The following is a 113,912-nucleotide window of genomic DNA, read 5'->3' on the forward strand; positions in this document are numbered from 1 at the left end:
TGCACACACACGAGAGCGGAGCGACCACCGGAATAAGGCGGTCGCTCACAGCGTCCTCGCTGTGTATTTCTTCAAAGGAACCTCATCTACGACCAAGAAGGCCGGAGACGGGGTATCAACATATCTGGCGTTGATTTTTGGCACGCTGTTGAGTTCTCAAGGAACGGACGCTTCCTTTGTACTCACCCTCTCGGGCTTTCCTCCGGGCGCTTCCCTTCGTTGTTCCAAACTCTATCAGTGTTTTTCCGGCCCCCTGACCATCGTCCTGCAAGCATGCAGAAGATGATCCCGAGTTAGGATCTGACGAGTTGGATGCTGCCAGACCGGGACACATAACCGCGTCGCTCGGCCTCAAGCAGGAGTACGACTGTACACGGGGCCGCGAAGAGGGTGCAAATCCGTGGGGCCCTGGTGGTCTAGACCACTTAGCGGTATCTTCCATGCGAACCCGTACTTCATCTGACATACGCTGCTCGAAAGTGCCGTCCGAGCCAGGCAGTGACGGCGCATACACGCAGCTCCACCCCTGGGAGGCTTCCCATGACCACCGTGACGTCCCCTCTTGCAGGACGCGCCATCGGACTGGCCGCTGTGCCGGATCCGGTCTTCTCCGGAGCCATGGTCGGCCCGGGCACGGCGATCGATCCCGTACGTGAACCCTCCGAGGCTGTCGCGCCCGTGGACGGAGTGATCGTCTCTCTGCACCCGCACGCGTTCGTCGTCGTGGACGAAGAGGGGCACGGCGTACTCGTCCACCTCGGGATCGACACCGTTCAGTTGAACGGCGAGGGATTCGAGCTGCTGGTGAACAAGGGCGACACCGTCACACGCGGGCAGGCTGTCGTGCGCTGGAACCCGGCTGCCGTCGAGGCCGCCGGCAAGTCCGCCGTGTGCCCGGTCGTGGCGCTGGAGGCCACGGCCGAGGCCCTCTCCGAACTGCGTGACGACGGCGATGTGAAGGCCGGCGACAGTCTCTTCGCCTGGAAGTGACTTCACCTGCCGTCGTGAGACGGCAGGAAGGGATGACAACCACCGCGGCGGCGGGACCCGCCGCACTATCGGAGACGGGTGAGATGGAGACAACGCTGCGAGGCGTCGGCGTGAGCCACGGTGTGGCGATCGGCGAGGTTCGGCACATGGGAACGGCGGTACTGGAACCGCCTGCCAAGCAGATTCCGGCGGAGGACGCGGAGCGTGCACAGGGACGTGCTCGCAAAGCCGTGGAGGCTGTGGCGGCAGACCTGATGGCGCGCGGCAATCTGGCCGGGGGTGAAGCCCAGGCGGTGCTCGAGGCGCAGGCCATGATGGCGCAGGACCCCGAGCTGATGGCGGACGTGGACCGGCGGATCGCCGTCGGCAGCACGGCTGAGCGTGCCGTTTATGACGCGTTCGCCGCGTACCGCGAGCTGCTGGCCGCTGCCGGTGAGTACCTTGCCGGACGCGTCGCCGATCTCGACGACGTGCGGAATCGTATCGTCGCCCGTCTGCTGGGCGTGCCCATGCCGGGCGTTCCGGACAGTGACGAGCCGTATGTTCTGGTCGCGCGTGATCTCGCGCCCGCGGACACCGCTCTGCTGGATCCGACGCTCGTTCTGGGCTTTGTGACCGAGGAGGGTGGGCCGACCAGTCACAGCGCGATTCTGGCGCGGGCGCTCGGTGTGCCGGCCGTAGTGGCGTTGCCGGGTGCCGGTGAGCTCACGGAGGGCACGGTGATCGCCGTCGACGGCAGCACCGGCGACGTTTTCGTGAACCCGAGCGACGAGAAGAAGGCCGAGTTGGAGGCCGCTGCCGCCCAGCGGAAGGCCGCGCTCACCGCGTCAACCGGTCCAGGGGCCACCGCCGACGGCCACAAGGTGCCGCTGCTGGCCAACGTCGGCGGTCCGGCGGACGTGCCTGCCGCGGTCGAGGCCGGGGCCGAGGGCGTCGGTCTCTTCCGTACCGAGTTCCTTTTCCTCGACGACAGCAAGAACGCACCGTCCGAGGAGAAGCAGGTCGAGGCCTACCGGCAGGTGCTGGAAGCCTTCCCGGAGGGGCGCGTCGTCGTACGTGTACTGGACGCCGGCGCGGACAAGCCGCTGGACTTCCTGACGCCTTCCGACGAGCCGAACCCGGCGCTCGGAGTGCGTGGTCTGCGGACGCTGCTGGACCACCCGGAGGTGCTGCGCACGCAGCTGACTGCGCTCGCCAGGGCCGTTGAGGGGCTGCCGGTCTACCTTGAGGTCATGGCCCCGATGGTGGCGGACCGTGCCGATGCCAAGGCGTTCGCCGACGCGTGTCGTGCGGCGGGCCTGCGCGCGAAGTTCGGCGCGATGGTGGAGATCCCCTCGGCCGCCCTGCGGGCGCGGTCGATTCTGCAGGAGGTCGAATTCCTGTCGCTGGGAACCAATGACCTCGCGCAGTACACCTTCGCCGCCGACCGTCAGGTGGGTGCGGTGTCCCGGCTTCAGGATCCGTGGCAGCCCGCTCTGCTCGACCTCGTCGCGCTGTCCGCCGAGGCGGCGAAGGCCGAGGGCAAGAGCTGTGGTGTCTGTGGCGAGGCCGCCTCCGATCCGCTGCTCGCCTGTGTGCTGACCGGTCTCGGAGTCACCTCCCTTTCCATGGGTTCCGCGTCGATTCCCTATGTCCGGGGGACGTTGGCGAAGTACACCCTGGCGCAGTGTGAGCGTGCGGCCGCGGGCGCACGGGCGGCCGACAGTGCCGAGGAGGCGCGCGAGGCGGCTCAGGCGGTGCTGTCCGGCGAGTAGCCGCACGGCACTGGACGGATGACTGTTCCGAGAGGGCGCCTCACCTGTGGTGGGGCGCCCTCTCGTTGTTCAGTGGCTGTGGCCCAGGGTCTGTCCTTCCGGTCCCAGGTCGGGTGGCACGCAGTAGTCGACGTTGGATTCCGGCGAGATCAGGTCGCCGGAGTCGACGTCGGTGCAGTAGGCGTCGAAGACTTCTCCGGCTGTGAGGGGTTCGAGGCCGTCACCGCGCAGGCGCCAGCCGTAGATGCGGTCGGTGGTTCCCTGGGCAGTGGTGCGCATGACGAGTCCACCGGGGCTCTGGTTGGCGATGCCCAGTGCGAGGACGGTGGTGAATTCGAGCGCCTCGGCCTCGTCGAGTTGCACGGCTCCCCCGGTGCTTTCGTCGGAGTGGAGGACGGCGACGAGGGTCTCCGGGGCGCTGGTGATGCTGCAGACGAGGTGGTGTGCGCCCGGTTGTGCTGTTTCGAGGATCTGGACGAGAAGGTGGGAGGCCCGGGTGAAGGCCGCTCGGCCGAGGTCCTCACCGCAGGAGCCGCAGGCGCCGAGTCGGGCGAGGAGTGTCGTCGCGTACTCCCAGGTGGCCTGGCGGACGGCCTCGTCCACGAGGGCGGGCACCAGGTCGGTCAGGGGCTGGCCCTCGTATGGGAGCGCCGGTCCGGTGTTGGCGAGTTCCGCCGTGAAGCGTGTGCGACTGGACGGGATGTCCGGGTTGAGGCCCGTGGCCTCGCAGAACTCGGCGTACTCCAAGGGGTCGAAGAGGGCCACTGTCGTGTGGCCGCCCTGTGAGGCGCGGGTCTTCAGGAGGTCTTCGACCTGTTTCAGGTAGGTCGCGTGGTCGGCGAAGGTGAAGCTGCGGTAGCGCCGCATGGCGCGGAAGTCGTGCTCGTCGGTGAGCAGGCCGATGGTGCCGGCGATCTCGCGGCGCAGCGCGCGTCGCATCGTCTGGTGGTCGGTGTGCGCCATGTTTCCCCCTGAACGCAGTCGATCAATGCTCACTCACAGTAACCGGCGGCACTGACAACGGGGGGTGCCGAGACGTGCGCGGACCGGCTGGTGCTGGACTGTGCAGGTCAGAGCGGTCACTGGGCCGGAGGAGAGTCATCCTGCCGTGCCGGTGGCGCTGGCGGCGGTGACCGTGAGTGGTCCGAAGCCGCACTGCACTGTGCCGGGAGCCAGGGCGTCGGAGATTTCCCAGGAGACGGGGGCGTGGAGCGACGCATGGAGGGCGTCACCGGCGAAAAGCCACTGGTAGGCGGCGGTCGTCCCCATGGTCAGGGCCAGCCAGCCGGGCGGCGTAGGGCTCCGTGGACGGCGAGCGGGACCCGGGTGAGTGGGAAGCAGCCGGCGATCGCGTTCGCCGAGCTCGAACCGGCCGACGCGGTGCGGCCGGCCTCGGACTTCGCTGCCGTGCTCGGTGAGTCCGAGGCCGCCTGCGGTGGTTGAGTCGCCGGGTCAGGCGCGCTTGCGGGCCAGGTCCTCGTAGAAGTGGAGCAGGTCGAGGTTGTCGATGGAACCCGGGTTGACCGCCTTGTCCAGGGGCGTGCCCTGGAGGAGTCGCTTCACGGGGACCTCGATGCGCTTCCCGGTGAGGGTGTGCGGGATGCCGGGTACCTCGATGACCTCGTCGGGGATGTGGCGCGGGGAGAGGTTCTCGCGGATGGTCCGCTTGATGCGGTCCAGGAGTGCCTGGTCGAGGACGGCTCCCGGGACGAGATGCACGAAGAGGGGCATCCAGTAGCCTCCGTCGGGCTGTTCGATGCCGATGACCAGGGTTTCCCTGATCTCGGGGAGTCGTTCCACGGCCTCGTAGATGTCGGCCGAGCCCATCCGGACTCCCTGCCGGTTGAGCGTCGAGTCGGAGCGGCCGTGGATGACGACGGAGCCGCGCGAGGTGACGGTGATCCAGTCGCCGTGGCGCCACACTCCGGGATAGGTGTCGAAGTAACTGTCGTGATAGCGGCTGCCGTCCGGGTCGTTCCAGAAGTGGATCGGCATCGACGGCATGGGGTTGGCGACGACGAGTTCGCCGACCTCGTCCGTCAGGGGTTCGCCGCCGGGGCCCCAGGACTGGAGGTCGGTGCCGAGACCGGCCGCCTGGAGTTCGCCGATGTACACGGGCAGGGTCGGTACGGCTCCCGCGAAGCAGGAGCACACGTCCGTGCCGCCGCTGACGGAGGCGATCCACAGGTCTTCGCGGACCTCGTCGTGCAGCCAGCGGAAGCCGTCGGGCGGGAGCGGTGAGCCGGTGGTGGCCACGCAGCGCACCGCGGAGAGGTCGAAGTCGCGTCCTGGGTGCACGTCGGCCTTGCGGCAGGCCATGACGTACGCGGCCGAGGTGCCGTAGAGGGTGGCGCCCGTGCGTTCGGCGACCCGCCACTGGGCGCCGGTGTCGGGATAGCCGGGGCTGCCGTCGTACAGGACGACGGTCGTGCCGGTGAGGAGGCCGGAGACGAGGAAGTTCCACATCATCCAGCCCGTGGAGGTGTACCAGAAGAAACGGTCCTCGGGGCCGAGGTCGCAGTGCAGGCCGAGTTGTTTGAGGTGTTCGACGAGGATGCCGCCCTGGGACTGGACGATGGCCTTGGGCAGGCCCGTCGTGCCGGAGGAGTAGAGCACCCACAGGGGGTGGGCGAAGGGCACCTGCTCGAAGACCGGTTCGGTGTCCGCGCTCGTCAGGGCCGACCACTCCAGGGCTCCTTCGGGAGCCTCGGTACCCAGCAGCGGGATGTGGACGACGGCACGCAGAGAGGGCAGTTCGGCGCGGAGTTCGGCGACCGTCTCTCGGCGGTCGTGCTCCTTGCCTCCGTAGCGGTATCCGTCGACGGTGAACAGGACCACGGGTTCGACCTGCTGGAAGCGGTCCAGGACGCTGCGGGCACCGAAGTCGGGGGCGCAGGACGTCCATACGGCGCCCACGGCGGCCGTGGCGAGGAGTGCGACGACGGCTTCCGGGATGTTGGGGAGGTAGCCGCTGACGCGGTCTCCCGGACGGACGCCGAGGAGGCGCAGCTCGGCGGCCAGGGAGCCGACCTGGCGGCGCAGCTCGGACCAGGTCACCGGGCGGGGTTCATGGGTCTCGTCGACGTACAGGAGGGCGGGTTCGTCGGCGCGGGCAGCGGCCGCGCGCAGGGCGTGCTCGGCGTAGTTGAGGGTGGCGCCGGGGAACCACTCGGCGCCCGGCATCGAGCGCTCGCCCAGCACACGCGTGTAGGGCGTCGAGAACCGTACCTGGAACCACTGGGTGACGGCTTCCCAGAACTCCTCCAGCTCGTCCACGGACCAGCGGTGGAGAGCCTCGTAGCCTCCCTCGGCCGGGGCACCGTGGTGTTCGGCCGCCCATGCCTGGAACCTGGTGACCTGGGCGCGGGCGATGCGCTGCGGATCTGGCTGCCAGAGCGGCTGGGGGTTCACGGTCGACATGGGGCGGCTCCCGGACTGTGCGCGTCGTGTGCGTCACCCGCGCACGCGCAAGGGGTGTGCGGGTGACGCGGCTGACAGGGACGATGCCATGTGATCAACTTCTACGCCAGGGTGCGACCCACACAGTCCGTGTCGTGAAGATGTGGTCCCGGCACAGGTGAACGGCAGTTGAACGGCACACGCGTGTGGGGCAGTGAGTGGCAGGGTGAGCAGCATGAACGGTCGTGACCTGGTGCGTTCGGTGAAGGCGGTCGGTTCGGCGGGGGCGCCCCAGGGGGTGCGGGCCGTTCGCGCCGCGTGGCGCAGGAGGCGTACCGACGCCGCCGGGTTGCCGGCACGCGGGGCCGAGCGCGCGCGGGTGCCGGGTCCGGTGCAGAGCGTCGAACCGGGTCCCGGCGGGGGCGTCGTACGGTTCAGCCGCTCCGAGCTGCGGATCACGGTCACGGTGAACGGGGCGGTGTTCTGGGGCTGGGACGGGGCCGGGCCCGAGCCCTCGTACGCCCTCGCGGGTCGTTGCCCGGAGCCTGATCCCCGGGCGGTCCTGGAGCCGGACAAGGACGGTGGCTGGCGGGTCGTCGCCGAACGGGCGACGGTCGTGGTGTCGCGGCACGGCGCGATCGAGGTGCGTACGCCCGGTGGGGTGATGCTGCGCCGGGATCTGCCGCCGCGGTGGTGGGAGCCGGTGGGCGGCGGCTCGGCGCGCTGGATGCAGCGGTCGGAGGTGGCCGCCGACGCGCGGTTCTTCGGGCTGGGGGGCCGGGCGTCGGGCCCGCGGTTGCGGGACGGAACGTATCGGCTGTGGAACACCGACCCAGGGCGTGCGTTCGGGCCCGGCGACGATCCGCTGTACGTCACGATGCCCGTGCAGGTGGTGGTGGCCGACGCCGCCACCCATCTCGTGTTCCACGACACCTCGTGGGACGGCACCGTGACCCTGCGGGAGGGCGAGGAGGGCGCGGGTTCCGGCCACGACCGGGCGGGGATGTCCGAGCTGCGGATGGACGGCGGTCCGGCGCGCTGCTGGGTGATGGTGGGCACGCCCGCGCGCGTGCTGCTCGCCTGGGCCTCGCTCACCGGTGCGCCCGCGCTGCCTCCGTCGTGGGCGCTCGGCCATCATCACGCGCGCGGGAGCTTCGGCAGCGAGCAGGAGGTGCGGCGGGTCGTGAGCGGCTACCAGGAACGGGGTCTGCCGCTCGACGCCGTCCATCTGGGCATCGACCACTACGACGGGCACCAGGTGTTCACGGTCGACCAGGAGCGCTTCCCCAAGCTGCCCCAACTGGCCGAGGAGCTGCGGCGGGACGGGATCAGGCTGGTGTCGGTGATCACCCCGGCGGTCAGGGCCGCGCCGGGCAACGCCGTGTACGACGGCGGGACGGCCGAGGACGTCTTCGTGAGGGACGCGTCCGGGCGGCTCGTGGAGGGGGTCGCACGGCCCGGGGAGGCAGTTTTCCCGGATTTCACGCACGCGCGTGTGCGTGCCTGGTGGGCCCGCCTCTACGAGGAGAGGCTCGCGGCGGGGTTCGCGGGCTTCTGGCACGACATGAACGAGCCCACGTCGTTCACCGCCTTCGGGGAGTCCACGCTGCCGCGCTCGGCCCGGCACGCATTGGAGGGCAGGGGCGGTGACCACCAGGAGGCGCACAACGTCTACGCGCTGTGCATGGCCCAGGCCGGTTACGAGGGTCTGCGCGACCTGGTGCCCGATGAGCGGCCTTTCCTGTTCTCGCGCTCCGGATGGGCCGGCATGCAGCGCTACGGCGGCACCTGGTCCGGTGACGTGGCCACCGGCTGGCCCGGTCTGCGGGCCTCCCTGTCGCTTGTCATGGGGCTCGGCCTGTGCGGAGTGCCCTACTCGGGGCCCGACGTGGGCGGTTACGACGGAAACCCGTCGCCCGAGCTCTATCTGCGCTGGCTCCAACTCGGCGCCTTTCTGCCGCTGTTCCGTACGCACTCGGGTCCGCGGGCGGGGCGGAGGGAGCCGTGGGAGTTCGGTGCCGAGGTGCTGGAGCACGCGCGTGTGGCGCTCGTGGAACGCCGGCGGCTGCTGCCGTACTTCATGACGCTCGCGCACCTGGCCCGGCGTACCGGAGCGCCCTATGTACGGCCCCTGTGGTGGTCCGCGCCGGAGGAACGCGCCCTGCGGGACTGCGAGGACGCCTTCCTGCTGGGTGACTGTCTGCTCGTGGCACCGGCGCTCCATCCGGGCAGCGACCGGCGTGCGGTCCAGCTGCCGCGGGGCCGCTGGTACGACACGGCGACGGAGCAGGCGTACGAAGGGCCGGGGCAGGTGCTCGTCGACGCTCCGCTGTCGCGGATCCCGGTGCTCGCGCGCGCGGGTGCCGTCATCCCGGTGCGGGGGGACGACGGCCGTCTCGAGCTGGAGGTGTGGGCGCCCGCCCGGGGACGCAGCGGGGGCGGGCTGGTCGTGGCGGAGGCGGGCGACGGCTGGGGCGAACCGGAGGTCGAGCGCTATGTCGCCCGCTGGGAGGGCGGGAAGGTGGTCGTTCGGCTGGAGGGTGAGGACGGCGTGCGCACGCCGTCCCACCCGGTGCGGCTGCGCGGGCTCGGAGCGCGCTGAGGCCCTTCTGAAGGATCTTCGTGGGGGGCAGGAGCGCTGTCCGGTGCGGGCGATCGGCGTGCGGAGGGCCACGTGGCGGACCCACCTGGCCCTTCGCGAGTCGGTGCCGGGTCGCGATGCCGCGGAGATTTCTCTGAAGAGCGCCAGGTCTCAGATGTAGCGGCCCTCGAACCAGGCCTGTACGGCCAGGGTGTGCAGCGGGAAGGCGAGCTCCTCCGGTCTGCGCAGGAGATGCCAGCCCTCGGTCTCGTCCGTGGCGGCGGACCGCGGGAGGCCTTCTGCGGGGCGCTCCGGGAGCATCCCGAACAGCAGGAGGTGCCCGTCGGTCGAGCTCAGGGCGTCGATGAGCCGTACGTCCCGGCTCGCCGCCTCGATGCCGGTCTCTTCCCTGAGTTCACGGACCAGGGCGTGCCGCCAGTCCTCGCGGTCGTCGATGTAACCGCCGGGCAGGGCGATGCCTCCGCGCGCGGGGGCGATGGTTCGGGTGATGACGACCAGGGCGGTGCCCTGGGTGTCGTACACGGGCTGGAGGGCGACGGCGACCGGCAGGGGGTTGCGGTAGGCCACGGTTTCGCAGACGGGACAGGTGCGGGGCCAGCCCGCGACGCCCTCTCCGTAGGGCGCTCCGCAGCTCGAACAGTGGGAGCCGCGTACGGAGTTGGGAATGGAGTGTTGGGTTTCGGACACGCGGCGGACTGTATCCGATCATCGGTGGCTCCGGTTCCGTTGGGTCCTCTGCCTCTTTGCCGCCGCCCGTGCGACACTTCTGACGTTCCGTCAGATCCGGTCCGGGGAGGGACTTTGTCGCGCACGCGCACACCTGTGGTCACCGGATGGTTCGCCGGTGAAGGGGACGACTTCACGCTTCTCGGCACGCGTTGCTCCGCCTGCGCCTCGGTCTTCTTCCCGCGCGAGGACGGCCATTGCCGCAACCCCGGGTGCGCCGGGGGTGATCTGGCGGAGACTCCCCTTTCGCGGCGCGGTCGCGTCTGGTCCTACACCGACAGCCGGTACCGGCCTCCGTCACCGTATGTGAGCGATCCGGAACTTCCGTGGGAGCCGTACACGTTGGTCGCTGTGGAGCTGGCCGCCGAGCGGATCGTGGTGCTGGGGCAGGCGGTTCCCGGGGTCACCGTCTCCGATCTGGCGGTGGGCGCGGAGGTGGAGGTCGTCCCCGGAGTGCTGCATGAGGACGCGGAGACGGTCTGGACGACCTGGCAGTGGCGGCCGACGGGGGTGACGGCATGACGGGAGAGGTGGCGGTGCTCGGCACGGGCATGCACCCCTGGGGCAAGTGGGGGCGCGGATTCGTCGAGTACGGGGTGGCGGCGGCCCGCGCGGCGCTGGCCGACGCGGGTCTGGAGTGGCGCGAGGTCGGCTCGATCGTCGGCGCGGACACCGTGCGGGGCGGCTATCCGGGCTATGTGGCCGGGGCGACCTTCGCCAAGGCGCTGGGCTGGCAGGGAGCCCGCGTCACCAGCGTGTACGCGGCGTGCGCGTCCGGGGCACAGGCGGTGGCGACCGCGCGGGCGCAGATCCTCGCAGGTCTGGCCGACGTGGTGCTCGTGGTCGGTGCCGACGCGGCGCCCAAGGGGTTCTTCCGGCCTGCGGGCGGCGACCGGCCCGACGATCCCGACTGGCTGCGGTTCCGGGCCCTCGGGGCGACCAATCCCACGTACTTCGGGCTGTACGCGCGGCGACGGATGGCCGTACACGGGGATACCCCGGAGGACTTCGCGCAGGTCAAGGTGAAGAACTCGGCCATGGGCGCGCTGAATCCGTACGCGCGGTACCGGAAGCGGGTGACCGCGGACGAGGTGGCGGCCTCCGCCGTGGTGGCCGATCCTCTGCGGCTGCTCGACATCTGCGCCACCTCGGACGGCGGGGCGGCGCTGGTGCTCTCCAGCATGGAGTTCGCGCACGGGCGAGGCATGGCCGAGCCCGTGCGGATCAGGGCGGTGTCGACGGTGACGCCGACGTATCCGAACACGGTGCTGGACCTGCCGGACATCGCGACGGACTCCGCCGCGGCGGTCGAGCCCGCCGCCGAGACCTTCCGTGCCTCGATCGCGCACGCCGCCTACGAGGAGGCCGGGGTCGGCCCGGCGGACCTCTCCCTGGCGGAGGTGTACGACCTGTCGACCGCCCTGGAGTTGCAGTGGTACGAGGACCTCGGACTGTGCGGTGCGGGCGAGGGCGCAAAGCTGCTGCGTGAGGGGGCGACGGCGCCGGGCGGCCGCATACCCGTCAACATGAGCGGGGGGCTCGCCTCCTTCGGCGAGGCGGTCCCGGCCCAGGCGATCGCCCAGGTGTGTGAGCTCACCCGGCAGTTGCGGGGCGAGGCGGGCGACCGGCAGGTGGAGCACGCGCGCGTGGGGATCACCGCGAACCAGGGGTTGTTCGGGCACGGGTCGGCGGTGATAGCCGTTCGGTGACGGGCGGGAATGGGGTTTCTCCTACGCTGTGTGACCACCTCGGAATGCTGCGTGAACGTCTCGTGAACTGCGCCTGGGCGGGCGCGAAGAGCGTCACTATGCTGCCGTGCGCTCATGGACGGACACTCTCCGCTTCGCCTTCCAGCCGGTGGTCAACCTGGCGACCGGTGCGGTGGCGGGACTGGAGGTACTCGCCCGTCCCGAAACCGGCGACATCCTGGCGGAGGCCCGCCGCGACCCCGAACTCGACGGCCGGCTCACCGTGTTGGCGGTCCGGGCGGCGGCTCACCGGCAGACGCCGCTGCCGCTGCACGTCAACGTGTTCGCGGGCACACTCGCCGACCTCGGCGGCCTCACCCCGCTGCACACCGCGGTGCGTGAGGCGGGGCGACTGCCGTGGGAGGTCACGATCGACGTGGGTCCGCCGTACACGCACGTACCGCACCAGGCACTGCTGGAGGCGGTCACCGCGTTGCGGGGGCAGGGCTTCCGGATCAGCGCGGACGGCATCGGTGACGGGGACGTACCCCTGAGACTCCTTGTCGACATGTCGCCCGACCTCGTGAAGCTCGACGCGTCGCTGTCGGCCCGGCCTTCGGCGGTACGGGCGATGCGGACCCTGTGCGACGAACTCGGGGCGCTGCTCTGTGTCGAGGGAGTGGAGACGGAGCTCCAGTACGGCGCCGTGCTGTCGGCCGGTGCGCAACTGGCGCAGGGCGTCCTGTTCGCACCGCCGTCCCGGCTGCCCACGGCGGAGGTGTACGTTCCGCCCCGCTCCCCCGGTGTCGCGGCGCCGCCCCGGTCCGGGCCGTCGGTACGGGAGTTCGTGCGCCCCGCCGCGCTGCTGCCGGCCACGGCGTCGGCGGGGCAGGTGCGGGCGCTGCTGACCGGGGCGCCCGACGTGTCCGGAGTGCTCCTCGTGGACAGGGAGGGGGTGCCGTTCCGCTCGGTGCACCGGTCGCGTTTCCTGTTGTCGATGTCGGGGCGCTACGGACACGCCCTGTACGCCGACCGGCCCGCCGCCAAACTCGGTGATCCGCCGCGGGTGGTGGGGGTCGACGCCACCGCGTGGGAGGTCCTGGACGTGGTCGCGGTCGGGGGTGAGGACCGTACGTCGGACGACGTGGCCGTGGTCGACCGGTACGGCCGGTGCGTGGGCGTCGTACGGCTCGCGGACCTCGTACGGGCACTGAGCGAGACCAGGGTGGAGGAGGCGGCCGGGCTCAATCCGCTGACCAGGCTGCCCGGTTCGGACACGATCACGGGCGAGGCGGACCGGCGTATCGCGGACGGGCGGACGTTCGCGTTGAGCTGGCTGGACGTCGACCACTTCAAGCAGGTCAACGACGGGGCCGGGTTCGCGGCGGGCGACGAGCTGATCCGCTCGGTGGGACGGGTCCTCCAGCAGACCGCGGCCGGCACCGCGCGCGTGGGGCACATCGGCGGGGACGACTTCCTGGTGCTGGCGGACCCGGAGGAACTGGCTCCGCTGGCCGCGTCCGTTCTCGACGTTCCCTGGGCGGCGGGCGGGTGGCCCGTGACGCTGTCCCTGGCCACCGTGGTGTGCGCACCGGGCAGTGTGGTGGACCACCGGGAGGCGGCAGCGTGTCTCGCTCCGCTGAAGAAGGCCGCGAAGGCGCTCGGCGGGGCGAGTTGGGTCGTCGGGTGGGCGGGGCAGCCCGGGTACGAGATCCGGCGGGGGACGGGGACGGAGGCCGCTTCGACGGGGTACGCGGTGGCGGAGCCGGGGACGGGCTGAAGGGGCAGGGCGCCGTTCGGCTCGAACAGGGCCGGGCCGACCGCGCACCCGTTCCGAGGCGGTTCGACCGCCCGCTTCAACCGTTGCCGTCGGCGACCTTGACGCCCCCCGGGGCCCGGTGAACACTTCCGGTGTCAGTCGACATCGCCGTACATTCTCGGCGCATCCAGGCAGCACGCGGCGTGGGCCCCCACGAGCCACGGCCCATACCCCCACGGGCGATTCGGCTGCGACGACACGCTCGTCGCGGACGCCGGACGGGGCGCGGAATCCGCCCTGCCCCCGGCAGTTCGCCAAGGGAACCGCAACCCTGCACGGAGCACCGGGGCGGGAACGTCTCGGGCCAGGGCCTAGGAGCCGCCATGAGCAACGGAGACGTATTCCTCGGTGAGGTCATCGGTACGGCGATCCTGATCCTCTTCGGCGCCGGTGTGGTCGCCGCCGTCGTCCTCAACCACTCCAAGGCCAAGGACGCCGGCTGGGTGGTCATCGCGTTCGGTTGGGGCTTCGGTGTACTGGCCGGGGCGTACACCGCGGCCCCGCTGTCCGGCGGGCATCTCAACCCCGCCGTGACCATCGGGATCGCCGTCGACACCGGGGACTGGGACCAGGTTCCCGTGTACATCGCCGGGCAGATGGTCGGTGCCATGCTCGGGGCGGTCCTGTGCTGGCTGGTCTACTACGCGCAGTTCGGGGCCAACGCCGAGGAGGAGCTCGCGCAGCCCACGCTCGGGATCTTCTCCACCGCGCCCGCGATCCGCAATCCGGTGGCGAACCTGATCACGGAGATCATCGCGACGGTCGGCCTGGTCCTGCCGATCCTGGCCTTCGGCCTCACCAAGGGGCTCGGCGAGTCCGGTACCGCGGTCCTCGTCGTCGCCTTCCTGGTGGTCGGGATCGGTCTGTCGCTCGGCGGGCCCACCGGGTACGCCATCAACCCGGCCCGTGACCTGGGTCCGCGCATCGTGCACGCCCTGCTGCCGATCCCCAACAAGGGCACCTCGGACTGGGGTTACGCGTGGATCCCGGTGGTGGGGCCACTGATCGGCGGGGCGCTGTCCGGGGTCATCTTCAACGCTGCCTTCTGAAGCATGCCTTCTGCAACACCGCCCTCTGAAACACCGCTCTCGTGAAACACAGCCTTGTGCAGGAACCGACGAAGGGGACGTCATGACGGACAAGTTCGTCGCCGCCATCGACCAGGGCACTACTTCCAGCCGCTGCATCATCTTCAACCAGGACGGCGCGATCGTGGCCGTCGACCAGCGCGAGCACCGCCAGATCTTCCCCAAGCCCGGCTGGGTGGAGCACGACGCCACCGAGATCTGGTCCAAGGTGCAGGCCGTGGTCGCCGGGGCGGTCGCCAAGGCCGGGCTGCGCGCCGACCAGCTCAGCGCCCTGGGCATCACCAACCAGCGCGAGACTACGGTCCTGTGGGACCGCTCCACGGGCAAACCCGTGCACAACGCGATCGTGTGGCAGGACACCCGCACCGCGGCCCTGACCAGTCAACTCGGCGGCTCGGACGGGCAGGACCGGTTCCGTGAGCAGACCGGGCTGCCGCTGGCCACCTACTTCTCGGGACCGAAGGCGACCTGGCTGCTGGACAACGTGCCGGGACTGCGCGCGCGAGCCGAGAACGGCGAGATCGCCTTCGGCACCATCGACTCCTGGCTGATCTGGAACCTCACCGGCGGCACGGACGGCGGGCGGCACGTCACGGACGTGACGAACGCCGGACGGACCATGCTGATGAACCTGGAGACCCTCCAGTGGGACCAGTCCATCCTGGACGCGATGAACGTGCCCGACGCCGTCCTGCCGGAGATCAGGTCGTCCGCCGAGGTCTACGGCACCGCGGTCGGCCAACTCGCGGGCGTGCCCGTGGCGTCCGCGCTGGGCGACCAGCAGGCCGCGGTGTTCGGGCAGGCCTGCTACGACGTGGGCACGGCGAAGAACACCTACGGCACGGGCTCCTTCCTGCTGCTCAACACGGGCAGCCGGCCGGTCCCGTCGAAGAGCGGACTCCTGACGACGATGGGCTACAAGATCGGCACCGAGGCGCCGGTCTACTGCCTGGAGGGATCGATCGCCATCACGGGCGCCCTGGTCCAGTGGTTCCGCGACCAGCTCGGCATCATCCGCAACGCCGACGAGATCGAGACCCTGGCGGCGAGTGTCGACGACAACGGCGGCGCGTACATCGTGCCCGCCTTCTCCGGTCTGTTCGCGCCCTATTGGCGCTCCGACGCCCGTGGAGTCGTCACGGGTCTCACCCGGTACGTCACCAAGGCGCACCTCGCGCGGGCGGTGCTGGAAGCGACGAGCTGGCAGACGCGTGAGGTCGTGGACGCCATGTACCAGGACTCCGGGGTGCACATCACCACCCTGAAGGTGGACGGCGGCATGACCAAGAACAACCTGCTCATGCAGCACCAGGCGGACGTGCTGGACGTTCCGGTGGTCCGGCCGAAGGTCTCCGAGACCACGTGCCTGGGCGCCGCGTACGCGGCCGGGCTCGCGACCGGCGTGTGGAACGACCTGGACCAGCTGAAGTCCCACTGGCAGAAGGACGTCGAGTGGACGCCGAACATGGAGGCGTCCGTCCGGGACCGCGAGTACCACAACTGGCGCAAGGCCGTGGAGAAGAGCTTCGGCTGGGAGGAGGACGGCGAGAACTAGCACGCGCGCGTGGCGCCGTGGAGCGGCGTGCTGGGAGGAGGACGGCGGCAACCAGCACGCGCGCGTGGTGCCGTGTGAGCCGCGGCCCGTACCCCTGTCGGCGGGGGTACGGGCCGCACCCGTACCTCAGCCGGTGACGGTCTGGCGGCGTCGCGACGAGTACGCCATCGCGTGCTGGACGACTCCGACCAGGACGTCCTTGACCGACTGCTTGTCCCGGGCGTCGCACAGCACGATCGGCACGTCCGCGTCGAGGTCGAGCGCCTGCCGTACGTCGTCTTCCGGGTAACGGACCGCTCCCTCGAAGCAGTTGACGCCGACGAGGAAGGGTATGGAGCGCCGCTCGAAGTAGTCGATGGCGGCGAAGCAGTCCTCCAGGCGCCGGGTGTCGACGAGCACGACGGCTCCGAGGGCGCCTTCGGACAGCTCGTCCCACATGAACCAGAAGCGTTCCTGACCGGGTGTGCCGAACAGGTAAAGCACCAGGTCCTCGCGCAGGGTGATGCGCCCGAAGTCCATGGCGACGGTGGTGGTGCGCTTGTTCTCCACGCCGCTGATGTCGTCGACCGGGCGGCCCGCCTCGGTGAGCAGTTCCTCGGTGCGCAGCGGTCTGATCTCGCTGACGGCGCCCACGAACGTGGTCTTGCCCACGCCGAAGCCGCCGGCCACCAGGATCTTGAGCGTGACGGGCTCGACCGGGGGCTTGCCGCGCTCAGAACGCCCGAAGATCATTGGTCTCTTCTCCTGCTTGCTGGGGTGTCGGGTCGACGGCGGGCCATGGCCTGCGCCGCCCGGGGTCTCGAAGACGCGTCCGTCGCGCGGGGCGACGTGCGGCGACTTCGGTGACCGTACCGTCCGCGGGCACGCGGCCCGCCATGCCGTACGGGGGCACCTTACGGTGCCTGGCAGCGGCGCGAAGTCGTCGAGCCGTACTGCTGGTTGGGCGGTCGAGGAGCGGGGGCCGGGATCCGTACGGGGCGGCCGCTTCGACCGACGCGAAGGGCGAGGTCGCGTGAGGGGTACGGCGCCTCGGTGAGCGGCCGACGGAGGTCGTGGTCGGACGTCGGAGTCGGTCCGCGGAGCCTGTCGTCACGTCCGTCTCCCCGATCGGCCTGCCCGGCAGCGTGCCCGCGGGGCCGGGGCCGGCCGTCCGCGGATGGTCGTCGACGATCAGTCAGATCATATCGCCAGGGGATGCCTGCCCCCGCCACGGAGCGGCGGGGACCTGGGGGTGGACATACGGCCCCTGCCGCTGCGTTCTACGAGGCCAGTCGCGCGCGGTGGACGGTTGCGGGCCATGCCGGCCCCGAACGCCGTCCGTGAGCGCCCGGCGACGCCGACGGAACGGCCCCGGGGTGGGCCGGACGGTCCGTCACAGGGCCCTGAGGCCGTTGATCACGTCGCGCAGAATGCTTTCGTCGGGCAGTTCGGCGGGCGGCACCGGCCGGTTCACATGGACCCACTCCGAGTCGACGAGGTCGCCTATGAGGACGCGTATCACGCCGATGGGCAGGTCGAGTTCGGAGGACAGCTCGGCGACCGACTGCGGGGTGTCGCGGCACAGGTCGACGATGTCCACGTGCTCGGGGGACAGCGAGTGGTCCCCTTCGGGGTCGTCCGTGTCCGGTTCGGCCACGACGACCGCGATGAGGTCGAGACGGTGCTGGCCGTCACTCGCGGTGCGGCCGCGCGTCATGGCGTACGGACGGACCACCGGTCCGGCCTCGTCGTCGAACCAGTGGCTTCTTCCCTGACCGTCTGTGCTCATGCCATCTCACTACCCGCCCTGAGGCAGATCGGTGCGTGGAGCAGCACTCAGATGCACACCGACCCGCTTGACCAGGAGCGTCATCTCGTAGGCCACGAGGCCCACGTCCGAGTCGGCGTCCGAGAGGACGGCCAGGCAGCTGCCGTCGCCTGCGGCCGTCACGAACAGGAAGGCGTCGTCCAGTTCCACGACCGTCTGCCGGACGTTGCCCGCCTCGAAGTGCCGGCCCACGCCCTTGGCGAGGCTGTGGAAGCCGGACGCCACGGCGGCGAGGTGCTCGCTGTCCTCGCGGGTGAGGTCCTTGGACACGCCGGTCGGGAGGCCGTCGCTGGAGAGCACCAGGGCCTTGCGGATACTCGCGACACGGTCCACCAGGTCATCGAGGAGCCAGTTGAGCTCGCCGGACTTGTCGGTCGCCTTCGGTGCGGTCATCGACCGTCCCCCTCTGTCGTTCGTTGTGGTGCTGTGCCGCCGGACGTGTCGACGTCCTCGGCGTTCTCCTCGCGGCCGCGCTGCCAGCCGCGCTGGAGCGAGGCCATGCGGCTGCGTACCTCGTCGGCGTCCCGGTCGGCGGGCCCCGACTGGTTCTGGGGGCGTCGCTCGGGGTTCTGCTTCAGCTGCGGGGCCAGGTTGGCCTGCCGGACGCGACGGGGCAGCGGGGTGCTGCCGGAAGCGGCGTCCTGCGGCGCCCTGCCCGAGCCGGACGCGCCGGCGGTGCCGCGGGCGGACCCGCCCCGGCCGGGCCGTACGGCACCTCCCGGGGCGGAGTCGGGCGAACCGTCCCTCCCGCGCACACCGGGAGCGGAACCGACGGCACCGAGAGCGGGCGCGCCCGAACCCGGCCCGCCGGTGGCGGAGTCGTCAGGCGCCGAGCCGCTCGCCGCGATCTCCGCTCGCCGGGTACGCCGGGGCAGCGCGGGGGAACCGGCCGCCCCACCGAGTTCACGGCCCGGGGACGACGAGGAGGCCGGAGCCTGCGTCGTCTCGTCGAGGCGGTCGGCGACGCCGGTGCCGCGGCGCAGAGCCGCGGCGCGACGGCGGCTCGGCAGCGTCGGGGGCTCGGAGCGCGAAGGGCCCCCCTCAGTTGCCGAGGGATTCGGCTGCGACCGGGACGGGCCCGGGCCGATCGCCGGTGGCTCGTCCGTCTCCACGCGTCCCGGCCGTTCGCCGGTGACGGGGCGTCCGTGGGAGCTGACCAGCTTGGGCGTACGGAGGCGCGGCAGCGGCACCGGGGCGGCATCGCCGATGCCGTCGGCGCCCGGGCCTTCGTCGTCGACCTCGGCCAGGGAGCGGCGCGGGCGGAACAGTCCACCCCGCTCGCTGTCCTCGGAGTCGAGCGCGCCCGGGAAGTCGTTCAGGGCGTCCAGGTCGACGGGGGCCTCCAGTTCGACCGGACCGTTCAGGATCGCGGGCGCCGTACCCGGCAGCTGGGGCGGTCCCTGGGCGAGCAGGACCCGCCTGGACTCCTCCGGTGCGACCTCCTTCGGCTGCTGGGGGCGGTCGAGACGGAAGCCGATGCCGTTGGTGTCCGGGACGTCGTCGGTCAGCAGCGCGTCGGGGATGAAGACGACAGCGGTGGTGCCGCCGTACGGCGAGGGCTGGAGCGAGACCCGGACGTTCTGCCGCTGGGCGAGCCGGCTGACCACGAACAGGCCCAGCCGGTCCGTGTCGGACAGCTCGAACTCCGGTGTCTCGGCGAGCCGGAGGTTGGCGTCAAGGAGCGCGTCGGCGGCCATGCCGAGTCCGCGGTCGTGGATCTCCAACGTGAAGCCGTTGGCGACGCGCTCGCCAAGGACCTGGACGGCGGTGTGCGGCGGGGAGAACACGGTGGCGTTCTCCAGGAGTTCCGCCACCAGGTGCGTGAGGTCCGCGACGGCCGGTCCGGTCACGGCGACCCTGGGCAGCCGGCGGACCTCGATGCGTTCGTAGTCCTCGACCTCGGCGACGGCGGCGCGGACGACGTCCATCAGCTGGACGGGTTTGCGCCACTGCCGGGAGGGGGCGGCGCCGGAGAGGATCACCAGACCCTCGGCGTGCCGGCGCATTCGGGTGGTCAGGTGGTCCAGGCGGAACAGGTCGGCGAGCTCGTCGGTGTCCTCGGTGCGGCGCTCCATGGTGTCGAGCAGGGTGAGCTGCTTGTGGAGCAGGACCTGGCTGCGGCGGGCGAGGTTGACGAAGACCTCGGAGACACCGGCACGCAACTCGGCCTGTTTCACGGCGGCTTCGACGGCGGCACGCTGGAGGGTGTTGAGTGCCTGGCCGACCTCGCCCATCTCGTTCTTGTCGTACTCCAGGCGCGGGACCTCGGTCTCGACGTCGACCTGCTCGCCCACGGAGAGGCGGCGCATCACGCTGGGCAGCCGTACGCCGGAAGCCTCGTGGGCCTCCAGGCGCAGCTGCCTCAGGTCGCGGATGAGGCCGCGGCCGACCCGTACGGACAGCACCAGCGAGAAGAGCAGGGCGATCAGGCCGAGGACGCCGACACCGGCCGCCTTGATGATGACGCCCATGGCGTCCGGGCGGACCCGGTCCTGAAGGCGGTCGCCGGCCTGGTCGTCGAGCTTGGCGAGGTCGGCGAGCGCAGTGCCCGCGGCGGTGTCCCAGCTCTTGGCGCTGACCCTGTCGAAGGTGCCGGGGTCGGCGGAGGCGACGGCCTGCTCGGCCGAGCGCAGTGGAGCGGTGGCGGCGTTCTTCCAGAAGCTCTGGTAGCGCTCGCGCTCCGCCGCCGGCAGGACCGCGAGGCTGATCTCGTACATCAGGGTGCGCTGCGCGGCGAGGTCGGAGACGTCACGGATCTCGTCGTGGTCCAGTTTCCCGACCACCAGGGCGGAGCTGAGCAACGCGTCCTCGCGGGACAGCAGTTCGCGGGCGCGGGTGATGTTCACCAGGGCACGGGCCTGCTTGTCCAGCTCCACGCTGTCGACTCCGTCGACGGTGGCGAGGAGGGCGTAGCAGGGGTCGATGAGCCGGTTGTACTGGTCGAGTGCCTGGAGGCGGGAGACGGTGCCCTCCTCCACGCTCCGGCGCAGTGAGTCGATGCCCGCGAACGCGTCCAGTACGGCGGTGAGGCGATCGTCGTCGTCCTGGTCCAGGCCGTCGCGGACATCGGGATCGCGCGAGTTGCTGCGGAACTTGGCGATGGCGTCGTCCGAGGCGTCCCGTGTGTCGCGCAGGGCGGACAGGGCGTCCGAGGCGCGCGGGTCGGCGAGGTAGACGAGGGTCTGGCGGCGTTCCTGCTGGAGCACGCGAACGGTGTCCTCGGTGGGGTAACCGAGCTTCTCCGTGACGGTCGACACCTGGAAGAGCCGGGCGACCTCACGTCCCGTCAGCACCGTGGCGAAGCCCCACACCGCGATCAGGGAGAGCAGCGGCACGAGAAGCAGCGCCACGATCTTCCGGCGGATCGACTTCCCGCGAAAGCGCATGGCCTCCCCCAGCTCGACCCCCGTCGGCCGGGGGTACACATGTACGTCAACAAACGGCGCGAGCCTACTACTGACGCAGACGTAACTCGAAGTTCCGTCCGGAACCCGAACTTCCGCACCGGCGCCGAGACATGTGGAGGTGTCTGGCCATTGCGGGAGATTGCCTCCTGCGATCAGGCAGTCCGTATCGCACCGCAACCGATCGACCAGGGCGGCTGGTTGGCTGGATTTTTTCGTTTCTTTGACGTCGTGGGGGAATCTTGAAGGGGTCCTGTACGTAGTTCTCTTCGGGAAATGGCGGTGGATTCGGCCACAGGAGCCGCATCTGCAACTGGGCGGCGTAAAGCAGCGCAAGCCGGGCAGCCACCTTGAAGCCCGGTCCACGGGCATCGGACGAGGGATCTGCCGGCGGTGGGGAGTGACACGGTGATGGGCACGGCGGCACGACAGGAGGCGCCGGAGGACGGCGTGGGTACGGCGGGTTCGACGGTGCCGAGGCGCCGCGAGACGCCGGTTCACGGCACTCCGGCAGCGAAAGACAGGCCACGCGGGCGCGATGTGGCCCAGGAGGAGCCGTACCGGCCATTGTGGGTCGAGGAGCCCGCGCGCAGGCGTCGGCTGCCGGACCCGGTGCGGACCTCCGCGGTGCGGGCGGTGCTCATCATCGCCGTGACCCTGCTTCAGGCGATGGTGGCCTTCCTGTGCACCCTGGCTGGTTCCTGGCTGGCGTTCCCGATGGTGGTGAGCAGCGTGGCCGGCATCGTGGTGGCCACCTGGGGCGCCCTGGACGTGTGGGTGACCCGCCAGGTGTGGAACCAGCGGCACGGCGTGGTGTCGACCCCGAGCAGCACGGCGCGCGCTCTGCGGCGCGAGCGGCGCAAGGCCCGGCGGCAGGCGCGCGTCACCGAGCGGGCCCAGGAGCGGATACGGCGCCAGGGCGGCGGCGCGGGGCAGTTGTCGCACCCCTGAGTCCGGGCGGGCGCGAACGCTCGCCCACGGGCTCCGCGGCTCGAGGCCCCCGCGGCCCGGTGCCCCTTACGGCGTGGCAGGGGCGACGGGCGCCGGACGTTTGAACATGCGGGTCGCCGTGATCTCGCTGTGTCCCGCCTCGCCCGCCTGGGGCTGTTGCGGCAGGCCCGGGCGGAGGTGTTCCTCCACGCTGATGTATTTCAGGCCGGCCCTGAGGTCCGCGTCGTTCCGCAGACGGATGACCAGGGGGAACTCCGCGAGTGCCGTCGTGTCGAACAGGCCGGTGGTGTAGAGGAGTTGGACACCCAGGGCGTCCGAAACCGCTCGCTGGAGCTCCAGCAGATACGTCGCGTTGGCGCGGCCGATCGGGTTGTCCAGGAACAGCGTGCCGGCGTGCCGGTGCTTGTCCCTGCCCCGGTCGTTGGAGCGCAGGGCCGCCATCGTGCAGTACAGGGCGATGGCCGCGGTGAGCAGCTGGCCGCCGGAGAACACGTCGCCCATCTGTCCGACGGGCACACGCTCGGCACGCAGCACGGCGTCGGGCTTGAGGATCTCCACGGCCACGCCCTTGGGCTGGAGCGCGGCGGCAACTCCCCGCAGCAGCAGCGACATTCCGTCGCGCCGCAGGTCGGAGTTCTTCTTGACGGCTGCCCGGGTCGCCTCGTCGACGACCTCGCCGAGCCGCTCGGTCAGCGTGGCCTGGTCGGGTTCCTCGAAGCGGATCCGCAGGAACTCCTGCCCGGACCACTCCCCCAGCCCCTCGGGCAGCCGGGACAGCCGCTGGGCGGACCTGAGCGTGGCGAGGGCGGACTCGACGAGCCCCCGCAGCCGGTCCACGATCGAGTCCCGGTTCCGCTCCAGCTGTGCCAACTCGTCGGTCAGCACCCGCAGCCGGGGCGCGAAGGCGTCCGCCCACTTCTGCGCGTGCTCGGGCAGCGCGGACGCGGGCAGCTCACGGATCTGCTGCCGGGCGGGGGTGCGGACCTGCTCGTAGCGTGTGGAGTTCGCGTGCCGGACGAGCACGTCGCTCGCCTCGCGGACGGCGGACTCGGCGGCGGAGAGGTCGGCGGCGCAGCCGCGCAGCGAGCGGCGGGCCTCGGCGGCGGACTGCCGGGCCTCCTCGGGGCTGCCCGGGTAGGGCTCCGGCTCCTCGTGCTCCTCCTCCGCGCCGTGCTCGCGCAGCAGGTCACGGAGCATCGCGGCGATCTCGTCGAAGCCGCTCGCCGCGTCCTCGGCGGACCGGTGGGAGCCCAGCAGTTCCGCGTGCGCCTCCCTGGCCTGTGTCAACGCCTCGGTGCGGGAGGCCAGTTCGGCGGTGGCCGTGCGCAACAGCGCCTGCGCGTGCTCGGCATCGCGCGGCTCCAGCTCCTCCGGCAGCGCGGTGTGCGCCTCGCCGTCCTCGGGCGCGAGCCGTTCGGTCTCGCCGCGCAGCCGGCCGAGCTGCTCGCTCGCGGTCGACATGCGGGCCTCCAGGAGCTGAACCAGTTCCTCCGCCCGAGCGGCTGCGGCCTGCCGGGAGGGCCCGTCGGAGCCCTCGGTCGACTGGAGCAGCTGCTCCGCGCGCGTGCGGACCTTGTTGCTCAGCCGGTCCAGCTCGGCCAGGGACCCGCTCTCGTCGCTCTCCGCGCGGGCCTGCTCGGCCCGCAGGTCGGCATCGACGCCGACCTTCTCGTACAGCTGGGACGCGGCCCGGTAGGCCTCGCGGAGCGCGGGCAGGGACACCCGGGAGGGATCCGCGTCACTGTCCGGTACGTCGTCGGGGGCGCCCGCGATCTCGGCGCGCTCCGCCCGCAGCGCACGGGCGGTGCGGCGGGCGTCGTCGGCGGCGCGCTGGGCACCGCGCCGGTCCTCGTCGGCTGCGCGGGCGCGTTCCAGACAGGTCTGGGCGCGGGCCTCCGACTCGGCTGCCTCGTCGGCGAGTTCGCGCAGCTTGACCTGCCAGCCGGCCCGCTCACGCAGCCGGAAGGCGAGCCCGGCGAGGGCGTCGGCGGCACGCCGGGCCTTCTGCGCGGCCTCCTGCCGCTCGTCGCGCGTCTGGGCGGCCTCGGCGGCGACCTCGTCGGCCTCGGCACGGACGGTGCGCGCCTCGGCCAGCTCCGCCTCCGCCTCCTCGGCGAACGCGCGCGTGTCCTGGGCGGCCTGGCCCAGCTCGACGAGCCGGCCGGCCGGACAGCCGGTGCGCCAGGAGGCGAGCCTGGCGGCCAGCTCCCGGTCCTTGCCGAGCCGGGCCGCGAGCGACCGGATCTCCTCGTCCCGCTCGCCGGCCCGTGCCCGCAGCGCCTGGCGTTCCTCGTCGGCGGCGTGCTCGTCGTGCATGGCCGGGTTCGGCGGTACGAGGAAGACGTCGGTGCTCTGGGAATCGGTCGCCGGGGTCGGTGCGAGCAGCGCGGCTGCCGTACCGACGGCGACGGCGGAGCGTGGGAGCAGGGCAGCGTCGTTCAGGGCCTCGCGGGCACGCGCGTGTGTGGCGGGGTCGGTGATGATCACGCCGTCGACCAGTTCGGGACGCGCGGCCAGCACACGCGCGTGATCGGCGGGGTCGACGGCCTGGGCGAGATAGCGCCAGCCGGGCAGGGCGGGGATGCCGTTCTCGCCGAGGAACTCGACCGTGGCCAGTACGTCGGGCCCCGGAGGCAGCAGTCCGCCGTCACCGAGCGCACCGAGGATCCGCGCATCGTCGGCGGCGGTCGTGCGCAGCTCGAACAGCTGGCGTTCGGCGGAGGAGACGGAGCCGTCGAGCAGTTCACGGAGTTCGTCGGCGAAGCGGTCGAGGTCCTCGGGGGTGAGCGCCCCGTCGTCGGACGGGCTTCCGTAAGGGTCCGTATCGGCCTGCCTCGTGGCGTCCGTGTCGGCCTTCTTCGGATCGCCCGCTGCACCCTTCTTCACTCCCGTGGCCCCCGCCCGCGGCCCAGGTACTCCCCCGCGGGAACCGGTCAGGCTCAGCAGCTCCGCGAGCCGCTCCTCCCCCGCCAGGCCCTCGGCAAGCCGGCGTTCGGCCTCGTAGGACCGCTCGGCCGCCGTGGCCGCGTCCTCCGCGCGGGCGGCCGTGAGCTCCGCGCGGGACTCGGCGGAAGCGGCCTCGCGCGCGTGCTCGGCGGCCCGGCTCGACGCCTCCCGGGCGGTGTCCCAGGCGGCCACCGCCGTCTTCTCGGCGTCGCTCGCGGCGAGGGCGGCGCGGGCGGGGTCGGCGTCGGGTGCGGTGTCGTCGAGCCAGCCCGCGCGGACCGCCTCAGCGGTCTCCTGCTCGACCTCGCTCAGACGCTGGCGCAGGTGTCCGACCTCGCTGCGGGCGCGCTGTGCCTCGGTGGCGGCCGAGGTGGCGTCCCGGTGCGCCGACTCGCCGACCTCCTGGAGGGCGGCGGACCGCTCCTCCCCTTCGTTGGCGAGGGTCTCGGCGCTCTCGGCGGCCGCGTGCAGGGCCCGGACGAGATCTGCGGCGGCCTTGGCGCGGGCGGCGAGCGCGGGGGCGGCGTCCCGTTCGGCCACCTGGATGGCGGCGGCCACGCGCGTGACCCGGTCGGCGGCGGCCCGGTGGCGCAGGACGGTCTCGGCGGCCTGCCAGGCGGAATGCAGGGTGCGCGCCTCGGCGAGCTCACGCTTTTGGGCGGCGGCCGACTTCTCGGCGGCGGCGAGCGCCAGGGACGCGTGCCGGTAGGCGAGTTCGGCGGCGATCAGTGCGCTTCGCTCACGGCCCGCCTCGGCATGGGTGACGGCGTACGCGGCGGCGGTGACCCGCTGGGCCAGGTCCGCGGCCCGCACCCGCTCCTGGACGCCCCGCGCGGACAACCGCCGGGCCAGCGCCCGTGTACGGCGTTCGGCGCCCGTGTGGATGTCACGTGCGCGTGAGCGCGCCTCGGCGGCCTCGACGATCCGCCCCAGCAGATCCACCGAGCCGGCGGTGAAGTCCCGTTCCGCGATCAGTTCGGCGCGCCGCCCCAGTTTGTTGCCGAAACCGCCGACCAGGTCGGCGAGCCCGTCGGTGTCCCGGGTGTCGGTGACTGCCCGCAGCAGCAGGTCGGTGAAGTCGGAGTCCTTCTTCACCGCGAAGAGGCCGGCGGCTTCACCCTCGTCGGCGTTCATCTCCCGCTGGTAGCGGAAGAGTTCGGGGTCCAGGCCGAGCTCGCCCAGGTGCTCGATCCACCGGTCGTGGATCTCCTCCCAGTGCACCTCCAGGTGCGGATACGCCTTGCCCGACTCGGTGATGGCGTCCCGGAAGCCCTTCATGGTGCGACGGCGGCCCTGTGCGCCCGACTGGCCCTCGGCGGGCTGCCGTACGCCCGTGGACTCGGCGACGGGCAGGTTGTCGAGGCTGAGCCCCGGGCCGGGCCGGAAGGAGTACCAGGCCTCGGCGAACTTCCGCGGGTCGTTGGAGACCTGGCGTCCCCGCCACTCGCTCACCTTGCCGACGACGACGCACTCGCCGGTGAGGGTGTGCTGCCACTCCAGGGCCACATGCCCGCAGTCGTCGGCGAGCAGGAACTTCCTGAGCACGCCGGAACTGGCGCCGCCCAGCGTGTTCCGGTGGCCGGGCAGCATCACCGAGAAGATCAGCTTCAGCAGGACGGACTTGCCGCCGCCGTTCTCCAGGAAGAGCACTCCGGCCGGCGCGGGCCGGCGCGGCGGGCCGACGGGTTCGTCCTCGAAGAACTCCGCCTGGGTGGGCGCGGGGTCGGGCACGACATCGCCGACGCCCCGCAGGTCAAGCACGGTGTCGGCGTAGCGCGCACCGGCGGGACCGATGGAGTAGAGGCGGACCCTGGACAGCTCGTACATGGCGGACTCTCGTAAGTCTTCGGCAGATCGGAAGGTTCAGGAGTGGAACGGCAGCCCGGCATCGGCCGCCAGTTCCAGGTCGTCGGCGTCCGCGGCGGGCAGCAGCGTCGGGGTGCCGTCGGTGACCGGGACGACACCCAGTTCGAGGAGTTCGGCCATGGCGGCACTGCCGGCCATGTCGCGCACCTGGAGCTGGTAACGAGCCGTGGTCCGGTAGGTACCGCCGTTGTCGTCGCCGGTCCGCTGGAGGAACCCGGAGTCGGTGAGGAAGGCGGCGGCCTTGCCCACGATGCCCGTCGTGGACCCGGCGAGCCTGCGCGCGTCCTTGGTCGCACCGGCCGCGCTGCGTCTCGCCCAGATCCGCCAGGCCGCCTCGAGGCCCGGTGCGTCGGTGGCCGGGTCGGTGTTCTCGCCGACCTCCTCGGCCCGCTCCTCCAGGCGCCGGCAGGCCTGGCGTACGAAGGCGTCGACGCCGTTGACCGAGACGCGCCCGATGTATCCGTCGTCGGCGAGGTCCTCGGGCCGGGGGAACGCCATGGCGGCGACGGCGAGATGGGCCAGTCCGTGCAGGAACCGGTCGCCGCCGTCGGCCGACGTACGACGCGCGTAGTCCCCCATCCGCACGGCGAACACGGAGTCCTCGGCAGCGGTCACGGCCATCCCCGCGCGCGGGGAGACTTCGAGGACCACCAGGCCGAGTCCGGCGGCGACGGCGTCGGCCAGCCGAGCGAACGGCGGGTCCTCCCGGTGGCGCCGCAGCAGGTCGGCGTATTCCTGGTCACGCGCGGGCTGCAGCTTGGGCTGCAGTCCGAAGGCGACGAGCCGAGCGGCGTCGGCGGCATCGGCGGGGGTGACGGCGGCGGGCGTCGCCGACGGGGCCGGGGCCTCCGAGTCACTCCACTCGACTTGCTCACTCACGGCTTGGGCTCCTTGTCACGCTCGTGCTCACTCATGCTGCGTCCCTGCGGTCCGCCGCCATCCCCACGGCGTCCAGCAGGGCCGTGCCGACGATGAAGTCGGCGCCGCCGAAGTCCGGATCGTCCAGTTCCGTCCCGTCGTCCACCGCGAAGAGCAGCTTCTGCTCGCCCTGCCGGTAGGCGGTTCCGACCGCGGGGCTGGCCGCGTGGACCGCCAACAGGGCCACCAGATAGGCCAGGTCGAAGCCGCCGGCGTCGCGGGCCTCCACGAGCAGCCCCGAGAGCCGTCGCGGCGCGTCGGCCGGCAGATCCAGCAACTCCTTCGCGGTCGCGAGCTGTTCCTCGCTGAACCGGCTGTCGTCCGGCGTGGCGATGAGGTCCGGCTCCGGCATCTCCGCGCCCAGGTGCTCGCGCTCCATCGGGGGCGTCAGCAGTATGTCGACGAGGTCGCCCACCCTCACCGCGACCGGGGTCCGCAGCCCGGTCCCGCGCGCGAAGAACGCGTCTGTGACGCGGGTGGCCTGCTCCAACGGCAGCGGCAGCACAGGGGCGACGAGGTGGCCGTACAGGTCTATCCCCGATGTCGTCATCGGAGTGGCGAAGGCCTGGCGGTCCTGTTCGGCACGGAACAGGGGTCCCGCCTCCAGGAGCCGGGACTGGAGTTGGGTGTGGCGCCGGATGCAGTCCTTGACGATGTCGACGAGTTCGGCGGCCCGGCGCTTCTGCTCGGGGTCCTCCGACTCGTCCCGTGCCTTGCGGATGTTCGTCAGGATCGCGTTCTCGTGGCGGTACCGGTCGGCGACGTGTTCGAGGGCCTCGGCGATCATGTCGGGCACGGAGTTGAGCCAGTCGACGGCCCGGACATTGCGCCGGGTGGCGTCCAGCGCCCTGCGCAGGGTCTCGGAGTACTGCACGGTCCGGTACCGCGCCTGCTCGGCGGCGAGTTGGGCGTCGGCGAGGCGGCCGCGGCTGATCAGCACCTCCAGCTTGACCTCGGCGGCGATCTGGGCGCTGGTGACATCGGTGTCGAGGGCGCCGACGAGGACGTTGACCGCCTCGTCCGTCGTCCGGAGATACACCGAGCCGCCGGGGCCGGGCACCTCCTCGATCAGCTTGAAGTCGTAGTCGCGCCGGACATAGGTGCCGTCCGGCGCGAAGGTGCCGTAGACCGCCCGGAAGCCGCGGTCGACGCTGCCGACGTTGATCAGGTTCTCCAGGACCCAGCGGGCCACCCGCTCGTGCTCGGCGACGGGCCGCTGCGGGGCCTGGGCGGCGATGCGTGGGATGAGACGGGCCACGACCTGGTCGTGGTCGGCGCCCGTGTCGAAGTCCATGTTCAGTGTGACCAGGTCGATGCCTGACAGGGCCACCTCCGCCATGCCGTACACCGAGTACTCACCCGCGAGGTTCGCCTTGCGCACGTCCAGGTCGTGCAGCGGCGCGGTGCATGCGAGGGCGCGCAGCCGACGCGCCAGTCCCTCGTCGGCGGCCGGGCCCGGTGCGGGGCGCGGCCCCGCGCTGAACTGGGGCGGAACGCTGTCCGTCGATGCAGGCGAAGTCACGGTGCACAGACTAGGTCCTCGGTCTGACAACTCCCCAAACGGCGCGGATCGCCTCCGGCGGTTGGGCGGGGGACCACGGTTGCGGTCCGCCTGCCGACCGGTGGGGGCTGATCGCGCCCACGCGGCGGAGCCGCATGATCAAGCACAGCCCCGCGACCCTAGATGTCCTCGCCGACCCTTCGCCTGTACACCTCGACCACTCGCTCCAGAGAGTCCGCGAGGTACACGGCGAGCAGCCGTTCCGCCTCTTCCGGGTCGCCCGCCTGAAGCGCCCCGAGGATCTGCTCGTTGCGGGCCAGGTACGGCTCGTGCAGGGCCTTGGGGTCGTCCACCACGTGGAAGGCCAGGCGGAGTTCGGCGAAGACACTGCGCATCAGTTCGTCGGTGCGGTCGCTGGCCGCGAGGGCGACGAGCTCCCGGTGGAAGTGGATGTTGGCCGTGCCCAGCGTTTTCCAGTCGCCTTCGCGCACCGCCCGCTGCCCCTCCACGACGGCCTCGGCAAGGGCGTCCAGGGCGTACGGGGGCTCGCCCAGCCCGCGGACGACGGCGCACTCCACGAGGGCGCGGGTCCGGTAGATGTCCTCGACGTCCTCGACCGCCAGGACCCGGACGAACACACCGCGGTTCAGCTCGTGGACGAGCAGTCGCTCGTGCGTGAGCAGCCGGAACGCCTCGCGCAGGGTGTTGCGGGAGACCCCGAGCGCACCGCCGATGCTGTCCTCAGACAGCCGGGTGCCGGGCGGGAAGTAGCCCTCCGCGATGCGGCTTCTGAGGATGTCCGAGACCCGTTCGGCCGTGCTGGTACGGCCCAGGAGGGCGCGGTCGTCGGCCAGTCCGCTCAGCTGCTCTGCCATGCCCGGAATTCAACCGCAGAGAGGAGAACGAAACAACAGGGGTATTGAAGGATCGTTGAACGATCCTCTACGTTGAGGAAACACCGCACGGCTCAGCTCCGCACCCTCCGTCCTCCCACTGCGAGGTGCCCATGAGCACGACCCCGCCACCCCAGTCCCTCACCACCGAGCCCACGACGACCGAACGCACCGCCGAAGACGGGGCGTTGACCTGGCTCCGAGCTCTCGGCCCACGCGGCCGCCGCGCGTTCGCCGGCGCCTTCGGCGGCTACGCACTGGACTCCTACGACTACTTCACGCTCCCGCTGAGCATGGTCGCGCTGGCCGCGTATTTCGGCCTGGACAGCGGCCAGACCGGTCTCTTCACCACCGTCACCCTGGTGGCCTCCGGCATCGGCGGGGCGCTGGCGGGGGTGCTGGCCGACCGGGCCGGCCGGGTCCGGGCGCTGATGATCACGGTGATCACCTACGCGGTCTTCACCGTGGCCTGCGGCTTCGCATCGAACTTCGAGTCCCTGCTGGTCTTCCGCGCCCTCCAGGGCCTCGGTTTCGGCGGCGAGTGGGCGGTCGGCGCGATCCTGGTCGCCGAGTACGCGAGCAGCAGGCACCGGGGCCGCACCCTGGGCGCGATCCAGAGCTCGTGGGCAGTGGGCTGGGCGCTGGCCGTGATCGTGTACACGCTGGTCTTCTCGGTCTTCGACGACGGCACGGCATGGCGCGTGATGTTCTGGACCGGAGCACTGCCCGCACTGCTCGTCGTCTGGATGCGGCGCCGGGTCCAGGACGCCCCCGAGGCGATCGCGGTGCGCGAGAAGAGCGCCGGCAAGGGCTCGTTCACGGCGATCTTCAAGCCGGACCTGCTGCGTACGACGGTCTTCGCGGTGCTGCTGTCCACCGGCGTCCAGGGCGGCTACTACACGCTCGCGACCTGGGTGCCGACGTATCTCAAGAGCGACCGCGGACTGTCGGTCGTCGGCACCGGCGGCTATCTGACGTTCCTGATCTCCGGTGCCTTCCTCGGCTACCTCACCGGCGGTTATCTCACCGACCGGCTGGGCCGCCGGCGCAACATCTGGCTCTTCGCGCTGCTGTCGGCCGTCTGCATCGTGGCCTACGGCAACATCCCGCACGGAGCCGACACCCTGCTCCTGGTCCTCGGGTTCCCGCTCGGGTTCTGCATGTCGGCGATCTTCAGCGGCTTCGGGTCCTATCTGAGCGAGCTGTACCCGACGGCGGTGCGCGGCTCGGGACAGGGCTTCACGTACAACACCGGCCGCGCGATCGGCGCGGCCTTCCCGACCGCCGTCGGCTTCCTGGCCGACAGTTGGGGTGTGGGCGGGGCGCTGGTCTTCGGCGCCATCGGCTACGGCATCGCCGCCCTCGCCCTGCTCGGTCTGCCGGAGACACGTGGAAAGGAACTCGCGTGAACCCTCTGCCGCAGACCCGTGGGAAGGACATCGCATGAACCGCACCGAAGACCGTCCTCTGACCCTCGTCGACGAGCACGCGCACGCGTGGAGCCCGGCTCAGGCCCGCACCCGCTTCCGCGCGGGCCTGACGGGCCCCACCGCCGGGGTCGCGGCCGGCCACACCCAGGTCAACCTGATCTCGGTGCCCGCCGACTGGGCGTACGACATGCTGCTGTTCTGCCAGCGCAACCCCAAGCCCTGCCCCGTCCTCGACGTCACGGACGCCGGCGACTGGACCACCGTCCTCGCCGACGGCGCGGACCTGCGCACCGATCTGCCCCGCTACCGGGTGTGGGAGCACGGCGAACTGGTGGACGAGCCGACGGACGTGCGCGCCCATTGGCGCGACGACCTGGTGTCGTTCCTGATCGGGTGCAGTTTCACCTTCGAATGGGCGCTTTCCGAGGCGGGCGTCCCGATCCGGCACATTCAGCAGGGCCGGAACGTTCCCATGTATGTGACCGATCGCCAGTGCCGACCGGCGGGCAGGCTGCACGGCCCGATGGTGGTGTCCATGCGCCCGGTGCCGCCGCAGCACCTCGCCGCCGCCCTCAGGGAGAGCAGCCTGCTCCCCGCGGTGCACGGCAGCCCCGTCCACTGCGGCGATCCCTCGGGGCTCGGCATCGACGACCTCGGCCGCCCGGACTTCGGTGACGCGGTGGTTGCCGAACCGGACGACATCCCGGTGTTCTGGGCCTGCGGGGTGACGCCCCAGGCCGCCGTGATGGCCTCGCGCCCCCCGTTCGCCCTCACCCACGCGCCGGGCCAGATGTTCCTGACGGACGCCCGCGACGCACAGTACCGAGTGGCCTGAGAAGCCCGGAAGGAGACACGAGAAGTACATGAGCTCGATCGATCTGAACGCCGACCTCGGCGAGGGCTTCGGCCGCTGGCAGCTGACCGACGACGAACAACTGCTGTCCGTCGTCACCAGCGCCAACGTGGCCTGTGGGTTCCACGCCGGAGACGCGGTCACCATGCGGCGGGTGTGCGAGCTGGCGGCCGCGCGCGGGGTCCGGGTCGGCGCCCAGGTCTCCTACCGGGACCTGGCGGGGTTCGGACGGCGCGCGATGGACGTGCCGTCCGCCGAGCTGACGGCCGAGGTGGCCTACCAGATCGGCGCCCTGGAGGTCTTCGCCCGTGCGGCGGGCACACGCGTGTCCTACGTCAAACCGCACGGTGCGCTCTACAACCGGGTCGTGCACGACGAGGAGCAGGCCGCGGCGGTCGTCGCCGGCGTGCTCCTCGCGGACGCGACGCTGCCGGTGCTGGGCCTGCCCGGCTCGCGTCTCCTGGAGGCGGCGGCCAAGGCGGGCCTGCCCGGCGTCACGGAGGCCTTCGCGGACCGCGCCTACACCGAGGAGGGCACGCTGGTGCCGCGCGGCCAGGAGGGCGCGGTGGTCACCGATCCGGAGGCGGTCGTGGAGCGCTCACTGGGTCTGGCCCGGGACCGCGCGGTCATCTCCCGCTCCGGTGCCCGCATCGAGGTCGCGGCCCGCTCGCTGTGCCTGCACGGGGACACCCCGGGCGCGGTGGAGCTGGCCCGCCGGGTCCGGGAACGGCTGGAGGCGTCGGGCGTCCGCGTGGAGGCCTTCGCATGAGGGCCCTGCCGGTCGGGACCGACGCCCTGCTCGTCGAGGTGTCCTCGGGCGAGGAGGCCCAGGCCCTGCACGCCGAGCTGGTGCGCCGCCGCGCGGAGGGCTCACTGTCGGTCCGCGAGATCGTCCCCGCGGCCCGCACGGTCCTCCTCGACGGCCTCGCCGAACCTGCCCGCCTGGCCGCCGAACTCACCGCCGCCGACGTACCGCCCGCCCCCGCACGCCCGCGTGCGGCGATCGAACTCCCGGTGCGCTACGACGGCCCCGACCTGGCCGACGTGGCCGCGTACTGGGGCGTCTCCCGCCAGGAGGTGGCCCGCATCCACGCCGGCACCGAGTTCACGGTCGCCTTCTGCGGATTCGCCCCGGGCTTCGGCTACCTCACCGGCCTGCCCGCCCGCTACGACGTCCCGCGCCGGACCACCCCGCGCACGGCCGTCCCGGCGGGTTCGGTGGCGCTCGCGGGGCCGTACACGGGCGTCTATCCGCGCGCGTCACCTGGCGGCTGGCAGCTCATCGGCACCACGGACGCGGTTCTGTGGGACCACGCGCGGGTGCCGGCCGCACTGCTCTCGCCGGGGACACGGGTCCGCTTCGTGGAGTCGCCATGACGGACCGCGCCCTCTCCGTCGTACGCGCCGGAGCACTCACCACCGTCCAGGACCGGGGCAGGCCCGGCCACGCCCACCTCGGCGTACCCCGCTCCGGCGCCCTCGACGGCCCCGCGGCGGACCTCGCCAATCGGCTGGTCGGCAACCGCCCCGACGCGGCTGTCCTGGAGACCACGCTCAACGGCTGTGCGGTACGCCCCCGTTCGGCGGTCACCGTGGCCGTCACGGGCGCCCCATGCCAGGTCACGGTGGACGCCCGCCCGGCGGCCTGGGGCGCGCCGGTGCGTGTGCCGGGGGGAGCGCTGCTGGTCATCGGGCCGGCCGTCCGCGGGGTACGCAGCTATCTGGCCCTCTCCGGCGGCATCACCGTGGAACCGGTGCTCGGCAGCCGCTCCACGGACCTCCTGTCCGGACTGGGCCCGGCCCCCCTCACGGACGGCGCGGTACTCCCCCTCGGCCCCCCGGAATCACTCCACACGCGCGTGGACACGGCCCCGCAGCCGGCGCCTCCCGCGGAACTCGTCCTGCGCGTCACGCTGGGCCCACGGGACGACTGGTTCACGCGGCAATCGGTGAGGGCCTTCACGTCGGGCACCTTCCGGGTGTCCTCGGCGAGCAACCGTATCGGCCTGCGCACGGAAGGGCCGGCCCTGGAGAGAGCGTTCACGGGTGAACTCCCCAGCGAGGGCATGGTCCTGGGCGCGGTCCAGGTGCCGCCCGACGGCAGACCGGTGGTCTTCCTCGCCGACCATCCGACCACCGGCGGTTACCCGGTGATCGGTGTGGTCAGCGGGGCCGACCTCCCTGCGGCGGCCCAGGCGGTGCCAGGAACCCCGGTGCGCTTCGTAGCGGTACGACGCCGCTGACTCACCCAGGGGCGCGGGGAACTGCGCGACCAGCCCCCACCTACCCGCACCCGGCCACGCACTCATGCCGCCTCGGGCCGTTGCTCCTGAACGGACAACGCGGTCAAAGCCATGGACACCGCGTGCGCGGCCCGCAGATCGAGCCGCCCGCTGGTCCCCCGCGCGCGATGCCGCATCTCGTCCACGGCCAGCGTCACCAGCTGCGGCAGCAGATCGGTGCAGCGCCGCACGACCCACCCGGTGCCCGCGGTGGCCAGCCACCACATGCTCGCCGACTTCGTGGGCACGGGAGACTCCGGCTCGGTCGAGTGCGGGGCCCCCGTCGCAACACCCCGTTCCACCAGTACCTGGTGGAACCGCGCCGCCAGCTGCCGGTGTCCCCGCTCGCTGGGATGCAGCCGATCCGCGCTCCACATCGCCCGCTCGGTGGTCCAACTTCCTTGGGCGGCATGCAGATGCACCGCCCCGTAGCGCTCGGACAGTGCGTGCACCACGGTGTTGACCGCCCGCTGCCGCCGTGCGAGCGGCCGGGCCAGCGCACCGGGCAGCCCGAACATCGTGCCCGGGTCGGGAAGACACGCGGTGAGCAGCAGCGCGCCCTGCTCGCGGAAGGCGGCGTAGACCGTGTCGAGCTGTGCGGCCACGGCATGGATGTCGAAGGTGCAGCGCAGGGTGTCGTTCACACCGACGACCACAGACACGACGTCGGGCCGCAGGTCGAGCCCCGCGGGCAGTTGCCGCTGCAGCACGTCCCGGGTCTGCGCCCCGCTCACCGCGAGGTTGGTGAAGTCCACCTCCCCGGGGGAGAGCCCGTCGGCGAGCAGCGCGGCCCAGCCACGCCACCCGCCCGCGACGGGATCCCCCACGCCCTCGGTGAGCGAGTCACCGAGGGCGACGAAGCGCGGGCCTGTCATGCCACGCCCCCGGGCACGGAACGCCGTACGAGGACGTCCGCGTCGTGCGCGGCGAGGAACGCCCGGACCGCCGTGTCCCACCCGAAGCACTCCGCACGCGCGCGTGCGACCTCCCGGCGCTCCGGCTCGGACTGTTCGAGCAGCATGTCCACGGCGTCCGCGAAGGCCTCCCCGCGGTCGGCGGCGACGGCCCCCGCGGAGCCGATCACCTCCGGCAGCGCGGAGGAGGCGCTCACCACCACCGGCGTACCGCAGGCCATCGCCTCCAGTGCGGCGAGCCCGAACGTCTCGGCGGGTCCAGGAGCCAGGCACACGTCGGCTGAGGCCTGGAGCGCGCCGAGCAGTCCGCGGTCGGAGACGTGTCCGAGGAACGTGACCGGCAGCCCGCGTTCCCGCGCCCGCTGCTCCAGGCGCGGCCGCAGCGGCCCGTCCCCGGCCACCACGAGCACCACCCGCCGACCTCGCCGTACGAGCGCCTCCACGGCGTCCAGGGCCGTGCTCGGCCGTTTCTCCACGGACAGCCGGGTGCAGGTCACGAGCAGTGTCTCGGCCTCGCGCGCGTACCGGTCCCGGAGGCCCGCGTCGCGCAGTGCCGGACGCCGCTCGACCAGATCGACGCCGAGCGGGGCCCGTACGACGTTGCGGGCCCCGATCCGCACGAACTCCCGCTCGGCGAACTCCGTGGTGCACACCACGCGCGCGTACGTGTGCGCCGTACGGACGTTGAGGGCGTCGGCGGTGCGCCGGGCCGCCCCCTCCGAGAGACCCCAGGTGCGGAGCACGCCGTCGGCGGTCTCGTGGGAGACCATCACGGCGGGGACCCGGGCCCGCCGGGCCCACCTGCCGGTCCACCTGAGGGTCGTACGGTCGGAAACCTCCAGGCGGTCGGGGGCGAGTTCCTCCAGGAGCCGCGCCACGCGCCGCTTGTCGGCGAGGACGCGGTAGCCGCCGGTGCCGGGCAGCAGCGGGCCGGGCAGGGTGATGATCCGTCCCTGCCCGGTCTGCCGGTCGCTCGCTCGGTCGCCCGGCACGACGAGCACGGACTCGTGCCCGGCCGCCTCGTATCCCTTGCCGAGCTCGCGCAGGGCGGTGCGCAGGCCGCCCGAGGCGGGGGCGACGAAGTTCGCCAGACGCACGATCCGCAGTGACTGTCCGCTCATGCCGCCACCGCCGTCTTCCGGCCGCTGAGCACGGCTGCGTAGTGGCCGATCAGCTGGTCGCCGACGGCCGCCCAGGTACGTCCCTCGACCATGGTCCGCGCGGCGGCACCGAACGCGGCACGCATCCCGGGGTCGGCGGCGAGGGACCACACCGCGTCCCGTACGGCGGCCGGGTCGCGCGGCGGGACGAGGAACCCGGTGCGTCCGTGGGCGACCAGGTCCAGCGGGCCGCCCACGGCCGGGGCGACGACGGGCACTCCGCTTGCCATGGCCTCCTGCACGGTCTGGCAGAAGGTCTCGAAGGGGCCGGTGTGCGCGAAGACGTCGAAGGAGGCGAAGATCCGGGCCAGTTCGTCGCCCATGCGGCGGCCCAGGAGGACCGCGCCGGGGAGCGCCTGCTCGAGATGGGGCGCGCTCGGCCCGTCACCGACCACCACGACCTTGACGCCGTCCAGACGGCACACGTCGGCCAGCAGCTCGATGTGCTTCTCGGGCGCGAGCCGCCCGACATAGCCGACGATCGTCTCGCCGTTCGGGGCGAGGTGGCGGCGCAGGGCCTCGTCGCGCAGACGGGGGTGGAAGCGGGCGGTGTCCACGCCGCGCGGCCACAGCTTGACCCGGGGCACGCCGTGCGCCTCCAAGTCGTGCAGGGACGCGCTGGACGGGGCGAGGGTGAGGTCGGCGGCGGCATGGACGGAGCGGATACGGCGCCAGGCGGCGGCCTCGCCCGCGTGCACGTAGGTGCGGGCGTATCCGGCGAGGTCGGTCTGGTAGACGGCCACGGCGGGGACACCGAGCCGGGTGGCGGCGGCCATGCCGCGGACGCCGAGGACGAAGGGGCTGGCCAGGTGGACGACGTCGGCGCGGTGCTCGGCGATCGCCGCGGCCACGCGCCTGCTGGGGAGGGCGACGCGGACCTGGGGGTAGCCCGGGAGGGGAAGGGAGGGGACTCGGACGACGGGGCACGGCGCGAGGGCGTCCACGCCGGGCTCGGGGCCGGACGCGGTGGCCGGCGCGACGACGAGCGGGAGGTGACCGCGATCTACGAGGTGCCGGGCGGTCTGGAGCGCGCAGTGGGCCACGCCGTTCACATCGGGGGGAAAGGATTCGGTCACGATGACGACACGCATACGGCTGTTGTCGCCGCGCCGGACGTGGTCACGTCAACGTGGATCTTTCCGGGCGGGGAACGTCCCATGAGCGTTCCGCTGCGCACCCGGGCAGGTCGGGCCGCGTCCATGCGTACCTGCCCCGCGGGTCACCCCGAGTTCATCCGGTGGGCGTGACGGTGCCCACCGGTGCTCGTCGGGGGCGCGTTTCACATGGCGGCGGCGTCCGGTCCGATGCGGCTGCGGACCACGGTCTGCACCTCGCCCTCCTCGGCCGGGTCGGCGGCGAGCCGGCGCAGTCGCTCCACGACCCTGGCGTCGCCGGTCTCGGCGTGCCGGGCGGCGATCTCGCGGGTGGTCTCCTCGCAGTCCCACAGGCATTCGACGGCGAATCCGGTGGGGAAGGAGGGGTCGGTGGCGGCGAGCGCGTGGGCGGCCCGGCCCCGTAGCTGGGAGGACGCCGTCTCCCGGTAGATGTGCCGCAGCACGGGGGCGGCACAGGCGATGCCGAGCCGGCCGGTGCCGTCGACGAGGGTCCACAGGGTGGGCGCGTCGGGGCCCTCACCCCGTACGGCTTCCCTGAGGGCCGCGAGCACGAGGTCCCGGTCCTGGGTTCCGCCCAGACAGGCGAGCATGCGTCCGGCGGCGGCCCCCAGTGGATCGGGCCGACGGGCCCAGCCGCGCGCCCGGTCCACGGCCGCGATACTGCGCATACGTTCGAACGACTCGAGTGCGGCCTCCACGACGGCCACCGAGCCGGTGACGACGGCCGTCTCGATCAGGTCGAAGGCCTCGGGATCATTGCTGTCGGTGAGATAGCGCAGCGCGGTGCACCTCGCCCCCTCGGTGCCGTCCTTGGCCGCCGCGACGATCTCGGGGCGGTCCTCGGGCCCTGCGACGGCGGTCAGGCACCGGGCGGCGGGCACATACAGGGCAGCCCCCCGCTCGACTCCTTGCTGGGCCCACTCGAAGACGGCCTGCACGCTCCATCCCGGGCGGGGCCCGGCAGGTCGCATCTGCCGTTGCCAGAGGTCGAAACAGCCGCTCTCCTGCGCAGCACGCACGCGTGTGGAGACGGATTCGCGCGGATCGTCGGCCCAAAGGCGCCAGGGCCTCGGCTCGAAGGCGTCACGGACGGCGGTGGCCAGTTCGGCCTCACCCTCGGGATCGGTCCCGAAGCGTGCGAGGACGGGGGCCGCGAGGGAGCGCAGACCGGCGTCGTCGTCCCGCAGTGCCAGTTCGTCAAGTGCCCAGGCCCAGTTGGAGCCCGAGGCGGCGTACCTGCGCAGGAGTTCGAGCGCGTCGCGCCTGCCGTAGGAGGCGAGATGGCCGAGGACGGCGAGGGCGAGGCCCGTGCGTGACTCCTCGGTGTCGAAGACGTCGTCGACCTCGAAGAGGTGCGCCTCGATCTCGTCGAGCTCGCCGTTCAGGTCGAGGTAGAGACGGGCGTAGTAGAGCGAGCGGTTCTCCACCTGCCAGTCGTGGCGGGGATCGCGCAGTACGCAGTGGTTCAGGGCCGCGAGCGCCTCGGCTCGCGGGGCGGTGAGCGCGTGCAGTGTGCCGTCGCCGCGGCCCCGCTGGAGCAGGCCGAGCAGCGTGCCGCTGGGCGCTATGACCGGATCGAACATGGGAAACAGCCTCACATCAAGCGTCGACGCAACCGGGGACGTGCATTACCTGGCCGCGTGCCAACACGTCGGGGCGCCCGCCGTTTCCTGCTTGCTGTAAGCCATCTTCCTCTGCCTCTCGTCGGTGGCCCATACGGACCCGTGTCATGGCCCGCGCGGTGCGGCATCACCTGCCCTGCCATCACGTTCGTGAACCACGACGTCATGATGACCCGGCACTTCCGTCTGCCGCGACCGAAATTTCGGCGGCCCCGTACCGCCTCCCCCGTTTTCCGTGTTTCAGCTGGTCAGAACATACGGATCAGTGTGCGCCGAACAGTTCGAGCAGTTCCGCCCGGCCGAACATCCTGGCCGTGTCCATGGCGGACGGCGTGCCCTCGGAGGGGTCGGCGCCACCCTCCAGCAGAACCTTGATGACGTCCGCGGAGCCCTTGAAGACAGCCCCGGCGAGCGGTGTCTGGCCCCGGTCGTTGACGCCGCCCGCCGCCGCTCCGCGGGCCACCAGGGCGCTCACCGCGTCCGCGTGGCCGTGGTAGGCGGCGAGCATCACGAGCGAGTCCCCGCGGTCGTTGGTGAGGCCTGCCGGAACACCCGCGTCGACGTACGCCACGAGAGCCTCGGTCTGCCCCTGCCGGGCCAGATCGAAGATCTTGGTCGCCAGCTCCACGACCTCGGGGTCGGGGGCTTCAGTCATCGGCCGGTCCGCCTCTCATACAACCGTTCAGGTGAATCGCAAGGGTACTGGCTCGCGCGGCAGATGACCCGAAGTGCCGGAGGTAAAGATCACCACGGCTCCGCCAATTCGGTGAAATCAGGAGAAATTCACTCATTTGCAGCTTTTGTCGTATGGATACATGCTGTGATCCTGGAAGTACTCATGGTGACTGTCCCCACGAACCAGGAGCACCCAATGATCCTCTCCATCTCGGGCGTCGTACTGCTCGGCATCGTCGTCTTCATCTTCTTCCGCAAGGACGGGCTCAAGGCCTCACACGCCCTGATCTCGGCGCTGTTCGGCTTCTACCTGGCCAGCACGGCCATCGCCCCGAGCATCAAGGCCGGCGGCGAGAGCCTGGCGAGCCTCCTCGGCGGCATCAAGTTCTGACGCCGCCCCTCCCGTCCGTACGCACCTTCAGGAGACCGCAGTGGCCCGCCGCCCCCTTCCCCGCATCCTGAGCACAGGCAGCGCGCAGATCGCCCGTAGCCGGGAGCTGGCCCGGACGGCGGCCGACAGCGCCACCGACGTCCTCCACCCGCTGATCACGATCACCCGCGGTCTGCGCCGGCTGGCCTCGGCCGGCCGGCGCAGATGGGCCGACACCCCCAAGGACAGACGCGGACCGCTGCTGTTCCTGGCGGCCTCGGTGGTCCTGGTCGTGGCACTCGTGCCGTACGGCCCGCTGCTCGCCGTCATCACCGTGATGGCGGCGGCGGCCTGGCAGGGCCGGGACCACGGGCGGCCGGAGCCGGAAGGACCCGACGAGTCGCAGACACAGCGCCTCCAGTCGCTGTACGAAGCGCTCGTCCCGTACTTCTCGGCGCCCGAGGACCCGGCCCCGCTGTACACGCACGGCGGCGAATGGGAGAAGGCCTTCCCCGCGTACGACTTCGACGGCACCGGCCGGATCACCCGCCTGGTGATCCACTACCCGGCGTACTTCACCGACGGCGAGGCCCAGTCCCGGGCCCGCATCGAGCAGTTGCTGCACGCCAAGTCGGGACGTGGCCGCGAGTACCACTTCACCTGGGACGAGGAGGGCAACCAGCTCACGGTCGCCGTCCTCGCCCCGCTGCCCACCGACATCGCCGCCCAGCGCTTCGTCACCGCCCCGGGCGAGACGGTGCTCGGCTTCACCGACCCCACCCAGGTCCAGCGCACGCTGCCGCTCGGCTACGGCGACGTGCAACGCGACGTCCCACCGGTGGTGTGGCGCACCGGCATCCGCTCCACCGAGCCGCACCTGCTGGTCATGGGCCAGCCCGGCAGCGGCACGTCGACCCTGCTGCGTTCCATCGCGCTCCAGGCCCTGCAGTACGGCGATGTCGTCGTCGTCGAGGGCGGCGGCACCGGCGAGTACGCGTGCCTGACCGGGCGGGACGGGGTTCTCGCGGTCGAGTGCGGGCTGGCGGGGGCCCTGGCGAGCCTGGAATGGGCGGCGACCGAGACGGAACGCCGGCTGATCGCGGTCAACCAGGCCCGTCAGGCGGGTCACCCGCCGCCGGACGACACCAAGCGCCCGCTGTGGATCCTCCTGGACCGTCCGAGCGCCTTCACCCACCTGGCGTCCGCGGACGGCCGCACGGATCCGCAGTCCCTGCTTCAGGTCCCCCTGCGGCATGGTCGTGCGGCGAACGTCACCGTGGTGGTGGCCGACCAGTTCGACAGCGCGGAGGCGTTGAGCGATCCGGTACGGCAGCACACACGCGCGCGTGTCGTGCTGGGCCCGGCGACGCCGGACCAGTTGGAGGCCGTGCTGGGGGCGCCCGCGCACACGACTCCGGTCGCGCAGGTCCCGCCCGGCCGCGGGTACGCCCGCCTGGGCACCGGGCCGGTCCACCGCCTTCAGGTCCCGGCGACTCCGGATCCGTACGACGAGGCGACGAGCGAGGCGCACCGGCAGGCGGTGCTGGCGTTGCTGCCGCCGCGGACGACGCCGGCGGACGGGGAGACGGTCCCCGCGGAGAAGGTCCCCGCGGAGGCGGTTCCCGCGGAAGCAGTGATCGCCGAAGCGCCGTAACCACCAGCGGTTGTGGTGCGGCTGCAGGTGCGTGGGGGCCGGTCGCGCAGTTCCCCGCGCCCCTGGGTGGCCCCCGACCAGCGGCCGCTTTCGTTCACGCGACGATCGTACGAGGTGCCTCTCCGCTCCCGGACCCCCCGTTCTCCACCACGCGTGCCGCCGCGGCCAGTCGGGTCGCGGCCTCCTCTGCCAGCGCACCGCCCACCGTGAACGGGAGCCGCACATACCCCTCGAAGGCACCGTCGACCCCGAACCGTGGCCCTGACGGGACCCGCACGCCCACCCGTTCCCCGACCGCGGCCAGCCTCGACCCGGACAGCCCCCCGGCCCGCACCCACAACGTCAGCCCGCCCTGCGGCACCTCGAACTCCCACGAGGGCAGCTCCTTGCGCACGGCCGCCACCAACGCGTCCCGGTTCTCCCGGGCCTGTTCCCGCCGCAGTTGCACCGCCTGCTCCCAGCCCCCGGTGGTGAACAGCCAGTTCACGGCCAGTTGCTCCAGCACCGGCGTCCCGAGGTCGGCGTAGGCCCGTGCGGCGACCAGACTGCGGATCACGTCCGGCGCCGCCCGCACCCAGCCGATCCGCATCCCCGCCCAGAACGCCTTGCTGGCGGAGCCGACGGTGATCACGGTGGACCCGGCCGGGTCGAAGGCGCACACCTGCCGCGGCATCGAGACGTCCTCGTCCAGCCACAGCTCGGTCATCGTCTCGTCCGCCACCAGCACGGTCCCCGCGGACCGCGCAGCCTCCACCAACTGCCGCCGCTGATCCTCGCCGGCGAGCGCACCGGTCGGGTTGTGGAAATCGGCGACGACATAGGCGATCCGCGGCGCCGCGTCCCGCAGCACCTGACGCCAGCGGTCCATGTCCCAGCCGGTCAGCCCGTCCGCCATCGCGACGGGCACGAGCCGGGCGCCCGCCTCCCGCATCAGCTGAAGGATGTTGGCGTACGAAGGCGACTCGACGGCGATCCGCTCCCCGCGCCCCCCGAACAGGTGACAGATGGCGTCGATCGCACCCATCGCCCCCGTCGTGACCATGATCTGCTCCGGCATGGTCGGGATCCCGCGCGCGCTGTACCGCTCGGCGATCATCGCGCGCAGCGCGGGCAGCCCGGCCGGGTAGTCGCCGTGCGTGTGGGCGTAGGGCGGCAGTTCCTCCAGGGCACCCTGCACCGCACGCGTCAGCCACGGTTCCGGGGCGGGCAGCGCCGCGCAGCCCAGGTCGATCACCGAACCGAGGGCCTCGGGCGGGAGGGGTTCGAGGCCGCGCGCGGGGAGGGGGTTCCCGGCCGGGACCGCCGTCCAGCTGCCCGCGCCGCGCCGGGACTCCAGGAAACCCTCGGCACGCAGCGCCTCGTAGGCCGCCGCGACGGTCGTACGGCTGACCGAGAGGGAGAGGGCCAGCTCGCGTTCCGCGGGCAGGCGGGCCGCCACCGGGACCCGCCCTTCCAGGACCAGCAGGCGGATGCCGTCGGCGAGTGCGCGGTAGGCCGGCGGGCGGCGCGTGCCGGGGCCCGCCGGGCGGTCCTGCTGGGAGTTGAGCAGCCGGGCGAGCTGCGCGGCACCCACTGCCGAGGTCCACTGCGTCACCGAAATCAGTCCACCTTCCCCGAATTGGCCATGGATGGCGTGCCATCCCAAGCCACAGAGTGACATGCGTCAGGCCACTACCACCATGGGGGGACCCACCGTGTCCACGCAGAGCCGTCTCGGGCGACGGTTGATCCAGCTGTACGTCGGACTCGCTCTGTACGGAGCCAGCTCCGCGCTGCTCGTCGAGGCGGGCCTCGGCCTCGAGCCCTGGGGCGTGCTGCACCAGGGGCTCGCCGAGCTGACGGGGCTGTCGATCGGTGTCGTGTCGATCATCGTGGGCGCGGCGGTGCTGCTCCTGTGGATCCCGCTGCGCCAGCGACCGGGCCTCGGCACGGTCTCCAACGTCTTCGTGGTCGGCATCGCCATGGACGCCACCCTCGCCGCGGTCCCCGACACGCACGGTCTCGCCGTACGCATCCCTCTTTTGATGGTCGGCATCGCGCTCAACGGTGTGGCCACCGGTCTCTACATCGCCGCCAGCTTCGGCCCGGGCCCGAGGGACGGGCTGATGACCGGGCTGCACCGGCGGACGGGCCGTTCGATCCGTCTGATGCGGACCGCGGTCGAAGTGGCCGTCGTGGTCACGGGATTCGCCCTCGGCGGCACCATCGGCATCGGCACGGTCCTGTACGCGGTGTCCATCGGGCCGCTCGCCCAGCGCTTCCTGCGTGTGTTCGCCGTTCCCACGGCATCCGACGGCAGCACGGTCGTTGCCGTCGGGCAACCGCGGGGAGCGATAATCCGTCCGTGACCTCGCGGATATGCCACCCCTACCTCGACCATCCCGGCCCGATCCCCTTCGCCCACCGGGGCGGGGCGGCGGACGGCCTGGAGAACACCGCGTCCCAGTTCCGGCGGGCGGTCGAGGCGGGGTACCGGTACCTGGAGACGGACGTCCACGCGACGGCGGACGGCAAGCTGGTCGCCTTCCACGACGCGACGCTGGACCGGATGACCGACGGCGCGGGCCGGATAGCCGACCTGCGCTGGGCGGTCGTAGGGCGCGCGCGGGTGGCGGGCAAGGAGCCGGTGCCGCTCTTCGAGGAGCTCCTGGAGACCTTCCCCGAGGCGCGCTGGAACGTCGACGTCAAGGCCGAGCCCGCGCTTCAGCCGCTCCTGGAGCTCATCGAGCGCACCGGCGCCTGGGACCGGATCTGCGTCGGCTCCTTCTCGGAGGCACGGGTGATGCGCGCCCAGCGGCTGGCCGGGCCACGTCTGGCGACGTCGTACGGCACCCGGGGCGTGCTCAACCTGCGGCTGCGCTCATGGGGAGTGCCGGCGACGCCGCGCCGCTCGGCCGTCGCCGCCCAGGTGCCCGAGGCCCAGTCCGGCATCCCGGTGGTCGACCGCCGGTTCGTGCGCACCGCCCACGCGCGCGGGCTCCAGGTGCACGTGTGGACCATCAACGAACCCGATCGCATGCACCGGCTCCTGGACCTGGGAGTCGATGGCATCATGACCGATCACATCGACACACTGCGCAAGGTCATGGAGGACCGGGGCATCTGGGTCTGACCCCTGGCCGGCCCGTCCCTCCCCCCGGCCCGCGCACGGCATTCACGGGGAAGCGAGGGCACGGGTGGGCACCGACACCGTGCGGGCGGGCTCGGCGGACGAGGCCGCCGAACGGCGGCGCGAGCAGCGCGGCTGGTACTTCTACGACTGGGCGTGCTCCGTCTACTCGACGAGCGTCCTCACCGTGTTCCTCGGCCCCTACCTGACCTCGGTCGCCAAGAACGCAGCGGACGCGGACGGCTACGTCCATCCACTGGGTATCCCGGTGCGTGCCGGCTCCTTCTTCGCGTACTCGGTGTCCCTGTCGGTGATCGTCGCCGTGCTGGTGATGCCCCTGGTGGGCGCCGCCGCCGACCGCTCCGGCCGCAAGAAGCCCCTGCTGGCCGCAGCCGCCTACACCGGGGCCGCCGCGACGACCGCCATGTTCTTCCTCGGCGGCGAGCGGTATCTCCTCGGCGGGATCCTGCTGATCGTCGCGAACGCCGCGCAGTCCGTGGCGACCATGCTCTACAACTCCTACCTCCCGCAGATCGCCCCGCCCGAGGAACGCGACGCGGTCTCCTCCAAGGGCTGGGCGTTCGGCTATGCGGCGGGCTCCCTGGTCCTGGTCGTGAATCTCGTCCTCTACACCGGCCACGAGTCCTTCGGCCTCTCCGAGAGCGCGGCGGTCCGCATCTGCCTGGCCTCGGCGGGGCTGTGGTGGGGCGCCTTCGCCGTGATCCCGCTCCGCCGGCTGCGGGACCGCCGTGCCGCCCCGGAGCGCGCGAAGGAGTCGACGGCCCCCGGCTTCCGGCAGTTCGCGGCCACCGTCCGCGACATGCGCCGCCACCCGCTCACACTCGCCTTCCTGCTCGCGTACCTCATCTACAACGACGGCATCCAGACCGTGATCTCCCAGGCCTCGGTCTACGGCTCCGAGGAACTGGGCCTGGGACAGTCGACCCTCATCACGGCCGTGCTCCTGGTCCAGGTACTGGCGGTGGCGGGGGCGCTCGCGCTCGGGCGACTCGCCCGGGCGTACGGGGCCAAACGCACGATCCTCGGCTCGCTGGTCGCCTGGGCGGGGGTCCTGGGGGCCGGATACTTCCTGCCCGCCGGCGCGCCCGGGTGGTTCTTCGTCCTGGCCGCGGGGATCGGGCTCGTGCTCGGCGGCAGTCAGGCCCTGTCCCGCTCCCTGTTCTCGCATCTCGTCCCGCCGGGCAAGGAGGCCGAATACTTCTCGGCATACGAGATGAGCGACCGGGGCATGAGCTGGCTGGGCCCGCTCCTGTTCGGGATCACCTACCAGCTGACGGGAAGTTACCGGGACGCGATCATCTCGCTGGTGGTCTTCTTCGTCATCGGATTCGTGCTGCTCGCACGGGTTCCGGTGGGGCGGGCGATCAGCGACGCGGGCAATCCGGTACCGGAAAGGATTTAGCGTTCAACACGAAAGCGCTGTAGTGTACGCGTTTGGCCTGCCAGGCGTACCGTTACTGCGCGTCAAAGAAGCCGAACGCTGGGTGACATCTACTAGCAGATGTGACAAACCGGGCACTGGTGGGTACAACAAGGGGCGGCTACGACGGCGACGCATTGCCCGGGACGGGACCCGGAACGGGAATCTTTACCGCCGACCGGACGTTGACCGGATGACGACGACAGCGACACCTGTCCTGTGGGCGACAAGCCCGGGAGGCACGATTCATGAGTGAGCGAGCTCTTCGCGGCACGCGCCTCGTGGTGACCAGCTACGAGACGGACCGCGGCATCGACCTGGCCCCGCGCCAGGCCGTGGAGTACGCATGCGAGAAGGGGCACCGCTTCGAGATGCCCTTCTCGGTCGAGGCGGAGATCCCGCCCGAGTGGGAGTGCAAGGTCTGCGGGGCCCAGGCACTTCTCGTGGACGGCGACGGCCCTGAGGAAAAGAAGGCCAAGCCTGCGCGTACACATTGGGACATGCTGATGGAGCGACGCACCCGAGAGGAACTCGAAGAGGTCCTTGAGGAGCGTCTGGCGGTTCTGCGTTCGGGGGCGATGAACATCGCTGTTCACCCCCGGGACAGCCGCAAGTCGGCCTGAGCGGGACACAACAGCACATACGAGAACCCGCGGGCGCGGTACGTGATCCACGTACCGCGCCCGCGGGTTTTCGGCTGCCCCCGGCTGCCCCGCGGCCGGCTCAGCGCGTGAGCGGCGGGCGCGGCCCCTGCGGGGTGTCGCCGCCCGGCTCGTCGCGGACGATGACCTCGCCCTGGACCACCTTGCCGTCGGGGCGCTGCATACGGGCCTGCTGGAAGGCGTCGCCCAGGGTGCCCGGAACGGCCTCGCGCAGCTTGCGGTCGAAGGTGCGCTCGGCATAGCGGCCGACGGCCTTCTGGACCGGCGGGATCAGCAGGAGCAGGCCCACCGCGTCGGAGACCAGGCCGGGGATCATCAGGAGCAGGCCGCCCAGCATCATCAGGCCGTTGCCCCCGCTGCCGGAGCCCGACGGGGCGCCGCCCCGTTGGAGCGCCTCGTTCAGGTTCTGGAAGGCACGGCGGCCGGCCCGCTTGATCACCACCGAGCCGAGGACGAAGCCGGCGACCAGCAGCAGGAACACCGCGAACCCGCTCGCCGCGCCCGCGACCACGGTCAGCAGCCAGATCTCCAGCACCAGCCAGGCGGCGACGCCCAGCGGCAGGAAGGTGCGCACACGGGAGCGGCGGGGCCGGACGGGGTACGTGGGGGTCGGAGCGCCTGTCGTCATACGTCCAGTGTGCCTGGGCACTGCTCAGCACGGGATAAGGAGACGATCAGCCGCGGCTGTGAGGTCGTGGGACTACGGCTGTGGGCGCTTTCCCCGGGCCGTGATGCGGCCGACCCGCTCCCCCACACCCCAGGTGGTGACCCGCCACAGGGCCTCCACGAGGATGTCGCGGCTCATCTTCGAGTCGCCGAGTTCGCGCTCCACGAAGGTGATGGGCACCTCGACGACGTGGTAGCCGGCCTTGACCGCGCGGCGGGCGAGGTCGACCTGGAAGCAGTAACCCTGGGACGCGACGTCGTCGAGGCCGAGGCCTTCCAGGGTCTCGCGGCGGAAGGCGCGGTAACCGCCGGTGATGTCACGCAGGGGCAGGTCGAGGGCGACACGGGAGTAGAGGCTGCCGCCGCGGGAGATGAACTCGCGGGACTTGGGCCAGTTCACGACCCGGCCGCCGGGCACCCAGCGGGAGCCGAGGACCAGGTCGGCGCTCTTGAGGGCGGTGAGCAGACGGGGCAGTTCCTCGGGCTGGTGGGAGCCGTCGGCGTCCATCTCGACCAGGACGCCGTAGCCGTGCTCCAGGCCCCAGCGGAAGCCCGCGAGGTAGGCGGCGCCGAGGCCTTCCTTGCCCTTGCGGTGCAGCACCTGCACCTGGTCGTCCTCGACGGCGAGTTCGTCGGCGAGCTTGCCGGTGCCGTCGGGGCTGTTGTCGTCGGCCACGAGCACGTGCGCCTCCGGGACGGCCTTGCGCACCCGGCCGACGATGGCCTTGATGTTCTCCGCCTCGTCGTAGGTCGGAATGATCACCAAGGTCGTGCCGAGCGGGCCGAACCGCGTCCCCTGTGCCGTGCGGGCCCCGTCGCCGTCGTTCACTGCTGCCCCTTCGAGTCATTGCGCAGGCGTCCACCATAATGGGCGCGGCCTGCGATGACGTGACAAGGCGTTCGTATGCTGGTGTCGTTTCCACAAAAGCAGGGTAAGAGTCCGATTTTCACCGTTGTGGAAATCGCGGTCCCTGCTGCGGATGGGGGCCCGGCGCCCTTCGGGCCGACCTGGGGCCCGCTGGCTGCGGGTCGACCGAAAGCCGTTGTCTACTGAGCGCCCGGGCCCCACCCGGGTCACACCTCCCCGGCCGGACGGAACGTTCCCTCGCCGTGGCGCGAGCGCTGAGCCTGGCTCCCAGTGGCGGTGCTCCGGTGCGGTACACCGTCCCTGACCCAGCGGCGCTGCGACGACTGGGTGGAGGTTCCCCGGTCGGGTGTCCGGTGGTGGACCCGGCCGAACCTACCGGCCCCCTGCCGTCGCCTGTCAACAGTCCTCCGACCTGCGCATCTGCCACCAACGCGCTGGTCAGCGGGGAGGATGCGCAGGTCGCGCGACAGGGGGCGTGCGGCCGATCCGTACCGCGCCACCCCCGGAGATCACTCGCCCGGCCCTACGAAGACGGTCCGTCCGCCGACCACGGTGCGCAGACAGACGGGGAGGTCACGGCCCGGCGTCAGGTCGGGCAGACCGGGGGTGCCGGAGCGGGGGTCGGTGGACCAGCGGGCGACCCGGTCGTCGGGGGCCTGCACGACCAGTTCGCCGGTGCGCCACACGGCGTAGTCGGCGGGAGCGCCGGGCACCAGGACGCCCGCGTCGTCGCGGCCCACCGCCCGCCAGCCGCCGCGGGTGTGCGCGGTGAAGGCTGCACGCACGGAGACGCGGTGCTCGGGGGTCTGGTGGAAGGCGGCCGCACGGACCGTGCCCCACGGGTCGAGGGGGGTGACGGGGCTGTCGGAGCCGAAGGCGAGCGGGACACCGGCCCGCAGGAGGGCCGCGAAGGGGTTCAGACGGCCCGCCCGCTCCCGGCCGAGGCGCCGGGCGTACATGCCGTCCTCGCCGCCCCACAGGGCGTCGAAGGCGGGCTGGACGGAGGCGGTGAGACCGAGTTCGGCGAAGGCGGCCACCGCCTCGGGGGTGAGCAGCTCGGCGTGTTCGACGCGGTGCCGGGCGGCGCGTACGCGAGCGAGGCCGAGCTTCTCCGCGGCGGCGCGGACGCCCTCGACGACGGCGGTCACGGCCGCGTCGCCGATCGCGTGGAAGCCGGCCTGGAGGCCCGCCTCGGTGCAGGCGGTGACGTGGGCGGCCACGGCGGCGGCGTCCAGGTAGGCGACGCCGGTGTGGTCGGCGTCGGTGTACGGCTCGTGCAGGCACGCGGTGTGCGAGCCGAGGGCGCCGTCCACGAAGAGGTCTCCGGCGGCGCCGACCGCGCCGAGTTGCCGGGCCTTGTCGACGTCCTGCTCCGCCCAGTACCCGACGACCCGGGGTCCGGCCTCCTCGGCGGCCAGCCGCAGCAGGCCCGTGAAGTCGTCCTCGGAGGAGATCTCGGGCCCGGCGCACTCGTGGACCGTGCCGATGCCCAGGGAGGCGGCGTGGGCCAGGGCGGCACGCTGGGCCTCGACCCGCTGGGCGGGGGTGACGGAGCCGAGGGCGGTGGCGCGGACGGCGTGGTGGGCGTCGGCGGTGAGGGGGCCGTCCGGGAGCCCCAGGGACGTCATGTCGAGCAGTGCCGTCGTCACGACCGCCGAGTGGACGTCGATCCGGCTCAGATACAGCGGGCGGCCGCCCGTCGCCTCGTCGAGCTCCGCGCGCGTGGGCGGGCGGCCGCCGGGCCAGCGGGCGGCGTCCCAGCCGTGCCCGAGCAGGACGCGGTCGTCGGGGCGGGCGGCCGCGAAGTCCCGTACGAGGCTCAGGGCCACGTCCAGGGAGGGGGCGTCGGAGAGGTCGAGGCCGGTGAGGGCGAGGCCCGTGGCGGTGGTGTGGACGTGGGCGTCGGTGAACGCGGGGGTGACCAGAGCGCCGTCCAGGTCGACGGTCTCGTCGACGCCGTCCGCGAAGGCGTCCGCGGCGCCTTCCGAACCCACCCAGGCGACTTGGCCCCGCTCCACGACCATCGCGGTCGCGAACGGGTCGGCGGGGCTGTGGACCTCGCCTCGGCGCAGGAGGACGGTCTTCGGTTCACTCATGGGGACAGTTTCGCAGGGACACCTGCGCCCCCGGGGCGCGGGTGCACGGCCGGGCGCCGGTGCGTTGTGGCTGGTCGCGGGCGCGCGGCGAAGGCTCGTTCAGATGCGCGGCGGCCGTGCCTCGTACGGGGTCGACAGGACCACCGTGGTCCGCGTCGACACCCCCGCGAGCGACCTCAGGCGAGCCAGCAGCTCCTCCAGCTCGTGCGGGGTCGACACCCGCACCTTGAGGATGTAGTTCTCGTCGCCCGCGACGCTGTGGCAGGCCTCGATCTCGGGGACGCCGGCCAGCCGGTCCGCGATGTCGTCCGGGGCGCTGGGGTCGAACGGTTTCACCGAGATGAAGGCGGTCATGGGCAGGCCCACCGCCCCGGGGTCGACCACCGCCGCGTACCCGCGGATCACACCCCGCTGTTCGAGCCGTCGCACCCGCTGGTGCACGGCCGACGTGGACAGGCCCGTGGCCTTGCCCAGGTCCGTGTAACTCATCCGCCCGTCCTTGACGAGCAGCTGCACGATTTGTCGGTCCAGCTCCTCCATGGCGCAAGAACCTACAGTGCGTCCGATCTCCACCGGTACCTGAGCGGCCCAGGTCATGCCCGGTTCGTGATGTGACCGGCGGTCGCCTGTGTGCCGTCCGAGGGACAAAGCGGCCGCGACGGGCATCTGCAATCGGCATGTGACGAAGGCCACACCCCCGTGCGGGCCTGCGTGATGCTCTCGTGATTACCGCCGTGACGGGACGGGAAGTGCTTGCTGTGGTCGAGGCCGCAGTGCCGTCACGGCCCAGCCCTAGGGGGAGAACCCATGCAGAGTGTTAAGCGCCCTGGACGTACCGCGCCCAAGCGACTCCAGGCGGTTGTCGATTTCGAACCGGAGGGCGTCGAGCTGGACGCCCTCGACGACGAGGACTTCGACGCGTACGACACCTTCGAGATGTACCGGGTGTTCTGCCCGGACTGCGCGCAGCCCATCGCCCTGCTGGCGGACGAGGAGAAGCTGCCGGAGCACGCGCTGTGTGCCTCGCCGTGGAACCCGTTCGGCCTCACGGTCTGCACCGGTACGGGCCGCAAGGCCTCCGAGGCCCGGTCGGCGGACGAGTCGGCGAAGCTTCAGGAGCAGGACACCGCCCTGCTGTTGACGCTCCCTCAGGGACTCGACTGGCGCACCCAGCCCTTCTCGCACGTCGGCGGTCCCGGCTCGCGCCCCGTGCGCGTCGTGCCGGTGATGCGGCGTCAGGCCGCCTGAGCCGCCTCGCTCAGTCCCAGTAGCTGCCCTGCACCATGGCTTGCAGGCTGCCGTGGTGCAGGATCAGTGTGTCCGGATCCGCCGGTACGGCGACCTCGCCGAAGTGGGCCTGGCGGTAGGCGACGCGCAGCATGACGATCGCGTGCCGCAGTGCGGCGTACAGCGTGAAGAAGTCCATGTCGTGCGGTGTGTGGCCGGTGAGGTCGGCGTAGCGCGCCTCGATCCGGTCGCGGCGCAGGAAGTCCGGCAGTCCGCGCTGGCCGAAGGCGACCGTCAGGTCCTGGAAGAAGCGGTGCAGATAGACGGTCCAGCCGAGGTCGACCTCGCGCGGGGCCAGCGCTGCCATCTCCCAGTCCAGTACGGCGACCGGGTCGAAGCCGTCGTAGATCACGTTTCCGATGCGTGCGTCGCCCCAGTTGACGACGGGTGGGCCGGGTTCGCGCGGCCAGAGTTCCTCCAGCCGGTCGAAGGCCTGCTCGATGAGCGGTGAGCGGGCGAGTCCTTCGACCACCCAGTCGTAGTAGGCGCGTTGGGCGGTGACGTGACGGCGCAGTGCGTCGCCGTCGCCGGGCAGTGCCAGGAACTCCGCTTCGACCGGGGGGACTTGGTCGTGCAGGTGGGCCAACAGGCCCACCGTGGCCGCCTCCAGGTGCTCGCGCTGGGCGTCGCTCGCGGAGTGCAGCCAGTTGCCCTCGTAGGTGTAGGGCATGACGTCCGGCGGTACGCGTCCCGCCACGCGTTCCATGACGAAGAAGGCCGCGCCGAGCGGACCCGGGTCCTCTTCCAGCCACTGCACCCTCGGCACGGGCAGGTCCGAGAAGCGGGCCACGGTCTGCATCGTGCGGTACTGGCGGGTCATGTCGTACACCGGGAAGACCCTGTACGCCGACGGGTCCGCGGCGAGCCTCAACGCGCAGGCACGCAGGGGCGGTTCGGGGTGTTCGATGCCGAAGAGCAGGGTCTCGCTGGACAGGCCGTTGGTGGCGGGGACGGTGACGTCGACGGCCTTCGCCCCGGGCAGCCGGGCGGCGAGCCAGGCGGTGAGGCGGCGGGCGAGTTCCTCGGGGTCGCGGGTGGTGGTGCGGGGCCGGGGTGCCGTGGCCATGGGTCAACTCCCTTGTGTGGAGCCCCGTGTGGCCGACGCCCGGAGCGGAGCTTCGTGAGGTCGGAGCGGCCGTGCGGAGGTCCACACGATCAACGCCCTTATGGAGCCACCGAGTCGAAGCCGGTGAAGCCGCTCGGGTCGTGTCGGCCGAACGAGCCGTGCTCGAAGATGCCGTGGCCGATCCGGCCGTCCAGCCGGAAGCGGGCGGCGTGGTCGGTGACGCCGTATCCGGCCAGGGGGTGCGGCTCGGTGAGGTCATAGGTGCGGCGGTCGGTCCAGTCGCGGCCGTGCCAGGTGCCGTGCTGCCAGTCGTCGGCGGGCGGATAGCCGGCGCCGAGCGCGAGCGGCGAGGAGGTGAGGACCTCCACGTCCAGCTCCATGGGTTTGCGGATGTCGCCGAGCCGGACGAGGGCGCGTTCCGGGTGCCGGGTCCCGGAGCGGTAGGTGATCTCGGGCTGGGGCCAGCCGAGTTGGCGGTCACGGTGGCCGGGACGGACGAGGGTCGCGTCGTTGAGGGCTCGGTGGCCGTCGGCGTCCTCCTGGACGATCACCATGAGGAAGCGGTCCCCCAGGTGGACGGGGCTCCAGAGCCAGTGGAAGCCCTCGGTCGGATGGTCCTCGGCGAGCCGGCCGCCGTCCTCGCCGGGGACCGGGCGCACACCCCAGCTGCGGTCGCGGGTTCCGGTCCAGCGATTGGGCGTCAACTGGATCTCCTCCCCGCGGACGCGCAGCACGCCGCGGCACCGGCCCGCCTGCACGAACCGTTTCCCCTCCAGGGTGAGGCGGCCGCCGCGCCGCTGCTGGTGGTGCGGTTCCCACAGCGGCGGGAAGTCCGCCGACCAGCTGATCTTGAACGACAGTCCGTCCGGGTCCTCGGGGTCCGGATCGCACTCCAGGACGAACTCGCGCAGCGGCTGGAGCACCCCGATGGTCACGGGACCCACCTGGAGCCGCATCCGGTCGTCGCCGAGTGCGTCCGAGGCGCGTACGGCGTGCAAGGTGTCGCCGAGGCGCAGGGTCGCGTAGGCGTCGATCACCCCGAGGTTGGGGTACACGCCGAGTCCGATGATGAGCAGGGCGCCTCCCTCGTCGTCGATGACGTGGAAGATGCAGCGGTCGTAGGCGTTGCGGTCCCCCGTGGCCACGTGCTTCATGGAGAGGGGTACCTGGTGCACGGGGTACTCGTCGAGCGGTACGGGGCGGTCCTCGGACACCTCAACCTCCCTGTCCGGCAGCTGTGCTGACGGTACGTCAGACAGGTGTTGGAGGCCAGATGCACGCCCGTGAACGCACGCTCGATTCCGGGAACCGGTGACCCCGCCGCAGGCCGCCGCGTTGCCCCGGTATGACCTCTGCATACGCACCGTTCGCAGAATCGGTTGCGCTGGTTCCGCTTCCCGCGCCGCCGGCCCCGCCACCACCGCCGCAGGATCCGCCCATCTACCGCGACCTGCTGCTCACCTGGGCCAGCGGCGGCCGCACCCTGCCGGGGCGTCACGACCCGGAGTGGGTCCGGCTCGCGGCGCCGCAGGTCAGGCCCGGTCAGTTCAGCGCGTCTCCGGACCCGCTAGGTGCCGGGCGATGACCATCCGCTGGATCTGGTTGGTGCCCTCGACGATCTGGAGGACCTTGGCCTCGCGCATGTAACGCTCGGCCGGGAAGTCCGCGGTGTAGCCGTAGCCGCCGAGGACCTGGACGGCGTCGGTGGTGACCTTCATCGCGGTGTCTGTGCAGTGCAGTTTGGCCATGGCCGCCTGCTTGGCGAAGGGCCGTCCGGCGTCGCGCAGCCGTGCCGCCGCGAGGTACAGCGCCCGGCCCGCCTCGATCTGGGTCGCCATGTCGGCGAGCATGAAGCGCAGCCCCTGGAAGTCGGCGATCGGCCGCCCGAACTGCCGCCGCCCGGTCGCGTAGCCGACCGCCTCGTCGAGGGCCGCCTGGGCCAGCCCGATCGCGCACGCCGCGATACCGAGCCGTCCCGAGTCCAGTGCGGACAGGGCGATCGCGAAGCCCTGCCCCTCCTCGCCGATGCGCCTCCCGTCCGGTACGCGCACCCCGTCGAAGTGGACCTGGGCGGTCGGCGAGCCCTTCATGCCCATCTTCCTTTCCGGCGCCGCGGCGCTCAGCCCCGCCGCATCGGCGCGGACCAGGAACGCGGTGATCCCGCGCGGGCCCTCCTCGCCGGTGCGCGCCATGACGGTGTAGAAGTCGGCGACCCCGCCGTGGGTGATCCAGGCCTTGGTACCGGTGATGACCCACTCCCCGCCGTCCCGGACGGCCCTGGTGCGCAGCGAGGCCGCGTCCGAGCCGGAGGACGGTTCGGACAGGCAGTAGGCGCCGAGGAGTCCGCCGCCGAGCATCGCGGGCAGGTGCTCGACCTGCTGCGCCTTGGTCCCGTAGGTGGCGAGGGCGTGGGAGGCGAGGGTGTGCACGCTGACGCCGAGACCGACGGTCAGGCGGGCGGCGGCGAGTTCTTCGAGGACCTGGAGGTAGACCTCGTACGGCTGGTCGGCGCCGCCGTGTTCGGAGTCGTACGGCAGGCCGAGCAGGCCGGTCCTGGACAGCAGGGTGAAGACCTCGCGCGGGAAGTGCCCGGCGTCCTCCTCCTCGGCCGCCTTCGGGGCGATCTCTCGCTGCGCGATGTCGCGAACGAGCGAGATCAGGTCCCTGGCCTCGTCCGTGGGCAGATGCCGGTCCACCGGCTGCGGGGCGCGGTCGGGCATGGCGACGCTCTCCTCCCTGTAGGGGGCTGACGGACGCACGCCGTGGGGTGGGGCGGCTCCGCCGGTTCTCACCGGCGCCGGTCGCTGCTCGCGTCTCCCGGGTCTCGGAAGCTGCTGACCAGCGGCTGCGCCCTGTGAGTATGCCCGACGGGAAGCACCGGGTCACCGGTTAACGACCGCTTACTTCAAGACGGCCCGGCGCGTCGGCAGCGGGCCCGACAACAGCCCCGGATTGGTCCGAACCATTGACGCGGTGGTCTAGTCCTCCTACTGTTCCGGCAACGCTTTACCGCGTTCATGCCAATCGGCTGGCGTTCCCCTCTCCCCCACGAGGAGACACCGATGCACCTTCCCCACCGCGTCCGCTTCCGGGCCCTGATCTCGGCCGCGTGCTGCGCGGTCCTCGGCGCGGGCCTGCTGGCCGGCGCGAGCACCGCGACGGCCGCCGCCCCCGAGGCGGCACCGAGGGCCGCCGGCTCCAAAGTCGTCGGCTACTTCACCGAATGGGGCACCTACGACCGCAAGTACTACGTCAAGAACGTCGAGAGCTCCGGTTCGGCGGCGAAGCTGACCCACATCAACTACGCGTTCGGCAACGTCACCGGCGGCAAGTGCGCGATGGGCGACGTCTACGCGGCGACCGACCGCACCTACACCGCGGCCGAGTCAGTGGATGGCGTCGCCGACACCTGGGACCAGCCGCTGCGGGGCAACCTCAACCAGCTGCGCGAGCTCAAGAAGAAGCACCCCGGACTCAAGGTCCTCTGGTCCTTCGGCGGCTGGACCTGGTCGAGCGGCTTCGGCGAGGCCGCCCGCAACCCCGCCGCGTTCGCACAGTCCTGCTACGACCTGGTCGAGAACTCCAAGTGGGCCGACGTCTTCGACGGCATCGACATCGACTGGGAGTACCCGAACGCGTGCGGCAACACCTGTGACACCAGCGGCAGGACGGCGTTCAAGAACCTGATGGCGGCGCTGCGTTCGAAGTTCGGAAGCAGCTCGCTGGTCACCGCCGCGATCACCGCGGACGCCACGGCCGGCGGCAAGATCGACGCGGCGGACTACGCGGGCGCGGCCCAGTACGTCAACTGGTACAACCCGATGACGTACGACTACTTCGGCGCCTGGGACACGTCAGGACCGACGGCTCCGCACTCGGCACTGAACTCCTACTCGGGCATCCCGAAGGCGGGCTTCCACACCTCGGCGACGATCGCCAAGCTCAGGGGCCTCGGCATCCCGGCCTCGAAACTGCTGCTCGGCATCGGCTTCTACGGCCGCGGCTGGACGGGCGTGACCCAGTCCGCCCCGGGCGGCACCGCGACCGGCCCGGCGGCGGGGACGTACGAGCAGGGCATCGACGACTACAAGGTGCTCAAGTCCAAGTGCCCGGCGACGGGGACGGTGGGCGGCACGGCGTACGCCAAGTGCGGGAACAACTGGTGGAGTTACGACATCCCCGCGACCATCGCGACGAAGATGACGTACAAGAACCAGCAGGGCCTGGGCGGCACCTTCTTCTGGGAGCTGAGCGGGGACACCTCGGGCGGTGAGCTGATCCGGGCGATCAACTGACCTGTCCGGCACAGGACTCGGGGCGGGGGACCACGAGCCTCCGCCCCGACTCGTCGGCCGTCAGTCCTCGCGGCGGGCCGGCGGCGGAGTCGGGTGGGCGGGGTCCATCTCCGCGATGGCGCGCATCGAGCCGCCGAGTGACTTCACCAGGAGGTCGCACATCGTGGCGCGGGAGAGCTGGGGAGGGCCGCCGATCCAGTCGAGGGTGGCGCCCTCGACGCTGCACACCCACGCGAGGAGGCCCATCCGGGCCAGCGGGGAGATGTCGGTGCGGCCGTAGGCCCCTTCGGCGATGGTCGCGACGATCGCCTCGCGCACCCCGTCCCGGATGGCGTGCACCTCGGCGTCGAAGCCGACGCCCCCGCTGACGACGGTGCGGTAGGCCGCCTGGTTGTGCTCGGCGTAGCGCAGATAGCTGTCCAGGGTGCGGTGGACGCGGTCCACCTGCCCCAGTTCGAGACCGCTCGCCGCGTAGGTCACCAGGTCCGCGACGGAGTCCTGGATGATCGCCAGGTAGTAGCCGCGCTTGGACTGGAAGTAGTAGTAGATCAGCCCCTTGGCGACATGCGCCTGGCGGGCGATGTCGTCCATGGACAGCGCGTCGTAGGAGGTGTCCGCGAACAACTTCCGCCCGATGGAGATGAGTTCGGCGCGGCGCGCGACCGAGCGCTCAGTGCCGCGGGCCCGCGGCCGGGCGGCTTCACGTTGTTCACTGATATTCAATATCGACCCTGGTCTCGGGCTGGCGGCGGGACATCCGCAGTATGTCAGGTCGCCTGTGCATCAGCTCACAGCAGGCCGAGCTGCGTAATGAGCATCGCGATCACCGCAACGAGGGTCCAGCCCGCGACATGTTCGAGGATCTTCGGGCCGTCGTCCCGGGGACCGCCGGTACGGGTGCGGGCGACGGTGGCGGAGTGTGCGGTCATGGCGTCTCGCTGATCTCGGATGGCCGTGGGAACGGCTGGACGGGCTGGACGGTCTCCCCCACCGATCGGGCTGGACGTTCTCCCCGACCGATCTGTCCACCTTGCCACCGACATGGGCGTTCGCGGCCGAGACCTTGGTCACAGCGAACGGCCCCCGACGGATGCCGGGGACCGTTGCGGGGCGGCTCAGCGCACGCCCACCGCCGCGAGCGCCTTGCGCTGGCGCGCGGTCGGACAGGCCGGGAAGTACAGGTAGCAGACGCCGCCGGTGCCGGAGACGACCTTGCCGCTCGCGTTGTACCGCTTGGTCCTGAGCCAGATGTTCTCCCACTCACGCCGCTTGTAGACACGCCGCACCGCCGCGTCGCTGGGCGAGGCAGGGTCGTTCGCGATCACGTCGCCCTCGGCGGTGAAGCCGATCACCGTCATCAGGTGCCCGGAGGTGCCGTACCCCGCCCCCGTGAGCTCCTCCTTGAGGAACGACTGGGACGTTATGGCCGGGATTCCGGCCGCGATCAGCGTCTCCAGGTCGGTGAGCGAGCCGAGCCGGGTGACCACGCCCTGGAGGTCGTCGAAGGTGGCCGCGTAGGCCGCGTTGAAGGGCCAGTTGCCGCAGCCCTCGTACTGGTAGTCGTAGGTGTACCGGGCCGCGTGGCAGACCTGCGGATCGGCGTACGACGGGTCGACCCAGGCCAGTTGCTCCGCGGTGAGCCGGCCGCCCCAGTACTCGATGATCATCTGCGAGGAGGTGGGGCTGCACCAGGCCTCGCCGCCGTTGTCGTACTCCGGGTACTGGCCCTTGTGGATCTCCTGCGAGTAGCGCGGGACGATCAGTTCGCGGGCGAGGCCGGGCGTGGTGGCCGGCACGGTGAAGCGGTCCGGGACGTCGGAGCCCATCGCGCCGAGCCGCCAGACGGTCGGCGTGTTCTTCGCGCCGGGCTTGCGGTACAAGGTCAGCCGCAGTCGGTACGAGGCCAGGCGCAGCCCGGTCGACGCGTCGTCGATCGCGAAGGTGTCCGTCCAGACCGTGCTTTTGCCGTCGGTCTGGTCGTCGACCGAGGTCCGCTTGATGTCGCCGTCACCGGCGGCCCAGCGGCCCATCACGTACCAGGGGGTGACCGTGCCGTCGGAGTACGTGCCCTCCAGCTCGATCTGGATCCAGGTGCCGGCCGGGGTGTGGGCGTTCCAGGAGGCGATCACCTCGGTCGAGGGCACGGCGAGCCGGTGGACCGGGGAGGTCCAGGTCGCGTACTCCCAGGTGGCGGTGGTTTTGGTGTGCGGGTCGGTGTACTCGGTGGTCCCGGCGGCGGCGCCGATCACGACTCCGGGGCGTCTGCCGGGGACGGCACGGGTGCCCTTGCCGGTGCCGCTGTGCCAGTCGCTGTACGTGGTCCAGGCATGGTTGTCGACGGGGCGGGCGGCCCGGTCGGGTTCCGCGTCGGCCGCGTTGCCCGCGGCGGCCGCGGGGCCCACGCTGCCGGCCACCGCGGCGGCGACCGCGACGGCCAGAACGGTTCTGCGGGACGGCTGTTCGGCTCTGCTCATGGGTGGGAAGACCCCCGGTGTCCGAGTCGGGCAGGCAATGCATGGTTGTGCGCCAACTATGGATGAGGCGGCATGCTCCTGCCAGCACTTCGGCCCATGCCACGCCCACGAATATTGGTCTGGTCCACTGGCATGACCTGGGAACCTGTGGTTCCGTCGCCCGGCCGCCTGCCGTCACTAGACTGGCCACGCCCGGCCCGTCCGCTCCTTCGCACACCCCCTCAGGAACCGCCATCCACGATCTCGTCTCCCGGCTCCGCCGGCTGCCCCCGTCCTGCGGTCCGGTCCGTCTGATCGGCATCGACGGCCACGCGGGCTCCGGAAAGTCCACGTTCGCAGGGCGGTTGGCCGACGTACTCGGCGGCGTTCCCGTGCTGCACCTCGACGACATCGCCCGGCACGACGAACTGTTCGGCTGGACCGGGCGCCTGCTGAGCGAGGTGATCGCACCGCTGGGCCGGGGCGAGACCGCGCACTACGCCCCCTACGACTGGCACACCCGCCGCCCCGGAGCACCCCGCGCCCTGCCGCCGGCCCCGCTGATCCTGCTGGAGGGGGTCGGAGCGGGCCGGCGCGCTCTGCGGCCGCACCTGGCACACCTGCTGTGGATGGAACTGCCCCGCGAGGAGTCCTGGACGCGCGGACGGTCCCGGGACGGGAGGGAACAGCGGGAGTTCTGGGACGAATGGGTCGGGGCGGAACAACGGCATTTCGCCGAAGACCCCTCCCGGCCCTTCGCCGACCTCCTGGTACGGCAGTGCCGGGAGGGATATGAGACCGCCAAAGGGCCTGCTGCGACTGTTGGACCGGACCAGAATGTCACCCACGGTGACAGCCCGACGGCGATGTGTTGAACCTGTGAAGAACCATCGGTAAGAACTTGCCGGACTCCCCCAACTCGGCTTGACCGAGGGGCCGTACAGGTCTTACGTTCTCAATGCGCGACCGTTCGAGGTCGCCCGCAGTCGCGAAGCCCCCGGTTGTTCCCCCGTGATCGGGGGCTTCGTTCTGCCCTCGCCCGGTTTTCCGGACGCCGTGAGGCGCCATTCGCTCACCCTGGGTCACCGTGCCCGATGCGCCTCATCTGCTCCCACCTCGCCAAACGGCCTGTGCGGCACCCTACGGCGGGCGACACCTCCGCAGGTACGATGCCCTCGGTGCGACCTACGGACGGCTGCTCTGCACACCGTTGCAACTCCGGTCCGCGGCACAGCGGTTGGACGAAGGCGGCCATCGGGCGACGGCCCGGTGGTGAAACCACGGGGGCACGGTTTGTGGGGGACGTGATGGATTTCGGCACGCAGGGCCCCGAGGCCCCGGCCGACCTCGCCTGGCTGCGGGGCGTGGACGCCTACACGATGGGCGCCTATCCGCAAGCCGAGGAGGAGTTCCGGGTCGCGGTGCGGATCGATCCCGGGATGGCCGACGGCTGGCTCGGGCTGCATGCGCTGCGCGTCGACACGACGACCGCGCTGCTACGGATGTTCCGGCACCGCGAGCGCTTCGGCGAACAGCGCACCCGGCATCGGCGGACGCTCAACTCCTGGTACTGGCTGGGGTGGTGGGTGCAGCCGGTCCTGGAGAGCCCTCGTGATCTGCTCCTCGCGCACGCCTCGCACTGGCTGGACGGCCGCCATGTCCCCGAGCTGGACCGGGCCCTCGCGGGCCTGCCGCCGGTGGACACCGACCACCAGGTCCGCTTTCTGCACGCCTGCCGCGCCTATCTGGTCAAGGACTGGGAGCAGTTGGTCCGGCACACCGACCCGCTGATCGACGACGCCATGCTCGGCATCGAGGCCGGTCTGTTCGGCGGCATGGCGCGGGTCCGTCTGGAGATGTTCGGCCAGGCCGAGCCACTCCTGTCGTCGGCCCTGATGCGCTGTCGCAGCGAACAGCCCCAGCGCAAGGAACTGCGCTACTGGCTGGCCCGGGCCCATGAGGGAACCGGCCGGTCCGCGGCCGCGCTGCCCCTCTACCGGGCCGTGCACCGCGTCGACCCCGCCTTCATGGACACCTCGGCCCGGCTCGCCGCGATCGCCGAGAGCGACGGGTACGACGACTCCGCCGATCTCGCGTCGATCACGCTCACCGGGTTCGGGCAGGACGTCCTCGAAGGGCCCGACGGGGTCGATCCCCTGTTCGGCATCGAGGGGCGGGAGTTGAAGCTCTCCGAGCCGGAGCCGCCGCCCGGCGGGCCACTGCCCTCGATGACCGACCCGGCCGGACGCGAGAGGTCCGGAGTACCGGTGGGGCCGCTGCCCGCGGGACCCACCGACCCCGCCTTACTGGAGGAAGCCCTCACCGAACTGGAGCGCATGGTCGGCCTGGACCCGGTGAAACGCCAGGTCAAGGCGCTCTCCGCCCAGTTGAACATGGCCCGTCTGCGGACCGGTCAGGGCCTTCCGGTGCAACCACCCAAGCGTCACTTCGTCTTCTCCGGCCCCTCCGGCACCGGCAAGACCACGGTGGCCCGCATCCTGGGACGCGTCTTCTACGCCCTCGGGCTGCTCGGCGGTGACCATCTCGTGGAGGCGCAGCGGGCGGACCTGGTCGGGGAGTACCTCGGCCAGACGGCGGTGAAGGCCAACGAACTGATCGACTCGGCGCTCGGCGGCGTGCTCTTCGTCGACGAGGCGTACTCGCTCTCCAACTCCGGCTACGGCAAGGGCGACGCGTACGGCGACGAGGCGCTCCAGGTGCTGCTGAAGCGGGCCGAGGACAACCGGGACCACCTGGTCGTGATCCTTGCCGGTTACCCGGAGGGCATGGACCGCCTCCTGGCCGCGAACCCGGGGCTCTCCTCCCGCTTCACCACCCGCGTCGACTTCCCCTCGTACCGTCCGCTCGAACTCACCTCCATCGGCGAGGTGTTGGCGAGCGAGAACGGTGACATCTGGGACGAGGAGGCGCTGGACGAGCTGCGCTCCATCGCCGGCCACGTGGTGGACCAGGGGTGGATCGACGAGCTGGGGAACGGGCGGTTCCTGCGGACGCTGTACGAGAAGAGCTGTGCGTACCGGGATCTTCGGCTGTCGACGTATCCGGGCGTGCTGACGCGGGACGACTTGTCGACGTTGCGGCTGGCGGACCTGATGCAGGCGTACGGGGAGGTCCTGTCGGGGCGGGGACCGCAGGATCCGTCGGCGATGTAGTCGTACGGCTGCGGGCCGGTGGGGCTTCTCGCGCAGTTCCCGCGCCCCTAAAGGCGGTGGGCGCAGCCAGACATCCTTGACGGCACCCACCCCACCGGCCCGCAGCCGTACGACGACCTACGACGCCAACGCCTCCTCGCTGCTCCGGGGCTCGGCGACCCGGACCTCCGGCAGCTCCCGGTGCGCCGGGTCCCGTACCTCGCCCACCAGCAGCTCCAGTACGTCCTCCAGCGCGACCAGCCCGAGCACCTTGCCCGAACCGTCCGCCACCTGGGCCAGATGGGTCGCCGCACGCCGCATCACCGTCAGGGCGTCGTCCAGCGGCAGATCGGACCTGAGCTTCGTCATCCGACGCCAGATCTGCTGGGGCACCGCCCGCTGCGAGTCCTCCAGGTCCAGTACGTCCTTCACATGCAGGTAGCCCATGAAGGCACCGTTCTCCGCGGCGATCGGGAAGCGTGAGTACCCGGTGTGGCCGGTGAGTTCGATGATCTGGCCCGGGGTCACCGAGGGGCGCACCGTCACCAGGGACTCCCGCTTGAGCAGGACGTCCGTCACGGGGCGGGAGCCCAGTTCCAGCGCGTCCTCCAGGCGTTCCTGTTCCTCGGGGTCCAGCAGGCCCGCCTGGCCGGAGTCCTCCACCAGCCGGTTCAGCTGTTCACTCGTGAACACCGCCTCGACCTCGTCCTTGGGCTCGACGTGGAAGAGCCGCAGGATGCCCCGGGCGCAGGCGCCGAGGGCCACGGTGATCGGCCTGCACACCCTGGCGAAGGCCACCAGGCCCGGGCTGAGCCACAGCGCGACCCTCTCCGGGGCCGCCATCGCGAGGTTCTTCGGGACCATCTCGCCGATCACGAGGTGGAAGAAGACGACCGCGGCCAGGGCGATCACATAGCCCAGCGGATGGATCACGCCGTGCGGCACGTGGATCCACTCGAAGACCGGCTCCAGCAGCTTGGCGACCGTCGGTTCCGCGACGGCGCCGAGCGTCAGCGAGCACATGGTGATGCCGAACTGGGCCGCCGCCATCATCTGCGGCAGCCGCTCCAGGCCGTACAGCACCTGCCGGGCACGCGCGGTGCCGAGCGGTTCGATCTGGCTGCGGCGCACGGAGACGAGCGCGAACTCGGCGCCGACGAAGAAGCCGTTGGCGAGCACGAGCAGCGCGGCGAAGAGAAGTTGGAGCAGGCTCATCGGGCGGCCTCCATGACGTTCACGGTGGCGACCGTGCGGACAAGACGGACCCGCTCGGCTCTGTAGTGCCCGACCTGGCGCACGGTGAGCCGCCAGCCGGGCAGCTCGGCCCGGTCTCCGACGGCGGGGATACGGCCGAGCAGGTCGGCGACCAGCCCGGCGACGGTTTCGTACGGTCCTTCGGGCACGTCGAGGCCTATGCGCTGGAGGATGTCGACCCGGCAGCTGCCGTCGGCGTCCCAGGTGAGACGGCCGTCCTCCGACGGGGCGGCGGCCAGTTCGGGAGTTTCGTCGGACAGGTCGTCGTGCTCGTCGCGGACCTCGCCGACGATCTCCTCGACGATGTCCTCCAGGGTGACCACGCCGGCCGTGCCGCCGTACTCGTCGACGACGACGGCGATGGGCTGCTCGCTGCGCAGCTGGGCGAGGAGGGGCTGGACGGGGAGCGTCTCGGGCACCAGCAGCGCCGGGCGGGCGATACGGCCCACAGGCGTCCGCAGGCGGTCCTGCGAGGGGACCGCCAGGGCGTCCTTGAGGTGGACCATGCCGACGATCTCGTCGATCTTCTCGCGGTAGACCGGAAAACGGGACAGTCCGGTGGCGCGGGTGAGGTTGACGACGTCCTCGGCGGTCGCGGAGGCCTGGAGCGAGCTGACCTTCACGCGCGGGGTCATGACGTGCTGCGCGGTGAGCTCACCGAGCGACAGTGTGCGCACGAAGAGGTCCGCGGTGTCCTGCTCCAGGGCACCGGCCTGGGCCGAGTGCCGGGCCAGGGAGACCAGCTCGCCGGGGGTGCGGGCGGAGGCCAGCTCCTCGGCGGGCTCGATGCCGAGCGCGCGGACGAGGCGGTTGGCGACCGCGTTCAGGGCGGCGATCACCGGCCGGAACAGCCGGGCGAAGACGTGCTGCGGGCCGGCGACGAATCGGGCGACCTGCATCGGCTTGGACACCGCCCAGTTCTTGGGCACGAGCTCGCCGATCACCATCTGCACGGCCGAGGCCAGCAGCATGCCGACGACGACGGCCACACCGGAGACCGCGCCCTCGGGGATGCCGATGGCCGTGAACGGGCCGTGCAGCAGTTCCGCGAGTGCCGGTTCGGCGAGCATGCCGACGACGAGGGAGGTGATGGTGATGCCGAGCTGGGTGCCGGAGAGCTGGAACGACAGCTCCTTGAGCGATTCGGCGACCCTGCGGGCCCGTCGGTCGCCTTCGGCCGCGGCCTTCTCGGCGTCCGTGGCCTCGACGGTGACCAGGCCGAACTCGGCCGCCACGAAGAAGCCGTTGGCGAGGATCAGCAGGAACGCCGCTCCTAGGAGCAACAGGGGGATGGTCATGCCGCCGCCTCGATGGGTCGGGAGGGGGCGGCGCATGTACTACAGGACGATCCGTCCATCGCTGGAGGGAGTCACTCCTCGGGTAGCAGGAACAAGGTGCTGGAACAACACAGGGCGGAGGCGCGTGGAAAACGCCTCCGCCAACAGATTAATCAAGACATGGGCACCTGCGGCAGGGTGAAAGCCCCTTAGTCAGCCCTGATCTTCGTCCGGGCGGGCCGTGGAGCGGGCCTCGGCGAGCGCGCGCAGGGCCTTCGCGTCGGCGATGGCCCGCTCTTTTGCGATGCCCGGCTGGATGCCGAGCACGGGCAGGCTGGTGCCGTCGCTGAGGTTGAGGAACACCCACGGATCGCCGGGGCGCAGGTTCACCTGGACGATCTCGGCCCATTCCAGACGCCGCCGGCCGGCGATGTTCTGGACGGTGACCCCGGACTCGTCGGCGACGACCTTCACTCTGGCCAGCATGAACAGCACACCGGCGAGCAGAGCCCCGGTGACGATGAAGCTCAGGCGCTCGCCGGGACCGAGCTGCTCCAGCAGCAGTGCGATCACCGTGATCACCACGAAGATCGCGGCACCGGCGGTCAGCAGGACCGCGCGGGTGCGGCCCGGCCGGAAGGTGACGGGGAGGTCGGGCGGTTCGGAGGACATCTGGCGGGACCCCTCAGAGACGGCAGGCGTGGATGGCCGTCGTCAGGATGGCCCGCGCGCCGATGTCGTACAGGTCGTCCATGATCCGCTGCGCTTCCTTGGCGGGGACCATCGCGCGGACGGCGACCCAGCCCTCGTTGTGCAGCGGGGACACGGTCGGGGACTCCAGGCCGGGCGTGAGCGCGACGGCCTTCTCCAGCTGCTCGACGCGGCAGTCGTAGTCCATCATCACGTACGTCCGCGCCACGAGGACGCCCTGGAGGCGGCGCAGGAACTGCTGCACCTTGGGCTCTTCCCCGTCCGCGCCGGTACGGCGGATGACGATGGCCTCGGACTTCATGATCGGCTCGCCGAAGACCTCCAGGCCCGCGTTGCGCAGGCTGGTGCCGGTCTCGACGACGTCCGCGATGACCTCGGCGACACCGAGCTCGATGGCGGTCTCGACGGCCCCGTCGAGGTGGACGACGGAGGCGTCGATGCCCTTGTCGGCGAGGTGGCCCGCGACGATCCCCTCGTACGAGGTGGCGACCGTCTTGCCCTTCAGGTCCTCGACGCCGTTCGCCTCACCGGGCTTGGAGGCGAAGCGGAACGTGGAGCGGGCGAAGCCGAGCGGGAGGATCTCCTCGGCGTCGGCGCCGGAGTCGATCAGCAGGTCGCGGCCGGTGATGCCGATGTCGAGCTGGCCGGAGGAGACGTAGATCGCGATGTCCCGGGGGCGGAGGTAGAAGAACTCCACGTCGTTGACCGGGTCGACGATGCGCAGTTCCTTGGACTCGCGGCGCTGCTGGTAGCCGGCCTCATGCAGCATGTCCGCCGCAGGGCCTGACAGGGAACCCTTGTTGGGGACGGCGATGCGCAGCATGAGGTCGGCTTCCTTTGCTCTCAGGGGTGGTTGCGGCGACTGGCTTTACAGGTGGGCGTAGACGTCGTCGAGGGAGATCCCGCGCGCGACCATCATCACCTGGACGTGGTACAGCAGCTGCGAGATCTCCTCGGCGGCCGCTTCCTTGCCCTCGTACTCGGCGGCCATCCAGACCTCGGCGGCCTCTTCGACGACCTTCTTGCCGATGGCATGGACGCCCTTGCCGACCAGTTCTGCGGTGCGGGAAGTGGCGGGGTCGCCGTTGGCGGCCTTGTGTTGGAGCTCGGTGAAGAGCTCCTCGAACGTCTTATTGGACATGGTGGCGCCCACTTTACGCGTAAGCCAGGACCACCTAACGCCACGGTTCGGATACTGAGCGGAGGGTGGCCGCGGTGGCCACGGCGGCGGTCACCGCCTCGTGTCCCTTGTCCTCGTTGGAGCCCTCGATGCCCGCGCGGTCCAGGGCCTGTTCCTCGGTGTCGCAGGTGAGAACGCCCATGCCCACGGGCACGCCGGTCTCCACGGACACCTGGGTGAGGCCCTGGGTGACGCCCTGGCACACGTACTCGAAGTGCGGGGTGCCGCCGCGGATGACGACACCGAGGGCGACGATCGCGTCGTAGCCGCGGCCCGCGAGGACCTTGGCGACGACCGGGAGCTCCCAGCTGCCGGGGACCCGGAGCAGGGTCGGCTCGTCGATGCCGAGGTCGTGCAGGGCGCGCAGGGCGCCGTCCACCAGTCCGTCCATCACCTTCTCGTGCCACTGTGCCGCGATGACGGCGACCCGCAGGTCTCCGACGTTGCGTACGGACAGTTCCGGTGCACCCTTGCCGCTCACGTTCTCAGGTCTCCTCGAAGTGCTTGTGCTACTGGTTGCTGCAGGTGGACACGGGGGTGGTGTCCAGCCAGGGCAGGTCGTGTCCCATCCGGTCCCGCTTGGTGCGCAGGTAGCGGAGGTTGTGCTCGCCCGCCTGTACGGGCATCGGCTCCCGACCGGTGACCTTGAGGCCGTGCCGCAGGAGCGCCTCGGACTTGTCGGGGTTGTTGGTCATCAGGCGCAGGCTGCGGACGCCGAGGTCCTCCAGGATCTGCGCGCCGGCGCCGTAGTCCCGGGCGTCGGCGGGCAGGCCGAGTTCCAGGTTGGCGTCGAGGGTGTCGTGGCCCTGTTCCTGCAGTTCGTAGGCCCGCAGCTTGGACAGCAGGCCGATCCCGCGCCCCTCGTGGCCGCGCAGGTAGACCACCACTCCCCTGCCCTCGGCCTGGATGCGCTCCAGGGAGGCGTCCAGCTGGGGGCCGCAGTCGCAGCGCAGGGAGCCGAAGATGTCGCCGGTGAGGCACTCGGAGTGCACGCGGACCAGGACGTCCTCGCCGTCGCCGATCTCGCCGTGCACCAGGGCGACGTGCTCGACGCCGTCGACGGTGGAGCGGTAGCCGTACGCCGTGAAGGCGCCGTGGGCGGTGGGGAGGCGGGTCTCGGCCTCGCGGCGGACCGTGGGTTCGGCGGCCTGACGGTAGGCGATCAGGTCCTCGATGGAGATGATCGTCAGGCCGTGCTTGCGGGCGAAGGGGATCAGTTCGGGCAGCCGGAGCATACGGCCGTCCTCGCCGGCGATCTCGACGATCGCTCCGGCGGGCCGCAGTCCCGCGAGCCTGGCGAGGTCGACGGCGGCCTCGGTGTGGCCGTTGCGGGTGAGGACGCCTCCGTCCTTGGCGCGCAGCGGGAAGATGTGGCCCGGGCGGACGAGGTCGGTGGGCTCGGCGTCGCCGCTCGCCAGGAGCCGAAGCGTGGTCGCGCGGTCGGATGCCGAGATCCCGGTGGTCACACCGTGAGCGCCGGATGCGTCCACGGAGACTGTGAACGCGGTTTTCATCGACTCGGTGTTGTCGTCGACCATCTGCGGCAGCTTCAGCCGGTCCAGTTCGTCGCCCTCCATGGGGGCGCAGATCAGGCCGCGGCACTCGCTCATCATGAAGGCGACGATCTCGGGGGTGATCTTCTCGGCGGCGACGACGAGGTCGCCCTCGTTCTCACGGTCCTCGTCGTCGACGACCACGATGGGGCGGCCGGCCGCGATGTCGGCGATGGCCTGCTCGACCGGGTCAAGCGCGAAGTCCTCGAACCCGTCGGTGCTGTACAGAATGGGTGGGATCGAAGGGGTGACGCGAAGCGTCTCGGTTGGGGTGGTGGCGGGTGACGGGCGGGCGGTCATGCCGGCGCTCCTTCCAGGGCGGGCCGTGCGGACTCGCGGGAGCGCAGCCACCAGTCGCGCATGCCCCACAGGACGAGCGCGCCGTAGATGACGTAGACGAAGCCGGAGAAGGCGTAGCCGTTGGCGAAGTTGAGCGGGACGCCGACGAGGTCGACGAGGAGCCAGGCGAACCAGAACTCGACCATGCCGCGCGCCTGGGCGTACATGGCGACGATGGTGCCGACGAAGATGTAGGCGTCCGGCCAGGGGTCCCAGGACAGGGTCGGGTAGGCCTTGAAGAGGAGAGCGACCGCGACGGTCCCGGCGGCGGCCGCGCCGGTCATCACCGCACGCTCGGTCCAGGTGGCGAACCGCGGGGCGATGTGACCGTCTCCGGACTGGCCCTTGTTGCGGTTCCACTGCCACCAGCCGTACAGGGCGACGGCCATGACGACGGCCTGCTTGCCCGCGCTGCCGGTGAGGTGTCCGTAGAAGGCGCCGAAGAGGATGAGGCCGGAGGCGAACTGCACCGGCCAGCTCCACAGGTTGCGCCGCCAGCCGAGCGCGAGGGCGATCAGGCCGAGGATGTTGCCGATCATGTCCGACCAGAGGATGTGCTGGCCGAACAGGGTGAAGGCCTCGGTGTTGAGCGAGTTCACTTCCCCGCCCCCTGACTGCTCGCGAGCAGGCGCTCGACGTACTTGGCGACGACGTCGACCTCGAGGTTGACCGGGGAGCCGGGCTGCTTGAGGCCGAGCGTGGTCAGATCGAGGGTGGTGGGGATGAGGCTGACGGTGAAGTAGTCGGGACCGGCGTCCACGACGGTGAGGCTGATGCCGTCGACCGTGATGGAGCCCTTCTCGACGACATAGCGCGAGAGATCCGCGGGCAGCGAGATCTTGACGATCTCCCAGTTCTCGGAGGGCTTGCGCTCCAGGACCTCACCGGTGCCGTCCACATGTCCCTGCACGATGTGGCCGCCGAGGCGTGCGCCGACGGCGGTGGGACGCTCCAGGTTGACGCGCGAGCCGACGCCGAGGGCGCCCAGGCTGGAGCGGTCGAGGGTCTCGGCCATGACGTCGGCGGTGAACTCGTCGCCCTCGTGGTCGACGACGGTGAGGCAGACGCCGTTGACGGCGATGGAGTCACCGTGTTTCGCGCCCTCGGTGACGACGGGACCCCGCAGTCGGAAGCGACACGCGTCGCCGAGGTTCTCGACGGCGGTGATCTCGCCCAGCTCTTCGACGATTCCGGTGAACACTTCCCGGGTCCTCCCTGCCTCTTCGGGCACGGACTCCGGGGCTGTCGATGACGACAGAACGTACGGGCAGGGACACCGGGGGCGACGCCGGACGCACTCGTCCCTCAGGACGAACGAATACGACGGCGCGCACGAATGTCCGCCCGCCGCGCACTGCCTCCCATCCGGACTTTAACCGTCGGTCCAGGAATTTCACCTGGTCAACCGGCCGCTGGAAGCGGCCGGGTCGCGGACTGTAACCGCCGGTTCGGACTTTCACCGACCCCGGAGTGCGCTGCTTCTGGTACAGAGTCAGTGTGCCACGCCCGATCCTCGTCCATACGGGCGAACGGTGTGCTGTGGCTCACAACCTCGTCGCCCCTGTCTCGCGACCCCTTGACCTAATGGTCTAGTCCTTTTTAGGGTCGCCGTGCGTGGACACCCGTAAGTGGACACCCGTAAGACGGGCCCGGCGGCGGTGAAGACGGCCCTTGCCCGCCGCCGGGTCTCCTTCCCCGGTGAAACGCGCGTCCGGCGGGACGAGGTCGGGCCGGCGGGGACGTTCGATGACTATCCGCGGGCCGGGGCGTGCCCTCGCGGTGGAGCCGCAGGACCGGACAGGGCTCCGCGCGCATGAAGGGGCGCGAACACCTCGTCCTGGGCTCTGTCCCGCGCGGTGAGCAGGGCTCCTCTCAGCACCGCTCCCCCGCCCAGCGCGCTCGCCCGCACCTCCGTGGACAGCGGGGACATCCGGCGGACTCGCCGCTCCACCCGTGCCGCGAGGTCCGTCCCGCCGGCCTGGCCGACCTCGCCGGCCAGGACCAGGCAGCCGGGGTCGAGAACAGCGACGACCGACGCGACTCCTATGGCGAGGCGGTCGGCGAGGGCGTCGAGGAAGTCCGCCGAGTCCCTCGCCACGGCCTCCCGCACGACATGCGCGGCCGGCGGTTCGTGGCCGCCGTCCTCGACCACCAGCCCGTACTCCCGCGCAAGCGCCACGATCGCCGCCGAGCCCGCCAGGGAGTGGAAACCTCCCTCACAGTCCACCGCGGACGGCAGTCCGCCCGTGCCCGGTACCGGCAGGAAGCCGATCTCGCCCGTACCGCCCGAGGCGCCCCTGCGCAGGGTGCCGTCCAGGACCACCGCGGCGCCCGTGCCGTGGCCGAGCCAGAGGAGGACGAAGGTGTCCCGGTCGCGGGCCACCCCGTCCCGCTGCTCCGCCAGTGCCGCGAGGTTGGTCTCGTTCTCGACGTGCGTGCGGGTCACGGGGAACCGTTCCTGGAGCGCCAGCACCAGTCGCCGGTGCCACTCGGGCAGGCCGCCGGAGTCGCGGAGTTCACCGGTGGCCGGGTCGATCAGACCGGGGGCGCCGATGCCGACGGTGTGCAGTTCCGGCACCCCGGCCTCCTTCGCCGTCCGTTCGACGAGCGCGACCGCCTGCTCGACCGCGGGCCCCGTGCCGGTGTCCCCGCCGATGGGCACCGACGCCTCGGCCAGCACCCGCCCCAGCAGGTCGGACACGGCGACGGAGACGCCCTCCGTGCGGACGTCGAGGGCCGCGAGATGAGCCTGGTCGGCGACGATGCCGTACAGCTTCGCGTTCGGGCCGCGGCGCTGCTCCCCCGACTCCCCGACCACGTGGATCAGTCCGGCGGCGGCGAGGCGCTCGACGAGGTCGGCGACCGTCGGCCGGGACAGTCCGGTGTGCTGCTTCAACTGCCCTGCCGTCAGCGGACCTTCCTGCTGGAGCAGACGCAGGGCGTGCCGGTCGTTGATGGCCCGGGCGGTGCTCGGGGATGCGGGCATGCCGGGCATCCTCTCAGATCCGTGGTGCCGAATACGCGCTATCTAACAGGCAGGGTTCCTGATAGTTTACGGCGGCGGTGTCAGAACGACGGGGATCCGGGAGGGGCGGGAACATGGGCGGTGTGGTTCAGGTGTCGGCGGAGGTACGTCGGGCCCGGTACGCCGTGGCCGCCGTGTTCGCCGTGCACGGGGCCGTGACCGGCTCGTTCGCGACCCGGGTGCCCTGGATCCAGGACCATGCCTCGCTGAGCGCGGGGCAGTTGGGCTTCTCCCTGGCCTTCACCGCGTTCGGCGCGTCGTGCTCGATGCCGCTGGCCGCCCGGTTCAGCCACCGCTTCGGCAGCCGCACGGCGCTGCGCGGGCTGATCACCCTGTGGACCCTGTCCCTGGTCCTGCCATCGGTCGCGCCCAACCTTTACACGTTGTGTCTCGCGATGTTCGTGTACGGGGCGAGCGCCGGCATGGCCGACGTGGTCATGAACGCGCTGGGCGTCGAGATCGAGAACCTGCTCGGCAAGTCGATCATGTCCAGCCTGCACGGCATGTGGAGCGCGGGCGCCCTGGTGGGCTCGGCCGGCGGCACGCTCGCCGCACATCTGGACTCGGACGCGCGTGTGCACTTCGCGCTGGCCTCGGCCTGTCTCACCCTGCTCGGTCTGCTGGCCTGCCGGTGGGTCCTCGATGTGCAGGCCGCCGAGGACGAGGAGCCGCCGCCGCGGTTCGCGCTGCCCCCGAAGTCGGCTCTGCTGATCGGAACGGTCGGTTTCTGCGCGGTGTTCGCGGAGGGCGCGAGCCTGGACTGGTCGGCGGTCTATCTCAAGGACCGGCTCGAGGCCTCGGCGGGACTCGCCGCGGCCTGCACGACCGGCTTCATGCTCACCATGGCGGTGGCCCGGCTCGTCGGCGACACCGTGGTCAACCGCTTCGGGTCGGTCCGTACCGTTCGCCTGGGCGGTGTCCTCGCCGCCACCGGCGGAGTGCTCATCGTCGTCGCGGGTCATCCGGCGGTGGCCATGGCCGGGTTCGCGCTGATGGGTCTCGGCATCGCCGTCGTCGTACCGCTGTGCTTCGCGGCGGCGGGGCGCAGCGGGCCCAATCCGAGCCAGGCGATCGCGGGCGTCGCGACCATCACCTACACCTCGGGGCTCATCGCGCCGAGCCTGCTGGGCGGTGTGGCCCAGGCGACCAGCCTGATGGTCTCGTTCGTCCTGGTGACCGTGCTGGCCGGTGGGATCGTGGCCTTCGCGGGCGTACTGCGCGCCGGTGACCGCGACCGGCCGAAGCTCAGCGCGCCGGCCGCGGCGGTTCCCGGCCCGCGATCCTGAACTCCTCGCCGCGGACGGGGCGCAGCGTCCCCGCGTCGAACCGGACCGGCTCCCGGGTTGCCTCGCGCGCGTAGGCCCCGGGTACGGATCTACGGCGAGGCGAGCTCATAGGCGTACGACGGGCTGAACGTACCCGGTGTGCCCTTGCAGCCGTCCGACTCCCCCGGCAGCTTCACCCAGAGGTAACCGTCGATCCTCGCCTCGCCGGTGTTCAGGCTCGGCGCCCGGCCGATCTTCCGGCCCGCCGGGTCGCACCACTCGCCGTCCGCCGGGGCGCCGTTGCCGTTGCGGCTGGTGTCGATGACGGCGCCCAGACCCGACGGTCCGCCCAGGGCATCGAGGACCTGGCGGTCGTAGGAGATCTCGGCGCTCGTGGCGTGGAAGTTGGAGACGTTGCTGAAGATCCCGTCGGAGGAGGCGGCCGAGGCGGCGCCCGCCTGCTTCAGCAGAGCCGCCTGCCTGCTCGCCGGGTGCCAGCCGGAGTGACCGGCGTCGTAGTAGACGCGGGCCTTCGGGTCGGCGGCCTTCAGGACCCGGCCCGCGCGGGCCAACGAGGCGAAACGCTCCGCCCGTCGGTCGGCCGACAGGCAGTCCGACTGGGCGATCGAGTCGGGCTCCAGCACGACCACGACCTCGCCGGACCCGAGCCCCGCGGCGAACCGGTCGATCCAGTCGTCGTACGCGCCGGAATCGGGCGCCCCGCCCTCGGAGGCCCCGCCGCAGTCGCGGTCCGGGATCGCGTACGCCACGACCACCGGGACGCGGCCCTGCGCGGCCCCGCCCGACGTGACCGCGCGGACCCGGGAGGTGATGGTCTGCGGCGTGTAGTCCGCGAACCAGACCGCGGCCGGCCGGTCGGCGATACGGGCCTCTATGACGTCGGTGCGCCGGTCCCGCGGGTTGTCCCGCACCCAGTCGAGCACCTGGGAGGAGGGGTAGCGGTAGAGACGGGTGGAGGTGGTGGGGCGGGCCTTCGTGGAGCTGGGGCTCGCCTTCCTGGGAGACGGTGACGCGCTGGCCCTCACCGAAGGTGACTTGGCCGCTGTGGCGGAGGCCGACGCGGACACCGACGGGACGACGGACGGCGGGCGCACGCTCGGGGAGCCGCTGACGGGTTCCGGCCGCGCCTCGGCGGAGCCACCGCGGCCGTCCGGCGCGGAGAGCAGTCCGGTCGCGGTGCCCACGGCGACCACCACGGAGGCCACCGCGACCATCGCGCCGCGGCCCACGGCACGCCTGCGTGCGGCGCGACGCGCTGCCAGCCGCTGGGCACGTAGGCCTGACACCCTGTCGCTCCCCCCTGGCGCGGCGGGCGCGTTCCCCCGTTCTGGGGAAGCGTCGGGCTCGCCGGTACCCCGGCCAGCCTAGGACTGGGACCCTGCCGCTATGGCGCAATTGGAACAGTTCACCACTCCCCTCGACACCGTCGTCTCCCGTATGCGCGCCCTGGAGGCGGACCTGCCGGAGCGGGACGGCGTAGGGGTCTTCAACCGCGTCTACCTCGCCGTCACCGAGGCGGTCGACCGGCACGTCGACAGGGGCCGGTTCACGGACGCGCGGGCCGCGATCACGCTGGACGTACGGTTCGCCGAGCGCTACCTCGCGGCGGTGGACGCGGTCTCACGCGAACGCCGCCCGCCGGCCTGCTGGCGGCCCCTGTTCCAGTTCCGCCGTCATCCCGGGGTACGACCGCTGCAGTTCGCGCTGGCGGGCATCAATGCGCACATCGGGCACGACCTGGCGCTCGCCGTGGTGGACACCTGTCGTAGCCTCGGCTGCGAACCCTGCGACGTGGAGGACGAGTTCGACCGCGTGGGCGATCTCCTCGTCTCGCTGGAGGAACGCATCCGCGAGGATCTGATGCCGGGCCCCGACCTCCTCCAGATCGCCGATCCGCTCACCCACCTGCTCGGCTCCTGGAGCCTGGACCGGGCCCGCGACGCCACCTGGACCGCGGCCCGTGCGCTGTGGGCGCTGCGCGGACTGCCCGATGTGGCCGGGGAGTTCACCGAACGCCTGGACACCGCCGTGGGGTTCGCGGGGCGCATGCTGCTCACACCGCTGCCGGACTGAGCCCCACCGCGCGGCCGATCCGCTCGGCGGGGCGCGCCACGGCCGCCGGGGTCTAGTCCTCGGGGAGTTCGACCGGCGCGATCTCCTCGTACACGTCCCCCGGTCCCGGGTTGGTCGCGTCGGTCTCGCCGCCGAAGTGGTGCATCACGCCCCAGACCGCGTTCAGCGCGGTCTGGATCGCGCCCTCGGCCCAGCCGGCCGTCCAGGAGACGTCGTCACCGGCAAGGAAGATCCCGCGCTTGTCCTCGGGCAGCCGGTCCTGCATGAAGTGGGTGAACAGGCGCCGCTGGTAGCGGTAGTGGCCGGGCAGGTTGGCCTTGAACGCACCCATGAAGTAGGGCTCGTTCTCCCAGGAGACGGTCACCGGGCTGCCGATGACGTGCTTCCTGATGTCGACCTTGGGGTAGATCTCGCCGAGCGACTTCAGCATGACCTCCATCCGCTCGTTCGCGGACAGCGGCAGCCACTTCAGGCTGTCGTCGCACCAGGTGTAGGAGAGACAGATGACGGCGGGCTTGTCGGGGCCGTCGTCCAGCAGGTAGGTCCCGCGCGTCATACGGTCGGTGAGGGTCATCGACATGACGTCCCGGCCCGTCTCCTCATCCTTGTCCAGCCAGAACGGCCGGTCGACCGGCACGAAGAGCTTCGACGACTCCATGTAGTGCGTGCGCTCGATCGCCGTCCAGTGGTCGATCGGGAAGAGCGAGTCGTCGCAGGCGATCTTGGACAGCAGCATCCAGGACTGGGCGGTGAAGACGGCCGCCGCATAGGTGCGGATGTCTCCCCGGGCGTCCGTCACGGTGATCCGGTCGCCGGCCGTGCGGTGCAGACGGGTGACCGCCGGGCGGGGTTCGCCGTTGACGTGCAGCGTCTTGAGCGAGGTCCCGTGGGGCCAGTGGACGATCTTCTCCGGCTCGCGTTCCCAGAGCCTGAGCGGCAGTTGCTGCGAGCCGCCCACGATGCCGCGGTGGTGGTCGTCGGCCTCGGTGTAGACGACGCGCAGGATCTCCAGGATGGAGTTGGGGAAATCGGTGTCCCAGCCGCCGGTGCCGAAGCCGACCTGGCCGAAGATCTCGCGGTGCCGGAACGACCTGAAGGCCTCGGACTCGCATAGGAAGCCGTAGAAGGTCTGGTTGTCGAGCTTCTCGACGAGCCGCGCCCAGATCTCCCGGATGCGCGGCACGTCGCGCTCCCGCAGGGCGCGGTTCATGTCGGTGAAGTCGGCCCCGTCTTCGAGGCACTTGTTCCAGGCCTCGGCGACATCGCGGTAGACCTGCGGCAGGTCGGCGACCGTCTCGGCGTAGTGGGACTCGCCCTTGAGGTCGACCACCGTCGAAGGGGTGGCCTCCGCAAGGGGGTTGGGGAAGGGGCGGGTCTCCAGGCCGACGAGGTCGATGTAGTGCTGGAGCGCCGTCGAGGAGGGCGGGAAGCGCATCGCGCCCATCTCGGCCGTCAACGACGGGTCACAGCCCTCGAAACCCACGGTCCGCAGCCGTCCACCGATCCGGTCGGCCTCGTAGACGACCGGCTTGAGGCCCATCTTCATCAGCTCGTACGCGGCCACGATGCCGGACAGACCGCCGCCGATCACCGCGACCTCGGTGCCGAGTGCGGTGGCCGGTATCTGGCCGAGGCCCGCCGGGTGCGCGAGGAAGTCGTCGTAGGCGTACGGGAAGTCCGGCCCGAACATGGTGATCGGCGGCAGCTGGGGCTCGTCTGCGTGCTCGACGGCGTTGGGCACGGTGGACGTCATGGGGTACGGGCTCCTTGCGATCTTGCGATCCTTGCGATTCTTGCGAAAGAGACGAGGTGGGTTCTCAGACCAGGGACCCGTAGAGACCGGGGCGGCGGTCCCGCAGATACGGGTTCGCCTCGCGGGAGGCGGTGAGGAAGGCGGGGTCGGCGTCGGCGAACACCAGCTCCTCACCGCGTCCGGCGCGGGCGCGGGCCACCCCGTCGGGACCGGCCAGCGTGGAGAGCCCGACGAAGTCGAACTCCCCTTCGCGGCCGACCCGGTTGACGTAGGCGACGTACATCTGGCTCTCCCAGGCCCGCACGGGCACGAGGGACTCGGCGACGAACTGGAACGGGTGCATCTGGGCCGTGGGCACCACGAGGAGGTCGGTGCCGGCGAGGGCGTGGGCGCGGACGTTCTCCGGGAACTCGACGTCGTAGCAGATCATGAGGCCGACGGTCAGTCCGCCCACCTCGGCCTGGACCACCGGCTGTTCGCCCGGCTCGAAGTGCTCCTGCTCGAAGCAGCCGAAGAGGTGGGTCTTGCGGTAGCCGGCGAGACGGGCACCCTCGGCGGAGATCAGCTGGACCGAGTTGTACACACGCCCGCCGTCGCGCTCCGGGTATCCGTACGCGATCGCCAGCCCGTGCCGCTCGGCGATCTCCGCGACCGTGTCCGCCGAGTCGCCGTCGGCGGGTTCGGCGAGGCGGGCGATGTCGTCGCCGATCGCGTACCCGGTGAGGAACATCTCCGGCGCGGCCAGCAGTACGGCGCCCGCGGCGGCGGCCCGGCCCGCGGCCTCGTCGAGAACCTTGAGGTTCCCCTCGACGGAGCCGGGGCGGCCGGAGCTCTGGAGCAGGGCGGTGCGCATGCGTGATCCTCACCGGGCGGAAGGTGGTTGCGGGGGCCACCTAGACGGTACGGGCGGCTCACCAGGACGGACAAGGAGGAGCCGTTGCGTGCCGGTGAGCGGTTTGTTGCGTGTCCGGGCCGACCGGCGGCGATTCGTTGCGTGCGGTCCGAGGACACGCGGTGGCGCTGTGCTGCACACGGCTGGAGACAGCTCCGTGGCGATGCGCCGCATGCGGCCGGAGGCAGCCCCGTGGCGCTACGCCGCCCACATCCGGCGGCAGCCCCACGGCGAAACGCCCCATGCGGCCGGACGCGGCCCCTCCGCGGCTCACCGGGAGCGGCCCGCGCGGGACCCCGCGTCGGCGAGGGCCGCGGGCACGGCTCCTGTTCCCGGGCCGGGGACACCACAGGCCACGCCCCGGCCCGGTAACAGGGACGCCACCGCTCACCAACCCCGGCCCAGCGGCGAAGACGTCAGCGGTCACGACCCCCCAGACCCAGTACCAGCGCCGTCACCAGGTACGGCACGGAGAGGATCATGAAGACCGTGCTCTCCGCCGCCTCCGCGCCGAGCAGGGCGTACAGGCCGAACACGGCGACCGTGACCAGTTCCGTGCCCAGGCTCGCCACCGAGGTCAGGGTGGCCCGGCGGGCGTCGCCGATCCGGTGCTGGAGCCGGACGTCGGCGAGTACCTCCGCGAGCTGGAACCCGGCGAAGGCGAGGCCCACGAGGACGATGCCGGCCGGGGTGCGGACCCCGGCGCCCACGGCCAGGGCGAGCGCGGCGCCCGCGAGCAGGGCGGCGAGCCCGCGGGTGCCGAGGCGTTCGGCCGGCCCCGCAAACAGGGCGCCGACGGTGACGGCGGCCCAGACCAGCAGGACCAGGTAGGGCACGGTCTCCTCGGCCACACCGAGGTCGCGGATCAGCAGCGGGACGTACTCGTCTAGGGCACCCCACACCGCGGCGACGGCCGGGACGAGCAGCAGGGCGCCCCGGACGGCCCGGTCCCCGCGGGCCTCGGCGAGCCCGGCCCGCAGGATCGCCGTCCAGCGCGCGGTGGCCTTCTCGGCGGGCGCCCGGTGTTCCGGCAGCCGGGTCGCCGTCACCGCGGCCAGCAGACAGGCCAGGACGCTCGCGGCGCCGACGGCCGGGTAGCCGCCGAGCGCGAGGACCGGTCCGGCGAGCCCCATGGCCGCGACCGTGCCCAGCAGCCGGGCCGCCCGGGCCCGCCCCATCACCTGCGCGTACCGCTCGGCGGCTCCGAACCGCTCCAGCTCGTCGTAGACGAGGGCTTCCAGGGCTCCGGAGCCGAGCGCGCCTCCGGCACCCCACAGGACGAAGCCCGCCGCGAACGCCCCGTACGACGGGACGCTCACCCACAGCGCGAAGCCGACGGCCGTGAGCAGCGGGCCGATCCACAGCAGCCTGCGCCGCGAGACGGTGTCGGCCCAGGCGCCGGAGGGCACTTCGAGCACGACGGCCGTGACCGACCACAGGGCGAACAGCGAGGAGATCTGCCACAGGGGCAGGCCGGTGTCGGCGAACAGCAGCGCGTACACCGGGTAGAGCAGGACGAGGTCGTCGAGGAACGCGTAGCCGTACAGCGTGGTCGTCAGCCGGCGGGCACCGGTCGCGGGCACGCGTGCGGGTGAGAGTGTCATGAGGCCTTCCCGGAGGGGCGGTTCGGACGTCGTGGGTACGGCGTCCGAGGTGGCCCTCGGGAGGCACGGCTGGTGGATCAATGTCGCCAGGTCATGACCCGATGCTAGACAGTTCCGCGCCCGCTGCCCAGTGAGAATGTGGTGATCACGGCGGCATGGTCGGACGGCCAGTCGTTGTCCTCGACGTCCGGCCAGGTCCGCGGGGCGCCGCTGACGTACGTCAGCGAGTCGAGGACCGCGAGCCCCCGGTGCAGGACGAAGTCGATGCGGTCCTGCGGCTCCGGGTGGGCGTGCACCGGCGACCAGGTGTGCCCCGGGTCCCGTACGGCATCGGGGCGGGCCTCCCGGAAGGAGTCCTCGAAGCCCGCTTCCGCGGCCGCCTCGGTGACCGGCCATGCGGTGTCCGGCCGGTCCAGGTGGGAGGGGCTGTTGAAGTCGCCGACGAGGACGACGGGCCGCGCGCCCCCGATCCGGCGCAGGGTGTCCCGTATCTGCCCGAGCCGCACCTCCTCGTGGGCGAGCGGCTCGGACTCGTAGGGCCCGTACCGCTCGGAGTCGAGGTGGGCCGTCCAGACCTCGACCTCCCCGTCCCCTACGGCGATCCGGGCCCCGGCGGCCCCGTAGAAACCGACGTCCGGGTCACCGAGCGGGGCCGTGATCGGGAAGCGGCTGATGACGCCGAGGTTCGGTCCGGCGCTGTGGTGGTGCCAGCCGAGCGCGTCGGCGAGTTCCTCGGCGGCGGTGCCGTACGTCTCCTGGAGCCCGACCACGTCCACGTCGGTCTCGGTGATGACCTTGAGCTGCTTGGCCCGGTGGTCGTGGACCTTGGTGCCGCCGTACCAGAGGTTCCAGGTCATCACGCGCAGCCGGTGCGGCAGCAGGGCGCGCAGACGTGCCGGGGTGACGCCCTCCAGTGCGGCCAGGACGGTCCGGCCCGGGGCCGGGTCGATGGGGGCCAGTGAGGGGACGGCGAGGACCGCGCATCCGGCCGCCTCGGCGGAGGCGACACCGGTCTCGGTGTCCTCGACGGCCACGCAGTTCGCCGGGTGCACGCCGAGGGCGTGGCAGGCGGCGAGGTAGGGGTCGGGGGCCGGCTTGGTGTGTTCGGTGTCGTCGGCGGTGACGGAGACGGCGAAGCGGCTCGCGCCGCCCAGGGCTTCGAGGACGGTGTCGGCGACGGACCGGGGGGACGCGGTCACCAGAGCGGTGGGGACACCCTCGTGGGCCAGGGCGTCGAGCAGGTCGAGGGCGCCGGGGCGGGGCACGACGCCGGTGCGGACACGGTCCGCGAACCCCTGGTGGAGCGCGGCGGCGAGGACCGCGGCGGGGGTGCCCGTGGCCGCGGCCAGCCAGGCGGCGGTGTACTCGACGGGACGGCCCAGCACCTGCGGCCTGTCCGCCTCGGTCAGGGGCCGCCCGGCGACCTGCTCCACCGCCTCCCACCACAGCCGCTCGGTGTCGACGAGCGTGCCGTCCATGTCGAACAGGACGGCCTGGAGGGGGAGTCGAGTCACGGTTGTCTCTTTCGTGGGGGGATCTTCATTAGGGGTCAGCCGGCGCGTTCCGCCACCAGCACCGGCCGCTCGGGCAGCGACACGCTCACCGTGGTGCCGGCGGTGAGCCCGGCCGCCTCGTGCGCGGGCACGTCGGCCTTGACCCCGGTGCCGTCGGCGAGCAGGAGGGTGACCCGGACGGCCGCGCCCAGGAAGGACGTGGCGACCACGCGCGACTTCCCGTCGGCCTCGGCACGCACCCGCACGGCCTCCGGCCGCACCAGCACGTCGACCTCGGTCGCGGACGGCACCGGGCCGTCGACGGGCAGCCGCTGCCCGAGCACGTCGACCGTGCCCTGGGCGAGCCGCCCCGGGATCCGGCTCATCGTGCCGACGAACTCGGCGACGAAGGCGGTGGCGGGACGGCCGTACAACTCGCTGGGCGCCGCGCACTGTTCGAGCTTCCCGGCGTGCATCACGGCGACCCGGTCCGCCATGGACAGGGCCTCCTCCTGGTCGTGGGTGACGAACAGCGTGGTGATGCCGAGCTCCTGCTGGAGGCGGCGGATCTCCTCGCGGAGGGTGAGCCGCACCTTGGCGTCCAGGGCCGACAGGGGCTCGTCGAGGAGCAGGACACGCGGCCGCAGGGCGAGCGCGCGGGCCAGCGCGACCCGCTGCTGCTGGCCGCCGGAGAGCTGGTGCGGGAACCGCCCGCCCTTGTCGGCGAGCCCGACCAGTTCCAGCAACTCGGCTGCCCTGGAACGCCGTTCGGCTGTCCGGACCTTGCGCATCCGCAGTCCGAAGGCGACGTTGTCGAGCGCGTCGAGATGCGGGAACAGGCTGTACGACTGGAAGACCATCCCGGCGTCCCGGCGGTGTGCCGGCACCCGGGTCACGTCCTCGCCGTCCACCAGCACCTCGCCGAAGCTGGGGTGTTCGAACCCGGCGAGCATCCTGAGCGCGGTGGTCTTGCCGCAGCCGGACGGGCCGAGCAGGGCGAGCAGTTCACCGGGCCGGGCGGTCAGGTCGAGGCCGTCGAGGGCGACGGTGGGCCCGAACTCCCGCCTCAGTCCCCGGAATTCGACAGTTGCGGCTGTTTCAGGCATGGGTCATCCCCGGGAGGTAGTACGGGTACGGCCGCCGAAGCCGGCCAGGACGAGGAGCAGCGCCCACGTCACGAGCAGGCTGAGCACGGACACGGCGACGGACAACTGGGCCTGCGAGCCGCTGACGTTGACGATCCACACGGCGAAGGGCTGGAAGCCCAGCAGCTGGGCCACGGTGAACTCGCCGAGCACCAGGGCGAGCGTCAGGAAGGAGGCGTTGAGCAGGGCGCCGCGCAGATTGGGCAGTACGGCCCGGACGAGGGCCTGCGGCCAGCCGGCACCGCAGCTGCGGGCGGCCTCGACGAGGGTGCGGACGTCGACGGCGCGCAGTCCGGCGTCCAGTGCCCGGTAGACGAACGGCAGCGCCATCACGACGTAGGCCAGGACCAGGACGAACGGGAAGCCGGGGTTCTGGATCGCCACGAAGGTCTCGAACAGCGGGGTGCGCGAGAGGTGTTCCGGTCCCCACTTGAGGACCGTGCCGATGCCGGCGACGAACGCGATCGGCGGGACGACCAACGGCAGTGAGCACACCACCTCGACGACCGCCCTGAGCCGGGGCGCGCCGAGCCGCAGCGCGACCATGGCGGGCACCATCAGCAGCAGGACGACCACGATGGTGGCGAGGGCCAGCTCCAGCGAGAGCAGCAGACTGGAGACGAAACCGTCGGTGGAGAAGATCTGGGTGTACGCGTCGAAGGTGATCCCCTCGCCGGGCACGTCGACGGTGAAGACGACGGACGCGGCCAGCGGCACCAGGAAGTACAGTCCGGCGAGGCCGAGCACGCCCCACCGCCACAGGTTCAGGCGAGCCATCGCGCACTCCTCCGCTGCAGGGGCAGGTACACGGCCATGACCAGGCCCGCGACCAGGACCATGTCGAGGCTGAGGGCGAGCGCGACGTTCTCCTGCCCGACGAGCACGTTGCCGGAGATGGCGTCGGCGATCTGCAGGGTCACCAGCGGGATCGAACTGCCCACCATCGCGGCGGCGGTGGCGTACGCGGCGAAGGCGCTGCCGAAGAGCAGCACGAACCCGCCGAGCAGCGTGGGCAGCAGGACGGGCAGGGCGACGAAACGCCAGTACTGGACGGCCGTCGCCCCGTTGTTCTGCGCGGCCTCGCGCCACTGGGTGCGCAGCCCGTCGAGGGCCGGGGTGATGGTGAGCACCATCAGGGGGATCAGGAAGTACAGGTAGACGACGACCAGTCCCCAGAAGCTGTAGAGGCTCCAACCGTGGTTCGTGAGGCCCAGGTGTTTGGTCAGCACACCGGCGTTGCCGAGGGTGGCGACGAAGGCGAAGGCCAGGGGGACGCCGCCGAAGTTGGCGAGGACCCCGGACGCGGTGAGCACGGCCTCGCGCAGCGCGCGGAACCGGGAGCTCACCACGGCCTGGGCGAGCGGCAGTCCGACGAGGGTCCCGAGGGCGGCGGACACCGCGGACAGCTTCACGCTCCCGAGGAGCGCGGTGAGGTATGCGCCCTTGAGGGAGGCCGTCAGGTTGTCGATCGTGTACGAAGTCGCTCCGGTGGAAGGGTCCTTGGCGGTGAACGCGCCGTTCAGCATGGCGGCCGCGGGCAGCCCGAAGGCGACCGCCACGAACGCGAGCAGCGGGACGACGGCGACCCAGCCGAGGGCACGGCGCCGCCGCTTCACCGGAGCGGCGGCCGCCGTGTCGTCGGCCCGTGGGAGGGTGGCTGTCATCCGGAGACGGCCTTCGCCCAGCCCTCACCGAGCACCGTCTTGGCCTTGCTCTGCTGGGCCTCGGTCGGGAAGGACGGGGTGCCGGAGACCGCGGGCAGCTTGGCGGCGGCCGTCTTGTCGAGGGTGCCGGCCTTCTCCATGGCGGTCATCAGGACGGGGCGGGCGTATCCCTTGAGCCACAGGTTCTGGCCCTCGGCGCTGTAGAGGTACTCCTGCCACAGGCGGGCGGCCGCCGGGTGCGGGGCGTCCTTGTTGACGGCCTGGGAGTAGTACTGCGAGAACTGGCCGTCGCTGGGCACCGACACCTTCCAGTCGACGCCCTTGGACTTGAACTCGTCGGCGTACCCGGCGTTCAGGTAGTCCCAGTCAATGCTGATCGGCGTCTCGCCCTTCTCGACGGTGGCCGGGGTCGACTCGACGGGGGTGTAGTTGCCGTTCTTCTTCAGCTTGGCGAAGAAGTCGAGGCCGGGCTGGATGTCGTCGAAGGAACCGCCGTCGGCGAGTGCGGCCGCGTAGACGCCGCCGAAGGCCGAACCGGACTTGGTGGGGTTGCCGTTGAGGGCGACCTGGCCCTTGTACTGCGGCTTGAGCAGGTCCGCGAAGGTCGTCGGGCAGGTCTTGACCCGCTTGGCGTCGCAGCCGATGGAGATGTAGCCGCCGTAGTCGTTGTACCAGCGGGCCTGCGGGTCCTTCTGGCCGGCGGGTATGTCGCCGTACGACGCCACCTTGTACGGGGCGAGCAGGCCCTGCTGGGCCGCGCTGAGCGCGAAGGAGCTGCCGAGGTCGAGGACGTCGGGGGCGCGGGTCTGGCCCTTGCGGGAGGTGACGGCGTTGATCTCGTCCTGGCTGGTGCCGTCGGGGCTCTCGACGGAGATCTTGATGCCGTACTTCTTCTGGAAACCGTCGATGAGCGCGCCGTAGTTGGCCCAGTCGCGGGGCAGCGCGATGGCGTTGAGCGTGCCTTCCTTCTTCGCCGCGGCGATCAGCTTGTCCATACCGCCGAAGTCGGCGGCGGAGGTCGCGGTGGCGGCGTTCTTGCCGTCGGCGGTGGTCGACGAGGTGTCGGGGGCGGCGCCACAAGCGCTCAGGGTGAGGGCGGCGAGGACGCCGAGGGCGGCGGTTCTCGGAAGGGACACGGTCACGGCTTCTCCAGGGGACGCGCGAGGGTGCAGGAGCCAAAGGGAGAGAACTTGTCTGAACAAGTTGGCCTCAGTAAGGCTGCCGCTGGTGTCCGGTCGGTAAACACTGGAGAAACGTTGGCCCCTGAATTCCCGCACATTGCGGACCTTTCCTGCGCCCCCGGGATGTCGACTACGCTGGTCACGCTGTGCACAGTGATCGACTCGGAGGGAAAGCATGGCGGCGCGACACGAGGAGATCGCCGACGAACTGCGCCGGGCGATCGACCGCGAGGAGTACACCGTGGGCAGTCTGCTGCCCGCCGAGACGGAGCTCGCCGCGCAGTACGGCGTCTCGCGCGGGACGGTCCGTCAGGCGGTCGCGACGCTGACGGCCGAGGGACTCATCGGCTCCCGCCAGGGCGCCCGCCGCGTGGTCCTCGCCAGCCGCCGCAGCCAGAGCTTCTCCGAACTGCGGAGCTTCGCCGAGTGGGCGCGTGCGATGGGCCGTGAGGCGACCGGACAGGTCGTCACCCAGGAGTACCGTCCGGCCACCAAGGAGGACTCGGTACGCCTCCAACTGAGCCTCGGCACACCGGTGTTGCACGTCCTGCGAGTCCGCGGACTGGACGGCGAACCAGTGTTGCTGGAGCGGACGGTGTACGCCGACTGGATCTCCCCGACCGTCGGGGCGATCGAGCCGGAGTGCCCTTCGGTCACCCAACGCCTGTACGACGACACGGGGTTGGTGTTCGCCTATGGTGAGCACGTCATCGACGCGGTGGCGGCCGGCGCGCGGGACGCGGAGCTGCTCGGCGTCCGCCGGACCAGTCCGCTGCTGCGGGTGCGGCGGGTGACGACGACCCGGGAGGGGCGGCCGGTGGAGTGGTCGGACGACCGGTACCGCTCGGACGCGGTGAGCTTCAGCGTGCACAACTCGATAGGGAACAACGCCTTGGCCCGGAAGACCGCGGAGTAGGGCTCGGCGCGTCTGGAGGAGACTTGGATGGATGTCGCCGCGCTGCCCCGGGTCGATGAGCACACCAGAGTCGTCGCCGCCGGCCCCGGCGATGTCTGGCAGGCGCTCGGCGAGACCCTGGAGCGCTCCTTCGGCCGCCCTCGCTCCGCGCGCTACGCCCGCCTCGTCGGCGTCGCCGACCGCACGGCGTCCGGGCCCCGGCCCCTCGCTGTGGGCTCGGTCCTCCCCGGGTTCCGGGTGGCCGACGCGACACCCGGGCGGGAGCTGGTCCTCGTCGGCCGGCACCACTTCTCGACGTACGCCCTGGTCCTCCGCCTGGACGGGGCCGGCGACGGCCGTGTCCGGCTGCGGGCCGAGACCCGGGCCCGGTTTCCCGGTCCTCTCGGAGGCCTCTACCGGCTGCTGGTCGTCTCCTCGGGCGCGCACGGCCTGCTCACCGGGCGGCTGTTGGCGACGATCGGGCGCCGGGCCGAACAGCTCAGGCAGGCGGCCCGGAGGTGAACCTGCGCAGCAGCGGTGACAGCACCAGGACCGACTTGGTGCGCTCCACGAAGGGCTCGCCCGCGATCCGTTCCAGCACCCGTTCGAAGTGCCGCATGTCGGAGGCGAAGACCTGGACGACCGCGTCGGCCTCGCCGGTGACCGTGGAGGCGGCCACGACCTCCTGGTAGCGCTCCAGACCGCGCTGGATGGTCTCCGGGGAGGTGTTGCGCCGGCAGTAGATCTCGACGAACCCCTCGGTCTCCCAGCCGAGGGCCGCCGGGTCCACCCGCACGGTGAAACCGGTGATGGCTCCGGTGGCGCGCAGCCGGTCCACGCGCCGCTTCACGGCGGGCGCGGACAGACCGACGATCTGCCCGATGTCCGCGTAGGAGCGGCGGGCGTCCTCGGCGAGGGCGTGCACGATGCGTTCGTCGAGATCGTTCAGCACGGTGGGTCGATCAGCCTTCGGGTGGTGCGAGTCGGGACCGGCGATGGCCGTATCCGAAGTAGAACACGAGCCCGGCGGCCATCCAGACCCCGAAGACCACCCAGGTGACGGTGGACAGGCTGCCCATCATCCAGACGCAGAACCCGAGGCCCAGCGCGGGCAGCACCGGGGAGAGCGGGACCCGGAAGGTGCGGGGCATGTCCGGGCGGGTCCGGCGCAGCACCACCACGGCGATGTTGACCAGCGCGAAGGCGAAGAGCGTGCCGATGCTGGTGGCGTCGGCGAGCTGCCCCAACGGGATGGCCGCCGCCAGGACACCGCAGAACAGGGACACGATCACCGTGTTGGCGCGGGGCGCGCCCGTCTTCGGGTGGACCCGGGCGAACACCTTGGGCACCAGTCCGTCCCGGGACATCGCGAAGAGGATGCGGGTCTGGCCGTAGAGGACGGTCAGGACGACGCTCGCGATGGCGATGACCGCGCAGAACGCCAGCAGGGTGCCCCAGAAGCTCTGCCCGGTGACGTCGCGCATGATCTGGGCGAGCGCGGCCTCCGAGTCGTTGAAGTGCTGCCAGGGCCTCGCGCCGACGGCGACGGCCGCGACGAGGACGTACAGCGCGGTCACGATGACCAGCGACAGCATGATCGCGCGCGGCAGGTCGCGCTGGGCGTTCGTCGCCTCCTCACCGGCCGTCGACGCGGCGTCGAAGCCGATGTACGAGAAGAAGAGCGTGGCACCGGCCGCGCTGACCCCCGCCATGCCGAGCGGCATGAAGTGCTCGTAGTTGCCCGAGCGGAAGCCCTGGACACCGATCGCGCAGAACAGCACCAGCGCGGCGATCTTCACGGCGACCATGACGGTGTTGGCGCGGGCGGACTCCCGGGCGCCGCCCAGCAGGAAGGCCATCGCGAGGAGGACGACGATCAGCGCCGGGAGGTTGAAGACGCCGCCGTCGCCCGGCGGGGCGGAGAGCGCATCCGGGATGGTGACGCCGATGGTCCCGTCGAGCAGCTCGTTCAGGTACTCGCCCCAGCCGACGGCGACGGCTGCGACCGAGACGCCGTACTCCAGGACCAGGCACCAGCCGCAGATCCAGGCGATCAGTTCACCCATGGTTGCGTACGCGTACGAGTACGAGGAGCCCGCCACCGGTATCGTCCCGGCCAGCTCGGCGTAGGAGAGGGCCGAGAAGAGGGCCGTGAGACCGGCGATCACGAAGGAGAGGGTGACGGCCGGACCCGCCTTGGGAACCGCCTCGCCGAGGACGACGAAGATGCCGGTGCCGAGGGTCGCACCGATGCTGATCATGGTCAACTGCCACAGCCCCAGGGAGCGCCGCAGGGACCCTCCCTCGCCCTGGCCGCCCTCGGCGACCAGGAGTTCCACGGGTTTGCGCCGCATGAGGCGCGCGCCGAGGCCCGTCGCCGGTGGGGTGCTGTGGCGCGAGGGTGCACCTTGGTCGAGCACGCGCTGACTCCTTCGTCGCTGCCTCTCGGGGCGGCGGGGCCCGACCGGCACTCCCGCGAGCGGGAACCCACCGAGCGGGGTCCCCGCCACGCCACGTACAGCGCATGACCCTACGAGCTGGAGCGTTGCTCGTGTAATGCGGCAGCCTTGCGTGTTCGCGCAAGATCGTTGCGTTCCTCGCGGATGGGCGGGGGTTCGTTGCGCGGGATCCGATCAGAGGAGGTCCTTGACGAGGAAGGTGCACTCCTCGACCCAGTCGTGCAGCACACCCTCGGCGTCCTCGTACGACCAGCGGTCGTGGTAGTCGGTCAGGGGTGCGTATCCGAGCCGTGCGTAGAGCGCCGCCGCGCGAGGGTTGTCCTTCGCGACACCGAGGCCGACGGCCGTGATCCCGCGGGCCAGGGTCAGCTCCTCGGCGGTTCGTACGAGGGCCGTGCCGATTCCCCGCGAGCGGAGCTCCTCGGGCCACACACCGAGTCCGTTGATCTCCGGGCATCCGGGCCGTGCCGCCCGGACCGCGGCGGCGTCACAGCCGGCCCAACGCACCTCCGCGTGTCCGACGGGCCGTTCCGCCAGCCAGGCGACGAGATACGTGCCCTCACCGCGCTCCTGGCGCGCGAACCGACGGGCATGGAAGGAGAGAGCTCCCGACGAACCGATGTACCGGTCGAGCAACTCCACGTCGCCCGCTCCACAGACGGTGATCTCCACGGGCCGACGGTAGCCGCCAGGACATACGCGCGGCCCCCGAATTTCGACGGGGGCCGCGCACCACGGACTCAGCTCCAGCTGGCGTGCAGCGGCTTGCCCTCGGCGTAGCCGGCCGCGCTCTGGATGCCGACGACCGCCTTCTGCGCGAACTCCTCCAGGGAGCCCGCGCCGGCGTAGGTGCACGAGGAGCGGACGCCCGCGATGATCGAGTCGATCAGGTCCTCCACGCCCGGGCGGGCCGGGTCGAGGAACATCCGGGAGGTCGAGATGCCCTCCTCGAAGAGCGCCTTGCGGGCCCGGTCGTACGACGACTCCTCGGACGTGCGGTTGCGCACCGCGCGCGCGGACGCCATGCCGAAGGACTCCTTGTAGAGCCGCCCGCTCGCGTCCTGCTGGAGGTCGCCGGGCGACTCGTAGGTGCCCGCGAACCACGACCCGATCATCACGTTGGACGCACCGGCGGCCAGCGCCATGGCGACGTCGCGCGGGTGGCGGACACCGCCGTCGGCCCAGACGTGCTTGCCGTACTTCTTCGCCTCGGCGGCGCACTCCAGCACGGCCGAGAACTGCGGCCGGCCGACGCCGGTCATCATGCGGGTGGTGCACATGGCGCCGGGTCCGACCCCGACCTTGATGATGTCGGCGCCCGCCTCGACGAGGTCGCGGACACCCTCGGCGGCCACGATGTTGCCGGCGACGATCGGCACCTGGGGGTCGAGCGCCCGGACGGTCCTGATCGCGGTGATCATCGACTCCTGGTGGCCGTGCGCCGTGTCGATGACCAGGGTGTCGACGCCCGCGTCCAGCAGCTGCTTGGCCTTCTCGGCGAAGTCGCCGTTGATGCCCACGGCGGCGGCGATGCGCAGCCTGCCCTGCGCGTCGACGGCCGGGGTGTACAGCGTGGCGCGCAGGGCGCCCTTGCGGGTGAGGATGCCGGCGAGGCGGCCGTCCCGGTCGACGGCGGGGGCGTAACGCCGGTTGGCGGCGTCGAGGCGGTTGAAGGCCTCACGGGGGTCGATGTCCGCGTCGAGGAGCAGCAGATCGCGCGACATGACCTCGGCGAGCTGTGTGAAACGGTCCACCCCGGTCAGGTCCCGGTCGGTGACGACACCGACGGGCCGGCCCTCCTCGTCGACGACCACACCGGCGTTGTGCGCGCGCTTCGGCAGCAGCGCCAGCGCGTCGGCGACGGTCTGCTGCGGGGCCAGCACGATCGGGGTGTCCAGGACGTGGTGGCGGCTCTTCACCCAGGAGACGACCTCGGTGACGACCTCGATCGGGATGTCCTGCGGGATGACCACGAGGCCGCCGCGCCGGGCCATCGTCTCGGCCATGCGGCGACCCGCGATGGCGGTCATGTTGGCGACGACCAGCGGGATGGTGGTGCCCGTGCCGTCCGGGGCGCTGAGGTCCACGCCCTGCCGCGAACCGACCGCGCTGCGGCTCGGGACCATGAAGACGTCGTCGTACGTCAGGTCGTACGGGGGCTGGATGTCGTTGAGGAAACGCACGTGCTGCACATCCCAGTCGATCAGAGGTGGCCCCCGGACAGGTCAGCCAGGGGGAGAGCACGTACTTCATTGTCCCATGTCGGGCAGAATGCCGTACCCGGTGCCATCGTCCAGACAGGTCGAGGACGCCTTGGAAGAACGTCCAAGGCCGCGACGGTACGGGCGTCCGGAGCGGGGAACGGCTTCGAGGACGGCGCCGAAGGCCGGTTCACCGTGGCCGCCGGCGCCACGGCCACGCCGGGCCGCAGGGCGGGCGAACGGACCCTGGACCTCGACGCCGTGAACCACGGCCCGGCCCCGCCTACGGGATCGACGACAAGTCCGGCGCCGCAGGCGTGCCCTCTGACACCGGCCGCCGGATTCCCCGCTCAGTACAGGAAGCGGTGCAGCGGGGCGGACTCGGTCAGCAGCATGGTGACCCGGTGCGCAAGACGCTGCCACGCCTCGTCCTGCGCATAGGTCAGTCTCACGTCGTCGCCGTCGGCCGCTTCCAGCACCGCGAAGAGCGCGGCCGTGTCGGCGTCGGGGGCGAGGTCCACCAGCGAGAGGATCCGCGCGAGCGCGCCGACCAGGGCGACGCCGGTCTTCTCGGGCGAGAGGACGGTGGCGCGCACCGTGGCGACGACGCCCGCCGGGTCGGGAAGGTCCGGCGGTGCCACGAGCATCCCGGACAGCTCCCGCAACAGCGCGTACAGCAGGTCCGTCTGTTCGGTGGGCAGATCGACGATGCGCAGGCCCTCGTGCTCCCAGCGGCCGTTCGGCGTCCACACCCGCGGCCCCCGCGCCACCGCCTCGGCGAGAGTCTCCCGCACACGCCGGAAGGCCGGGAGACCGTCCGTGAGGAGTGCGTGCCCGCCCGCTCCGTCGACGGCTGCGGCCAAGGGCACCAACAAGTGCTCCTCGACCCGGTCGCACTGCGCACCGAGATCGGGGTCGACGACAACGAGGCGAACCGACGTGCGCTGCTCCTGCTGCTCCATGTCCAACACTCTGCCAGCAGCCTCGGACATTCGAGGAGGAGGGCGATGAGCCCGCCGGCGCCCTAGTGGCCGGGCCCGCCGAGTGCCAGCAGCACGGAGAGCGCCGGCGTCCGGTCCACCGCGGTGCCGAAGACCTCGACGGCCGTCTCCCACTCGTCGGCCCGCCCCTCGGCGTACGGCCGCCAGTTCCGTACGACGATCTCCAGCCCTTCCGCGGCCGCGCCCTCGGGCCAGACCGTGTGGTCGCCGAGGGAGTCGGCGAGGGCGTCCCAGTTGCGGCCGAACCAGTCCGGCAGCCCGAGGGCCTCGGCGATGCGGTCCATCAGGCCGGCCTTGTCCGAGACCCCGTCGAGGTCCACCGCGATGCGGGTCATCTCAGTACCGCCCTGAACGAGTCGTAGTGATCATCGGTGTAGTAGATCTCCCCGCCCTGCCCGGTGACGATGCGCCGGGCCCCGCGGTCGCGCGAGCCCGGCGTGGGGACGGTGTACTCGTGGTAGTAGCCGCGCTGGTGTGCGGGCAGCAGCCGCTCGAAGTTCCCGAAGACGGCGCCGTCCTTGGCGTACGGAAAGGGGCCGCCCCTGTCGATGAGGGCGAGGGTCTCCCGGGCCTGCTCGGGAAGCTGCGCCTCCTGGACGGTGGCCGGGCCGTCGGCCCGCGCGGGATCTTCGGTGCCCGCGGACGAACACGCTGTCAGGAAGAGCAGACACAGAAGGACCCGGGAGACGAACCGCAGCAGCATGGTCCCGATGCTGCCACGGCCGCCCCCTGCTTGACTCTCCGTCAAGGCCCGTCGGGGTCCGTCTGACCCTCCGCCAGACCCGTCCGGGTCCGTCCGGCCCTCCGCCAGACCCGTCGAGGCCCGCCTGGCCCTCCGCCAGACCCGTCGAGGCCCGCTTGGCCCTCCGCCAGACCCGTCCGGGTCCGTCCGGCCCCCGTCAGGGACCGTCCGGGTCCGTCCTGTTCAGCGCGGGCTTCGGCGGGGTCCCCGCCGTCATCAGGTAGTCCGCGGCGGAGGTGTCCGTCACCAGGCTGGTGACGAGCCCGGACCGCAGCACCGCGTCGATCGCCGCCGCCTTGCGCTGCCCGCCCGCGATCGCGACGACCTCGGGGACCCGGCGCAACTGGTCGGCCTTGACCGTGATGCACCGCTCACCCAGGTCCCGTCCGACCCGGCGCCCCTCGGCGTCGAAGAGGTGCGCGGACATCTCGGCGGCGACGCCGAGCGAAGCGTAGTGGCCGCGCTCCTCGTCGCTGAGCATGTCGTGCACCGTCGAGATGCCCGGCTCCCAGGAGCCGATGGAGACACAGGCGACCGTGACCTTGTCGAAGTACTCGAAGGCCCGGGCGAGCCCGGTCTGGTTGCGCAGCGCGGCCGCGGTGGCCGCGTCCGGCAGCAGCATCGGCGCGTAGATGGGATGGGCGTCGCCGCCGGACACCTGGGCGGCCCGTCGGACCGCCTCCACCGAACCGCGCTCGGCGGTCCCGGCGTCGTACACACCCGTCAACTGCACCACCGTGCACGGCGGGAGCCGATCGAGGGCGGCCGCCATGTGGATGGTGGAACGGCCCCAGGCAAGGCCCAGCACGTCCCCTTCGTCGACCAGCTCGCCGAGCAGATCGGCGGCCACTTCTCCCAGGTTCTCGGGGTCGGGCGAGTCCTGGGCCTCCGCCGGGGACTCGACCACGACGGCGTGCCTGAGGCCGTAGCGGGCGCGGAGCGCGTCGGAGCGCTCGGCGTCCAGCTCGGCCGGCACGCGGATCTCGATGCGTACGAGATCCCGTTCGAGGGCGGTCTCCAGGACCCGGGCCACCTTGAAGCGGCTGACGCCGAACTCCTCGGCGATCTGGATCTTGGACTTTCCCTCAAGGTAGAAGCGGCGGGCCATGGCCGCCGCCTGCACCAGCTCAGCGGGTCCCATCCGCATGGCTGACCGGCCAGCCGACATACCCGACACGGCGATCTCCTCACTGCTGTTCACACTCTGGATTCGCCGTTCATCCTTGCAGATGCGGCGCACTTGATCAGCCCTGATGAGAGCCGTTCACGTTCCCTTGGTTCAGTGGCCGCATGCCCAGGAGGCCTTGGCCGTCGCCCCCTCGGCTTGGTTGCGCAGTGCACGGACCGCCTCGGCCGGGTCGTTCGCGCCGTACACGGCGGAGCCCGCGACGAAGACGTCGGCGCCTGCGTCCGCGCAGCGCTCGATGGTCTCGGCCGAGACCCCGCCGTCGATCTGGAGCCACAGTTCGAGGCCGTGCTTGGTGATCAACTCGCGGGTGCGGCGAATCTTGGGGAGCATGATGTCGAGGAACGCCTGTCCCCCGAATCCGGGCTCGACCGTCATGATCAGCAGCATGTCGAGCTCGGGGAGCAGGTCCTCGTACGGCTCGATGGGCGTCGCGGGCCGCAGCGCCATGGAGGCCCGGGCGCCCTTGGCCCGGATCTCGCGGGCGAGCCGGACCGGAGCGGCGGCCGCCTCGACATGGAAGGTGACGGACGAGGCCCCCGCCTCTACGTACTGGGGCGCCCACCGATCGGGGGCCTCGATCATCAGATGGCAGTCCAGCGGAGTGTCCGTCGCACGGGCCAGCGACTCTACGACCGGCACACCGAGGGTGAGGTTCGGGACGAAATGGTTGTCCATGACGTCGACGTGGAGCCAGTCGGCTCCTTCCACCGCCTTCGCCTCGTCCGCGAGACGAGCGAAGTCGGCGGACAGGATGCTGGGGTTGATCTGCACGGCCATGCCCCAAGCCTCCCATGCCCGGGCACCAAGAGGCGCGCCGGTCCAGACCTAAGCCGTTCATCGGATGTTGTGAACGAGCCGCGCATGCCATGCTGGGCGGCCGATCGGCTCGACAGATGGCAGCGGGGGTGGCCATGAGCGGCAATCGGGGTATCGCACATCTCGTCTGCGGACGGCGTGCCAAGTGGCTGGTGCTGGCGCTGTGGCTGGTGGTGCTGTTCCTGACGGCGCCTCTCGCCTCCAAGCTCACCGACGCCCAGGACAACGACGCGGCCTCCTGGCTGCCGGGCTCCGCCGAGTCGACCCAAGTCCTGCAGCTGTCCGAGGACTTCAGGCCGGAACAGATCCCGGCGGTCGTCGTCTACGCGCGCGAGAGCGGCCTCACATCGCAGGAACAGGCCGCCATCGCCAGGGACGCCGCCGAGATCAAGCGGCTGACGGCGCACGGCATCCGCGGCTCGGAGATCCGGGGCCCGGTCTACGACCGGCAGAGCGACCCGCGCGCGGCCCAGATCCTCGTCCCGATCACCATGGACGAGAAGGGCTGGGAGGAGATCGCGCCCGCGGTCGACTCCCTCCGTGACGTGGTGGGCAAGGGCGGCGACGGCCTCGCCGTCCACATCACCGGGCCCGGGGGCACCTCCGCGGACTTCTCCAAGGCCTTCGAGGGCATCGACTCGACGCTGCTGCTGTCCGCGATGGCGGTCGTCGTCGTCATGCTGCTCATCACCTTCCGCAGCCCCACCCTGCTCCTGGTCCCGCTGCTCTCGGTGATCGCCGCCCTGTTCACCGCGCAGGCCTTCATCTACCTGCTCGCCCAGCACGCGGGCCTGACCGTCAACGGCCAGAGCGCGGGCATCCTCACGGTGCTCGTCTTCGGCGCGGGGACCGACTACGCCCTGCTGCTGGTGGCCCGCTACCGGGAGGAACTGCACCACCACGAGGACCGCCACGAGGCGATGGCCCTCGCCCTGCACCGCGCGGGCCCCGCGGTGCTCGCCTCCGGCGCGACCGTCGTCCTGAGCATGCTGGTGCTGCTGGCCGCCGAGATGAACTCGACCCGCGGCCTCGGCCCGGTCGCCGCGATCGGTGTCGCGGTCGCTCTGCTGGCGATGACGACCCTGTTCCCGGCCCTGCTGGTGATCTTCGGCCGCTGGATCTTCTGGCCGGCGATCCCCCGCTCCGGTGCGCCCGACCGCATCGACAGCGGCATCTGGGCCCGCACCGGACGCCGTATCGCCCTTCGCCCGCGGCTGGTCTGGGCGGTCACGGCACTGATCCTCGCGATCTGCTCGCTCGGTCTGATCCAGCTGCGTGCCGAGGGCATCGGCAACGCGGACGCGTTCACCGGGAAACCGGACTCGATCGTCGGCCAGGAGGTGTCCGCGAAGTACTTCGCGGCGGGCAGCGGCGACCCCTTGGTCATCGTCAGCGACCAGGCGCAGGCCCGGCAGGTGGGCGAGGCGGTGGCCGGCACCCGCGGGGTGGTGCCCGAGTCCCTCGGCCTGCCCCCGGGCACGAAACCGTCGTACGACGGCAAGGTGCTGTTCGAGGCCACGATGACCGCACCGGCCGACAGCGAGGCCGCGAAACAGACGGTGGAGCGGGTCCGCGACGCCGTCCACGCGGTACCGGACGCCGACGCCCGGGTGGGCGGCGGTACGGCCTCCCTGCTCGACATGGACAAGGCGACCACGCACGACAACATCGTGATCATCCCGCTGGTGCTCGCGGTGGTCCTGCTGATCCTGTGCGCCCTGCTGCGCGCCCTGATCGCCCCACTGCTGCTGATCGGAACGGTGATCCTGTCCTTCGCGGCGGCCCTGGGCATCAGCGCCCTGGCCTTCCGCCACCTGTTCGACTACGCGGGCGAGGCGACCGACTTCCCGCTGTTCGTCTTCGTCTTCCTGGTGGCCCTGGGCATCGACTACAACATCTTCCTGACCACCCGCATCCGCGAGGAGGCCGCCCGCAAGGGCACCCGGCCGGGCGTGGTCACCGCCCTGGCCGCGACCGGCGCGGTCATCACCTCCGCCGGCCTGGTCCTGGCCGGCACCTTCGCAGCCCTGGGCACCCTCCCGATGGTCGCCTTCGCGGAGATCGGCTTCGCGGTGGCGCTTGGCGTCCTGCTCGACACCTTCATCGTGCGGTCGGTACTGGTCACGTCCCTGTTCCTGGACGTGGGTCCAAAGGTGTGGTGGCCCAACGGTCTTGCCAAGGAGGGGGACGAGCCGACCGACCCGGGGGCGCGGGGAACTGAGCGACCGGCCACGACGGCGCAGCAGACGCACGACTAGCCGGTCCTGCGAATCACCGCCAGATACATCGCATCGGTCCCGTGCACATGCGGCCACAACTGGATGTCGGGCCCTTCCCCGAGCTCCGGCACCCCGGGCAACAGGGCCCGCGCATCCACAAGCTCCGCAGCGGGCCACTGCTTGAGCACGTCCTGAACGACGGCCCGCGTCTCCGCGAGATGAGGAGAACAGGTCGCGTACCCCACAACCCCACCCACCCTGACGGAGTCCAACGCGGTGCTCAGCAGATCCCGCTGCAAGGGTCCGAACCCCTCCAGGTCCTCCGGCCGCCGCCGCCACCGCGACTCGGGCCGTCGCCGCAGGGCCCCGAGCCCGGTGCACGGCACATCCATCAACACCCGGTCGAAACTCCCGGGTTGCCACGGCGGCCGGGTCCCGTCAGCGACGATGACCTGATAGGGCCCGGGATTGCCGTCGAGCGCCTTGGCGACCAGCCCGGCGCGATGCGGCTGCTTCTCGGAGGCGAGCAGCGTGGCCCCCCGCTCGGCGGCCAGCGCGGCGAGCAGCGCCGCCTTGCCGCCGGGCCCCGCACAGCCGTCGAGCCACTTCTCGTCCCGCCCGTCGAGGGGCGCGTTGGCCAGGGCCAGCGCGACGAGCTGGCTGCCCTCGTCCTGCACCCCGGCCCGGCCCTCGCGTACCGCGTCGACGGCGCCGGGCTCACCGCCCTCCGCCAGCCGGACGGCGTACGGCGACCAGTTCCCCGGGACCGCGGCTTCCTCGCGCAGCAGTTCCTCGGTGGTGGACCGCCCCGGCCGGGCGACGAGGGTGACCTCGGGGCGCTCGTTGTCGGCCGCCAGCAGCCGCTCGATCCCGGCCCGGCCGCCACCGAGGGAGTCCCACAGCGCGGAGACGATCCAGCGGGGGTGCGAGTGCACGACGGAGAGGTGGTCCTCGGGATCGTCGTCGTAGGGGGGAGCCACTTTCGTGATCCACCCGTCGAGATCGTCCTGTGCGACCTTCCGCAGGACCGCGTTGACGAACTTGGCCCGCCCGTCGCCGAGCACGACCCGCGCGAGTTCCACGGAGGCGGACACCGCGGCGTGCGTCGGGATGCGCGTCCCGAGCAGTTGGTGCACGCCGAGGCTCAGCACGTCGAGCACCGGCGGGTCGACCTCCCGGAGCGGCCGGTCGACACAGGCGGCGATGACGGCGTCGTACGTCCCCTGCCGCCGCAGTGTCCCGTACACGAGCTCGGTGGCGAGGGCCGCGTCCCGCCCGTCGAAGCCGCCCTTCTCCCGCGCCTTGCGCAGCAGCGGCGGCAGGACGAGGTTGGCGTAGGCGTCCCGCTCGTCCACGGCCCGCAGGGCCTCGAAGGCGAGGAAGCGGACGGGGTCCTTCTGGGGCCGCCGGTAGGGCTTGCCGGGCTTACCGGGCCGGCTGGGCTGGTCGCTCACGAAAAAGGTGCTCCGGATGTAAGGACTGGATACGCGCCAAGCGTACGTCCGCCGCAGGCCACGTCACCCGCCGAGGGCCCGGGAGATCCTGAGCCCGGCGTCACGTACCGCGGGCCCCGGCGCTCAGCGAGCCCGGCGGCGGCCCGCGTCACCCGCCGAGCGTCTCCCCGTCCGCGATCCTGACGCCCCGCGCCCAGTCCGCGGCCTTCATCGGCTTCTTCCCCTGCGCCTGTACCCACAGCAGCTCGACGCCGTACGACCCGGTACCGACGTGGACGCTGTTCTTGCCGACGGCGAGCGCGCCGGGGGCGAGGCCGGTCCGGTCGGGCGCGGGCCGGACCTGGACGAGCTTGAGCCGCTCGTCCCGGAAGGTCGTCCAGGCACCGGGCGAGGGGTGGCAGCCGCGCACGACCCGGTCCACCCGCAACGCCGGGGCGGCCCAGTCGACCCGCGCGCCCTCGACGGTGATCTTCGGAGCGACGGTGATGCCCTCGGACGGCTGCGGTACGGCCTTCAGGGTGCCGTCCGCGATCCCGTCCATGGTGGCGGCGAGCAGCCCGGAGCCTGCGAAGGCGAGCCGGGTCAGCAGGTCGCCGCTGGTGTCGGTGGGCCGGATCTCCTCGGTGACGGTGCCGTAGACGGGCCCGGAGTCGAGCCCCTCCTCGATCAGGAAGGTGGAGGCCCCGGTGATCTCGTCGCCCGCCATGATGGAGTGCTGCACGGGAGCGGCCCCACGCCAGGCGGGCAGCAGGGAGAAGTGCAGGTTGACCCAGCCATGGGCGGGGATGTCGAGGGCGACGCGGGGCAGGAGGGCGCCGTAGGCGACGACGGGGCAGCAGTCCGGGGCGATCTCGCGAAGCCGCTCGAGGAACTCCGGGTCCCGCGGCTTGACGGGCTTCAGTACCTCGATCCCCGCCTCCTCGGCCCGCACCGCGACGGGGCTCGCGACCAGCCTGCGCCCCCGCCCGGCCGGCGCGTCCGGCCTCGTGACGACGGCGGCGACCTCGTGCCGCCCGGAGGCGATGAGAGCGTCCAGAGCGGGAACGGCGACCTCGGGGGTACCGGCGAAGACGAGCTTCATGAGGGGGCGGGACCTCTCGCAGAGGGGTGACGTCGGGCAACGCACAAGTCTATGGCGCGGCGCGGCCACCCCCCGAACGGAAACCCGACAGGCGATGCCCGCGCTCCAGGCCAAGGCGCGCATCACCCACCCCCGGCGCACGCATATGCCGGTACGCCCCCATTGCGTGACCAGCGGAGCGTAAACGCGTTGGTCAAGAAAGAGTTGACCACAACGGGCCGCGATGGCGGCCTCGTCCTTTTCACCATCCCTTTCACCGCCGGTTCGAGAGGCTTGTTCATGGCCGACCACGCAACCCACGACGCCCAGGCTCGGGCCAGCCTGCACTTGCTGGTGCGGGACATCGAGCGGGTCCGCAGGCAGGTGGACGCGCTGCGCACCCTGACCGCCCAGTTGGGCAACGTCTACCGCCCGCGCCGCTCCGGCCCCTCCACGGGCTTCGTCGTCTACGGACGCGCCCCCGCACCCACGGTCCGTCTCGCGCAGGAGCTGCGGGACAGTGTCGAGACCCTGGTGACGGCCGCGGTCGACTTCGACCGTTCGCTCGGCTTCTCGTGGGACGCGGTGGGCTCCGCCCTCGGAGTCACCAAGCAGGCGGTCCACCGCCGGTACGGCGCCCGTCGCGCCGCCGCCCAGGCCACCGCCGACGCCGAGCTGAGCACGGAGGCATCGGCGACCCGCACGGTGAGCGTCAACACCGGCATCCCCTCGGTACCGGCGGTCCCCACGGTCCCTGCGGCCCGCTCCATGCCGACCCAGCCCACCGCGGGCAGCTCCGTCCTCCGCGAGGAGGCAAGGTCCACAGCCTTCCCCGGCCCCCGTAACGGCTGACCCCCGCCGCCCCTTCTGCCCTCCCCCGCCGCTCCCCGAGCCGCTCCGGGAGGGCAGACGCATGTCCACCTGCGGGGAACACCCGCCAGGCCGCCTCAGGCCCGCCCCGGGCCAGGACCAGAACCCACGGCCGCCGCCTGCTGCCGGCGGTCCACCACCGGCGGCAGGCGGCCCGTGAGCCGTCGACGGTGATCACCGCCGCCCGGGGCCACCCGCACCGCTCACCCCTCGACCCTCATCCCTCACCCGATGTCAGGCGGATCGATCCGCACCCACACCGCCCCCTCCCCGGCACCCCCGCCCCGCGCCATCCGCGCGGCCTGCGCGGCCTTCAGTGAGGCGGCCAACGCCGCCCCCCTCCCCGGCGGCACCCGCACCAGCACCCGCTCCCACCGCTCCCCGACCGGCGGCGCCCCCACGCGCCGGGGCCCCTGGGCCACCGTGACCGGCAGAGGTACCGGCCCCAACACCTCGGCCTCCTGAGGCAGTTCCACCGCCGCCAGGAACCCGGCGAGGGCCTCCGCCGTCCCGGACACCGCAGCCATCCGTGACACCGGCGGGAACCCCAGCTCGGCCCGCTCCCCCAACTCGCGCACCGCGTGCCCCACGGGATCCCACCGCACCAATGCCTGCACGGGTCGCAACGTGGGCTCGGCGACCACCACAACGGTCCCCCCTGCCTCCTGCGCCCGCACCAGCGCCGCCGCCCCGATCCACCGCCGCAGCGCGTCCTCCCCCGCCCGCAGATCAGGCCGCCCGAGCATCGCCCATCCGTCCAGCAGCAGCGCAGCCGCGTACCCGCCCTCGGCGACCGGCTCGGCTCCCGGCGTGCTCACCACCAGCGCCGGTGCCCCCGGCACCGTGTCCAGCACATGCTCACGCCCCGACGTCCGCACCGGAACGGCCGGGAACGCCCGCCCCAACTCCTCCGCCGTCCGCCGCGCCCCCACGACCTGTGCCCGCAGACGGAACGCCCCGCACTCCGGACAGTGCCAGGCCTCCTCCTCCCGCCCGCACCAACCGCACCGCAGCGCTCCGGCGTCCTGTCCCTCGAGCGGCCCGGCGCAGTGCCGACACCGCGCGGGCTCACGGCAGTTGGCGCAGGCCATCCGCGGCACATATCCCCGTCGCGGCACCTGCACGAGCACCGGCCCGTGCCGCAGGCCCTCCCTGACGGCCTGCCAGGCGAGCGTGGGCAGCCGAGCGGCGCGCGCGGCCTCGTCCCGCGCGAGATCCTGGTCCCCGACGGTCCGCACCAGCGGAGCGACGGCCCGCACCTGCTCCCGAGAGGCGACGAGCGGCCGGGCCCAACCGCTCTCCACAAGCTGCGCAGCCTCGACGGTGCAGCTCCAACTCCCCAGCAGAAAGGCGCACTTGTCCTGCGCGGCCCGCAACAGCAACACCTCACGCGCATGCGGCTGCGGGGCATGCTGCTCGCTGAGGCTGCCGTCGCCGTCGTCCCACAGGGCGACGAGCCCCAGATCCCGCACCGGAGCGAACATGGCCGCCCGGGTCCCCACCACGGCCCGCACGGACCCCCGCCGTACGGCCAGCCACTCCCGGTACCGTTTCTCGGGCCCGGCATCGGCGGTCAGCACCGCGTGCCGCCCCTCCCCCAGCACCGAGGTCAGCGCGGCGTCGACCCGGGCGACGGCCCGCCCGTCCGGAACGACGACCAGCGCGCCACGCCCCGAGGCCAAGGTCGCCGCGACGGCCCGGGCCAGGTCCGCACTCCACTCCGGCCCGGGCAGGGCGTTCCACACCGCGCGGGGAGCGCCCCCCGAGGCCAGCGACTCCAGAAACGCGCCCCCGCGCTCGTACCGCCCCCAGGACCCCACGTCGGGCACTCCCGGCGGCGGCAGGGGGGCGGGCGTGGGCCGCTGCTCGGCCCGGGCACTGCGCGGTGGCACAGCGAGCTGCAGCACATCGGCGAGGCTTCCCGCATACCGGTCGGCGACGGCCCGGGCCAGACCCAGAAGCTCCTCGCTGAGCACCGGTTCGGGTGAGACGACCTGAGCGAGCGCGGCCAGGGGTCCGGAGTAGTCCGACTCGGCGAGCCGCTCGATCAGAAACCCGTCGATCAACCCCCCGCCCTCACGCCGCCCTTCCCGGACCCGTCCGCGGCCGGCCCCGAACCGCACCCGCACCCGCACCCCCGGCTGCGCGTCCGCGTCGAGCTCCTCGGGCACGGCATAGTCGAAGTACCGGTCGAGATGCAGCACTCCCTTGTCGACCAGGACCCGCGCGACCGGCAGTTCCCTGGCCAGCGCGGCCCCCCGCCACGTCCGCGGCTTGGCCTTCGGCGCCTTGGCCCTCCGCACGCTCTCCCGGATGAACGCAAGCTGCTCCGGCGCCCCGGCCCCCTCGGAACGCTCCGCCCCCTCATCCTCGCTGCTCACAGCATCATTGGTACCAGACCCCACTGACAGAGGGCGGGCCCCCGCCGCCGTCATGGGGGCAACCTTCGCAACGAGGCCCGGCCAGGTGACGACCGGTCAGCCCCTGTACGGCCGACCGCGCCCCGGTGAGTGCCTGTGCGGTTCGGTCCGGACGGCCCACGTCCAGCGGCTGCCCGGTGACGGCGAGCGAGCTGCCGGAACGCCCGAGGCCCGGCCCCCCATGGGGGCCGGGCCTCGTACGGAGCAGGTGCCGCTTACAGTCCGGCGGCCTTGCGCAGCGCGTCGACGCGGTTCGTCTTCTCCCACGTGAACTCGGGCAGCTCGCGGCCGAAGTGGCCGTACGCCGCCGTCAGGGAGTAGATCGGGCGCAGCAGGTCGAGGTCGCGGATGATCGCGGCCGGGCGGAGGTCGAAGACCTCGTCGATGGCCTTCTCGATCAGGTCGGCGTCGACCTTGGCGGTACCGAAGGTCTCCACGAACAGACCCACCGGCTCGGCCTTGCCGATCGCGTACGCGACCTGGACCTCGCAACGGGAGGCGAGACCCGCGGCGACGACGTTCTTGGCGACCCAGCGCATCGCGTACGCCGCCGAACGGTCCACCTTGGACGGGTCCTTGCCGGAGAACGCGCCGCCACCGTGGCGGGCCATGCCGCCGTAGGTGTCGATGATGATCTTCCGGCCGGTCAGACCCGCGTCGCCCATCGGGCCGCCGATCTCGAAACGGCCGGTCGGGTTCACCAGGAGACGGTAGTTGTCCGTGTCCAGCTTGATGCCCTCGTCCAGGAGCGCCTTGAGCTCCGCCTCCACGACGAACTCGCGGATGTCGGGGGCCAGCAGCGACTCCAGGTCGATGTCCGACGCGTGCTGCGAGGAGACCACGACCGTGTCGAGGCGGACGGCCTTGTCGCCGTCGTACTCGATGGTGACCTGCGTCTTGCCGTCCGGGCGCAGGTAGGGGATGGTGCCGTTCTTGCGGACCTCGGACAGGCGCTTCGCCAGGCGGTGCGCCAGGAAGATCGGCAGCGGCATCAGGGTGGGGGTCTCGTCGGTCGCGTAACCGAACATCAGGCCCTGGTCACCGGCGCCCTGCTTGTCCAGCTCGTCCTCGTCGCCCTCGACCCGCTTCTCGTACGCCGTGTCGACGCCCTGAGCGATGTCGGGGGACTGGGCGCCGATGGACACCGAGACGCCGCAGGAGGCGCCGTCGAAGCCCTTCTTGGAGGAGTCGTAGCCGATTTCGAGGATCTTGTCGCGCACCAGCTGGGCGATCGGCGCGTAGGTCTTGGTGGTGACCTCACCGGCCACATGCACCAGACCGGTGGTGATCAGGGTCTCGACGGCGACCCGTGAGGTCGGGTCCTCCTTGAGGAGCGCGTCGAGGATGGTGTCACTGATCTGGTCAGCGATCTTGTCGGGGTGGCCCTCGGTCACGGACTCCGAGGTGAACAGGCGACGGGACACAACGCTCCCTGGGGTTGCAGCGGCTGCTGGCTGATCATTGGCGGACGGGCTCGGGGGCTGCGCCCGGCATCGTCCGAGAACAGTTTATCGGTCGCACTCGGCCACAGGCCCACCTGTCTCGCCGATCGGGAGTGCTGTGACCTGCGGCACGGGCATTGTGCCCAATTCCGAGAGCGCTTGGCCAGGGGCGCCACGCCTTTGCGACGGTGGTTCGAGTGGTTCGCGAGGCCCGCGAACCGGACGGGACACTCAGCCGAGACGCCGCGCGACCAGGTCCCAGACGATGTCGGCGAGGGACTCCTTCGGTCCGTACGGCACCGGCGTCTCGCTGCCGTCGGCGCCCAGCACCACCGCTTCGTTCTCCTCGGACCCGAAGGTCTTGCGCTCGCCCACCTCGTTGACGACGAGCAGGTCGCAGCCCTTGCGCTGCAGCTTCGTCCGGGCGTTGGCGAGGACGTCGTCGGTCTCGGCGGCGAAACCGACGATCACCTGGCCGGGGCGGGCGCGCTCGGCCGAGATCTCGGCCAGGACGTCCGGATTCCGCACCAGGACGACGGGCTCGGGGTCCTGTCCGTCCCTCTTCTTGATCTTTCCGGCCGCGTAGGTCTGCGGGCGGAAGTCGGCGACCGCAGCCGCCATGACGACCGCGTCGGCGTCGGCCGCCGCCTTCAGGACCGCCTCACGCAGCTGTACGGCGGTCCCCACCGGGACGACGTCCACGCCGGCCGGGTCGGGCAAACCGGTGTTCGCCGCGACCAGCGTGACCCGGGCGCCGCGCGCGGCCGCGGTGCGGGCGAGGGCGTACCCCTGCTTGCCGGAGGAGCGGTTGCCGAGGAAACGGACCGGGTCGAGGGGCTCGCGGGTGCCGCCGGCGCTGACGACGACATGCCGGCCCTTGAGGTCGGGCCCGGTGACGCCCCGGGCCAGCACACGGCGGCAGACCTCGAAGATCTCGGCGGGTTCCGGCAGCCGTCCCTTGCCGGTGTCGACTCCGGTCAGACGGCCGACAGCCGGTTCGATCACGAGGGTGCCGCGGCAGCGCAGTGTCGCCACGTTCTCCTGGGTGGCCGGGTGTTCCCACATCTCGGTGTGCATGGCGGGTGCGAAGACGACAGGACAGCGGGCCGTGAGGAGTGTGTTGGTGAGCAGGTCGTCCGCGAGGCCGTGAGCCGCCTTGGCGAGCATGTCGGCCGTGGCCGGGGCGACGACGACCAGGTCGGCGTGCTGCCCGATGCGGACGTGCGGGACCTCGTGGACGTCGTCCCACACCTCGGTCGAGACCGGCTTGCCGGAGAGGGCGGACCAGGTGGCCGCGCCCACGAAGTGCAGCGCGGAGGCGGTGGGGACGACGCGTACGTCGTGGCCGGACTCCGTGAGCCTTCTCAGCAGCTCGCAGGCCTTGTACGCGGCGATGCCCCCGCTGACGCCCAGCACGACCTTCGGCTTGTCCACCGTCTCTCCCCAGTTCGGCAACGTACGGGTCCATCACACACCACAGGCCCGACAGTCGCGCTGTCGGGCCTGTGGATAAGTCAGCAAAAAGCTGAAAGTACTACTGCGCCGGGCCCTCAATGGCCTCGGACGTCAGCAGACCCGCGTTGATCTCACGGAGGGAGATCGAGAGCGGCTTCTCGTGGACATGGGTGTCCACGAGCGGACCGACGTACTCGAGGAGGCCCTCGCCGAGCTGCGAGTAGTACGCGTTGATCTGGCGGGCCCGCTTGGCCGCGTAGATCACGAGGCTGTACTTCGAGTCGGTTGCCTCGAGGAGCTCGTCGATCGGCGGGTTGATGATGCCCTCGGGCGCGGAGATGGAAGAGGACACGCTCTACCTTCCGATGGATGGGAAAGATTCAGTGTGAACGATCGAAAACGATCACACAACGTCCATCAAGGCTAGCAGCTCGCGCGCCACGTCCTCGACGGAGGTGTTGACCAAGGTCACATCGAACTCGGGTTCAGCCGCCAGTTCGACCTTCGCCGCCTCCAGGCGGCGTTCGATCACCTCGGGCGGCTCGGTGCCGCGTCCGGTGAGCCTGCGCACGAGCTCCTCCCAGGAGGGCGGAGCCAGGAACACCAGCTGGGCGTCCGTCATGGACTCACGGACCTGCCGGGCACCCTGGAGGTCGATCTCCAGGAGGACGGGCTCACCCGCCTCCAGCCGCTCCAGCACGGCCGCACGCGGCGTGCCGTAGCGGTTGCCGGCGAACTCCGCCCATTCCAGCAGCTCCCCGTTGGCGATCAGCTTGTCCATCTCCTCGTCGGTGACGAAGAAGTAGTGGACGCCGTGCTTCTCGCCGGGGCGCGGCCTGCGGGTCGTCGCCGACACCGAGAGCCAGACCTCGGGGTGTTCCTTGCGCATATGAGCGACGACCGTGCTCTTGCCGACCCCTGAGGGGCCGGAGAGCACGGTCAGCCGCGGACGTACGTCCGGGGGCTCGGGGGTCGTCCCCCGGAATGTTGCAGCCATGCAGCGATTATTCCAGCAATCCCGGAGTGCCCGGGACTCCCTCCCCCGGAGAGCGCCGGTTCAGGAACCGGTGCTGCCGAACTCACGCTCCAGAGAAGCGATCTGGTTGGAGCCGAGGCCGCGTACACGGCGGCTCTCGGAGATGCCGAGTCGCTCCATGATCTGCTTGGCGCGGACCTTGCCCACGCCAGGCAGCGACTCGAGCAGCGCGGAGACCTTCATCTTGCCGATGACGTCGTTCTCCTGGCCCTGCTTGATGACCTCGTGCAGGGAGGCGCCGGAGTGCTTGAGTCGATTCTTGACCTCGGCCCGCTCCCGGCGAGCCGCGGCGGCCTTTTCGAGCGCGGCTGCGCGCTGTTCAGGGGTAAGGGGCGGAAGAGCCACGCCTACGTCACCTCGGATGTCGAACTGTCGGATACGGACCGGTGAGGAACCTAGTCGCCCCACACCTGGGGAGGCGCGAGCAACACGCTTGCCCGCTCTCCCCCACTACCTAAAGGGTGTGGAGGGGGTGCCCCCACCCGTCGGAGACTAGCGGCCAAGTCCGCCAGAGTCAGCGAGAACAGCGGAAAAGTCCTGGTCAGCCTGCGCCAGGTCGGACATTCCCGACATAATGCCCCGGATTTGAGAATGTATTCAGACTCAAGCGGGTCTCGAACCACTCGTCGGAGGACTCGAACGCAGGCATCGAACATCCGCGACGACCGTCGCGAACACCTCCTGGGCCCGTTCCCGACGGACGTCACGTGACCGATGTCTCATCCCGTCGGCAGCGCGGACCGGATCTCCTGTGCGAACCGGTCGGCGGACGCGCGCAGCGCACCGACGTCGGGACCATGCCTCAGTACTCCCCGGCTGACGTTCGGGACGACATTGCTGATCGCCGCCCCGAAGACCCCCGGAAGGTCGGCCGGCGTGGCCCCCTGGGCGCCCACGCCGGGTGCGAGGAGGGGACCGTTGATGTCCAGGTCGTAGGACGACAGATCGCCGAGCGTGGCCCCGACGACGGCGCCGAAGGACCCCAGGGGCTCCTCATCCGCGTTCTCGGCGGCCAGATGGGCCAGCATGGTCGCTCCGACGTTCCGGCCGTCCGCGCGGACGGCGTGCTGGACCTCGCCGCCCTCCGGGTTGGAGGTCAGCGCGAGCACGAACAGGCCCGAACCGCTCTCGCGCGCCAGCGCGATCGCCGGTGAGAGCGAGCCGTAGCCGAGATACGGCGACACGGTCAGCGCGTCCGAGAACAGCGGGGAGTCCTTGTGCAGGAAGGCCTCCGCGTACGCGGCCATGGTCGAGCCGATGTCGCCGCGCTTGGCGTCCATGAGGACGAGCGCACCGGCCGCCCTGGCCTCCTGGACGGTCGTCTCCAGCACGGCGACGCCGCGCGAGCCGAAGCGCTCGAAGAACGCGCTCTGGGGCTTGAAGACGGCGACGCGGTCGGACAGCGCCTCGACCACCGTGCGGCTGAAGCGCTCCAGACCGGCCACGTCGTCGTTCAGGCCCCACTCGGTGAGCAGCGAGGCGTGCGGGTCGATGCCCACGCACAGCGGGCCGCGCTCGTCCATGGCATGACGCAGACGCGCGCCGAAGGGCTCATTCATACCGTCTTCCTCACGTCGGCGCCGACCGCGTCGGCGAGGGTGGCGTACGGGCTCGTGCGCAGGCGTGCGGCAAGGCCCTTGTGCACGGCGCGGGCCCAGAAGGGACCCTCGTAGACGAACGCGCTGTAGCCCTGGACCAACGTGGCACCCGCCAGGATGCGCTGCCAGGCGTCCTCGGAGTTCTCCACACCCCCGACGCCCACCAGGGTGATCCGGTCGCCCACGCGTGCGTACAGGCGCCTGAGGACCTCCAGGGAGCGCTCCTTGAGGGGTGCTCCGGAAAGGCCGCCGGTCTCCTTCACCAAGGAGGCCTCGGACCTCAGGCCTTCGCGCCCGATGGTGGTGTTGGTGGCGATGATGCCGTCCAGTCCGAGCTCGACGGCCAGGTCGGCAACCGCGTCCACGTCCTCGTCGGCGAGGTCCGGCGCGATCTTCACCAGCAGCGGGACACGGCGGTGCGCGACGATCCGGTCGGCTGCCTCGCGGACGGCCGTCAGGAGCGGGCGCAGCTGGTCGACCGCCTGGAGGCTGCGCAGGCCGGGTGTGTTGGGCGACGACACGTTCACGACCAGGTAGTCGGCGTACGGCGCCAGCCGCTCCGCGGACTTCACGTAGTCGCCGGTCGCCTCGGCCTCGGGGACGGCCTTGGTCTTGCCGATGTTGACGCCCACGACGGTCCTGAAGACCGGCTCACGGGAGGCCAGACGGGCCGCCACGGTCAGCGAGCCCTCGTTGTTGAAGCCCATGCGGTTGATGAGCGCGCGGTCCTGCACGAGCCGGAACAGCCGTTTCCCGGGGTTGCCCGGCTGGGCCTCCCCCGTCACCGTGCCGATCTCGATGTGGTCGAAGCCGAGCATGGCCATGCCGTCGACGGCTACCGCGTTCTTGTCGAAGCCGGCGGCGAGCCCGAAGGGGCCGTGCATGCGCAGCCCGAAGGCCTCGGTGCGCAGTTCCTTGTGGCGGGGCGCGAGGGCGGCCGCGACGAAGGTGCGCAGCACGGGGACGCGGACGGCGAGCCGGATCCAGCGGAAGGCGAGGTGGTGGGCCTGCTCGGGGTCCATCCGCCGGAAGACCAGACGGAAGAAGAGCTTGTACATGTCGGTGTCCTCACGAAGAGGGGGACACCGTTTCCGGTGTCCCCCTCAGGGCTGCTAGTCGCGGGCCGCGGTCAGGTGTTCCGCGTGTTCCTGGAGCGAACGGACTCCCACGTCACCGTGGTTGAGGGCGTCGATGCCCTGGACGGCGGCGGCGAGCGCCTGGACCGTCGTCAGGCACGGGACCGACCGTGCCACGGCCGCCGTACGGATCTCGTAGCCGTCGAGGCGGCCACCGGTGCCGTACGGGGTGTTGACGATGAGGTCGACCTCGCCGTCGTGGATGAGCTGGACGATGGTCTTCTCGCCGTTCGGCCCGGTGCCCTCGGACTGCTTGCGCACGACGGTGGCGTTGATGCCGTTGCGCTTGAGGACCTCGGCGGTGCCGGAGGTGGCGAGCAGTTCGAAGCCGTGGGCGACCAGCTCGCGCGCCGGGAAGATCATCGAGCGCTTGTCCCGGTTGGCGACCGAGATGAACGCCCGGCCCTTGGTCGGCAGCGGGCCGTAGGCGCCAGCCTGCGACTTGGCGTACGCCGTGCCGAAGACGGAGTCGATGCCCATGACCTCGCCGGTGGAGCGCATCTCCGGGCCGAGGACGGTGTCGACGCCGCGGCCGTGGATGTCGCGGAAGCGCGACCACGGCATGACGGCCTCCTTGACGGAGATCGGCGCGTCGAGCGGGAGCTCGCCGCCGTCGCCGTTCGCCGGGAGCAGGCCCTCGGCACGCAGTTCGGCGACGGTCGCGCCCAGCGAGATGCGGGCGGCGGCCTTGGCGAGCGGTACCGCGGTCGCCTTCGAGGTGAAGGGGACGGTACGGGACGCGCGCGGGTTGGCTTCGAGGACGTAGAGGATGTCCCCGGCCATCGCGAACTGGATGTTGATCAGTCCGCGCACGCCGACCCCGCGCGCGATGGCCTCCGTCGAGGCCCGCAGCCGTTTGATGTCGTGGCCGCCCAGGGTGATCGGCGGCAGTGCGCACGCCGAGTCGCCGGAGTGGATGCCGGCCTCCTCGATGTGCTCCATCACACCGCCGAGGTACAGCTCCTGGCCGTCGTAGAGGGCGTCGACGTCGATCTCGATCGCGTCGTCCAGGAAGCGGTCGACCAGGACCGGCCGCGAGGGGCTGATCTCGGTCGACTCGGCGATGTAGGACTCCAGGCGGGTCTCGTCGTAGACGATCTCCATGCCGCGGCCGCCGAGCACGTAGGAGGGCCGTACGAGGACCGGGTAGCCGATCTCGTCCGCGATGGCCTTGGCGCCGGCGAAGGTGGTGGCGGTGCCGTGCTTGGGGGCCGGGAGGCCCGCCTCGGCGAGGACGCGGCCGAAGGCGCCCCGGTCCTCGGCGGCGTGGATCGCCTCGGGCGAGGTGCCCACGATCGGCACGCCGTTGTCCTTGAGCGCCTGCGCCAGGCCCAGCGGGGTCTGTCCGCCGAGCTGCACGATGACGCCCGCGACCGGCCCCGCCTGCTGTTCCGCGTGGACGATCTCCAGGACGTCCTCCAGGGTGAGCGGCTCGAAGTACAGCCGGTCGGAGGTGTCGTAGTCGGTGGAGACGGTCTCCGGGTTGCAGTTGACCATCACCGTCTCGTACCCGGCGTCGGACAGCGCGAAGGAGGCGTGCACACAGGAGTAGTCGAACTCGATGCCCTGGCCGATGCGGTTCGGACCCGAGCCCAGGATGATCACCGCGGGCTTGGTCCGGGGCGCGACCTCGCTCTCCTCGTCGTAGGAGGAGTAGAAGTACGGCGTCTTGGCGGCGAACTCGGCCGCGCAGGTGTCCACGGTCTTGTAGACCGGGCGCACGCCGAGCGCGTGCCGCACCTCGCGGACGACGTCCTCGCGCAGGCCGCGGATCTCGGCGATCTGCTGGTCGGAGAAGCCGTGCCGCTTGGCCTCGGCGAGCAGCTCGGCGTCCAGTCGCTCGGCAGCGGCCAGCTCGTCCGCGATCTCCTTGATCAGGAAGAGCTGGTCGACGAACCAGGGGTCGATCTTCGTGTACTCGAAGACCTCCTCCGGAGTGGCACCCGCGCGGATGGCCTGCATGACGGTGTTGATGCGGCCGTCGGTGGGCCGTACGGACTCCTCCAGGAGGGCCGTCTTGTCGCCGGGCTCACCCACGAAGGTGAACTGGCTGCCCTTCTTCTCCAGGGAGCGCAGCGCCTTCTGGAAGGCCTCGGTGAAGTTGCGGCCGATCGCCATGGCCTCACCGACCGACTTCATGGTGGTCGTCAGCGTCGAGTCCGCCGACGGGAACTTCTCGAAGGCGAACCGGGGGGCCTTGACCACCACGTAGTCGAGCGTCGGCTCGAAGGACGCCGGGGTCTTCTCGGTGATGTCGTTGGGGATCTCGTCCAGCGTGTAGCCGACGGCGAGCTTCGCGGCGATCTTGGCGATCGGGAAGCCGGTCGCCTTGGAGGCGAGCGCCGAGGAGCGCGACACGCGCGGGTTCATCTCGATGACGATGACGCGACCGTCGACCGGGTCGATCGCGAACTGGATGTTGCAGCCGCCGGTGTCTACGCCGACCTCGCGGATGATCGCGATGCCGACGTCACGCAGCCGCTGGTACTCGCGGTCGGTCAGCGTCATCGCGGGCGCGACGGTGATCGAGTCGCCGGTGTGCACGCCCATCGGGTCGAAGTTCTCGATGGAGCAGACGACCACGACGTTGTCGTGCTTGTCGCGCATCAGCTCCAGCTCGTACTCCTTCCAGCCGAGGATGGACTCCTCCAGGAGCACCTCGGTGGTCGGCGAGAGCGTGAGGCCCTGTCCTGCGATGCGGCGCAGCTCCTCCTCGTCGTGCGCGAAGCCGGAGCCGGCGCCGCCCATGGTGAAGGAGGGGCGGACCACGACCGGGTAGCCGCCGAGTGTCTCGACGCCCTGGATGACGTCGTCCATGGTGTGGCAGATGACCGAGCGGGCGGACTCGCCGTGCCCGATCTTCTTGCGGACCTCCTCCACGACGTCCTTGAAGAGGTCGCGGTCCTCGCCCTTGTTGATGGCCTCGACGTTGGCGCCGATCAGTTCGACGCCGTACTTGTCGAGGGTGCCGGACTCGTGCAGCGAGATCGCCGTGTTGAGGGCCGTCTGGCCGCCCAGGGTGGGCAGCAGCGTGTCGGGGCGCTCCTTGGCGATGATCTTCTCGACGAACTCCGGGGTGATCGGCTCGACGTAGGTGGCGTCGGCGATCTCCGGGTCGGTCATGATCGTCGCCGGGTTGGAGTTGACGAGGATGACGCGCAGGCCTTCGGCCTTGAGGACGCGGCACGCCTGCGTGCCGGAGTAGTCGAACTCGGCGGCCTGGCCGATGACGATCGGGCCGGAGCCGATGACCAGGACGGACTGGATATCGGTGCGCTTAGGCACGCTGGCCCTCCATGACGGTGCTCATCAAAGACGTGAAGCGGTCGAACAGGTAGGCGGCGTCGTGCGGACCCGCTGCCGCCTCGGGGTGGTACTGGACGGAGAAGGCCGGCTGGTCGAGCAGCTGGAGTCCCTCCACGACGTTGTCGTTCAGGCAGACGTGCGAGACCTCCACCCGCCCGAACCTGGTCTCGCTGACCTTGTCGAGCGGCGCGTCCACGGCGAAGCCGTGGTTGTGCGCGGTGACCTCGACCTTGCCGGTGGTGCGGTCCTGCACGGGCTGGTTGATGCCCCGGTGGCCGTACTTCAGCTTGTAGGTGCCGAACCCGAGGGCGCGGCCCAGGATCTGGTTGCCGAAGCAGATGCCGAACAGGGGCGTCCTGCGCTCCAGCACGGCGGTCATGAGTGCGACGGGGCCGTCGGCGGTCGCCGGGTCGCCGGGGCCGTTGGAGAAGAACACGCCGTCCGGGTCGACGGCGTAGACCTCGTCGACACTCGCCGTGGCCGGCAGCACATGCACCTCGATGCCGCGCTCGGCCATGCGGTGCGGGGTCATGCCCTTGATGCCGAGGTCGATCGCGGCGACGGTGAACTTCTTCTCACCGATCGCGGGGACGACGTACGTCTCCTTGGTGGCGACCTCCTCGTACAGCGAGGCGCCCTTCATGTGCGGCTGGGCCTGCACGCGCGCGACGAGCTCGGAGTCGGGGGCGATCGCCTCGCCGGAGAACACCCCGGCGCGCATGGAGCCACGCTCGCGCAGATGGCGAGTGAGCGCGCGGGTGTCGATGCCGCTGATGCCGACGATGCCCTGCGCGACCAGCTCGTCGTCCAGGGAGCGCTTGGCGCGCCAGTTGGACGGCACACGCGCGGGGTCGCGCACCACGTAGCCGGAGACCCAGATGCGGCGGGACTCGTCGTCCTCGTCGTTCCAGCCCGTGTTGCCGATCTGCGGGGCGGTGGCGACGACGATCTGGCGGGCGTACGACGGGTCGGTCAGGGTCTCCTGGTATCCGGTCATGCCGGTGGAGAACACGGCCTCGCCGAACGTCTCCCCCACGGCCCCGTAGGCACGGCCGCGGAAGACCCGGCCGTCCTCCAGGACGAGTACCGCGGGAGACACCTCTTTC

98 protein-coding genes, 1 pseudogene and 1 riboswitch (1 of these 100 running past the window's edge) are annotated in these 113,912 nt (G+C 71.5%); of the genes and pseudogenes, 30 read left to right on the forward strand and 69 right to left on the reverse strand.

Annotated elements, in window-relative coordinates:
• The first annotated feature begins 540 nt into the window (after positions 1-540).
• Both ACZ48Z_RS00005 and ptsP read left to right on the forward strand, forming a co-directional pair.
• Positions 541-990 carry a PTS sugar transporter subunit IIA gene (locus ACZ48Z_RS00005; protein ID WP_328745503.1) on the forward strand — a complete coding sequence of 150 codons (450 nt, stop codon included), beginning with the start codon at positions 541-543 and terminating at the stop codon, positions 988-990.
• A gap of 83 nt (positions 991-1,073) precedes the next feature.
• Positions 1,074-2,744, forward strand: a complete 1,671-nt coding sequence (ptsP, locus tag ACZ48Z_RS00010; protein ID WP_468733492.1) for a phosphoenolpyruvate--protein phosphotransferase — start codon at positions 1,074-1,076, stop codon at positions 2,742-2,744.
• A 69-nt stretch (positions 2,745-2,813) separates the two neighbouring features.
• Here ptsP and ACZ48Z_RS00015 read toward each other — a convergent pair whose 3' ends face one another.
• From ACZ48Z_RS00015 to ACZ48Z_RS00025, 3 genes are all read right to left on the reverse strand, one after another.
• Positions 2,814-3,707, reverse strand: a complete 894-nt coding sequence (locus ACZ48Z_RS00015) for a hypothetical protein (RefSeq protein ID WP_468733493.1) — start codon at positions 3,705-3,707, stop codon at positions 2,814-2,816.
• A gap of 135 nt (positions 3,708-3,842) precedes the next feature.
• Positions 3,843-4,013 (reverse strand): hypothetical protein, encoded by a 171-nt coding sequence (locus ACZ48Z_RS00020; RefSeq protein ID WP_468733494.1) that lies wholly within the window; start codon positions 4,011-4,013, stop codon positions 3,843-3,845.
• Between the two features lie 183 nt (positions 4,014-4,196).
• On the reverse strand, positions 4,197-6,164 hold the full coding sequence (locus ACZ48Z_RS00025; protein ID WP_468733495.1) for an acetoacetate--CoA ligase: 1,968 nt from the start codon (positions 6,162-6,164) through the stop codon (positions 4,197-4,199).
• Between the two features lie 214 nt (positions 6,165-6,378).
• On the opposite strand from ACZ48Z_RS00025, the gene ACZ48Z_RS00030 reads away from it, so the two are divergent.
• A complete protein-coding gene (locus tag ACZ48Z_RS00030; RefSeq protein ID WP_468733496.1) occupies positions 6,379-8,745 on the forward strand; it encodes a glycoside hydrolase family 31 protein in 2,367 nt (788 codons plus the stop codon).
• Between the two features lie 150 nt (positions 8,746-8,895).
• Here ACZ48Z_RS00030 and ACZ48Z_RS00035 read toward each other — a convergent pair whose 3' ends face one another.
• Positions 8,896-9,432: an NUDIX domain-containing protein gene (locus ACZ48Z_RS00035; RefSeq protein WP_468733497.1), complete on the reverse strand. Its 537-nt coding sequence runs from the start codon at positions 9,430-9,432 to the stop codon at positions 8,896-8,898.
• Between the two features lie 135 nt (positions 9,433-9,567).
• Between ACZ48Z_RS00035 and ACZ48Z_RS00040 the strand changes: the two genes are divergently transcribed.
• The 5 genes from ACZ48Z_RS00040 (at position 9,568) to glpK (ending at position 15,621) form a co-directional block, all read left to right on the forward strand.
• The gene (locus ACZ48Z_RS00040) at positions 9,568-9,993 is read left to right on the forward strand and encodes a Zn-ribbon domain-containing OB-fold protein (RefSeq protein ID WP_468733980.1); all 426 of its coding nucleotides are present in this window, start codon (positions 9,568-9,570) and stop codon (positions 9,991-9,993) included.
• On the forward strand, positions 9,990-11,180 hold the full coding sequence (locus ACZ48Z_RS00045; protein ID WP_468733498.1) for a lipid-transfer protein: 1,191 nt from the start codon (positions 9,990-9,992) through the stop codon (positions 11,178-11,180). Before ACZ48Z_RS00040 ends, ACZ48Z_RS00045 begins: the two co-directional genes overlap by 4 nt.
• A 106-nt stretch (positions 11,181-11,286) precedes the next feature.
• Positions 11,287-12,939 (forward strand): EAL domain-containing protein, encoded by a 1,653-nt coding sequence (locus ACZ48Z_RS00050; RefSeq protein ID WP_468733499.1) that lies wholly within the window; start codon positions 11,287-11,289, stop codon positions 12,937-12,939.
• A gap of 362 nt (positions 12,940-13,301) precedes the next feature.
• Positions 13,302-14,027, forward strand: coding sequence for an MIP/aquaporin family protein (locus tag ACZ48Z_RS00055; protein WP_468733500.1), 726 nt, complete (start codon positions 13,302-13,304; stop codon positions 14,025-14,027).
• An 82-nt stretch (positions 14,028-14,109) separates the two neighbouring features.
• A complete protein-coding gene (gene glpK / locus ACZ48Z_RS00060; protein WP_468733501.1) occupies positions 14,110-15,621 on the forward strand; it encodes a glycerol kinase GlpK in 1,512 nt (503 codons plus the stop codon).
• Between the two features lie 126 nt (positions 15,622-15,747).
• Here the strand turns inward: glpK and ACZ48Z_RS00065 are convergent, their stop codons facing one another.
• The 5 genes and pseudogenes from ACZ48Z_RS00065 to ACZ48Z_RS00085 form a co-directional block, all read right to left on the reverse strand.
• On the reverse strand, positions 15,748-16,353 hold the full coding sequence (locus tag ACZ48Z_RS00065) for a GTP-binding protein (protein ID WP_468733502.1): 606 nt from the start codon (positions 16,351-16,353) through the stop codon (positions 15,748-15,750).
• A pseudogene (locus ACZ48Z_RS00070) lies at positions 16,334-16,528 on the reverse strand (hypothetical protein); the annotation flags it as partial. The gene ACZ48Z_RS00065 and the pseudogene ACZ48Z_RS00070, both read right to left, overlap by 20 nt.
• A gap of 465 nt (positions 16,529-16,993) precedes the next feature.
• On the reverse strand, positions 16,994-17,389 hold the full coding sequence (locus ACZ48Z_RS00075; RefSeq protein WP_468733503.1) for a DUF742 domain-containing protein: 396 nt from the start codon (positions 17,387-17,389) through the stop codon (positions 16,994-16,996).
• A 9-nt stretch (positions 17,390-17,398) separates the two neighbouring features.
• Positions 17,399-17,821 (reverse strand): roadblock/LC7 domain-containing protein, encoded by a 423-nt coding sequence (locus ACZ48Z_RS00080; protein ID WP_468733504.1) that lies wholly within the window; start codon positions 17,819-17,821, stop codon positions 17,399-17,401.
• Positions 17,818-20,814, reverse strand: a complete 2,997-nt coding sequence (locus ACZ48Z_RS00085) for a sensor histidine kinase (RefSeq protein ID WP_468733505.1) — start codon at positions 20,812-20,814, stop codon at positions 17,818-17,820. Before ACZ48Z_RS00085 ends, ACZ48Z_RS00080 begins: the two co-directional genes overlap by 4 nt.
• A 429-nt stretch (positions 20,815-21,243) precedes the next feature.
• Here ACZ48Z_RS00085 and ACZ48Z_RS00090 point away from each other — a divergent pair, with 429 nt between their 5' ends.
• On the forward strand, positions 21,244-21,783 hold the full coding sequence (locus tag ACZ48Z_RS00090) for a hypothetical protein (RefSeq protein ID WP_468733981.1): 540 nt from the start codon (positions 21,244-21,246) through the stop codon (positions 21,781-21,783).
• 66 nt (positions 21,784-21,849) lie between these two features.
• Here ACZ48Z_RS00090 and ACZ48Z_RS00095 read toward each other — a convergent pair whose 3' ends face one another.
• The 4 genes from ACZ48Z_RS00095 to ACZ48Z_RS00110 all read right to left on the reverse strand — a co-directional run bounded on the left by ACZ48Z_RS00095 (position 21,850) and on the right by ACZ48Z_RS00110 (position 29,889).
• On the reverse strand, positions 21,850-26,556 hold the full coding sequence (locus ACZ48Z_RS00095; protein ID WP_468733506.1) for a hypothetical protein: 4,707 nt from the start codon (positions 26,554-26,556) through the stop codon (positions 21,850-21,852).
• A gap of 36 nt (positions 26,557-26,592) precedes the next feature.
• Positions 26,593-27,474, reverse strand: a complete 882-nt coding sequence (locus ACZ48Z_RS00100; protein WP_468733507.1) for a hypothetical protein — start codon at positions 27,472-27,474, stop codon at positions 26,593-26,595.
• Between the two features lie 31 nt (positions 27,475-27,505).
• Complete coding sequence (locus ACZ48Z_RS00105; protein WP_468733508.1) at positions 27,506-29,035, reverse strand: hypothetical protein; 1,530 nt, start codon at positions 29,033-29,035, stop codon at positions 27,506-27,508.
• A gap of 158 nt (positions 29,036-29,193) precedes the next feature.
• The gene (locus ACZ48Z_RS00110) at positions 29,194-29,889 is read right to left on the reverse strand and encodes a GntR family transcriptional regulator (RefSeq protein ID WP_468733509.1); all 696 of its coding nucleotides are present in this window, start codon (positions 29,887-29,889) and stop codon (positions 29,194-29,196) included.
• 131 nt (positions 29,890-30,020) lie between these two features.
• Between ACZ48Z_RS00110 and ACZ48Z_RS00115 the strand changes: the two genes are divergently transcribed.
• From ACZ48Z_RS00115 to ACZ48Z_RS00135, 5 genes are read left to right on the forward strand one after another with little or no spacing between them, the layout of a single operon-like run.
• Complete coding sequence (locus ACZ48Z_RS00115) at positions 30,021-31,316, forward strand: MFS transporter (protein ID WP_468733510.1); 1,296 nt, start codon at positions 30,021-30,023, stop codon at positions 31,314-31,316.
• A 34-nt stretch (positions 31,317-31,350) separates the two neighbouring features.
• The gene (locus tag ACZ48Z_RS00120) at positions 31,351-32,172 is read left to right on the forward strand and encodes a putative hydro-lyase (RefSeq protein ID WP_468733511.1); all 822 of its coding nucleotides are present in this window, start codon (positions 31,351-31,353) and stop codon (positions 32,170-32,172) included.
• 28 nt (positions 32,173-32,200) lie between these two features.
• Positions 32,201-32,959, forward strand: a complete 759-nt coding sequence (locus ACZ48Z_RS00125) for a LamB/YcsF family protein (protein ID WP_468733512.1) — start codon at positions 32,201-32,203, stop codon at positions 32,957-32,959.
• Positions 32,956-33,567: a 5-oxoprolinase subunit B family protein gene (locus ACZ48Z_RS00130; protein WP_468733513.1), complete on the forward strand. Its 612-nt coding sequence runs from the start codon at positions 32,956-32,958 to the stop codon at positions 33,565-33,567. Before ACZ48Z_RS00125 ends, ACZ48Z_RS00130 begins: the two co-directional genes overlap by 4 nt.
• Positions 33,564-34,433: a 5-oxoprolinase subunit C family protein gene (locus tag ACZ48Z_RS00135; protein WP_468733514.1), complete on the forward strand. Its 870-nt coding sequence runs from the start codon at positions 33,564-33,566 to the stop codon at positions 34,431-34,433. Before ACZ48Z_RS00130 ends, ACZ48Z_RS00135 begins: the two co-directional genes overlap by 4 nt.
• 62 nt (positions 34,434-34,495) lie before the next feature.
• Here ACZ48Z_RS00135 and ACZ48Z_RS00140 read toward each other — a convergent pair whose 3' ends face one another.
• The 5 genes from ACZ48Z_RS00140 to ACZ48Z_RS00160 all read right to left on the reverse strand — a co-directional run bounded on the left by ACZ48Z_RS00140 (position 34,496) and on the right by ACZ48Z_RS00160 (position 39,938).
• On the reverse strand, positions 34,496-35,347 hold the full coding sequence (locus ACZ48Z_RS00140) for an SGNH/GDSL hydrolase family protein (RefSeq protein WP_468733515.1): 852 nt from the start codon (positions 35,345-35,347) through the stop codon (positions 34,496-34,498).
• Positions 35,344-36,507, reverse strand: coding sequence for a glycosyltransferase (locus ACZ48Z_RS00145; RefSeq protein WP_468733516.1), 1,164 nt, complete (start codon positions 36,505-36,507; stop codon positions 35,344-35,346). The genes ACZ48Z_RS00140 and ACZ48Z_RS00145 overlap by 4 nt, the downstream gene beginning before the upstream one ends.
• Complete coding sequence (locus ACZ48Z_RS00150; RefSeq protein WP_468733517.1) at positions 36,504-37,637, reverse strand: glycosyltransferase family 4 protein; 1,134 nt, start codon at positions 37,635-37,637, stop codon at positions 36,504-36,506. The genes ACZ48Z_RS00145 and ACZ48Z_RS00150 overlap by 4 nt, the downstream gene beginning before the upstream one ends.
• Positions 37,638-37,825: 188 nt before the next feature.
• The gene (locus ACZ48Z_RS00155; protein WP_468733518.1) at positions 37,826-39,244 is read right to left on the reverse strand and encodes a HEAT repeat domain-containing protein; all 1,419 of its coding nucleotides are present in this window, start codon (positions 39,242-39,244) and stop codon (positions 37,826-37,828) included.
• 301 nt (positions 39,245-39,545) lie between these two features.
• On the reverse strand, positions 39,546-39,938 hold the full coding sequence (locus ACZ48Z_RS00160) for an ankyrin repeat domain-containing protein (RefSeq protein ID WP_468733519.1): 393 nt from the start codon (positions 39,936-39,938) through the stop codon (positions 39,546-39,548).
• A 216-nt stretch (positions 39,939-40,154) separates the two neighbouring features.
• Here ACZ48Z_RS00160 and ACZ48Z_RS00165 point away from each other — a divergent pair, with 216 nt between their 5' ends.
• Positions 40,155-40,349 (forward strand): hypothetical protein, encoded by a 195-nt coding sequence (locus tag ACZ48Z_RS00165; RefSeq protein ID WP_007380617.1) that lies wholly within the window; start codon positions 40,155-40,157, stop codon positions 40,347-40,349.
• 40 nt (positions 40,350-40,389) lie between these two features.
• Complete coding sequence (locus ACZ48Z_RS00170) at positions 40,390-41,982, forward strand: hypothetical protein (RefSeq protein ID WP_468733520.1); 1,593 nt, start codon at positions 40,390-40,392, stop codon at positions 41,980-41,982.
• Positions 41,983-42,076: 94 nt separating this feature from the next.
• Here the strand turns inward: ACZ48Z_RS00170 and ACZ48Z_RS00175 are convergent, their stop codons facing one another.
• Positions 42,077-43,576, reverse strand: a complete 1,500-nt coding sequence (locus ACZ48Z_RS00175) for an SCO1417 family PLP biosynthesis transcription factor (RefSeq protein ID WP_468733521.1) — start codon at positions 43,574-43,576, stop codon at positions 42,077-42,079.
• 64 nt (positions 43,577-43,640) lie between these two features.
• On the opposite strand from ACZ48Z_RS00175, the gene yczE reads away from it, so the two are divergent.
• The 4 genes from yczE (at position 43,641) to ACZ48Z_RS00195 (ending at position 47,155) form a co-directional block, all read left to right on the forward strand.
• On the forward strand, positions 43,641-44,330 hold the full coding sequence (gene yczE, locus ACZ48Z_RS00180; RefSeq protein WP_468733522.1) for a membrane protein YczE: 690 nt from the start codon (positions 43,641-43,643) through the stop codon (positions 44,328-44,330).
• Positions 44,327-45,094: a glycerophosphodiester phosphodiesterase gene (locus ACZ48Z_RS00185; RefSeq protein WP_468733523.1), complete on the forward strand. Its 768-nt coding sequence runs from the start codon at positions 44,327-44,329 to the stop codon at positions 45,092-45,094. Before yczE ends, ACZ48Z_RS00185 begins: the two co-directional genes overlap by 4 nt.
• 64 nt (positions 45,095-45,158) lie before the next feature.
• Positions 45,159-46,514: an MFS transporter gene (locus ACZ48Z_RS00190; RefSeq protein ID WP_468733524.1), complete on the forward strand. Its 1,356-nt coding sequence runs from the start codon at positions 45,159-45,161 to the stop codon at positions 46,512-46,514.
• A 266-nt stretch (positions 46,515-46,780) separates the two neighbouring features.
• Positions 46,781-47,155, forward strand: a complete 375-nt coding sequence (locus tag ACZ48Z_RS00195; RefSeq protein ID WP_003977404.1) for an RNA polymerase-binding protein RbpA — start codon at positions 46,781-46,783, stop codon at positions 47,153-47,155.
• A gap of 100 nt (positions 47,156-47,255) precedes the next feature.
• Here ACZ48Z_RS00195 and fxsA read toward each other — a convergent pair whose 3' ends face one another.
• The 4 genes from fxsA to ACZ48Z_RS00215 all read right to left on the reverse strand — a co-directional run bounded on the left by fxsA (position 47,256) and on the right by ACZ48Z_RS00215 (position 51,364).
• A complete protein-coding gene (gene fxsA, locus ACZ48Z_RS00200; RefSeq protein WP_468733525.1) occupies positions 47,256-47,822 on the reverse strand; it encodes an FxsA family membrane protein in 567 nt (188 codons plus the stop codon).
• A gap of 72 nt (positions 47,823-47,894) precedes the next feature.
• Positions 47,895-48,689, reverse strand: coding sequence for a polyprenol monophosphomannose synthase (locus ACZ48Z_RS00205; RefSeq protein ID WP_468733526.1), 795 nt, complete (start codon positions 48,687-48,689; stop codon positions 47,895-47,897).
• A gap of 548 nt (positions 48,690-49,237) precedes the next feature.
• A complete protein-coding gene (locus tag ACZ48Z_RS00210; RefSeq protein ID WP_468733527.1) occupies positions 49,238-50,824 on the reverse strand; it encodes an amidohydrolase in 1,587 nt (528 codons plus the stop codon).
• 99 nt (positions 50,825-50,923) lie between these two features.
• A complete protein-coding gene (locus ACZ48Z_RS00215; RefSeq protein WP_328745542.1) occupies positions 50,924-51,364 on the reverse strand; it encodes an Lrp/AsnC family transcriptional regulator in 441 nt (146 codons plus the stop codon).
• Positions 51,365-51,631: 267 nt separating this feature from the next.
• Between ACZ48Z_RS00215 and ACZ48Z_RS00220 the strand changes: the two genes are divergently transcribed.
• Complete coding sequence (locus tag ACZ48Z_RS00220; protein ID WP_468733528.1) at positions 51,632-52,072, forward strand: hypothetical protein; 441 nt, start codon at positions 51,632-51,634, stop codon at positions 52,070-52,072.
• A 10-nt stretch (positions 52,073-52,082) separates the two neighbouring features.
• On the opposite strand, the gene ACZ48Z_RS00225 is transcribed toward ACZ48Z_RS00220, so the two are convergent.
• From ACZ48Z_RS00225 to ACZ48Z_RS00235, 3 genes are all read right to left on the reverse strand, one after another.
• Positions 52,083-53,177: a phosphotransferase family protein gene (locus ACZ48Z_RS00225; RefSeq protein WP_468733529.1), complete on the reverse strand. Its 1,095-nt coding sequence runs from the start codon at positions 53,175-53,177 to the stop codon at positions 52,083-52,085.
• 98 nt (positions 53,178-53,275) lie between these two features.
• The gene (locus ACZ48Z_RS00230) at positions 53,276-54,391 is read right to left on the reverse strand and encodes an Rv3169 family protein (RefSeq protein ID WP_468733530.1); all 1,116 of its coding nucleotides are present in this window, start codon (positions 54,389-54,391) and stop codon (positions 53,276-53,278) included.
• A 333-nt stretch (positions 54,392-54,724) separates the two neighbouring features.
• Positions 54,725-55,897 carry an acyl-CoA dehydrogenase family protein gene (locus ACZ48Z_RS00235; RefSeq protein ID WP_468733531.1) on the reverse strand — a complete coding sequence of 391 codons (1,173 nt, stop codon included), beginning with the start codon at positions 55,895-55,897 and terminating at the stop codon, positions 54,725-54,727.
• 342 nt (positions 55,898-56,239) lie between these two features.
• Between ACZ48Z_RS00235 and ACZ48Z_RS00240 the strand changes: the two genes are divergently transcribed.
• Complete coding sequence (locus tag ACZ48Z_RS00240; RefSeq protein WP_468733532.1) at positions 56,240-57,472, forward strand: glycoside hydrolase family 18 protein; 1,233 nt, start codon at positions 56,240-56,242, stop codon at positions 57,470-57,472.
• A gap of 60 nt (positions 57,473-57,532) precedes the next feature.
• Here ACZ48Z_RS00240 and ACZ48Z_RS00245 read toward each other — a convergent pair whose 3' ends face one another.
• The 3 genes from ACZ48Z_RS00245 to ACZ48Z_RS00255 form a co-directional block, all read right to left on the reverse strand.
• Positions 57,533-58,195, reverse strand: coding sequence for a TetR/AcrR family transcriptional regulator (locus tag ACZ48Z_RS00245; RefSeq protein ID WP_468733533.1), 663 nt, complete (start codon positions 58,193-58,195; stop codon positions 57,533-57,535).
• Between the two features lie 65 nt (positions 58,196-58,260).
• Entirely contained in the window at positions 58,261-58,401 is a 141-nt protein-coding gene (locus tag ACZ48Z_RS00250) for an SCO1431 family membrane protein (protein WP_468733534.1), read from the reverse strand.
• Positions 58,402-58,587: 186 nt separating this feature from the next.
• Positions 58,588-59,946, reverse strand: a complete 1,359-nt coding sequence (locus ACZ48Z_RS00255; protein WP_468733535.1) for a peptidase C39 family protein — start codon at positions 59,944-59,946, stop codon at positions 58,588-58,590.
• 233 nt (positions 59,947-60,179) lie between these two features.
• On the opposite strand from ACZ48Z_RS00255, the gene ACZ48Z_RS00260 reads away from it, so the two are divergent.
• Positions 60,180-60,800 (forward strand): uridine kinase family protein, encoded by a 621-nt coding sequence (locus tag ACZ48Z_RS00260; protein WP_468733982.1) that lies wholly within the window; start codon positions 60,180-60,182, stop codon positions 60,798-60,800.
• 432 nt (positions 60,801-61,232) lie between these two features.
• A complete protein-coding gene (locus tag ACZ48Z_RS00265) occupies positions 61,233-63,098 on the forward strand; it encodes an AAA family ATPase (protein ID WP_468733536.1) in 1,866 nt (621 codons plus the stop codon).
• Between the two features lie 117 nt (positions 63,099-63,215).
• Here ACZ48Z_RS00265 and ACZ48Z_RS00270 read toward each other — a convergent pair whose 3' ends face one another.
• The 10 genes from ACZ48Z_RS00270 to ACZ48Z_RS00315 form a co-directional block, all read right to left on the reverse strand.
• Positions 63,216-64,292, reverse strand: a complete 1,077-nt coding sequence (locus ACZ48Z_RS00270; RefSeq protein WP_468733537.1) for a hemolysin family protein — start codon at positions 64,290-64,292, stop codon at positions 63,216-63,218.
• Positions 64,289-65,629, reverse strand: coding sequence for a hemolysin family protein (locus ACZ48Z_RS00275; RefSeq protein ID WP_468733538.1), 1,341 nt, complete (start codon positions 65,627-65,629; stop codon positions 64,289-64,291). The genes ACZ48Z_RS00270 and ACZ48Z_RS00275 overlap by 4 nt, the downstream gene beginning before the upstream one ends.
• A 192-nt stretch (positions 65,630-65,821) precedes the next feature.
• Positions 65,822-66,280 (reverse strand): PH domain-containing protein, encoded by a 459-nt coding sequence (locus tag ACZ48Z_RS00280; RefSeq protein ID WP_468733539.1) that lies wholly within the window; start codon positions 66,278-66,280, stop codon positions 65,822-65,824.
• Positions 66,281-66,293: 13 nt separating this feature from the next.
• Positions 66,294-67,142, reverse strand: coding sequence for an ATP phosphoribosyltransferase (hisG, locus tag ACZ48Z_RS00285; RefSeq protein WP_468733540.1), 849 nt, complete (start codon positions 67,140-67,142; stop codon positions 66,294-66,296).
• A gap of 45 nt (positions 67,143-67,187) precedes the next feature.
• Positions 67,188-67,460 carry a phosphoribosyl-ATP diphosphatase gene (locus ACZ48Z_RS00290; protein WP_020117406.1) on the reverse strand — a complete coding sequence of 91 codons (273 nt, stop codon included), beginning with the start codon at positions 67,458-67,460 and terminating at the stop codon, positions 67,188-67,190.
• 34 nt (positions 67,461-67,494) lie between these two features.
• Positions 67,495-67,980 (reverse strand): 6,7-dimethyl-8-ribityllumazine synthase, encoded by a 486-nt coding sequence (ribH, locus tag ACZ48Z_RS00295; RefSeq protein WP_030613284.1) that lies wholly within the window; start codon positions 67,978-67,980, stop codon positions 67,495-67,497.
• A gap of 28 nt (positions 67,981-68,008) precedes the next feature.
• A complete protein-coding gene (locus tag ACZ48Z_RS00300; protein ID WP_468733541.1) occupies positions 68,009-69,352 on the reverse strand; it encodes a bifunctional 3,4-dihydroxy-2-butanone-4-phosphate synthase/GTP cyclohydrolase II in 1,344 nt (447 codons plus the stop codon).
• The gene (locus tag ACZ48Z_RS00305; RefSeq protein WP_468733542.1) at positions 69,349-69,990 is read right to left on the reverse strand and encodes a nicotinamide mononucleotide transporter family protein; all 642 of its coding nucleotides are present in this window, start codon (positions 69,988-69,990) and stop codon (positions 69,349-69,351) included. Before ACZ48Z_RS00305 ends, ACZ48Z_RS00300 begins: the two co-directional genes overlap by 4 nt.
• Complete coding sequence (locus tag ACZ48Z_RS00310; RefSeq protein ID WP_468733543.1) at positions 69,987-70,592, reverse strand: riboflavin synthase; 606 nt, start codon at positions 70,590-70,592, stop codon at positions 69,987-69,989. The genes ACZ48Z_RS00305 and ACZ48Z_RS00310 overlap by 4 nt, the downstream gene beginning before the upstream one ends.
• A gap of 146 nt (positions 70,593-70,738) precedes the next feature.
• A riboswitch (FMN riboswitch) is annotated at positions 70,739-70,869 on the reverse strand.
• Positions 70,870-71,141: 272 nt separating this feature from the next.
• Entirely contained in the window at positions 71,142-72,377 is a 1,236-nt protein-coding gene (locus ACZ48Z_RS00315) for an ROK family transcriptional regulator (protein WP_468733544.1), read from the reverse strand.
• 113 nt (positions 72,378-72,490) lie between these two features.
• Here ACZ48Z_RS00315 and ACZ48Z_RS00320 point away from each other — a divergent pair, with 113 nt between their 5' ends.
• A complete protein-coding gene (locus ACZ48Z_RS00320; protein WP_468733545.1) occupies positions 72,491-73,702 on the forward strand; it encodes an MFS transporter in 1,212 nt (403 codons plus the stop codon).
• Positions 73,703-73,791: 89 nt separating this feature from the next.
• Here ACZ48Z_RS00320 and ACZ48Z_RS00325 read toward each other — a convergent pair whose 3' ends face one another.
• The gene (locus tag ACZ48Z_RS00325; protein ID WP_468733983.1) at positions 73,792-74,916 is read right to left on the reverse strand and encodes a glycoside hydrolase family 6 protein; all 1,125 of its coding nucleotides are present in this window, start codon (positions 74,914-74,916) and stop codon (positions 73,792-73,794) included.
• 172 nt (positions 74,917-75,088) lie between these two features.
• On the opposite strand from ACZ48Z_RS00325, the gene ACZ48Z_RS00330 reads away from it, so the two are divergent.
• Complete coding sequence (locus ACZ48Z_RS00330) at positions 75,089-75,775, forward strand: DUF5995 family protein (protein WP_468733546.1); 687 nt, start codon at positions 75,089-75,091, stop codon at positions 75,773-75,775.
• Between the two features lie 52 nt (positions 75,776-75,827).
• Here ACZ48Z_RS00330 and ACZ48Z_RS00335 read toward each other — a convergent pair whose 3' ends face one another.
• The 8 genes from ACZ48Z_RS00335 to ACZ48Z_RS00370 all read right to left on the reverse strand — a co-directional run bounded on the left by ACZ48Z_RS00335 (position 75,828) and on the right by ACZ48Z_RS00370 (position 85,468).
• Positions 75,828-77,528: a flavin monoamine oxidase family protein gene (locus ACZ48Z_RS00335; RefSeq protein ID WP_468733547.1), complete on the reverse strand. Its 1,701-nt coding sequence runs from the start codon at positions 77,526-77,528 to the stop codon at positions 75,828-75,830.
• Between the two features lie 64 nt (positions 77,529-77,592).
• Positions 77,593-78,381 carry a carbon-nitrogen hydrolase family protein gene (locus ACZ48Z_RS00340; RefSeq protein WP_468733548.1) on the reverse strand — a complete coding sequence of 263 codons (789 nt, stop codon included), beginning with the start codon at positions 78,379-78,381 and terminating at the stop codon, positions 77,593-77,595.
• A 455-nt stretch (positions 78,382-78,836) separates the two neighbouring features.
• The gene (locus ACZ48Z_RS00345; RefSeq protein WP_468733549.1) at positions 78,837-80,024 is read right to left on the reverse strand and encodes an MFS transporter; all 1,188 of its coding nucleotides are present in this window, start codon (positions 80,022-80,024) and stop codon (positions 78,837-78,839) included.
• 104 nt (positions 80,025-80,128) lie between these two features.
• A complete protein-coding gene (locus ACZ48Z_RS00350) occupies positions 80,129-81,538 on the reverse strand; it encodes an HAD-IA family hydrolase (protein WP_468733550.1) in 1,410 nt (469 codons plus the stop codon).
• 35 nt (positions 81,539-81,573) lie between these two features.
• Complete coding sequence (locus ACZ48Z_RS00355; protein WP_468733551.1) at positions 81,574-82,623, reverse strand: ABC transporter ATP-binding protein; 1,050 nt, start codon at positions 82,621-82,623, stop codon at positions 81,574-81,576.
• A gap of 3 nt (positions 82,624-82,626) precedes the next feature.
• Positions 82,627-83,439, reverse strand: coding sequence for an ABC transporter permease (locus ACZ48Z_RS00360; RefSeq protein ID WP_468733552.1), 813 nt, complete (start codon positions 83,437-83,439; stop codon positions 82,627-82,629).
• Positions 83,427-84,326, reverse strand: a complete 900-nt coding sequence (locus ACZ48Z_RS00365; RefSeq protein WP_468733553.1) for an ABC transporter permease — start codon at positions 84,324-84,326, stop codon at positions 83,427-83,429. The genes ACZ48Z_RS00360 and ACZ48Z_RS00365 overlap by 13 nt, the downstream gene beginning before the upstream one ends.
• Positions 84,323-85,468 carry an ABC transporter substrate-binding protein gene (locus tag ACZ48Z_RS00370; RefSeq protein WP_468733554.1) on the reverse strand — a complete coding sequence of 382 codons (1,146 nt, stop codon included), beginning with the start codon at positions 85,466-85,468 and terminating at the stop codon, positions 84,323-84,325. The genes ACZ48Z_RS00365 and ACZ48Z_RS00370 overlap by 4 nt, the downstream gene beginning before the upstream one ends.
• 214 nt (positions 85,469-85,682) lie before the next feature.
• On the opposite strand from ACZ48Z_RS00370, the gene ACZ48Z_RS00375 reads away from it, so the two are divergent.
• Together ACZ48Z_RS00375 and ACZ48Z_RS00380 are read left to right on the forward strand one after the other, a co-directional pair.
• Complete coding sequence (locus tag ACZ48Z_RS00375; protein ID WP_468733555.1) at positions 85,683-86,423, forward strand: GntR family transcriptional regulator; 741 nt, start codon at positions 85,683-85,685, stop codon at positions 86,421-86,423.
• 27 nt (positions 86,424-86,450) lie between these two features.
• A complete protein-coding gene (locus tag ACZ48Z_RS00380; RefSeq protein ID WP_468733556.1) occupies positions 86,451-86,924 on the forward strand; it encodes an SRPBCC family protein in 474 nt (157 codons plus the stop codon).
• Here ACZ48Z_RS00380 and ACZ48Z_RS00385 read toward each other — a convergent pair.
• From ACZ48Z_RS00385 to rpe, 9 genes are all read right to left on the reverse strand, one after another.
• Positions 86,902-87,354 carry an Lrp/AsnC family transcriptional regulator gene (locus ACZ48Z_RS00385; RefSeq protein WP_468733557.1) on the reverse strand — a complete coding sequence of 151 codons (453 nt, stop codon included), beginning with the start codon at positions 87,352-87,354 and terminating at the stop codon, positions 86,902-86,904. The two genes, ACZ48Z_RS00380 and ACZ48Z_RS00385, sit on opposite strands and share 23 nt — an antisense overlap.
• A 10-nt stretch (positions 87,355-87,364) precedes the next feature.
• Positions 87,365-88,822: an amino acid permease gene (locus ACZ48Z_RS00390; RefSeq protein WP_468733558.1), complete on the reverse strand. Its 1,458-nt coding sequence runs from the start codon at positions 88,820-88,822 to the stop codon at positions 87,365-87,367.
• Between the two features lie 213 nt (positions 88,823-89,035).
• A complete protein-coding gene (locus tag ACZ48Z_RS00395; protein ID WP_468733559.1) occupies positions 89,036-89,533 on the reverse strand; it encodes a GNAT family N-acetyltransferase in 498 nt (165 codons plus the stop codon).
• 68 nt (positions 89,534-89,601) lie between these two features.
• Entirely contained in the window at positions 89,602-91,044 is a 1,443-nt protein-coding gene (locus ACZ48Z_RS00400; RefSeq protein WP_468733984.1) for a GuaB1 family IMP dehydrogenase-related protein, read from the reverse strand.
• Between the two features lie 368 nt (positions 91,045-91,412).
• A complete protein-coding gene (locus tag ACZ48Z_RS00405; protein ID WP_468733560.1) occupies positions 91,413-92,024 on the reverse strand; it encodes a hypothetical protein in 612 nt (203 codons plus the stop codon).
• Between the two features lie 62 nt (positions 92,025-92,086).
• Entirely contained in the window at positions 92,087-92,398 is a 312-nt protein-coding gene (locus tag ACZ48Z_RS00410) for a barstar family protein (protein ID WP_468733561.1), read from the reverse strand.
• Positions 92,395-92,766: a guanyl-specific ribonuclease gene (locus tag ACZ48Z_RS00415; protein ID WP_468733562.1), complete on the reverse strand. Its 372-nt coding sequence runs from the start codon at positions 92,764-92,766 to the stop codon at positions 92,395-92,397. The genes ACZ48Z_RS00410 and ACZ48Z_RS00415 overlap by 4 nt, the downstream gene beginning before the upstream one ends.
• A gap of 196 nt (positions 92,767-92,962) precedes the next feature.
• The gene (locus ACZ48Z_RS00420; protein ID WP_468733563.1) at positions 92,963-94,006 is read right to left on the reverse strand and encodes a sugar-binding transcriptional regulator; all 1,044 of its coding nucleotides are present in this window, start codon (positions 94,004-94,006) and stop codon (positions 92,963-92,965) included.
• A 78-nt stretch (positions 94,007-94,084) separates the two neighbouring features.
• Positions 94,085-94,771 (reverse strand): ribulose-phosphate 3-epimerase, encoded by a 687-nt coding sequence (gene rpe, locus ACZ48Z_RS00425; protein ID WP_468733564.1) that lies wholly within the window; start codon positions 94,769-94,771, stop codon positions 94,085-94,087.
• Positions 94,772-94,905: 134 nt separating this feature from the next.
• Here rpe and ACZ48Z_RS00430 point away from each other — a divergent pair, with 134 nt between their 5' ends.
• Positions 94,906-97,068, forward strand: a complete 2,163-nt coding sequence (locus ACZ48Z_RS00430) for an MMPL family transporter (RefSeq protein WP_468733565.1) — start codon at positions 94,906-94,908, stop codon at positions 97,066-97,068.
• Here ACZ48Z_RS00430 and ACZ48Z_RS00435 read toward each other — a convergent pair.
• Both ACZ48Z_RS00435 and fmt read right to left on the reverse strand, forming a co-directional pair.
• A complete protein-coding gene (locus tag ACZ48Z_RS00435; protein ID WP_468733566.1) occupies positions 97,065-98,483 on the reverse strand; it encodes an RsmB/NOP family class I SAM-dependent RNA methyltransferase in 1,419 nt (472 codons plus the stop codon). The two genes, ACZ48Z_RS00430 and ACZ48Z_RS00435, sit on opposite strands and share 4 nt — an antisense overlap.
• A 148-nt stretch (positions 98,484-98,631) precedes the next feature.
• The gene (gene fmt, locus ACZ48Z_RS00440; protein WP_468733567.1) at positions 98,632-99,564 is read right to left on the reverse strand and encodes a methionyl-tRNA formyltransferase; all 933 of its coding nucleotides are present in this window, start codon (positions 99,562-99,564) and stop codon (positions 98,632-98,634) included.
• Between the two features lie 279 nt (positions 99,565-99,843).
• Between fmt and ACZ48Z_RS00445 the strand changes: the two genes are divergently transcribed.
• On the forward strand, positions 99,844-100,395 hold the full coding sequence (locus ACZ48Z_RS00445; RefSeq protein ID WP_468733568.1) for a hypothetical protein: 552 nt from the start codon (positions 99,844-99,846) through the stop codon (positions 100,393-100,395).
• A 242-nt stretch (positions 100,396-100,637) separates the two neighbouring features.
• On the opposite strand, the gene ACZ48Z_RS00450 is transcribed toward ACZ48Z_RS00445, so the two are convergent.
• The 10 genes from ACZ48Z_RS00450 to carA form a co-directional block, all read right to left on the reverse strand.
• Positions 100,638-102,794, reverse strand: a complete 2,157-nt coding sequence (locus tag ACZ48Z_RS00450) for a primosomal protein N' (RefSeq protein WP_468733569.1) — start codon at positions 102,792-102,794, stop codon at positions 100,638-100,640.
• A gap of 254 nt (positions 102,795-103,048) precedes the next feature.
• Positions 103,049-104,257, reverse strand: coding sequence for a methionine adenosyltransferase (metK, locus tag ACZ48Z_RS00455; RefSeq protein ID WP_468733570.1), 1,209 nt, complete (start codon positions 104,255-104,257; stop codon positions 103,049-103,051).
• 249 nt (positions 104,258-104,506) lie between these two features.
• Positions 104,507-105,709 carry a bifunctional phosphopantothenoylcysteine decarboxylase/phosphopantothenate--cysteine ligase CoaBC gene (coaBC, locus tag ACZ48Z_RS00460; protein WP_468733571.1) on the reverse strand — a complete coding sequence of 401 codons (1,203 nt, stop codon included), beginning with the start codon at positions 105,707-105,709 and terminating at the stop codon, positions 104,507-104,509.
• Positions 105,710-105,809: 100 nt separating this feature from the next.
• A complete protein-coding gene (rpoZ, locus tag ACZ48Z_RS00465) occupies positions 105,810-106,082 on the reverse strand; it encodes a DNA-directed RNA polymerase subunit omega (protein WP_067025681.1) in 273 nt (90 codons plus the stop codon).
• Between the two features lie 51 nt (positions 106,083-106,133).
• Positions 106,134-106,727, reverse strand: coding sequence for a guanylate kinase (gene gmk / locus ACZ48Z_RS00470; protein WP_468733572.1), 594 nt, complete (start codon positions 106,725-106,727; stop codon positions 106,134-106,136).
• A gap of 60 nt (positions 106,728-106,787) precedes the next feature.
• Positions 106,788-107,111 (reverse strand): integration host factor, encoded by a 324-nt coding sequence (locus tag ACZ48Z_RS00475; RefSeq protein ID WP_003977346.1) that lies wholly within the window; start codon positions 107,109-107,111, stop codon positions 106,788-106,790.
• A gap of 374 nt (positions 107,112-107,485) precedes the next feature.
• Positions 107,486-108,325 carry an orotidine-5'-phosphate decarboxylase gene (pyrF, locus tag ACZ48Z_RS00480; protein ID WP_468733573.1) on the reverse strand — a complete coding sequence of 280 codons (840 nt, stop codon included), beginning with the start codon at positions 108,323-108,325 and terminating at the stop codon, positions 107,486-107,488.
• Positions 108,322-109,422: a quinone-dependent dihydroorotate dehydrogenase gene (locus ACZ48Z_RS00485; protein WP_468733574.1), complete on the reverse strand. Its 1,101-nt coding sequence runs from the start codon at positions 109,420-109,422 to the stop codon at positions 108,322-108,324. Before ACZ48Z_RS00485 ends, pyrF begins: the two co-directional genes overlap by 4 nt.
• Positions 109,423-109,476: 54 nt before the next feature.
• Positions 109,477-112,785, reverse strand: a complete 3,309-nt coding sequence (gene carB / locus ACZ48Z_RS00490) for a carbamoyl-phosphate synthase large subunit (RefSeq protein WP_468733575.1) — start codon at positions 112,783-112,785, stop codon at positions 109,477-109,479.
• On the reverse strand, positions 112,778-113,912 hold the 3' portion of the coding sequence (carA, locus tag ACZ48Z_RS00495) for a glutamine-hydrolyzing carbamoyl-phosphate synthase small subunit (RefSeq protein ID WP_468733576.1). It continues 35 nt past the right edge of the window; the window shows 1,135 of its 1,170 coding nt (coding positions 36-1,170); its start codon lies beyond the right edge, outside the window; the stop codon is at positions 112,778-112,780. The genes carB and carA overlap by 8 nt, the downstream gene beginning before the upstream one ends.

This window comes from Streptomyces sp. NPDC031225, assembly GCF_055570355.1.

What these genes read in the sequence shown, in the direction of transcription:
- pyrF (WP_468733573.1), bottom strand. Translation starts at nt 108,325, where the DNA reads ATGAATGAGCCCTTCGGCGCGCGTCTGCGTCATGCCATGGACGAGCGC.
- gmk (WP_468733572.1), bottom strand. Translation starts at nt 106,727, where the DNA reads ATGGCTGCAACATTCCGGGGGACGACCCCCGAGCCCCCGGACGTACGT.
- ACZ48Z_RS00375 (WP_468733555.1), top strand. Translation starts at nt 85,683, where the DNA reads ATGGCGGCGCGACACGAGGAGATCGCCGACGAACTGCGCCGGGCGATC.
- ACZ48Z_RS00090 (WP_468733981.1), top strand. Translation starts at nt 21,244, where the DNA reads ATGGGCACGGCGGCACGACAGGAGGCGCCGGAGGACGGCGTGGGTACG.
- ACZ48Z_RS00445 (WP_468733568.1), top strand. Translation starts at nt 99,844, where the DNA reads ATGGCCGACCACGCAACCCACGACGCCCAGGCTCGGGCCAGCCTGCAC.
- ACZ48Z_RS00025 (WP_468733495.1), bottom strand. Translation starts at nt 6,164, where the DNA reads ATGTCGACCGTGAACCCCCAGCCGCTCTGGCAGCCAGATCCGCAGCGC.
- fxsA (WP_468733525.1), bottom strand. Translation starts at nt 47,822, where the DNA reads ATGACGACAGGCGCTCCGACCCCCACGTACCCCGTCCGGCCCCGCCGC.
- ACZ48Z_RS00235 (WP_468733531.1), bottom strand. Translation starts at nt 55,897, where the DNA reads ATGCCCGACCGCGCCCCGCAGCCGGTGGACCGGCATCTGCCCACGGAC.
- ACZ48Z_RS00220 (WP_468733528.1), top strand. Translation starts at nt 51,632, where the DNA reads ATGCAGAGTGTTAAGCGCCCTGGACGTACCGCGCCCAAGCGACTCCAG.
- ACZ48Z_RS00485 (WP_468733574.1), bottom strand. Translation starts at nt 109,422, where the DNA reads ATGTACAAGCTCTTCTTCCGTCTGGTCTTCCGGCGGATGGACCCCGAG.
- ACZ48Z_RS00140 (WP_468733515.1), bottom strand. Translation starts at nt 35,347, where the DNA reads ATGACAGGCCCGCGCTTCGTCGCCCTCGGTGACTCGCTCACCGAGGGC.
- ACZ48Z_RS00225 (WP_468733529.1), bottom strand. Translation starts at nt 53,177, where the DNA reads ATGGCCACGGCACCCCGGCCCCGCACCACCACCCGCGACCCCGAGGAA.
- ACZ48Z_RS00275 (WP_468733538.1), bottom strand. Translation starts at nt 65,629, where the DNA reads ATGACCATCCCCCTGTTGCTCCTAGGAGCGGCGTTCCTGCTGATCCTC.
- ACZ48Z_RS00165 (WP_007380617.1), top strand. Translation starts at nt 40,155, where the DNA reads ATGATCCTCTCCATCTCGGGCGTCGTACTGCTCGGCATCGTCGTCTTC.
- ACZ48Z_RS00020 (WP_468733494.1), bottom strand. Translation starts at nt 4,013, where the DNA reads ATGGGGACGACCGCCGCCTACCAGTGGCTTTTCGCCGGTGACGCCCTC.
- ACZ48Z_RS00265 (WP_468733536.1), top strand. Translation starts at nt 61,233, where the DNA reads ATGGATTTCGGCACGCAGGGCCCCGAGGCCCCGGCCGACCTCGCCTGG.
- ACZ48Z_RS00380 (WP_468733556.1), top strand. Translation starts at nt 86,451, where the DNA reads ATGGATGTCGCCGCGCTGCCCCGGGTCGATGAGCACACCAGAGTCGTC.
- ACZ48Z_RS00195 (WP_003977404.1), top strand. Translation starts at nt 46,781, where the DNA reads ATGAGTGAGCGAGCTCTTCGCGGCACGCGCCTCGTGGTGACCAGCTAC.
- ACZ48Z_RS00410 (WP_468733561.1), bottom strand. Translation starts at nt 92,398, where the DNA reads ATGACCCGCATCGCGGTGGACCTCGACGGGGTCTCGGACAAGGCCGGC.
- ACZ48Z_RS00405 (WP_468733560.1), bottom strand. Translation starts at nt 92,024, where the DNA reads ATGGAGCAGCAGGAGCAGCGCACGTCGGTTCGCCTCGTTGTCGTCGAC.
- ACZ48Z_RS00075 (WP_468733503.1), bottom strand. Translation starts at nt 17,389, where the DNA reads ATGAGCACAGACGGTCAGGGAAGAAGCCACTGGTTCGACGACGAGGCC.
- ACZ48Z_RS00255 (WP_468733535.1), bottom strand. Translation starts at nt 59,946, where the DNA reads ATGAGCAGAGCCGAACAGCCGTCCCGCAGAACCGTTCTGGCCGTCGCG.
- ACZ48Z_RS00085 (WP_468733505.1), bottom strand. Translation starts at nt 20,814, where the DNA reads ATGCGCTTTCGCGGGAAGTCGATCCGCCGGAAGATCGTGGCGCTGCTT.
- ACZ48Z_RS00315 (WP_468733544.1), bottom strand. Translation starts at nt 72,377, where the DNA reads ATGCCCGCATCCCCGAGCACCGCCCGGGCCATCAACGACCGGCACGCC.
- ACZ48Z_RS00030 (WP_468733496.1), top strand. Translation starts at nt 6,379, where the DNA reads ATGAACGGTCGTGACCTGGTGCGTTCGGTGAAGGCGGTCGGTTCGGCG.
- ACZ48Z_RS00120 (WP_468733511.1), top strand. Translation starts at nt 31,351, where the DNA reads ATGAACCGCACCGAAGACCGTCCTCTGACCCTCGTCGACGAGCACGCG.
- ACZ48Z_RS00270 (WP_468733537.1), bottom strand. Translation starts at nt 64,292, where the DNA reads ATGAGCCTGCTCCAACTTCTCTTCGCCGCGCTGCTCGTGCTCGCCAAC.
- ACZ48Z_RS00110 (WP_468733509.1), bottom strand. Translation starts at nt 29,889, where the DNA reads ATGGCAGAGCAGCTGAGCGGACTGGCCGACGACCGCGCCCTCCTGGGC.
- ACZ48Z_RS00210 (WP_468733527.1), bottom strand. Translation starts at nt 50,824, where the DNA reads ATGAGTGAACCGAAGACCGTCCTCCTGCGCCGAGGCGAGGTCCACAGC.
- yczE (WP_468733522.1), top strand. Translation starts at nt 43,641, where the DNA reads ATGCGTCAGGCCACTACCACCATGGGGGGACCCACCGTGTCCACGCAG.
- ACZ48Z_RS00045 (WP_468733498.1), top strand. Translation starts at nt 9,990, where the DNA reads ATGACGGGAGAGGTGGCGGTGCTCGGCACGGGCATGCACCCCTGGGGC.
- ACZ48Z_RS00430 (WP_468733565.1), top strand. Translation starts at nt 94,906, where the DNA reads ATGAGCGGCAATCGGGGTATCGCACATCTCGTCTGCGGACGGCGTGCC.
- ACZ48Z_RS00240 (WP_468733532.1), top strand. Translation starts at nt 56,240, where the DNA reads ATGCACCTTCCCCACCGCGTCCGCTTCCGGGCCCTGATCTCGGCCGCG.
- ACZ48Z_RS00325 (WP_468733983.1), bottom strand. Translation starts at nt 74,916, where the DNA reads ATGGTCGCGGTGGCCTCCGTGGTGGTCGCCGTGGGCACCGCGACCGGA.
- ACZ48Z_RS00360 (WP_468733552.1), bottom strand. Translation starts at nt 83,439, where the DNA reads ATGGCTCGCCTGAACCTGTGGCGGTGGGGCGTGCTCGGCCTCGCCGGA.
- ACZ48Z_RS00135 (WP_468733514.1), top strand. Translation starts at nt 33,564, where the DNA reads ATGACGGACCGCGCCCTCTCCGTCGTACGCGCCGGAGCACTCACCACC.
- ACZ48Z_RS00355 (WP_468733551.1), bottom strand. Translation starts at nt 82,623, where the DNA reads ATGCCTGAAACAGCCGCAACTGTCGAATTCCGGGGACTGAGGCGGGAG.
- ACZ48Z_RS00290 (WP_020117406.1), bottom strand. Translation starts at nt 67,460, where the DNA reads ATGTCCAATAAGACGTTCGAGGAGCTCTTCACCGAGCTCCAACACAAG.
- fmt (WP_468733567.1), bottom strand. Translation starts at nt 99,564, where the DNA reads ATGAAGCTCGTCTTCGCCGGTACCCCCGAGGTCGCCGTTCCCGCTCTG.
- ACZ48Z_RS00340 (WP_468733548.1), bottom strand. Translation starts at nt 78,381, where the DNA reads ATGCGCACCGCCCTGCTCCAGAGCTCCGGCCGCCCCGGCTCCGTCGAG.
- ACZ48Z_RS00015 (WP_468733493.1), bottom strand. Translation starts at nt 3,707, where the DNA reads ATGGCGCACACCGACCACCAGACGATGCGACGCGCGCTGCGCCGCGAG.
- hisG (WP_468733540.1), bottom strand. Translation starts at nt 67,142, where the DNA reads ATGCTGCGCATCGCCGTCCCCAACAAGGGTTCCCTGTCAGGCCCTGCG.
- ACZ48Z_RS00155 (WP_468733518.1), bottom strand. Translation starts at nt 39,244, where the DNA reads ATGTTCGATCCGGTCATAGCGCCCAGCGGCACGCTGCTCGGCCTGCTC.
- ACZ48Z_RS00250 (WP_468733534.1), bottom strand. Translation starts at nt 58,401, where the DNA reads ATGACCGCACACTCCGCCACCGTCGCCCGCACCCGTACCGGCGGTCCC.
- ACZ48Z_RS00345 (WP_468733549.1), bottom strand. Translation starts at nt 80,024, where the DNA reads ATGACACTCTCACCCGCACGCGTGCCCGCGACCGGTGCCCGCCGGCTG.
- ACZ48Z_RS00320 (WP_468733545.1), top strand. Translation starts at nt 72,491, where the DNA reads ATGGGCGGTGTGGTTCAGGTGTCGGCGGAGGTACGTCGGGCCCGGTAC.
- ACZ48Z_RS00095 (WP_468733506.1), bottom strand. Translation starts at nt 26,556, where the DNA reads ATGTACGAGCTGTCCAGGGTCCGCCTCTACTCCATCGGTCCCGCCGGT.
- ACZ48Z_RS00080 (WP_468733504.1), bottom strand. Translation starts at nt 17,821, where the DNA reads ATGACCGCACCGAAGGCGACCGACAAGTCCGGCGAGCTCAACTGGCTC.
- ACZ48Z_RS00055 (WP_468733500.1), top strand. Translation starts at nt 13,302, where the DNA reads ATGAGCAACGGAGACGTATTCCTCGGTGAGGTCATCGGTACGGCGATC.
- ACZ48Z_RS00365 (WP_468733553.1), bottom strand. Translation starts at nt 84,326, where the DNA reads ATGACAGCCACCCTCCCACGGGCCGACGACACGGCGGCCGCCGCTCCG.
- rpe (WP_468733564.1), bottom strand. Translation starts at nt 94,771, where the DNA reads ATGGCCGTGCAGATCAACCCCAGCATCCTGTCCGCCGACTTCGCTCGT.
- ACZ48Z_RS00215 (WP_328745542.1), bottom strand. Translation starts at nt 51,364, where the DNA reads ATGGAGGAGCTGGACCGACAAATCGTGCAGCTGCTCGTCAAGGACGGG.
- ACZ48Z_RS00330 (WP_468733546.1), top strand. Translation starts at nt 75,089, where the DNA reads ATGGCGCAATTGGAACAGTTCACCACTCCCCTCGACACCGTCGTCTCC.
- ACZ48Z_RS00150 (WP_468733517.1), bottom strand. Translation starts at nt 37,637, where the DNA reads ATGCGTGTCGTCATCGTGACCGAATCCTTTCCCCCCGATGTGAACGGC.
- ACZ48Z_RS00160 (WP_468733519.1), bottom strand. Translation starts at nt 39,938, where the DNA reads ATGACTGAAGCCCCCGACCCCGAGGTCGTGGAGCTGGCGACCAAGATC.
- ACZ48Z_RS00280 (WP_468733539.1), bottom strand. Translation starts at nt 66,280, where the DNA reads ATGTCCTCCGAACCGCCCGACCTCCCCGTCACCTTCCGGCCGGGCCGC.
- ACZ48Z_RS00335 (WP_468733547.1), bottom strand. Translation starts at nt 77,528, where the DNA reads ATGACGTCCACCGTGCCCAACGCCGTCGAGCACGCAGACGAGCCCCAG.
- ACZ48Z_RS00130 (WP_468733513.1), top strand. Translation starts at nt 32,956, where the DNA reads ATGAGGGCCCTGCCGGTCGGGACCGACGCCCTGCTCGTCGAGGTGTCC.
- ACZ48Z_RS00065 (WP_468733502.1), bottom strand. Translation starts at nt 16,353, where the DNA reads ATGATCTTCGGGCGTTCTGAGCGCGGCAAGCCCCCGGTCGAGCCCGTC.
- ACZ48Z_RS00115 (WP_468733510.1), top strand. Translation starts at nt 30,021, where the DNA reads ATGAGCACGACCCCGCCACCCCAGTCCCTCACCACCGAGCCCACGACG.
- ACZ48Z_RS00145 (WP_468733516.1), bottom strand. Translation starts at nt 36,507, where the DNA reads ATGAGCGGACAGTCACTGCGGATCGTGCGTCTGGCGAACTTCGTCGCC.
- glpK (WP_468733501.1), top strand. Translation starts at nt 14,110, where the DNA reads ATGACGGACAAGTTCGTCGCCGCCATCGACCAGGGCACTACTTCCAGC.
- ACZ48Z_RS00125 (WP_468733512.1), top strand. Translation starts at nt 32,201, where the DNA reads ATGAGCTCGATCGATCTGAACGCCGACCTCGGCGAGGGCTTCGGCCGC.
- ACZ48Z_RS00300 (WP_468733541.1), bottom strand. Translation starts at nt 69,352, where the DNA reads ATGACCGCCCGCCCGTCACCCGCCACCACCCCAACCGAGACGCTTCGC.
- ptsP (WP_468733492.1), top strand. Translation starts at nt 1,074, where the DNA reads ATGGAGACAACGCTGCGAGGCGTCGGCGTGAGCCACGGTGTGGCGATC.
- ACZ48Z_RS00005 (WP_328745503.1), top strand. Translation starts at nt 541, where the DNA reads ATGACCACCGTGACGTCCCCTCTTGCAGGACGCGCCATCGGACTGGCC.
- ACZ48Z_RS00415 (WP_468733562.1), bottom strand. Translation starts at nt 92,766, where the DNA reads ATGCTGCTGCGGTTCGTCTCCCGGGTCCTTCTGTGTCTGCTCTTCCTG.